The 115,343-nt window shown below is 28.8% G+C and carries 125 protein-coding genes, 1 pseudogene, 2 riboswitches and 1 other annotated feature (1 of these 129 running past the window's edge); of the genes and pseudogenes, 112 read left to right on the plus strand and 14 right to left on the minus strand.

Annotation, left to right across the window (positions count from 1 at the left end; all coding sequences use genetic code 11):
* The 3 genes from CHL78_RS02900 to CHL78_RS02910 form a co-directional block, all read left to right on the plus strand.
* The coding region (locus CHL78_RS02900) for an ABC transporter permease subunit (RefSeq protein ID WP_408638596.1) at positions 1-254 on the plus strand (254 nt) is incomplete at its 5' end.
* Between the two features lie 118 nt (positions 255-372).
* A complete protein-coding gene (locus CHL78_RS02905; RefSeq protein ID WP_094366783.1) occupies positions 373-1,182 on the plus strand; it encodes a M23 family metallopeptidase in 810 nt (269 codons plus the stop codon).
* A gap of 143 nt (positions 1,183-1,325) precedes the next feature.
* The gene (locus CHL78_RS02910; RefSeq protein ID WP_094366784.1) at positions 1,326-2,009 is read left to right on the plus strand and encodes a hypothetical protein; all 684 of its coding nucleotides are present in this window, start codon (positions 1,326-1,328) and stop codon (positions 2,007-2,009) included.
* Between the two features lie 6 nt (positions 2,010-2,015).
* Here the strand turns inward: CHL78_RS02910 and CHL78_RS02915 are convergent, their stop codons facing one another.
* The gene (locus CHL78_RS02915) at positions 2,016-3,143 is read right to left on the minus strand and encodes an MGDG synthase family glycosyltransferase (RefSeq protein ID WP_243446355.1); all 1,128 of its coding nucleotides are present in this window, start codon (positions 3,141-3,143) and stop codon (positions 2,016-2,018) included.
* Between the two features lie 140 nt (positions 3,144-3,283).
* On the opposite strand from CHL78_RS02915, the gene CHL78_RS02920 reads away from it, so the two are divergent.
* The 6 genes from CHL78_RS02920 to CHL78_RS02945 all read left to right on the plus strand — a co-directional run bounded on the left by CHL78_RS02920 (position 3,284) and on the right by CHL78_RS02945 (position 8,595).
* The gene (locus CHL78_RS02920) at positions 3,284-4,591 is read left to right on the plus strand and encodes a hypothetical protein (protein WP_094366785.1); all 1,308 of its coding nucleotides are present in this window, start codon (positions 3,284-3,286) and stop codon (positions 4,589-4,591) included.
* 56 nt (positions 4,592-4,647) lie between these two features.
* Positions 4,648-5,682: a M42 family metallopeptidase gene (locus CHL78_RS02925; protein ID WP_094366786.1), complete on the plus strand. Its 1,035-nt coding sequence runs from the start codon at positions 4,648-4,650 to the stop codon at positions 5,680-5,682.
* 178 nt (positions 5,683-5,860) lie between these two features.
* Positions 5,861-6,190: a PadR family transcriptional regulator gene (locus CHL78_RS02930; protein WP_094366787.1), complete on the plus strand. Its 330-nt coding sequence runs from the start codon at positions 5,861-5,863 to the stop codon at positions 6,188-6,190.
* Positions 6,183-6,917: a DUF1700 domain-containing protein gene (locus CHL78_RS02935; RefSeq protein WP_158540624.1), complete on the plus strand. Its 735-nt coding sequence runs from the start codon at positions 6,183-6,185 to the stop codon at positions 6,915-6,917. Before CHL78_RS02930 ends, CHL78_RS02935 begins: the two co-directional genes overlap by 8 nt.
* Positions 6,910-7,947, plus strand: coding sequence for a DUF4097 family beta strand repeat-containing protein (locus CHL78_RS02940; RefSeq protein ID WP_094366789.1), 1,038 nt, complete (start codon positions 6,910-6,912; stop codon positions 7,945-7,947). The genes CHL78_RS02935 and CHL78_RS02940 overlap by 8 nt, the downstream gene beginning before the upstream one ends.
* A 99-nt stretch (positions 7,948-8,046) precedes the next feature.
* A complete protein-coding gene (locus CHL78_RS02945) occupies positions 8,047-8,595 on the plus strand; it encodes a hypothetical protein (RefSeq protein WP_094366790.1) in 549 nt (182 codons plus the stop codon).
* Positions 8,596-8,643: 48 nt separating this feature from the next.
* Here the strand turns inward: CHL78_RS02945 and CHL78_RS02950 are convergent, their stop codons facing one another.
* Positions 8,644-8,895 (minus strand): hypothetical protein, encoded by a 252-nt coding sequence (locus tag CHL78_RS02950; RefSeq protein WP_094366791.1) that lies wholly within the window; start codon positions 8,893-8,895, stop codon positions 8,644-8,646.
* A 265-nt stretch (positions 8,896-9,160) separates the two neighbouring features.
* Between CHL78_RS02950 and CHL78_RS02955 the strand changes: the two genes are divergently transcribed.
* Positions 9,161-10,411: a hypothetical protein gene (locus CHL78_RS02955; RefSeq protein ID WP_094366792.1), complete on the plus strand. Its 1,251-nt coding sequence runs from the start codon at positions 9,161-9,163 to the stop codon at positions 10,409-10,411.
* A 43-nt stretch (positions 10,412-10,454) separates the two neighbouring features.
* Here CHL78_RS02955 and CHL78_RS02960 read toward each other — a convergent pair whose 3' ends face one another.
* A complete protein-coding gene (locus CHL78_RS02960; protein ID WP_094366793.1) occupies positions 10,455-10,775 on the minus strand; it encodes a YlbF family regulator in 321 nt (106 codons plus the stop codon).
* A gap of 311 nt (positions 10,776-11,086) precedes the next feature.
* Positions 11,087-11,908 (minus strand): pyridoxamine kinase, encoded by an 822-nt coding sequence (locus CHL78_RS02965; protein ID WP_094366794.1) that lies wholly within the window; start codon positions 11,906-11,908, stop codon positions 11,087-11,089.
* A 133-nt stretch (positions 11,909-12,041) separates the two neighbouring features.
* Between CHL78_RS02965 and CHL78_RS02970 the strand changes: the two genes are divergently transcribed.
* Positions 12,042-13,187: an amidase domain-containing protein gene (locus CHL78_RS02970; protein WP_243446356.1), complete on the plus strand. Its 1,146-nt coding sequence runs from the start codon at positions 12,042-12,044 to the stop codon at positions 13,185-13,187.
* A gap of 125 nt (positions 13,188-13,312) precedes the next feature.
* Positions 13,313-13,513 (plus strand): cold-shock protein, encoded by a 201-nt coding sequence (locus tag CHL78_RS02975; protein WP_094366795.1) that lies wholly within the window; start codon positions 13,313-13,315, stop codon positions 13,511-13,513.
* Between the two features lie 116 nt (positions 13,514-13,629).
* Here the strand turns inward: CHL78_RS02975 and CHL78_RS02980 are convergent, their stop codons facing one another.
* A complete protein-coding gene (locus CHL78_RS02980; RefSeq protein WP_094366796.1) occupies positions 13,630-14,379 on the minus strand; it encodes a hypothetical protein in 750 nt (249 codons plus the stop codon).
* A gap of 155 nt (positions 14,380-14,534) precedes the next feature.
* Here CHL78_RS02980 and CHL78_RS02985 point away from each other — a divergent pair, with 155 nt between their 5' ends.
* The gene (locus tag CHL78_RS02985) at positions 14,535-14,948 is read left to right on the plus strand and encodes a CBS domain-containing protein (protein ID WP_094366797.1); all 414 of its coding nucleotides are present in this window, start codon (positions 14,535-14,537) and stop codon (positions 14,946-14,948) included.
* 53 nt (positions 14,949-15,001) lie between these two features.
* On the opposite strand, the gene CHL78_RS02990 is transcribed toward CHL78_RS02985, so the two are convergent.
* Entirely contained in the window at positions 15,002-15,766 is a 765-nt protein-coding gene (locus CHL78_RS02990) for a peptidylprolyl isomerase (protein ID WP_330408568.1), read from the minus strand.
* 115 nt (positions 15,767-15,881) lie between these two features.
* Entirely contained in the window at positions 15,882-16,298 is a 417-nt protein-coding gene (locus CHL78_RS02995) for a hypothetical protein (RefSeq protein ID WP_094366798.1), read from the minus strand.
* A 165-nt stretch (positions 16,299-16,463) separates the two neighbouring features.
* On the opposite strand from CHL78_RS02995, the gene CHL78_RS03000 reads away from it, so the two are divergent.
* On the plus strand, positions 16,464-16,736 hold the full coding sequence (locus CHL78_RS03000; protein ID WP_094366799.1) for a TIGR03905 family TSCPD domain-containing protein: 273 nt from the start codon (positions 16,464-16,466) through the stop codon (positions 16,734-16,736).
* Between the two features lie 42 nt (positions 16,737-16,778).
* Here CHL78_RS03000 and CHL78_RS03005 read toward each other — a convergent pair whose 3' ends face one another.
* The gene (locus tag CHL78_RS03005) at positions 16,779-17,231 is read right to left on the minus strand and encodes a hypothetical protein (RefSeq protein WP_094366800.1); all 453 of its coding nucleotides are present in this window, start codon (positions 17,229-17,231) and stop codon (positions 16,779-16,781) included.
* Between the two features lie 261 nt (positions 17,232-17,492).
* On the opposite strand from CHL78_RS03005, the gene glpK reads away from it, so the two are divergent.
* The 39 genes from glpK (at position 17,493) to fliN (ending at position 48,858) form a co-directional block, all read left to right on the plus strand.
* Positions 17,493-18,998 (plus strand): glycerol kinase GlpK, encoded by a 1,506-nt coding sequence (glpK, locus tag CHL78_RS03010; RefSeq protein ID WP_094366801.1) that lies wholly within the window; start codon positions 17,493-17,495, stop codon positions 18,996-18,998.
* A 223-nt stretch (positions 18,999-19,221) separates the two neighbouring features.
* The gene (locus CHL78_RS03015; protein ID WP_094366802.1) at positions 19,222-19,923 is read left to right on the plus strand and encodes a response regulator transcription factor; all 702 of its coding nucleotides are present in this window, start codon (positions 19,222-19,224) and stop codon (positions 19,921-19,923) included.
* An 86-nt stretch (positions 19,924-20,009) separates the two neighbouring features.
* On the plus strand, positions 20,010-21,026 hold the full coding sequence (locus tag CHL78_RS03020; RefSeq protein WP_094366803.1) for a sensor histidine kinase: 1,017 nt from the start codon (positions 20,010-20,012) through the stop codon (positions 21,024-21,026).
* Positions 21,027-21,100: 74 nt separating this feature from the next.
* Complete coding sequence (locus CHL78_RS03025) at positions 21,101-21,739, plus strand: lytic transglycosylase domain-containing protein (RefSeq protein ID WP_330408569.1); 639 nt, start codon at positions 21,101-21,103, stop codon at positions 21,737-21,739.
* A 3-nt stretch (positions 21,740-21,742) separates the two neighbouring features.
* Complete coding sequence (locus CHL78_RS03030; RefSeq protein WP_094366804.1) at positions 21,743-22,165, plus strand: YaaR family protein; 423 nt, start codon at positions 21,743-21,745, stop codon at positions 22,163-22,165.
* A 13-nt stretch (positions 22,166-22,178) separates the two neighbouring features.
* Positions 22,179-22,490, plus strand: a complete 312-nt coding sequence (locus CHL78_RS03035) for a FliM/FliN family flagellar motor switch protein (protein ID WP_094366805.1) — start codon at positions 22,179-22,181, stop codon at positions 22,488-22,490.
* 230 nt (positions 22,491-22,720) lie between these two features.
* Entirely contained in the window at positions 22,721-22,990 is a 270-nt protein-coding gene (gene flgM / locus CHL78_RS03040; protein ID WP_094366806.1) for a flagellar biosynthesis anti-sigma factor FlgM, read from the plus strand.
* Positions 22,991-22,996: 6 nt separating this feature from the next.
* On the plus strand, positions 22,997-23,410 hold the full coding sequence (locus tag CHL78_RS03045; protein ID WP_094366807.1) for a flagellar protein FlgN: 414 nt from the start codon (positions 22,997-22,999) through the stop codon (positions 23,408-23,410).
* Between the two features lie 15 nt (positions 23,411-23,425).
* Positions 23,426-24,685, plus strand: coding sequence for a flagellar hook-associated protein FlgK (flgK, locus tag CHL78_RS03050; RefSeq protein ID WP_094366808.1), 1,260 nt, complete (start codon positions 23,426-23,428; stop codon positions 24,683-24,685).
* A 21-nt stretch (positions 24,686-24,706) separates the two neighbouring features.
* The gene (locus CHL78_RS03055; protein ID WP_094366809.1) at positions 24,707-25,612 is read left to right on the plus strand and encodes a flagellin N-terminal helical domain-containing protein; all 906 of its coding nucleotides are present in this window, start codon (positions 24,707-24,709) and stop codon (positions 25,610-25,612) included.
* 11 nt (positions 25,613-25,623) lie between these two features.
* Positions 25,624-26,019 carry a flagellar assembly protein FliW gene (gene fliW, locus CHL78_RS03060; RefSeq protein WP_094366810.1) on the plus strand — a complete coding sequence of 132 codons (396 nt, stop codon included), beginning with the start codon at positions 25,624-25,626 and terminating at the stop codon, positions 26,017-26,019.
* Positions 26,003-26,215: a carbon storage regulator CsrA gene (gene csrA / locus CHL78_RS03065; RefSeq protein ID WP_094366811.1), complete on the plus strand. Its 213-nt coding sequence runs from the start codon at positions 26,003-26,005 to the stop codon at positions 26,213-26,215. The genes fliW and csrA overlap by 17 nt, the downstream gene beginning before the upstream one ends.
* Before the next feature lie 16 nt (positions 26,216-26,231).
* Positions 26,232-26,615: a flagellar export chaperone FliS gene (fliS, locus tag CHL78_RS03070; RefSeq protein WP_094366812.1), complete on the plus strand. Its 384-nt coding sequence runs from the start codon at positions 26,232-26,234 to the stop codon at positions 26,613-26,615.
* Between the two features lie 10 nt (positions 26,616-26,625).
* The gene (fliD, locus tag CHL78_RS03075; RefSeq protein ID WP_094366813.1) at positions 26,626-28,161 is read left to right on the plus strand and encodes a flagellar filament capping protein FliD; all 1,536 of its coding nucleotides are present in this window, start codon (positions 26,626-26,628) and stop codon (positions 28,159-28,161) included.
* Positions 28,162-28,173: 12 nt separating this feature from the next.
* Complete coding sequence (locus CHL78_RS03080) at positions 28,174-28,503, plus strand: hypothetical protein (protein WP_094366814.1); 330 nt, start codon at positions 28,174-28,176, stop codon at positions 28,501-28,503.
* Between the two features lie 95 nt (positions 28,504-28,598).
* Complete coding sequence (locus CHL78_RS03085) at positions 28,599-29,447, plus strand: flagellin N-terminal helical domain-containing protein (protein ID WP_094366875.1); 849 nt, start codon at positions 28,599-28,601, stop codon at positions 29,445-29,447.
* A gap of 244 nt (positions 29,448-29,691) precedes the next feature.
* Positions 29,692-29,775, plus strand: a riboswitch (cyclic di-GMP riboswitch).
* Positions 29,776-29,908: 133 nt separating this feature from the next.
* Positions 29,909-30,235 carry a flagellar basal body protein gene (locus CHL78_RS03090; RefSeq protein WP_094366876.1) on the plus strand — a complete coding sequence of 109 codons (327 nt, stop codon included), beginning with the start codon at positions 29,909-29,911 and terminating at the stop codon, positions 30,233-30,235.
* Between the two features lie 4 nt (positions 30,236-30,239).
* A complete protein-coding gene (gene flgC / locus CHL78_RS03095) occupies positions 30,240-30,644 on the plus strand; it encodes a flagellar basal body rod protein FlgC (protein WP_094366877.1) in 405 nt (134 codons plus the stop codon).
* 14 nt (positions 30,645-30,658) lie between these two features.
* The gene (gene fliE / locus CHL78_RS03100; protein WP_158540625.1) at positions 30,659-30,964 is read left to right on the plus strand and encodes a flagellar hook-basal body complex protein FliE; all 306 of its coding nucleotides are present in this window, start codon (positions 30,659-30,661) and stop codon (positions 30,962-30,964) included.
* A 22-nt stretch (positions 30,965-30,986) separates the two neighbouring features.
* Positions 30,987-32,507: a flagellar basal-body MS-ring/collar protein FliF gene (gene fliF, locus CHL78_RS03105; protein ID WP_094368676.1), complete on the plus strand. Its 1,521-nt coding sequence runs from the start codon at positions 30,987-30,989 to the stop codon at positions 32,505-32,507.
* Between the two features lie 13 nt (positions 32,508-32,520).
* Complete coding sequence (gene fliG / locus CHL78_RS03110) at positions 32,521-33,579, plus strand: flagellar motor switch protein FliG (protein WP_094368734.1); 1,059 nt, start codon at positions 32,521-32,523, stop codon at positions 33,577-33,579.
* Complete coding sequence (locus CHL78_RS03115) at positions 33,563-34,330, plus strand: FliH/SctL family protein (RefSeq protein ID WP_094368677.1); 768 nt, start codon at positions 33,563-33,565, stop codon at positions 34,328-34,330. The genes fliG and CHL78_RS03115 overlap by 17 nt, the downstream gene beginning before the upstream one ends.
* A gap of 13 nt (positions 34,331-34,343) precedes the next feature.
* Complete coding sequence (gene fliI, locus CHL78_RS03120) at positions 34,344-35,651, plus strand: flagellar protein export ATPase FliI (protein WP_094368678.1); 1,308 nt, start codon at positions 34,344-34,346, stop codon at positions 35,649-35,651.
* Between the two features lie 12 nt (positions 35,652-35,663).
* Entirely contained in the window at positions 35,664-36,116 is a 453-nt protein-coding gene (fliJ, locus tag CHL78_RS03125) for a flagellar export protein FliJ (RefSeq protein WP_094368679.1), read from the plus strand.
* A 1-nt stretch (position 36,117) separates the two neighbouring features.
* Positions 36,118-37,293: a flagellar hook-length control protein FliK gene (locus CHL78_RS03130; RefSeq protein WP_094368680.1), complete on the plus strand. Its 1,176-nt coding sequence runs from the start codon at positions 36,118-36,120 to the stop codon at positions 37,291-37,293.
* A 10-nt stretch (positions 37,294-37,303) separates the two neighbouring features.
* Entirely contained in the window at positions 37,304-37,783 is a 480-nt protein-coding gene (locus tag CHL78_RS03135) for a flagellar hook assembly protein FlgD (protein ID WP_094368681.1), read from the plus strand.
* A gap of 54 nt (positions 37,784-37,837) precedes the next feature.
* Complete coding sequence (gene flgF, locus CHL78_RS03140) at positions 37,838-38,647, plus strand: flagellar basal-body rod protein FlgF (RefSeq protein WP_094368682.1); 810 nt, start codon at positions 37,838-37,840, stop codon at positions 38,645-38,647.
* A 14-nt stretch (positions 38,648-38,661) separates the two neighbouring features.
* Complete coding sequence (locus CHL78_RS03145) at positions 38,662-39,480, plus strand: motility protein A (protein WP_094368683.1); 819 nt, start codon at positions 38,662-38,664, stop codon at positions 39,478-39,480.
* Complete coding sequence (locus CHL78_RS03150) at positions 39,470-40,186, plus strand: OmpA/MotB family protein (protein ID WP_094368684.1); 717 nt, start codon at positions 39,470-39,472, stop codon at positions 40,184-40,186. The genes CHL78_RS03145 and CHL78_RS03150 overlap by 11 nt, the downstream gene beginning before the upstream one ends.
* Positions 40,187-40,190: 4 nt before the next feature.
* Positions 40,191-40,565, plus strand: a complete 375-nt coding sequence (locus CHL78_RS03155) for a hypothetical protein (RefSeq protein ID WP_094368685.1) — start codon at positions 40,191-40,193, stop codon at positions 40,563-40,565.
* Positions 40,549-41,217 carry a flagellar type III secretion system pore protein FliP gene (gene fliP / locus CHL78_RS03160; RefSeq protein WP_094368686.1) on the plus strand — a complete coding sequence of 223 codons (669 nt, stop codon included), beginning with the start codon at positions 40,549-40,551 and terminating at the stop codon, positions 41,215-41,217. Before CHL78_RS03155 ends, fliP begins: the two co-directional genes overlap by 17 nt.
* A 12-nt stretch (positions 41,218-41,229) precedes the next feature.
* The gene (fliQ, locus tag CHL78_RS03165) at positions 41,230-41,499 is read left to right on the plus strand and encodes a flagellar biosynthesis protein FliQ (RefSeq protein WP_094368687.1); all 270 of its coding nucleotides are present in this window, start codon (positions 41,230-41,232) and stop codon (positions 41,497-41,499) included.
* A gap of 8 nt (positions 41,500-41,507) precedes the next feature.
* Positions 41,508-43,328: a fused FliR family export protein/FlhB family type III secretion system protein gene (locus CHL78_RS03170; protein WP_094368688.1), complete on the plus strand. Its 1,821-nt coding sequence runs from the start codon at positions 41,508-41,510 to the stop codon at positions 43,326-43,328.
* Positions 43,329-43,342: 14 nt separating this feature from the next.
* Positions 43,343-45,394, plus strand: coding sequence for a flagellar biosynthesis protein FlhA (gene flhA / locus CHL78_RS03175; RefSeq protein WP_094368689.1), 2,052 nt, complete (start codon positions 43,343-43,345; stop codon positions 45,392-45,394).
* 18 nt (positions 45,395-45,412) lie between these two features.
* Positions 45,413-46,126 (plus strand): sigma-70 family RNA polymerase sigma factor, encoded by a 714-nt coding sequence (locus CHL78_RS03180; RefSeq protein ID WP_094368690.1) that lies wholly within the window; start codon positions 45,413-45,415, stop codon positions 46,124-46,126.
* A gap of 17 nt (positions 46,127-46,143) precedes the next feature.
* Entirely contained in the window at positions 46,144-46,914 is a 771-nt protein-coding gene (locus CHL78_RS03185; RefSeq protein ID WP_094368691.1) for a flagellar hook-basal body complex protein, read from the plus strand.
* Positions 46,915-46,927: 13 nt separating this feature from the next.
* On the plus strand, positions 46,928-47,689 hold the full coding sequence (locus tag CHL78_RS03190; protein WP_094368692.1) for a flagellar hook-basal body complex protein: 762 nt from the start codon (positions 46,928-46,930) through the stop codon (positions 47,687-47,689).
* A gap of 19 nt (positions 47,690-47,708) precedes the next feature.
* Complete coding sequence (locus tag CHL78_RS03195) at positions 47,709-48,602, plus strand: flagellar motor switch protein FliM (protein ID WP_094368693.1); 894 nt, start codon at positions 47,709-47,711, stop codon at positions 48,600-48,602.
* The gene (gene fliN / locus CHL78_RS03200; protein ID WP_094368694.1) at positions 48,595-48,858 is read left to right on the plus strand and encodes a flagellar motor switch protein FliN; all 264 of its coding nucleotides are present in this window, start codon (positions 48,595-48,597) and stop codon (positions 48,856-48,858) included. Before CHL78_RS03195 ends, fliN begins: the two co-directional genes overlap by 8 nt.
* Positions 48,859-48,941: 83 nt before the next feature.
* Here fliN and CHL78_RS03205 read toward each other — a convergent pair whose 3' ends face one another.
* Positions 48,942-49,676 carry a helix-turn-helix transcriptional regulator gene (locus CHL78_RS03205; RefSeq protein WP_094368695.1) on the minus strand — a complete coding sequence of 245 codons (735 nt, stop codon included), beginning with the start codon at positions 49,674-49,676 and terminating at the stop codon, positions 48,942-48,944.
* Positions 49,677-50,018: 342 nt separating this feature from the next.
* Here CHL78_RS03205 and CHL78_RS03210 point away from each other — a divergent pair, with 342 nt between their 5' ends.
* The 23 genes from CHL78_RS03210 (at position 50,019) to CHL78_RS03320 (ending at position 72,518) form a co-directional block, all read left to right on the plus strand.
* A complete protein-coding gene (locus tag CHL78_RS03210; RefSeq protein ID WP_094368696.1) occupies positions 50,019-50,642 on the plus strand; it encodes an NEAT domain-containing protein in 624 nt (207 codons plus the stop codon).
* Entirely contained in the window at positions 50,643-51,200 is a 558-nt protein-coding gene (locus CHL78_RS03215; RefSeq protein ID WP_094368697.1) for a class D sortase, read from the plus strand. It begins immediately after the preceding gene.
* Positions 51,201-51,210: 10 nt separating this feature from the next.
* On the plus strand, positions 51,211-52,086 hold the full coding sequence (gene isdE / locus CHL78_RS03220) for a heme ABC transporter substrate-binding protein IsdE (protein ID WP_094368698.1): 876 nt from the start codon (positions 51,211-51,213) through the stop codon (positions 52,084-52,086).
* Positions 52,087-52,098: 12 nt separating this feature from the next.
* Positions 52,099-53,115, plus strand: a complete 1,017-nt coding sequence (locus tag CHL78_RS03225) for a FecCD family ABC transporter permease (RefSeq protein WP_094368699.1) — start codon at positions 52,099-52,101, stop codon at positions 53,113-53,115.
* A complete protein-coding gene (locus CHL78_RS03230) occupies positions 53,115-53,891 on the plus strand; it encodes an ABC transporter ATP-binding protein (RefSeq protein WP_094368700.1) in 777 nt (258 codons plus the stop codon). The genes CHL78_RS03225 and CHL78_RS03230 overlap by 1 nt, the downstream gene beginning before the upstream one ends.
* A 286-nt stretch (positions 53,892-54,177) precedes the next feature.
* The gene (locus CHL78_RS03235; protein ID WP_243446357.1) at positions 54,178-54,465 is read left to right on the plus strand and encodes a hypothetical protein; all 288 of its coding nucleotides are present in this window, start codon (positions 54,178-54,180) and stop codon (positions 54,463-54,465) included.
* A 156-nt stretch (positions 54,466-54,621) separates the two neighbouring features.
* Complete coding sequence (locus CHL78_RS03240; protein ID WP_094368702.1) at positions 54,622-56,745, plus strand: DNA topoisomerase III; 2,124 nt, start codon at positions 54,622-54,624, stop codon at positions 56,743-56,745.
* Positions 56,746-56,923: 178 nt separating this feature from the next.
* Positions 56,924-58,909 (plus strand): fructose-1,6-bisphosphatase, encoded by a 1,986-nt coding sequence (locus CHL78_RS03245; protein WP_094368703.1) that lies wholly within the window; start codon positions 56,924-56,926, stop codon positions 58,907-58,909.
* A 232-nt stretch (positions 58,910-59,141) separates the two neighbouring features.
* Complete coding sequence (locus tag CHL78_RS03250) at positions 59,142-59,480, plus strand: hypothetical protein (RefSeq protein WP_094368704.1); 339 nt, start codon at positions 59,142-59,144, stop codon at positions 59,478-59,480.
* A gap of 219 nt (positions 59,481-59,699) precedes the next feature.
* Complete coding sequence (locus tag CHL78_RS03255) at positions 59,700-60,137, plus strand: COG2426 family protein (protein WP_094368705.1); 438 nt, start codon at positions 59,700-59,702, stop codon at positions 60,135-60,137.
* Positions 60,138-60,481: 344 nt separating this feature from the next.
* A complete protein-coding gene (locus CHL78_RS03260; RefSeq protein ID WP_094368706.1) occupies positions 60,482-61,144 on the plus strand; it encodes an N-acetylmannosamine-6-phosphate 2-epimerase in 663 nt (220 codons plus the stop codon).
* Positions 61,145-61,195: 51 nt separating this feature from the next.
* A complete protein-coding gene (locus tag CHL78_RS03265; protein WP_199533977.1) occupies positions 61,196-62,089 on the plus strand; it encodes an N-acetylneuraminate lyase in 894 nt (297 codons plus the stop codon).
* 138 nt (positions 62,090-62,227) lie between these two features.
* Positions 62,228-63,742 (plus strand): sodium:solute symporter, encoded by a 1,515-nt coding sequence (locus CHL78_RS03270; protein WP_094368708.1) that lies wholly within the window; start codon positions 62,228-62,230, stop codon positions 63,740-63,742.
* Between the two features lie 12 nt (positions 63,743-63,754).
* On the plus strand, positions 63,755-64,207 hold the full coding sequence (locus CHL78_RS03275; RefSeq protein ID WP_094368709.1) for a YhcH/YjgK/YiaL family protein: 453 nt from the start codon (positions 63,755-63,757) through the stop codon (positions 64,205-64,207).
* 109 nt (positions 64,208-64,316) lie between these two features.
* On the plus strand, positions 64,317-65,120 hold the full coding sequence (locus CHL78_RS03280; RefSeq protein WP_094368710.1) for a sialate O-acetylesterase: 804 nt from the start codon (positions 64,317-64,319) through the stop codon (positions 65,118-65,120).
* A gap of 23 nt (positions 65,121-65,143) precedes the next feature.
* Positions 65,144-66,031, plus strand: a complete 888-nt coding sequence (locus CHL78_RS03285; protein WP_094368711.1) for an ROK family protein — start codon at positions 65,144-65,146, stop codon at positions 66,029-66,031.
* A 19-nt stretch (positions 66,032-66,050) separates the two neighbouring features.
* Entirely contained in the window at positions 66,051-66,902 is an 852-nt protein-coding gene (locus CHL78_RS03290; protein WP_094368712.1) for a MurR/RpiR family transcriptional regulator, read from the plus strand.
* 98 nt (positions 66,903-67,000) lie between these two features.
* Positions 67,001-67,690: a Crp/Fnr family transcriptional regulator gene (locus CHL78_RS03295; protein WP_094368713.1), complete on the plus strand. Its 690-nt coding sequence runs from the start codon at positions 67,001-67,003 to the stop codon at positions 67,688-67,690.
* A gap of 132 nt (positions 67,691-67,822) precedes the next feature.
* A complete protein-coding gene (gene asrA / locus CHL78_RS03300; protein ID WP_094368714.1) occupies positions 67,823-68,830 on the plus strand; it encodes an anaerobic sulfite reductase subunit AsrA in 1,008 nt (335 codons plus the stop codon).
* Position 68,831: 1 nt separating this feature from the next.
* Complete coding sequence (asrB, locus tag CHL78_RS03305; protein WP_094368715.1) at positions 68,832-69,623, plus strand: anaerobic sulfite reductase subunit AsrB; 792 nt, start codon at positions 68,832-68,834, stop codon at positions 69,621-69,623.
* A gap of 12 nt (positions 69,624-69,635) precedes the next feature.
* Positions 69,636-70,604 carry a sulfite reductase subunit C gene (gene asrC, locus CHL78_RS03310; RefSeq protein WP_094368716.1) on the plus strand — a complete coding sequence of 323 codons (969 nt, stop codon included), beginning with the start codon at positions 69,636-69,638 and terminating at the stop codon, positions 70,602-70,604.
* A 32-nt stretch (positions 70,605-70,636) separates the two neighbouring features.
* Positions 70,637-71,407 (plus strand): formate/nitrite transporter family protein, encoded by a 771-nt coding sequence (locus CHL78_RS03315; protein WP_094368717.1) that lies wholly within the window; start codon positions 70,637-70,639, stop codon positions 71,405-71,407.
* Positions 71,408-71,660: 253 nt separating this feature from the next.
* Positions 71,661-72,518, plus strand: coding sequence for an alpha/beta hydrolase (locus tag CHL78_RS03320; protein ID WP_199533978.1), 858 nt, complete (start codon positions 71,661-71,663; stop codon positions 72,516-72,518).
* Positions 72,519-72,742: 224 nt separating this feature from the next.
* On the opposite strand, the gene CHL78_RS03325 is transcribed toward CHL78_RS03320, so the two are convergent.
* On the minus strand, positions 72,743-74,314 hold the full coding sequence (locus CHL78_RS03325; RefSeq protein WP_094368718.1) for an oligosaccharide flippase family protein: 1,572 nt from the start codon (positions 74,312-74,314) through the stop codon (positions 72,743-72,745).
* A gap of 208 nt (positions 74,315-74,522) precedes the next feature.
* Between CHL78_RS03325 and CHL78_RS03330 the strand changes: the two genes are divergently transcribed.
* The 4 genes from CHL78_RS03330 to uvsE all read left to right on the plus strand — a co-directional run bounded on the left by CHL78_RS03330 (position 74,523) and on the right by uvsE (position 77,337).
* Entirely contained in the window at positions 74,523-74,708 is a 186-nt protein-coding gene (locus CHL78_RS03330) for a hypothetical protein (RefSeq protein ID WP_094368719.1), read from the plus strand.
* 301 nt (positions 74,709-75,009) lie between these two features.
* Positions 75,010-75,546: a sigma-70 family RNA polymerase sigma factor gene (locus CHL78_RS03335; protein WP_094368720.1), complete on the plus strand. Its 537-nt coding sequence runs from the start codon at positions 75,010-75,012 to the stop codon at positions 75,544-75,546.
* Complete coding sequence (locus CHL78_RS03340; RefSeq protein ID WP_094368721.1) at positions 75,533-76,312, plus strand: DUF6241 domain-containing protein; 780 nt, start codon at positions 75,533-75,535, stop codon at positions 76,310-76,312. Before CHL78_RS03335 ends, CHL78_RS03340 begins: the two co-directional genes overlap by 14 nt.
* 65 nt (positions 76,313-76,377) lie before the next feature.
* A complete protein-coding gene (gene uvsE / locus CHL78_RS03345; protein WP_094368722.1) occupies positions 76,378-77,337 on the plus strand; it encodes a UV DNA damage repair endonuclease UvsE in 960 nt (319 codons plus the stop codon).
* 26 nt (positions 77,338-77,363) lie between these two features.
* Here the strand turns inward: uvsE and CHL78_RS03350 are convergent, their stop codons facing one another.
* Positions 77,364-77,672, minus strand: coding sequence for a nucleoside triphosphate pyrophosphohydrolase (locus CHL78_RS03350; RefSeq protein WP_094368723.1), 309 nt, complete (start codon positions 77,670-77,672; stop codon positions 77,364-77,366).
* 228 nt (positions 77,673-77,900) lie between these two features.
* Here CHL78_RS03350 and CHL78_RS03355 point away from each other — a divergent pair, with 228 nt between their 5' ends.
* The 10 genes and pseudogenes from CHL78_RS03355 to CHL78_RS03400 all read left to right on the plus strand — a co-directional run.
* Entirely contained in the window at positions 77,901-79,355 is a 1,455-nt protein-coding gene (locus CHL78_RS03355; RefSeq protein WP_094368724.1) for a DEAD/DEAH box helicase, read from the plus strand.
* Between the two features lie 53 nt (positions 79,356-79,408).
* Positions 79,409-80,269: a RelA/SpoT domain-containing protein gene (locus tag CHL78_RS03360; protein WP_094368725.1), complete on the plus strand. Its 861-nt coding sequence runs from the start codon at positions 79,409-79,411 to the stop codon at positions 80,267-80,269.
* Positions 80,270-80,414: 145 nt separating this feature from the next.
* Entirely contained in the window at positions 80,415-81,404 is a 990-nt protein-coding gene (locus CHL78_RS03365) for a LacI family DNA-binding transcriptional regulator (RefSeq protein WP_094368726.1), read from the plus strand.
* A gap of 238 nt (positions 81,405-81,642) precedes the next feature.
* A complete protein-coding gene (locus CHL78_RS03370; protein ID WP_094368727.1) occupies positions 81,643-83,025 on the plus strand; it encodes a PTS transporter subunit EIIC in 1,383 nt (460 codons plus the stop codon).
* Positions 83,026-83,146: 121 nt separating this feature from the next.
* Positions 83,147-84,622 (plus strand): glycoside hydrolase family 32 protein, encoded by a 1,476-nt coding sequence (locus CHL78_RS03375; protein WP_094368728.1) that lies wholly within the window; start codon positions 83,147-83,149, stop codon positions 84,620-84,622.
* Complete coding sequence (locus CHL78_RS03380) at positions 84,615-85,580, plus strand: carbohydrate kinase family protein (RefSeq protein WP_094368729.1); 966 nt, start codon at positions 84,615-84,617, stop codon at positions 85,578-85,580. The genes CHL78_RS03375 and CHL78_RS03380 overlap by 8 nt, the downstream gene beginning before the upstream one ends.
* A 24-nt stretch (positions 85,581-85,604) precedes the next feature.
* Positions 85,605-86,117 carry a PTS sugar transporter subunit IIA gene (locus CHL78_RS03385; protein ID WP_094368730.1) on the plus strand — a complete coding sequence of 171 codons (513 nt, stop codon included), beginning with the start codon at positions 85,605-85,607 and terminating at the stop codon, positions 86,115-86,117.
* Positions 86,118-86,412: 295 nt separating this feature from the next.
* Positions 86,413-87,675, plus strand: coding sequence for a cytosine permease (codB, locus tag CHL78_RS03390; protein ID WP_094368731.1), 1,263 nt, complete (start codon positions 86,413-86,415; stop codon positions 87,673-87,675).
* A 51-nt stretch (positions 87,676-87,726) separates the two neighbouring features.
* The gene (locus tag CHL78_RS03395; protein WP_094368732.1) at positions 87,727-88,989 is read left to right on the plus strand and encodes a cytosine deaminase; all 1,263 of its coding nucleotides are present in this window, start codon (positions 87,727-87,729) and stop codon (positions 88,987-88,989) included.
* A gap of 100 nt (positions 88,990-89,089) precedes the next feature.
* Positions 89,090-89,419, plus strand: a pseudogene (locus CHL78_RS03400) (ferritin-like domain-containing protein); the annotation flags it as partial.
* Positions 89,420-89,497: 78 nt separating this feature from the next.
* Here CHL78_RS03400 and CHL78_RS03405 read toward each other — a convergent pair.
* Positions 89,498-90,328: a PIG-L family deacetylase gene (locus CHL78_RS03405; protein ID WP_094368733.1), complete on the minus strand. Its 831-nt coding sequence runs from the start codon at positions 90,326-90,328 to the stop codon at positions 89,498-89,500.
* Positions 90,329-90,643: 315 nt separating this feature from the next.
* Here CHL78_RS03405 and CHL78_RS03410 point away from each other — a divergent pair, with 315 nt between their 5' ends.
* From CHL78_RS03410 to murJ, 10 genes are all read left to right on the plus strand, one after another.
* Positions 90,644-91,255 (plus strand): methyltransferase, encoded by a 612-nt coding sequence (locus CHL78_RS03410; RefSeq protein WP_094368178.1) that lies wholly within the window; start codon positions 90,644-90,646, stop codon positions 91,253-91,255.
* Positions 91,256-91,352: 97 nt separating this feature from the next.
* A complete protein-coding gene (locus tag CHL78_RS03415) occupies positions 91,353-93,449 on the plus strand; it encodes a DEAD/DEAH box helicase (protein WP_094368177.1) in 2,097 nt (698 codons plus the stop codon).
* A 344-nt stretch (positions 93,450-93,793) separates the two neighbouring features.
* Positions 93,794-95,068 (plus strand): sodium/glutamate symporter, encoded by a 1,275-nt coding sequence (gltS, locus tag CHL78_RS03420; RefSeq protein WP_199533979.1) that lies wholly within the window; start codon positions 93,794-93,796, stop codon positions 95,066-95,068.
* Between the two features lie 159 nt (positions 95,069-95,227).
* Positions 95,228-96,490, plus strand: coding sequence for a sodium/glutamate symporter (gene gltS / locus CHL78_RS03425; protein WP_199533980.1), 1,263 nt, complete (start codon positions 95,228-95,230; stop codon positions 96,488-96,490).
* 36 nt (positions 96,491-96,526) lie between these two features.
* Positions 96,527-97,423 carry a glutamate formimidoyltransferase gene (gene ftcD / locus CHL78_RS03430; RefSeq protein ID WP_094368176.1) on the plus strand — a complete coding sequence of 299 codons (897 nt, stop codon included), beginning with the start codon at positions 96,527-96,529 and terminating at the stop codon, positions 97,421-97,423.
* A gap of 78 nt (positions 97,424-97,501) precedes the next feature.
* Positions 97,502-98,116 (plus strand): HutD family protein, encoded by a 615-nt coding sequence (locus CHL78_RS03435; protein WP_199533981.1) that lies wholly within the window; start codon positions 97,502-97,504, stop codon positions 98,114-98,116.
* A gap of 132 nt (positions 98,117-98,248) precedes the next feature.
* The gene (locus tag CHL78_RS03440; protein WP_094368174.1) at positions 98,249-98,785 is read left to right on the plus strand and encodes a LemA family protein; all 537 of its coding nucleotides are present in this window, start codon (positions 98,249-98,251) and stop codon (positions 98,783-98,785) included.
* A 163-nt stretch (positions 98,786-98,948) separates the two neighbouring features.
* A complete protein-coding gene (locus tag CHL78_RS03445) occupies positions 98,949-99,920 on the plus strand; it encodes an HD domain-containing protein (RefSeq protein WP_094368173.1) in 972 nt (323 codons plus the stop codon).
* A gap of 243 nt (positions 99,921-100,163) precedes the next feature.
* On the plus strand, positions 100,164-100,346 hold the full coding sequence (locus CHL78_RS03450; protein WP_094368172.1) for a hypothetical protein: 183 nt from the start codon (positions 100,164-100,166) through the stop codon (positions 100,344-100,346).
* A gap of 28 nt (positions 100,347-100,374) precedes the next feature.
* Positions 100,375-101,919 carry a murein biosynthesis integral membrane protein MurJ gene (murJ, locus tag CHL78_RS03455; protein WP_094368171.1) on the plus strand — a complete coding sequence of 515 codons (1,545 nt, stop codon included), beginning with the start codon at positions 100,375-100,377 and terminating at the stop codon, positions 101,917-101,919.
* Between the two features lie 31 nt (positions 101,920-101,950).
* Here the strand turns inward: murJ and CHL78_RS03460 are convergent, their stop codons facing one another.
* Positions 101,951-102,511: a CD3073 family putative ECF transporter S component gene (locus CHL78_RS03460; protein ID WP_094368170.1), complete on the minus strand. Its 561-nt coding sequence runs from the start codon at positions 102,509-102,511 to the stop codon at positions 101,951-101,953.
* Between the two features lie 186 nt (positions 102,512-102,697).
* On the opposite strand from CHL78_RS03460, the gene CHL78_RS03465 reads away from it, so the two are divergent.
* Both CHL78_RS03465 and CHL78_RS03470 read left to right on the plus strand, forming a co-directional pair.
* Positions 102,698-103,453 carry an AAA family ATPase gene (locus CHL78_RS03465; RefSeq protein WP_094368169.1) on the plus strand — a complete coding sequence of 252 codons (756 nt, stop codon included), beginning with the start codon at positions 102,698-102,700 and terminating at the stop codon, positions 103,451-103,453.
* 301 nt (positions 103,454-103,754) lie between these two features.
* Complete coding sequence (locus tag CHL78_RS03470; RefSeq protein ID WP_116041200.1) at positions 103,755-105,464, plus strand: AbgT family transporter; 1,710 nt, start codon at positions 103,755-103,757, stop codon at positions 105,462-105,464.
* A gap of 407 nt (positions 105,465-105,871) precedes the next feature.
* Here CHL78_RS03470 and CHL78_RS03475 read toward each other — a convergent pair whose 3' ends face one another.
* Entirely contained in the window at positions 105,872-106,267 is a 396-nt protein-coding gene (locus tag CHL78_RS03475) for a hypothetical protein (RefSeq protein ID WP_094367236.1), read from the minus strand.
* A 166-nt stretch (positions 106,268-106,433) separates the two neighbouring features.
* Positions 106,434-106,672, plus strand: a binding site (T-box leader).
* Between the two features lie 57 nt (positions 106,673-106,729).
* Here CHL78_RS03475 and asnS point away from each other — a divergent pair.
* From asnS to CHL78_RS03525, 10 genes are all read left to right on the plus strand, one after another.
* A complete protein-coding gene (asnS, locus tag CHL78_RS03480; RefSeq protein WP_094367237.1) occupies positions 106,730-108,130 on the plus strand; it encodes an asparagine--tRNA ligase in 1,401 nt (466 codons plus the stop codon).
* A gap of 194 nt (positions 108,131-108,324) precedes the next feature.
* Positions 108,325-109,038, plus strand: coding sequence for an alpha/beta hydrolase (locus tag CHL78_RS03485; RefSeq protein ID WP_274541834.1), 714 nt, complete (start codon positions 108,325-108,327; stop codon positions 109,036-109,038).
* 16 nt (positions 109,039-109,054) lie between these two features.
* The gene (locus tag CHL78_RS03490) at positions 109,055-110,065 is read left to right on the plus strand and encodes an alpha/beta fold hydrolase (RefSeq protein ID WP_243446358.1); all 1,011 of its coding nucleotides are present in this window, start codon (positions 109,055-109,057) and stop codon (positions 110,063-110,065) included.
* Between the two features lie 50 nt (positions 110,066-110,115).
* Positions 110,116-110,280, plus strand: coding sequence for a DUF3006 domain-containing protein (locus CHL78_RS03495; RefSeq protein WP_116041202.1), 165 nt, complete (start codon positions 110,116-110,118; stop codon positions 110,278-110,280).
* Positions 110,281-110,426: 146 nt separating this feature from the next.
* Positions 110,427-110,604, plus strand: a riboswitch (cobalamin riboswitch).
* 28 nt (positions 110,605-110,632) lie between these two features.
* Positions 110,633-111,658 (plus strand): ABC transporter substrate-binding protein, encoded by a 1,026-nt coding sequence (locus CHL78_RS03500; RefSeq protein ID WP_094367240.1) that lies wholly within the window; start codon positions 110,633-110,635, stop codon positions 111,656-111,658.
* Between the two features lie 9 nt (positions 111,659-111,667).
* Positions 111,668-112,759, plus strand: a complete 1,092-nt coding sequence (locus CHL78_RS03505) for a FecCD family ABC transporter permease (RefSeq protein ID WP_243446359.1) — start codon at positions 111,668-111,670, stop codon at positions 112,757-112,759.
* Positions 112,759-113,526: an ABC transporter ATP-binding protein gene (locus CHL78_RS03510; RefSeq protein WP_094367241.1), complete on the plus strand. Its 768-nt coding sequence runs from the start codon at positions 112,759-112,761 to the stop codon at positions 113,524-113,526. The genes CHL78_RS03505 and CHL78_RS03510 overlap by 1 nt, the downstream gene beginning before the upstream one ends.
* A gap of 77 nt (positions 113,527-113,603) precedes the next feature.
* Positions 113,604-114,062, plus strand: coding sequence for a thioredoxin-dependent thiol peroxidase (gene bcp, locus CHL78_RS03515; protein ID WP_094367242.1), 459 nt, complete (start codon positions 113,604-113,606; stop codon positions 114,060-114,062).
* Positions 114,063-114,249: 187 nt separating this feature from the next.
* A complete protein-coding gene (locus CHL78_RS03520; RefSeq protein WP_094367243.1) occupies positions 114,250-114,552 on the plus strand; it encodes a rhodanese-like domain-containing protein in 303 nt (100 codons plus the stop codon).
* A gap of 103 nt (positions 114,553-114,655) precedes the next feature.
* On the plus strand, positions 114,656-115,343 hold the 5' portion of the coding sequence (locus CHL78_RS03525; protein WP_094367244.1) for a helix-turn-helix domain-containing protein. 449 nt of this gene lie beyond the right edge of the window; only the first 688 of its 1,137 coding nucleotides appear in the window; it begins with the start codon at positions 114,656-114,658; its stop codon lies beyond the right edge, outside the window.

A 115,343-nucleotide genomic window follows, 5' to 3' on the forward strand; every position in this document is an offset into this window, starting at 1 on the left:
TTGGTAGTGCAACAAATAATACTGGATTTATGTATGAGATGGATGCTATAGCAGCATGTGTTGTTGGTGGAGTATCTTTTGCTGGTGGTGTAGGTAGTATTGGTGGAATTATTACAGGAGTATTAATATTCCAAGTTCTAAACTATGGCCTTTCATTTATTGGTGTTAGTACATATTTACAATTTATAATAAAAGGTATAATTATAATAGCAGCAGTTGCTTTAGATACAAGAAAGTATATGAAAAAACGATAATATAAATATTAAAAAGCCCTTTTTTGAAGGGCTTTTTACTTTTTTTGTAAAACAAAAAGAATAATTTTAGAAAAATAGGTAAATATTAATAAACAGTGGAAAAAGGAGTGAAAAAAGTATGAAAAAATTTTTATATAAGATAGTATTAACATTGGTACTATCTATAAGCTTTCTTACCTATGAAAGCTATATTTCTAAGACTTATGCTTTGAGTGGGGAAAATAAAATTGATTTATTAATTGAAAATCAAAAAACACAAGAAATAATACAGTCAAAAATAGAGGATCTAGACGATAAATTAGATAATAATATGAAACAGGCCTCAAACAACATTGAGGTAATAAGCTTAAGTTTTATACCAGAGGATAAGAGTACAGAATTAAATGAGTCGATAGATATGGAGCTAATAAATATCTCTGACTCCAAGGAACAATTAGAAAAAGAGCTTCAAGATTATATAATAGAAGGTGTAAAGTTAGAAAAATCGATTAAAGAAGAAATGAATACATATTTAAAAGAGAATAACTTAGATTTTATACCAGCATTATGGCCAGTTGAATCATATAAAGATATAAGTTCTCCTTTTGGAGAGAGAATCCATCCTATAACCAATGAAATTAGCCTTCACAAAGGGATAGACATACCGGCCCCACAAGACACTGAGATATTGTCTAGTGATAATGGTATCGTAATTTTTTCTGGAGTTCAAAATGGGTATGGAAATGTAGTTAAAATACAACATTTTGATGGAAAGACAACAGTTTATGCTCATAATACAAAAAATGTAGTAAAAGAAGGCGATATTGTAAAAAGAGGTCAAGTAATTGCAAAGGTAGGAACAACCGGAGACTCTACAGGAAACCATGTTCATTTTGAAACAATCATAAATGGAGAACACTTAAATCCAGTAAATATAGTTAGTAAATAGAGTGAAAAATAGAAGAGGTTATCCTCTTCTATTTTTTATAAAATTAAGTATAAAAAAAGGATTTTGACAATATAATATAGAAATTTAAAGTATAGGAGATGATACATTTTATATTATCAAAATAAACTAGGGGAGTTGGGACAATGAAAAAATTATTATTAGATCTAGGCGTATATATAGGAGCTCCTATTCTGCTATTCAATTTAGCGAAGGACACTTATATAACATATTTTATTATAGTTTTGGCAGCGCTAGGAGGATTTTATTCAGTATCAACAAAACGTAAAGAAGAGAGAATTAACATATCTGGAATAATATTTATGATTTTGTATGTAAGCATGTTCTTATTTAGAAAAGACATAGATTCAGAATATAAAGTGTATATATACGATACTTATTTTTTAATTTCAGGTGCACTAGCGATTCTTTTGCTAAACATATTTGGAAAAAATTTAGTTACTAGAGTATATGTAGATATATCAAGGGCAAGGGGTTATAATAATTTATCTATCTGGAGCTCTATAAGAAAAAACCATTTAGATATTAGTTTTAATAAATTATCAACTATAGTAGCGACACAGTTATTGGTTATAAGCTTTATAAAGGTATATTCAATATCTAATTATGGTGCAAGTAATTATACATCAACCCAAGATTTAGAGGTACTTGTTTGTATGCTATTTATAATTTTGGAGATTTATATGATTTCTAAGACTATGTCAAATATTAAATATAAGCCTAATAATAAATCAAAGAGCAAATCAAAATACAACTTAAATGATAGAAGGGTTATTAATTTAAGTCAATATAAAAACACTAATAAATAACAAGAGTTAACTCTTGTTATTTATTAGTTCTAGAGCATATTCGCCAATTTTATCAGCGTGAATAGAGTTCTTTAAGTCTTTAATATTATACTGCATAAAATCAATATTAGAATTGAAGTCACCAGAGGCAATTTTCATAAATATTTCTTTTAAGTCATCACAATCATTATATAAAAGACCGATACCTTTATCTATAATAAACTTAGCATTTTCAATTTCTTGTCCAAGCTTAGGAAGTCTAACTATAACTGGTGTTTGAGAGTGTATGGCCTCAAATAATGTTGCACCACCTGGCTTAGTTAATAGAAGATCGTGCTCTTTAATTAAGTTAAACATATCATTTACAAACCCAAGAACCTTTATATTAGATAGAGGTTTTTTGCTTTTTAAATTATCATAAAGCTTTTCGTTACTACCAGTAACAATAGTAACCTCTATTTTATCACTATGGTTAGATATAAAATCATCAATCCAGTGCATACAATCTTCATCTATATCAAATAATCCTCGTCCCCCACCGACTAAAAGTAGTCTATATTTATTAGGAGAAGATTCTTTTTTATCACAGTAAAAAGCCTTATTTATTGGTACACCAGTTACTTTTATTGAGTCAGGATTCATACCTTTTTGTACAAACCTGTTTTTAATTTCACTTGAAGGAACGAAATACATATCAGTACTTGGGAATGTCCATTCAAGACTGTCTACAACATCTGTAATTACAGTTATTGATGGTAAGTGTATATCTGGGTTTTTAACTTTAAAGTTATATACACAAGCTGCAGCTAATGGAAAGGTAGAAATAATTAAATCAGGTTTAGTCTGCAATATGTACTTTGATAACTTAGGTGTATACATCTTATGTGCAATATCATGTCTAGAATCAAAAGATTTTTTTAAGTAATAATAATAGTTATAAAATCCTGGTGTGTATTTGGTATTGTTCTCATAAAATTTCACCATTGGTTTATTAATCATTGGTATACTGGCATCTATAAAATTTTCAATTATTATTTCGCAATTACTATCTTTTTCAAGAATATCATCTTTTATTGCTCTTGCTGCACTTATATGTCCTGCACCAAATTGTGCCGTTAAAATTAATATTCTTTTTTGATTATCTGTATTTATCAATTTATCACCTCAATAAGTAGATTGTATTAATTATAGTATTATACCTCTACATGTATATTTTATCAATCATTATAAAAGTTTTTAATGAAAAGAAGGAAATATTTATGTTAGGTTGAAAATTTATATATAGAGGTGTGATTATGGAAGAAGTAAAAAGAGATGTTTCATTTGACTTAGGAAAAATATTTATATACTCATCTATAGGAATATTTTTATTTTTTGTTCCTATAAAAATAAATGGACAAAGTCAATCATTAATATATCATAGCTGTGATAAACTTCAACTTGATTTCAGACCATTTATACAGATATGTATTGTAACTTGTATATTATTAGGAATATTGAGATTAGTTTTAAGTTACAAAGAAAAAGAGTCTAACATTATAGGATTTAAAATACTTATAAGATTCATTAGCTTAATAATAGTAATAAGTATATACTATGGGAATAAAAGTTTATTTTTTATAAGAGATGATGTAATGCAAATTATTGATGAGATGATTATGAATCTTGTAACCATATTACCGATAAGTGCTATATTTATGACATTTATCTTAGATTATGGGCTTTTAGATATTGTAGAATCATATAGTCATAAGTATATGAAAAATATGTTTAAATTAAGTGGAAAGACAGTAATTAATATATTTATGTTTATATTTACAGATTGTTTTACAGGTATATTTATGACAAATAAGTTGTTTTCTAGTGGGAAAATTAGGGGAAGTGAAGCTTGCATACTTATTCTCAACTTTTCATTAATAAGCCTACCTATGTTTAGTTATATAAGCAATGAATTAAATATAAGTAGATTAGATGTAATGATAATAAATTTTATAGTGTTAATAATCATGAACATGATTTTATGTAGAATATATCCTTTAAATAAAAAGAAGAAATCATATTATATCAAGACTGAATATAGAGAAACAACTCATAAAAAAGATAAGTTAAAAAAAGGTGTTAATAAGTATTTAAAATCTACATGTAATAAAAGTGTGTTAAGAAATATGTTTGACAATTTAGAAGAAGCAATATATATAATTATAGATTTAATACCAAAAATTATAATAGTAATGTGTATAGGAGATATAATAATAAGGAATCAAAGTATTGTAAATATATTGGGATATGTGATTGAGCCATTTTTAAATTTGTTAAAAATAGAAAATGATGGTCAAATAAGTAACTTTATAGTGAATGCTTTATTCAATGATATTATAGCTATTGATACTATTCACACAACTTTATCATATAACTTGAGATTACTTATAACTATTATAATATGTATAAAGTCGGTATCTATTACTGGATGTATGTTATTTATAGGAAGTACAAATATTAATATAAGTATAAAAGATTTTATAATATTGTATATTGAAAGAATATTAATAATACTAATTTTATATTTCTTAATGTATTATTTTTATATAGGCTACATAATGTAAAATCTAATATTAAAATTAATAAGGCAGTAAAAATATATTAAAATAGGGAGAAAATCATGGATAATACAAATTTAATTAAGAAATATCTAATAGATATACTAAGTATTCCAAGTCCAACTGGATATACTGGAGTAGTTTTTAAGTATATCACTAACGAGTTAGATAAACTTGGTATAGAGTACAAGTTTGGTAATAAAGGAGCATTAGTAGCAACTATTCAAGGAAGTGAAAGCGATGATGGAATAACTTTTTCTGCTCATGTTGACACTTTAGGAGCAATGGTAAAGGAAGTTAAAGGTAATGGTAGAGTAGCTATTGCTCTAATTGGCGGATATATGATGCATTCTGTTGAAGGCGAAAACTGCATTATACATACTAGGGACAAAAAACAATATGAAGGAACATTACAAACTATTAAACCTTCTATTCACATCCATGGACAAGAAGCAAAAGATCTAGTAAGAGAATGTAAAAACTATGAAATAGTAATAGATGAAGAAGTATTTTCAAAAGATGATGTAAAGAAGCTTGGAATAGATGTAGGGGATATTGTTTCTTTTGACACTAGAACTAAAGTAACTGAATCAGGATTTATAAAATCTAGATATTTGGATGATAAGGCATCTGTAGCTTCAATCTTATACGTTTTAAATTATATTGTAGAAAATAATATAACTCCAAAGAAAACTATAAATTTCTTCTTTAGTAATTATGAAGAAGTTGGGCATGGATCTTCGGCATTTATACCTAAAAATACAAAAGAATTTATAGCAGTAGATATGGGATGTCCTGGAGAAAATCAAAATTCTACAGAGTATGATGTATGTATTTGCACAAAAGATTCAAATGGACCATATGATTATGATTTAACTAATAGATTAATTGAGATTTGTAAAAAAAATAATATAAGTTATAAACTAGATATATATCCAAACTATGGCTCTGATGCAGCAGCAGCATTAAAATCAGGAATGGATGCAAGTTTTTCATTAATAGGACCTGGAGTATTTGCATCACATGGATACGAAAGAACTCATATGAAATCAATAATAGAAACAATAAGACTAATAATAAATTATATCTCTAAATAAAATAAAAGTCCTTTATTATAGAATATTACTTCTAAATAAAGGGCTTTTTTATAATATAAAATTAAAATTATAATTTACCTATTGTGTGACACACAGTACTGTGTTATTATAATGGTAAGTAAAGTTAAACATAGTACTGTGTAGAACATAATACTGTGTATACAGAAAGGAGAATTCTATGAATACTCAATTTAGAAAAGGTGTATTAGAGATTTGTGTATTAGCGCTTATTTCTAAAAAGGATATGTATGGATATGAAATAGTACAGAATATATCTAAAGTAATAGATGTAAATGAAGGCACTATTTATCCTATATTAAGAAGATTAACAAAAGAAGAGTATTTTGAGACTTATATATTAGAATCTAGTGGAGGACCAGCTAGGAAATACTATAAGATAACTGAACTAGGAATTAAAAATTTAGATATTTTGATGGGTGAATGGAAAGAATTTGTAAAGGCAGTAAATATTTTAATTAGTGATGAAGGAGGTAATAACTTTGAATAAAGCAGAGTTTTTAGAGATTTTAAGAGATTATCTTAAAAAAGATTTATCAGAAAACGAAGTTAACGATATATTAAGAGATTATGAGGAATATTTTGTAGATGGTTTGATAGAAGGCAAAAATGATATGGAAATAATTTCAGCACTAGGATCTCCAAAATCAATCTCTAGAGATATTATTTCTCAAATTAAGGATAACGATGGTGTAAGCACATCGACTAAAGATAGTATAGAGGATAAGATACAAAAAGGAAAAATAAAAGTAAAAGAACAATACAAAAAAAGTAAAGATTATATAAGTGAAAAACTTACTCCAGATTTAGAAGGAAAAGGTAATGGATTTTCAAGTGGTTTTATCAAAATTGTATTAACTATACTTACAATACTGATTATAATACCTGCATTTTCTTTTGCAATGGCAATACTTGGAGTAGGAATAGCTTTAGTGGGTACACTTATAGGTTTTTTAGTATCGGTACCATTTATTATTAGTATTATTTGGTCAGTACCTCAATTAGCGTCATTATTAATATTTGCATCGATAGGATTTATTGGAGGGCAAATACTTGCTTGGCAAATATATATTTTAATAATAAAATTAGCTAAATCATTAGTTCAAAACTATATTAATTGGATAAAAACAAGAAATATTTATATAAATGCAAGTAAAAAACAAGATGAATTAAAAAAAGGTATATTTGATGAGGAAGGAGATGATATAGATGAATAAAAAACTTTCCATATTTGCGATTTTGTTGATAGTAGTAGGTACCATAGGTAGTGTATGGTCAGGAATAACAGCTATACCATACTTCGTTGATATGGTATCAAAGGCAGAAAAGGATATAAATAAGGAATATAGCATATATGACGAAAGTGTTGTAATAGATAATTTAGATATTATTACAGATAATACAAATGTTATAATAAAAAAGCATAATAAAGAAGGTGTTGTAATAGCTAAAAAAGGAACATCTCATAATGTAAAATATGATATTAACAAAGAAGAAACTACATTATCTATAAAAGAAAATAATAAAGATGTAACTTATAGCAATAGAATTAAAGATTTTGATAGCTTATTTAATATTGTTGTTGAAGAAATTTTTTCAAATTATGATAACACTATAGTAATATATGTGCCAAATGATGTTAATATCAACATGGCAACTAAATATGGAGATTTAAATGTAGAGGATGATATATTCCTAGATAGTTTAGTTTTAAAAACTTCATCAGGTTCAATATCTATACCAAAAGCTGTTAAGGAATTAAATAGATTAGATATAACATCATCTAGTAATATTAGTCTTGCAATGTCTGAACTTTTAGGGGTAAAGGATGTGAACGTTAATGCCCAATCAGTATCAATATACTCTAACGATAATGATATATTTATAGACAATATAGTTGATTATATACCTAATAATGTAACAATCAATCAAAATACAAGAGATAATAGTGGATATGATTCTGATATAAATACAGATATACCAGTAGCTAAGAACTTAGTAATAGATAGCTATAACGGTAATATTAACGTAGGTTTGCCAATAGAAAAATACAAATTTAACTTTGATATTAAATCATCAAACGGCATAGATTTACAGGAACTTAGAAATGAATCTCAAAACTATGAAGAAAGTGATAGAGATTATAATGAAGTTAAATCAATTCAAGGCTTATTAAATAAATCACTAGAAAATCTAGAACAAGAATATATAGTGAAAATAAAAGGGGAATTTGTAAGTATTTATTAAAAAATGTCAATAAAGTTTCAATTTAAGTAAAAATACTGAACATATTTAGTACCTTATGATATAATATTATAGAAAATAATATTAGAAAGAGGGATACTTATGAAGAAATTAGCAGTATCTTTACTTTTAATTGCTACTGCGATTATAAATGTGGCATGTGCCAGTGAAAATAGTAGGATAAAAGATAGTAAGATGATAGAGACTGACCAAGTACCTATAATAACAAGAGCTGAAAGTGAAGATGTACGACTAGAAGATAATAGTACCGAAAAAGGTACTAAGATGATTAAAATGCCTATTCAAATAAACTCTGATGGTATAGATGAATTAAGATATTTAGAGCTTAAAGAAGACTCTACTATACAAGAAAAGATTGATATAATGATAAAAACTATATCTGAAGAGTGTTTTAGTGGACTACCTCTAAAAGTTACTATTTATAATGATAACAGAGCTGATGTAGAGTTAGTTGAGTTAGATCCAGCAAATGAAAGCAGAATCACATGGAAAGACGAATATCTAAATGATAAAAGCAAAGAAAGTACAATAAATATAATAGTAAAAAACTTACTTCAAGATGATTATAAGGGAGCATGGATAGACAAGGTTAAATTATATTATAATGAAGAATTAATAACTTTAGATTAAAAATGCAGATATGGGTAGGATAGATACCCATTTATCTGCATTTTTTATTTATAATATAATTTCAGTTATATCATCGCTATTATTAGTTACATAATTAGCTAAATAAAGTATACCTACTCCGGCTAATAAATTAATTTGTTGTTTGAGTAGGTATTTACAAGTTGGTACTGTAACTTTTCTAACTGTGGGACTTATTGCACTAGCAATAAACAATGTAGAACCAATTACAGCTCCAGTACTTAGAAGCGGATTTTCTTTTATTGTTTTGCAACAACATTCGCTCATTTTTTGTGTAGTCATAAAATCACTCCAGTCTATTGTTTTGAAATTTTCATACCTTTATTTAGGTTGTGTATTATATAGAAAAATATTATTAGAAAAAAATAGAATGATATATTTTTGTAAAAATCATTTATATAAGTACAAGTATACGTTTGATTTAATTCGATTAGTCAGAAATAATTAATAATTAGTAACCACATTAATCTCTCATCATATAATTATATTAAATGACATAAGTTTTTCTTATGCAAATTTAATAAACAGCAAAGGGGTTTGGCATATTATGAGAAAGAAAAAAAAATTCTGTGGTTCATGTGTTCCTCAATATGATTCTTGTAACGTATGTGAGAATACATGCAAGCCAATGGACACTTGTAAGCCGGCAAAATCTTGTAAACCAGTAGAGACATGTAAACCTGTGAAATCTTGTAAACCTGTGGAAACATGTAAACCAATAAATCCATGCAAAGTAAATAAGAAGCCAATAAAAAATTATGTAGATTGTGTATGTGATGATTATGAAATTTCATGCGTAGATAAGTGTGTAGACTTAGCTAAAAAAGCAGAAGAATTATTTGAAAGAGCATTAGCTTGTGAATGTAAAGCAAATGAAGCATATGATCAAGCTAGAGAATATGAAAAAACAGCTCAAATGTTAGATGCAAAAGCTAATAACTTAATTAAAAGCGCTAATACTTGTGAGAAAGAAGCTAAGTTAGCAGAATGTAAAGCAAAAGAACTATTGGCAAAATCAGAAGAGCTTTGCGAACAAGCTAAATGTTTATATAAAGAAGGGGCAAGAATAGAAAAAGAAGCTGAATGTAATTGCCAAAATGCAAAAACTTTATATGCACAGGCTCAAGAGTACAATGATACTGCAAAAAATTTATATGAGCAAGCTATGAAGATTGATGAAAAAGCATTGAAGTGTTATAAATCAGCAGGGGAAAAGATAAAAGAATATGAATCAAAATCTAAAAACTGTGAAGATATGCTTTCAAAATGTAATGATAAGCTATCTATGTGTGGAAAAAAACCTAAATCTTCATATATAAATCCATGTAAACAAGAAATAAAACCATGCAAACAAGAAATAAAACCATGCAAACAATATATAAACCCATGTGATATGTTTGTAGATAATAATTATAATAAAGGTTGTACTTGCAAATCTGAAGAATATGACTATGGATGCAATCCTCCTAAGAAAAAAGAATGCAAAAAGGATATGTGTGAAAAAGTACAAAGTAAATCAAACTGTGGATGTAATTGGAAACCTTCATGTGAAGATATACAACCAGATATGACGTGGGGATGCAAGAAAGACTTATGTTCATCTTATGTAACTCCTATGTACGATATGACTCCAATGCAACATATGGGTGGATTTTCTAATCAATATCCTACATTAGACATGCCATATATGAATATGCAAATGGATCAATATCAGGATATGAATGATATGTGGATGAACTATTATATGATGCAAAACATGATGATGCAAAATATGAATTTTATGGACGATATGTTTTAATAAATTTAAATAAAAATTATCACCCAACTTGGGTGATAATTTTTTATTTAAGCAATTCATGTTCAATTGTCTTATATAGACCTTCCATCATAGAGTTAAAATCTTTGGTAGCATTCATATATTCAGCAACAACGGTATTGTTAAAAAATTCTACATAAGATTTATTTAATTGACTTAATTTTATAGGCGCTTCATCTATGCTATGTCTTGAGCAAATATTATTTTTCTTAGAAACATAGGTATCAAGTTGTTTTTTTAAAGATCTATTTTTTTCCAAGTCTGCTTTGCATTTATTCATATATTTAAATTCATCGGTTGATTTAACATAAGAAGCAAATTCTTTAGCCTTTTGGTTTATATTCATAAAATACCTCCTAAAACTCCGTATAATATATTTTATAAAATTAATAATAAATATAGACTAATTATTTTAAGAATTTATAAGATGTGGTTAAAAGTGTATCAAATTTAACCTATTATTAATATTATATAATGTAGTAAATAAGACACAAGACATATATCAACGTGGAATAATTACAATAGGCTGTATCAAAATAAAATATTTTGATACAGCCTATTTTTATAATTAAAGTAGACTATATTAATTGTTGAATAGGAAATATAAACAATTATCCATTAAATGACTTAGGTAAAGTAAAATTTAATTATAAGAAATTACAAAGTTGTTAATTCATTTAAAAACATTTCAAACATAACACCATCATTTCTATCTGTGTTATACCTAGATGTATAATTTATTGTTTTGTATATAAAATCAGTAGCAATATTTACTGAATCACTTAAGCTGTAATTGTTAGTTAGTAAACCACAAATGATAGAAGTAAAAATATCTCCAGTACCACTATATGAGCAATTATTATATCTTGCAGAAGTAAAAATAATTTCATCCTTTTCTCTATCATAAGCTAAATTTAATATATTCTTATCTTCTATAATACCTGTAATCACAACTTTACTAGGACCTAGTTCAGAAACATTTTTTGCAATATGTATAAGCTCATCTCGTCTATAATCTTTTCTTGTATAATCATTATTGGTTAAGAAACATGCCTCAGTTAGGTTTGGAGTAGTTAAATCAGAAAGCTTTACTAGATTTTTAATTTTATGCCTTGTATCTTCGTCAAATATTGGATACATAACCCCATCATCTCCCATAACTGGGTCAACAACTACAAATGCATTAGAATGTTGAGAGATAAAATTAGATACTATCTCAACCTGGTGCTTTGAGCCTAAAAAACCACTATATATTGTATCAAATTTAACATTTAAGTTATGCCACGTTTTTGCATAGTTATCCATCTCTTCTGTAAAGTCTAAAAATGTAAATTCAGGATATCCAGTTTGGCTTGAAAGTATTGCTGTTGGAAATGGACAACATTGTACTTTTAGAGCTGAAAGTATAGGCATAGCTACAGTTAGAGAACATCTTCCAATACCAGATAAATCATTTATTGCTGCAACTTTTTTTAACATAAAACTCCCTCCATTTTTCTTATCATAATTATATATTACTACTAAAATTTAGAAATTAAAATATAAAAATTATTTCACTACTAATTGGATATAATAAGATAAAATCGAGATTTAGCAATTTGGAGGTGCAGATTTGAAAGGTATTACAATGAAAAATAAATATGTCAGAGCAATGATAGTATCCATATGCTTGACCTTTTCTATAGGAGGATTTACTTTTTTAGCACAAGATGCAAATATTAAGGAGCAGGTAATTGATGCTGGATCTATTATAGATGATGAAATGAATAGCCAGTACAAAGTTTTACTAGAACATTTATTTGATTATAGAAATAAAGCTTTATTAGAAAAAGATGAAGATATATTAAAGCAACTTTATGAGACTGACAAAAAATTTGGATTATGGGCGTATGAGCATGAAGTTAAAAAAATGAAGTATCTAGAAAACTGGTCTAATAAGCAAGGTGTAAATTTTAATGAAATTAAGACGAGAGTAAAAGTTAAAAAAATAAAAGAAAAAGAAGAAGACTTATATGGAATTATATGTACTGTATCTACTGAATATAAATACAATTATGAAAATCAAAAAGATGTTGAGAATATGTTTAGAATAGGAACATATCATTATCTAAATGTAAAAATAAGAGATAACCAGTATGTTATAACAAAAGAGTGGTACACTGATCCATTTGCAGATTCTTTAAACTTAGAAAATTTAAACTCAGATGAGATTAAAAACTATATAGCTTCTCAGGAAGCTGTGAATTTAGAATTAACAGCAGAACAACAAAAGGCTGTAGATTATGCACATAAATACTGTGGTGCAGCAGCAGATGAAGAAAATGAATTTAAATTTAACCCTAATTATAAGGATTTTAATCCTGATGGCGGAGACTGTGCTAATTTTGCATCTCAAATATTATTTGAAAGTGGGAGATTTAAGAAAAATAGTACTTGGAATTATAACAATGGGGATGGAACCAAGGCATGGGTAAACGCACAAGCATTTAAAAACTATATGCTAAATAGTAAGAGAGCATACTTAGTTACAAAAGGAACCTATCAAGATGTATATAAAGAAGCATATTCTCTTAGACCTGGAGACTTTGTTGGATATGAAAAAGGCGGTAGAATAACTCATGTATCTACTGTGACAGGATTAGACTCAAAAGGATATCCTTTGGTTACATGTCATAATAGTGACAGAATGTTGGTACCATGGGACCTTGGATGGAGTGATAAGAGTATAAGATTTCATATTATCAAAGTGTGTTATTAGTTGAGAATATTATATGTATAAAGCTAATAATATTTGACAATGATATCCAGGTATGATAAAGTTAAAATAGGGTTACAAGGATTTGTGGCTAAATATTAATTGTGTTTTTTTAGGAGGATTTATTAATGAAAACTGGTGTAGTTAAGTGGTTTAACAACGAAAAAGGATTTGGATTCATATCTGTAGAAGGTGAAGGAGATGTTTTCGTACATTTCTCAGCTATAACAGGTGACGGATACAAGTCATTAGAAGAAGGACAAAATGTTGAATTCGAAGTAGTTGATGGAGCTAAAGGTCCTCAAGCTGCTAACGTAGTTAGATTATAATTAAAAATTCATATATATTAGTAAGCTAGTAATATGTGAAAGTTAAGCCGCTGAGAAGCGGCTTTTTATAATGGTTAAAATTATTATAAAATTAAATTTCAATTAAAATATTTTAGCTATTCTCTAACTAATCCTAAATTATCAACATATTTAAAATTCATTTCATTTACTAGAATGTTGTAAATTTCCTCTGAAGAAGAAAACTTACAAAACTTATCTAAACAGTATTCTAAATCATCTTCAAGTCTATCAAATTCATTGTAATAGTTAAATGCAACAGAAAACTCGGTCATCTCTTGTCTAATTTGATCTATATCTAGAAATACTTCAGCCCATGAAATATCAAGTTTATTATTTATTAGCATATCCTTAATAATTGATAGTAATTGATTTTTATCAGTAAAAGGAATAGTTATAGTATTTTTAACTTTATAATCTTCAATATACTTTGAAATAGAATTAGACATACTTCCTAAATTCTCATCTATAAAGCTATGAAAATCTTTCGCACTAAACCTACGACTAATATCTTCTATTAGCATATCATTAACATAATCTTCCCATAATTGCAAAGCAACTTTATTAGAGCTAATGCTTTTTAATGGATTACCTTTATAATCATAAAGTCTAGGGTATGAATAATTACGATGATTTGCAATCATACATCTAAAATAGTATCCATCTTTTCCTTTAGGAATAAAGTTAATAATGAAGTCGTTCATATCACTACCTAAATATATATTAGTAGATTTGAATAAATTTATATCAATATTTAAGCCATCATTTTTAGCGGCAATAGCGTATATTTTATGTTCATATATTTTATTTAAAATGTTTTTTATCTCTATATCATAATCATATTTCATAATAACGTGATACCTCCTAGGTTCTATATAGTACTTTTATACCCTAAAAAAATATTTTTAAATAAAAATTTAAATAATAAAGTAAATATGATAAAATTAATAGTATAATATAGAAGTATTAATACATTCACCGTAGAATTTGGAGGTGTAGCATAATGAACATATTATTTTTTCTAACACCGAAAAGTGAAGTTGCATACATATACGAAGACTACACTATGAGGCAAGCATTAGAAAAGATGGAATATCACAGATATTCTGCTATTCCTATTATTAATAAAGATGGGAAGTATGTTGGAACAATAACTGAAGGAGATCTTCTTTGGACTCTAAAAAACGATTACTCACTAGATTTAAAAGCAATTGAAGATGTATCTGTTATGAAGGTGAATAGAAGAATGGATAATTCTCCAGTGTCAGTTGATTCTAATATAGAGGATTTAATATCAAAATCTATGAATCAAAACTTTGTTCCAGTGATAGATGACCAAAATACATTTATAGGGATAATTAAAAGAAGAGATATAATTCAATACTGTTATGAAAAGATTGAATCAGTAAAAGCGTAAATAAGAAGATTTAAATATATAAAAGCCTAGTACAAATGTACTAGGCTTTTATACTAGTCGTTAAACTTAACGTTACTTCCAAATTTAGTTTTAAGATCGTTTATTTTGTTAGCATAAACTTCACTTTGCTTTTGGTACATTAAAGTTTTTTCTATTTCATTCTTAACTTCTTCGTATTCAGAAGCTCCGCCTTCTTCTCTGTTGTTTAACTTGATTAAGTGGTATCCAAATTGAGTTTGAACTGGTCCTCTTACTTCATCTTTATCCATAGAGAATACAGCTTCTTCAAATTCAGGAACCATTTGTCCTCTAGGGAATGATCCTAAATCTCCACCAGCATCTTTAGATGGGCAAGTAGAGTGTTGGCTAGCAGCATCTTCAAAAGATAATTCACCAGCGTTTATTTTGTTAAGTAATTCGCTTGCTTTATCTTCAGTCTCAACTAGTATATGCTTAGCTGAAGCTGTTTCTGGCTTAGCAAATTTATCTTTGTTTGCATCAAAGAAAGCTTTCTTTTCTTCTTCTGTTAAAGTTACACTGCTTAATACTTTGTTCATAGCATATTGCTTTAACATATTTTCTTGTACTCTTTGCATTTCAGCTTTGAAAGTATCTTCGTTATGTAATTCTTGCTCCTTAGCCTCCATGTAGAATAATTCTTGGTTAACTAAGTCATCTAGTAATTGTTTTTTTCCTTGATCATTATTGAAGTGCATAGCTTGATAAGGATCTAAGCTTTGTAGAGCACTTTCAATATCTAGGTTAGTTATTTCTTTTGAACCAACTGTAGCTAAAACTTTTCTTTCCATATTTTCCATAATAGTAACTCCTTTATAGTGTTTTCATTATTAATATTAGCCTTTAAATTAAATAATATCAGAAAAAAAGGCATATGTCTAATATTTCCATATAGTAATCATAACTATGCAAGATTTAATAAAATAATGCAAATGCTAACATTAACAGAGCTGATAATATACCAACAACCCCTTCTTCAATTTTGTATCTTCGTACCTTGATATAAGATATATATAAAAGTATAAATACAAATATAATTTTAAGTATGAAGAAGAATGGATTTGTAGGGAATAATAAAAAACTAATTATTGTAAATATAAAAGCAAGTAACATACTTACTCTATAGTAGATAACTATCTTATCAATACTGCTGTTATTTAATCCGTAATAAGTAAATAATAATATGTAAATTATGTATAAAATACTGAAAGTAATAAAAATAATAAAGTTTGTTCTTGTATTAAGAATTAACTGGTTTTCATACCAAAATATTGGCCAAAATGATAATACTAAAAATTTAAAGTATATATCAAAAAATTTATCTTTATTCAAAATTAATCTCCTCTCTAAAGTAATCTCTAAGTAAATTAAAACATATAAATTTAGTAAATACTAGATTTATTATACCAACATACTAAAAATATATTAGGCATGTATAAGAAATATATCATTACCAATAATTTTAAAACATAGTTTATTATAATGGGGGGGATTTTTATGTATAGATACAATACTAAAGGAGTATGTTCAAAATCCATATTATTAGATATTAAAGACAATGTATTAGTAGATGTAGTTTTCGAGGGTGGATGTGCAGGTAATTTAATCGCACTAAAACACTTAGTAGAAGGCAAAACTATAGATGAGATAATTGATAATTTTGAAGATATACCTTGCAGTAATAGAGGAACATCTTGTCCGGATCAGCTAGCAAATGCACTTAAAATATATAAAAGATACGCTAAAGATGATAAAAGCGAAAATTTTTAATTAAAAAAGCTTCTACTTATTAAGTAGAAGCTTTTACTTTAATTATCTAGTAACTACTATAGCTATCTTTTGATCAGGATTGTAGCTGATTTGAACAAGTTGATTTTTCTTTACATGCTCAAGATCTTCCCCACCATAAGCTATTTGTAACTTTATAGGTAATTTTCCTTGCTTTATGATTGCAACATATTCTTTTTTACCACTTTTTTCTAAACTGATTAGATTACCAACATATGGTTTAAAGTTTTGGTATTTTTTACTAGCATTTTTTATGTAGAAGAATGCCCCTACAGCTACAATAAGGTTTATCCCAAGAGTAAGCCATGGATTAAGTTTCATTGCTATTCCAGCTATAACTACTATGAACATTATTACTATTGGAAGTATAGCTTTCTTAAGTAATATTTTCCCCATTATTTCATTAGCTCTTTTCTCAGGGCCAGTCATTGTTTTTGATCTAGCAAAAGATTCCGCGAATTTGTCTTTTAAGCCCATTTTAATCCTCCTAATTTTTGTAAATAATTAACCATAATAACATTATTAATATTATGTTCAACTTTTGTATTTAAATTTACATTTAAATAAAGCAAATATAATAATTATTTTAACATAAAAATATAAAAAAGAAAATAAATGAAAGAATAAATAAAAAAATATATCTAAGAAAACAAGAAAAGAAAGTATAGTAGAGATTATAACTAGAGCATATGTTATTATATAAATTATAAGATTACTTATTAATTTAGGGAGGAAGTCATGGAAAAGAAATATATAATGGCTCTAGATCAAGGAACTACAAGTTCAAGAGCTATTTTATTTGATAAACAAGGAGAAATAGTTAAAGCGGCTCAAAAGGAATTTACTCAAATATATCCTAAACCTAGTTGGGTAGAGCATGATCCTATGGAGATTTGGGGATCGCAAAGTGGGGTTATGAGAGAGGTTATAGAAACGACAGGAATCAGTCCTGAAGAAATAGCTTCTATAGGTATAACAAATCAAAGAGAGACTACTATAGTATGGGATAAGTTTACGGGAAAGCCTATATATAATGCAATTGTATGGCAATGTAGAAGAACATCAGAAATATGTGATGACTTAAAAAATAGAAATTTAGAAGATATGATTAAGGAGAAAACAGGTTTATTAATAGATGCTTATTTTTCAGCTACAAAGGTAAAATGGATACTGGACAATGTTTCTGGAGCTAGAGAAAAGGCAAACAAAGGAGAACTTTTATTTGGAACAGTAGACACTTGGCTAATTTGGAACTTAACACGCGGTAGAGTACATGTAACCGATTTTTCTAATGCATCTAGAACTATGATGTACAATATAAAAGAACTTAAATGGGATGAAGATATATTAAAAGAACTAGACATACCATTATGTATGCTACCAGATGTTAAGCCATCGAGTATTATATATGGTCATACTAATGAGCATATGTTAGCCGGAGCTAAAATACCAATATCAGGTTGTGCGGGAGATCAACAAGCTGCATTATTTGGGCAGACTTGTTTTGAAGAAGGAACAGCAAAAAATACTTATGGTACAGGATGCTTTTTGCTTATGAATACAGGGAAGAACATGGTTAAATCAAAACATGGACTTCTTACAACTATAGCTTGGGGAATCGACGGTGAAATAGAGTATGCATTAGAAGGAAGTATATTCATGGCTGGAGCATCAATTCAATGGTTGAGAGATGAACTAAGAATGATCAAACATGCAAGTGATAGTGAAATGTATGCTTCTAGAGTTGATGATTGTGCAGGTGTATATGTAGTGCCAGCATTTACAGGATTAGGGGCTCCATATTGGGATATGTATGCTAGAGGTACAATACTAGGCCTTACTAGAGGGTCAAAGAAAGAACACATAATAAGAGCTACTTTAGAGTCTATAGCTTATCAAACTAAGGATGTACTTGAGGCTATGCAGCAAGATTCAAATATCAAGTTAAAGTTATTAAAGGTAGATGGTGGTGCAAGTAGTAATGATTTCTTAATGCAGTTCCAATCGGATATATTAGATGTCAATATTGATAGACCAAAAGTAATAGAGACTACAGCATTAGGAGCAGCATACTTAGCTGGTATTGCAGTCGGATTTTATAATAAGGAAGATATTATATCTAAATGGGGTATAGCAAAAGAGTTTAAGCCATTGATGAATAATGAAAAAAGAGATAAGCTTTATCGCGGATGGAAAAGAGCCGTTTCAAGATCTATAGAGTGGGCAAAAGAAGATGAAATTTAGTATATAGTAAAACTGACCAAATTAATAGTTTGGTCAGTTTTTTTCTAGAGAAATATACACATAAAATAACATTCTATTTTTATATATTTATTTGTAATAAAATCGTAAGATTTTAATTAAGAATTCTGTAAGATTTATCATTTACTATGTAAATATAGTAAAAATAGAGTTGAATTATTGTATAATACATGTATAAAGATTAAAGGCAAAGAGGGAGATATAGATGTACAACATATTGGTAGTGGATGATGATAGAGAAATAGTTGAATCAATAGAAATATACCTAAGAAATGAAGGATTTAACATATATAAGGCATACGATGGGTTACAAGCTTTAGAACTATTAATTGAAAATGATATACATCTAATACTTATGGATATAATGATGCCAAAGCTAGATGGAATCAAGGCAACAATAAAAATTAGAGAAGAAAAGAATATACCGATAATTCTAGTGTCAGCAAAGAGTGAAGATACAGATAAAATAATGGGGTTAAATATAGGCGCAGACGATTATATAACTAAGCCGTTTAATTTACTAGAACTTATTGCTAGGGTAAAATCAAATCTTAGAAGATATGTATCTTTAGGAAACTACAAAATAGAAACGATAAATAATAAAGATATATTAAAAAGTGGAGGTCTAGAGCTGAATATATCTACGAAGGAAGCTAAGGTAGATGGTGAAGTAGTAAAGGTTACTCCGATAGAATATAAAATTTTAAATCTTCTACTATCAAACAAAGGACGAGTATTCTCAATAGATGAAATATATGAAAGAGTATGGAATGAAGAGAGTTTTAATGTTGATAATACAGTAGCTGTACATATTAGAAGAATAAGAGAAAAAATAGAGATTAATCCAAAGGAACCGAGATATTTAAAAGTAGTATGGGGTGTTGGATATAAGATTGAAAAGATATAATACATTAACTCCTTTAATTAAATCTTAGTACTGTAAATTAGGCTATAAGCATATTATACATTTCACTCATATGAAAGGATAATTAAATGAAAGATAGCAAAAAAATAAAATTTTCATTTTTAATAATAGTAGTAATATGCATAGTAGTAAATATCCTTGGATGTATGATTTCTGCAATGTACTGGAGCAGCTGGTTTTTATTTGGATTGTCGGTTATAACGTTGGGTGTATTTACATACTACATAATAAGAAAACTATCGTATCTAAATTATATAATAGAAGGATCTAAGCGCATTAAAGAAGGTGATATAAACTACAAGCTAGAGCTGGTAGGAAATGATAACTTTACGTATTTAGCAGAAAATATTAATAATATAGGTGAGGGTCTAGGGAATGCTATAGGTAACCAACTAAAAAGTGAGAGAATGAAATCAGAGCTTATAACTAATGTATCTCATGACTTAAAGACTCCGTTAACTTCTATAATTAATTATATAGAATTAATTAAAAATGATGAAGATATGTTACAACCAGAGCATATAAAAGACTATATACACGTACTAGATAATAAATCAAAGAAATTAAAATTATTAATAGAAGACTTATTTGAAGCTAGTAGAGCAAGTAGTGGAAACTTAGAATTAAATATAGAAAAAATAGAGTTAAGTCAAATTTTGAGACAGTCTATTGGAGAGGTAGAGGAAAAACTTTTAGATTTGGGGCTAGATATAAAATTAAATATGCCAGAAGATAAGGTATATGTTAATGCAGATGGAAGACGATTGTATAGAGTGCTAGAAAGTCTATTAAGTAATATATCTAAATACTCATTAAATAATACTAGAATATATATCGATATTGGTATAAGTAATAAAATTGTAATCTTAACTATGAAAAATATTTCTTCGTATGAACTAAACTTTGATCCTAATGAGCTGATGGAAAGATTCAAAAGAGCTGATGAGTCAAGAAATACTGAGGGTAATGGGTTGGGATTAGCTATTGCAAGAGATTTAGTAAGCCTGCAAGGTGGAAAATTTTACGTAGATATAGATGGAGATTTATTTAAGGTAAGATTAGAATTTCCATCAGTAGACAAATAATATAAGAAAAATATATAAAGTATTATCCTCGTCGTCGTATAGTTAAAAGGAAAAGAATATTTGGGGGTGGTATAGTGACCAATATAATTAACTTATTAAATAATACATCTACATTGCCTATAGGAAATATAGGTGGTTGTAAGTGTAATTCCAATAGTAGTGCATTTGACTTAATAATGGTAAGCTTGTTGAAAGCCGTAGCCAATAAAAATGAATTAGCTGACAGTATAAGTAATAATATTACTAATGATTTAGATACTAAAAACTTATCACAGAATACAAATAAAATAGAATCATCTATAAATGATATAAACATAAACAGCAGAATTGATAAAGCTATAGATGATGCATCAAAAAAATATAATATTGATGAAAATCTTATCAGATCAATAATAAAAGTTGAATCAAATTTCAATCCGAATGTAGTGTCTTCAGCAGGTGCTAAGGGTCTGATGCAGCTTATGCCACAAAATTGTAAAGCATTGGGTGTAACGGACCCATTTGATATAGAACAAAATATTGATGCTGGTACTAGGCATATCAAAGAATATATAGATAAATATAATGGAAATATAGAAATGGGTCTTATGGCATATAATGGAGGACCCACAAGAATGGCAAAACGAGGAGTAACATCACCAGAACATATTTATAAAATGCCAAAGGAAACACAAAATTACGTACCAAAGGTTATGAAATATTATAGAGGATAAAAAATGAAAGTACAAAATTCAAATATAAAGACAAGCTCATCATTAGTACAAAATAGAAATGATATTAGTGAAAAATTTTCGGGAAACCTAAACGATGCGTATAGGTCTAGAACAAGAGAAGATCTTCAAAACTACATAAATGAGATAAAGAAAAAAGGTAATAGACTAGTTGTTACTAAAAACTATATAGATGTAATTAGCTACAAAAAACTAATAACCAAGTATTTGAAAGATATAGTAGATTACACCTATAGTCTAAATAAAAATACGAGCTTTTGGGAGTCACAGTATTTTACAACGGTAGAGACTATAAATCAAAAACTAGATGATCTTACTAGAAATATAATGGATGAACAAAAAGAAAATATCGATATGGCATCTACAATAGATAATATACAAGGACTATTAGTAGATATATATAAATAAGGGAGATGTTACAATGCAAAATACGGCATTAAAAGAGGATATATATGAAGTTGAATTTGAGCAATTAAAAAATGGTAACAGTATTGAGGCAATAGATTCTAAAAAATCTATATTAAATGCAAAACTAAATGTGGAGGTACTGATAGGTTCTTGCAAAAAGAATATTAAAGAAATATTAAATCTAAAAGATGGTGATATTATAATATTAGATAAATCTGTAGATAAAGATTTAGATATAAATATAAATAATGAAAATGTTGCCTCAGGAGAAATTGATATTGTAGATAATAAAGTAGCTATAAGAATTTCAAAACTAGGTAAATAAGAAGATTTAAATAGGTATTGATAAAATTAAACAAAGGAAATAAAAGGGTAGGGGCCTGTAGTGTATTTTTATAAATATATCTACAGTCTTTTTATTTGTAAAAATCAAGATAATATTAAAATAAAATAGATGTTAGCTTATGAGTTTAACTGATACATTTAATAAATAGGTATAAAAAATAAAATATATATGCCGATAATTAAATTATTAGTAATTAAGGAGGAAAATTTATGAATGTGAAACCTATAAGCTTAAAATTGATTGATAGTATATATAAAAAAAATAATTCAAATAAATATGAACAGAACAAATCAAATAATTGTACAGATAAGCTAGAAATATCTTCATCAGCAAAGTTTTTAAGTGATTTGGTATCTTCAAATGAAGAGATAGATTATAAAAAAATAGAAGAAATAAAAAATAAGATAAAACTTGGAAGCTATACAATAGATTCAAAGGAAGTAGCAAAAAAAATTATTAAAGAAATCAAAGGAGAGTAGTAGCTTGTGAAGCCGGAGTTGAAAGTAATAATATATGAAGAAAAAAGGGTTCTTAAGGAGTTATTAAACTTATTGGATATGCAGCATAACTATATATTGTCTAAAGATATTATGCAAATGGATAAGGTATCTTGCATGATTGATGATCTATCTAAAGAGTTAGCAGATTTAGAGTTAAGGAGAATTAGAATTATAGGCCAAACTGAAAATTTTAGCAAAATAATAGAAAGCTGCCAAGATGACCATCTAATAACAAGTTATAAGGATATAAAATCTATATTACATATGATTAATATTCAAAAAGATAAAAATGAAATACTAATTAAACAAGGATTATTCTTTAATAAGAAAATGATGAACTTAATAATGCCTTCTAAGAAAATGGCAACATATAATGCGTATGGAAAAGTAGAAAGATAATAGGGAGGAATATATATGGCAGGTTTATTAGGAACTTTGCATTCGGCGGCATCTGGAATGAATGCAAGTCAAAAATCTATACAAACGACATCTCATAATATAAATAATATGAATACGCCGGGGTATTCAAGACAAAGAACAGAACAAAGTGCAAGTAGACCATTAAGTCAACCAGGATTAAATAGTAACTTAGGTGCAGGGCAACTAGGAACAGGGGTAGAAATTACTGACATTAAGAGAGTACGAAATACTTTTTATGACTTTCAATTTAGAAGTGAATCTCACTCATATGGAAATATAGGTATTAAATATGATTATTACAATAACATGGAATCAATTTTTAATGAACCTTCTGAAACGTCTATCTCTACATCATTAAATAACTTCTTTAATAGTATGCATGAACTTTCAAAAGATCCTGAAAGCTTAGGGGCTAAAAATATAGTTATAGAAAATAGTAAATATTTAGCAAATACAATAAACCAAGTTTATAAAAAGATAGATAATTTAAGTAATAGCCTAGACAAGCAGACAGATGGGATATTAGATGATATAAATAGCATGCTATCATCACTAAAAGAACTTGATAAAAATATAAAGATAGTAGAGTCTACAGGAAAAACACCTAATGACTTACTAGATCAAAGAGATAGAATACTAGATGAGTTAAGTTTTAAAATAAATATACACGACAAAGATGTACAGACAGCTATAAGTGATGGAAGTTTAACTAAGGATGAATTAGGTATATTAAATGTATCTGGAGAATTGGCTGGATGCATGGAAATGAAAAGGGAGTTAGAAAACTACACTGAAAGTCTAAAGTCTTTATCTAAAGGTATAGTAGATGGAGTGAATGATATTTATGGAGGAGAGTTCTTCAAATACGGTGATTCAGATCCAGTAATAAGTGTAAATGAAGATATACTAAACAATCCATCAAATCTTACTATAACTTCGGATAAAGCACTAGAACTGTATAATTTAAAAAGTAAAAAAATAAATATAGACGGAGAAGATATTTCTATAAATAACTATTACAACTCAATAGTACAAAAGCTAGGACATTCTACACAGGAAATAAAAAGAAATGAAAAAAATCAAAGTGAATTAATGAAGAGTATAGATGGATCAAGGTTAAGTGTATCAGGAGTTTCTATGGATGAAGAGATGGTAAACTTAGTACAATTACAACATGCATATAATGCTAGTGCAAAAGTAATATCAACAATAGATTCACTTTTAGATGTAGTAGTAAATGGATTAGTAAAATAAAAATGGACAGGAGAAATAAATATGAGAGTAACCAATGCTTCTATGGCTAGTACATATTTAAGTGATACACAAAAGAGCTTGCAGAAAATAGATAAACTTAATAAACAGCTTAATTCGGGAAAAGAAATAAATAGAGTATCAGATGATCCATACAATGCTATAAAAGTGATGAACTTAAAAAGTGAAATAAATAGTGTTGAAAAATTTAATTATAACTGCGATGAAATTATGGGTTGGATGGATACCACTGATGCATCATTAGAAAGAGTTGGAGTACTGACAAGTGATATAAAAACATTATTAACTTCAATAAGTGGAACTTATGGTGAGGATGAGATAAGGTCAGTAAAAACTGAAGTTAATGAAAAATTAAAAGAGATTGCAGAGGCACTTAATTCAACTTATGCAGGAAAATACATATTTGGAGGAACAAACACTGGTGAACCACCAGTACAAGTGGTAGAGGGTGCTGATGGATTAGTAGAACTAAAATTAAGTGATACTACTAACAGCAATAAACTAAAGGTTGAAATATCTCCAGGAATAACAATAGACTATAATTTAACGGCGCATCAAGTTAGTAATAATGGGGATGGATTTAATACTTTAAATAACATAGTCAAAGCATTAGATAAAAATCCTATAGATATGGATGAAATAGGTGAATTATCAAGTGAGGTCAATGATTATATGTTAGATGTATTAGATAACAGATCTCTTATTGGAGCAAAGACAAATACTGTAGAGTCAGTAAAATCTAATAATGAAGATAACATATTAAATATGAAAAAAATATTTTCATCTATACAAGATGTAGACCTATCTGAAAAATATATAGAATTATCCAATGCTCAGTTAGTTTATAATTCATCTATGCAAGTTGGATCAAAACTGATCCAGCCAACAATACTCGATTACTTAAGATAAGGAGCATTTGTATGGAAGTTACTTTTAAAAAGGGGATACCCGGATTTGAATATTTAAGAAAGTTTAGAATAGAGGATGTAAATAATAGCAAAGATTATAAAATAATACGATCACTTGAAGAAGATATTAGCTTTAGTGCAGTATTACCTTTTAATATATATAATGAATATGAAATTGATTTGACTGAGGAAATAGTTAAAGAGTTAGAAATAAAGCACCCTACTGATGTTTTAGTATTAAATATTATAACATTAGGAAAAACATTAGAGGAAAGTACGGTAAACTTAAAAGCTCCTGTAATAATAAATGTTAGTAATAATATGGCAAAACAGTTTATAATACAATGTGATACATATGATACAAAACATTTATTAATAAGGAGAAATCAAAATGTTAGTAATTACTAGAAAAAAAGGCGAATCTATCTTAATAGGAGATGATATAGAGATACAAGTAAGTAAAATAGAAGATGGAAGTGTTAAGTTAGCTATATCAGCACCAAAGAGTAAGACCATATTAAGAAAAGAAGTATATGAAAAGGTAGAAAAAGAAAATAGACAAGCTATTATTAAAGATATAGATATAAGTGATTTATTTAGATAAAGTAGGTGGAATTATTATGTACGCAACAAACCCATATAATACATATAAACAAAACTCAGTAAACATGTCATCTAAGGAGCAATTACTATTGATGTTAGTTGATGGAACTGTAAAATATACAAAAGTAGCGCGGTTAGCAATAGAAAATAAAGATATGCAAAAAGCTCATAATGAGTTAATAAGAGTTCAAGATATATTTACAGAACTTATGGTTACTCTTGATACAAGTATCGGAAGTTTTACAAAAGATTTATATGAACTGTATGAATTTATTAAATATAAGCTGTGCCAAGCTAATATAAAAAAAGATGTATCGATGATTGATGAGGTGTTACCGCTAATTGAAGAAATAAGATATATGTGGCATGAGGCAAATAAATTAAATAATTCTAAAAAATAGGGGGTATATTATGTCTTCAATTAACTCAGTCAGAATTCCAGGTCTTGCAACTGGAATGGATACTGATAAGATGATAAAGGATATGTTAGCAAATGATCAAAGTAAAATTGATAAAGTAAAACAAAATCAGCAGATATCAACGTGGAAACAAGACAAATATAGAGAAATTATAAAGGATGTAAAAGGACTTTATGATAAATACTTTAGTGTAACATCAAAAGATTATATACTTGGATCAAAGTCACTTAATACATTGACAATAAATAGTTCTAACAGCAATGTAATAACCGCATCATCTAGTGCAGGATCAAGCGGTATTGACTATAAATTTAAAGTAGAAAGTCTAGCTCAAGAGCCACAAATGACAAGTAGTATATCTAAATCCGGAGTAAGTATTCAAAAAAATAGTAAATTAAAAGATTTAGGATTAAGTGGAGAAGTTAATTTTAAAATAAGTATAGGGGATGGAAAAGACTCTAAGGTTATATCTTTGAGTGAAGACGATACAATTGATACTTTAATTGAAAAAATAAATAGCAGTACACAAGGCGATATAAAGGCATCATTTAGTGATATGACAGGTAAGTTAACTATTAAATCTAACTCTACAGGTGAAAATAGTATAGTAAAGATTGTTGATGTAAGTAAAGATGTAGACGGTAACTTTATAGAACAAGGAACATCTAGCTCATTAGATTTTTTAGGCCTAAAAGATATAGGTGGAGTAGATATAGTAAATGGAGAAGTAAAAGGTTCTAACTCAAAGATCACCGTTATGGATAGCAAAGGAAATATAATAAAAGAACTAAGTGAATCTAAAAATTCGTTTAATATAGATGGGATTACTTACAGTGTTAATGGAGTTGGAGAAGCTAAGCTAAGTTCAACACAAGATGTAACTAATGTAGTAGATAAGATGAAATCTTTCATAGAAGATTATAATAAGATTATGGACAGTGTGTATAGTACGGTAACAGAGCGAAAATCTAGAGACTATACACCACTTACTGATGCACAAAAAGAAGATATGACAGAAAAAGAAATAGAACAATGGGAAGAAAAAGCTAAGGCCGGAATGTTAAGAAATGACTCTGAACTAAGATCATTTATGGAAGATATTAAAAATGCAATGTTTTCTCCTTTTACTGAAGCTGGAATAGGTCTATCTGAAATTGGAATTACAAGTGCTAGTGATTATAACAAACAGGGGCAAATAGAGCTTGATGAAGAGAAGTTTACAAAAGCATTGAAAGAAAATGGAGATTTAACACAAAAAGTTACCACGGGTGTATTTGAAAAAGTAAAAGATGTAATATATAAGTATGCAGGAAGTTCAAGTGGTATATTTGTTAAAAAAGCTGGTGTAGAGAAATCTTCAACCGCAATCAATAATATTTTTTCTAATCAGATAAAAAAGCAAGAAGATCAAATTAAGGATTTGATGAGAAAAATGAAAGCTAAAGAACAACAGTTATATGCTAAATTCGCAAAGTTAGAGTCTACAATGAGTAAACTTAACTCTCAAATGAGTTATCTTATGCAGTAAGGCAGGTTAATTATGGAGACAACTATAGAAAAATACAGGAAATTATCTTTAGAAATAATATTAATGCTGAGTAAGGACAACTACAATGAAGCTTATAAGATTTTAGAAGATAGAGAAGTTATTATAACCGAACTAGGCCGAAATGGAAAAATAAAACAATTTAAAGATGAATATAAAAAACAAGCTGTATATATATTTGATGATAATATAAAAGAATTTATTGAAGTAAAGATGAATCAGGTTAAGAAGGAAATAAAAGAATATCAAGTAAAGCAAAAAGGGAATTTTATCTATGCAAGTTTAAAAAAAGAGAATTTAAATTTATTTTCTAAAAAGATATAAAGTATATTATAAATATACCGATATATATAATATAAGATAAATATCTTATATACAACAGACAAGGATGTCGTTAAAAAACTAAGGAGGGTACTACAATGAGAGTAAATACAAATATGAATGCGTTATTAGCACATAATAGCACAACAAAAAATTCAGCTTTAGCAGGGAATTCTATGGAGAAGATATCTTCTGGTCTTAGAATAACTAAAGCAGGTGATGATGCAGCAGGTCTTGCAATATCTGAAAAGATGAGATCTCAAATAAGAGGATTAGATCAAGCTAATAGAAATGTTCAAGATGGTATATCTATGATACAAACTACAGAAGGTGCGCTAGAAGAAGCAGCAAATGTTGCTCAAAGAATGAGAGAGCTGGGAGTTCAAGCTGGAAATGATACGCTAGAAGCAGCTGATAGAGCTAAGATAAAAACTGAAATTGATGCTCTAGGAGAAGAATTATTAAAGATATCTCATGAAACGAAGTTCAATGGTCAACAAGTTTTATCAGCAGCTGCAACTGATAAAGTTGTACAAGCTGGAGCAAATGGTGAAACTAGAACAGTAGGAGCAGTTGACTTAGAAGGTTTAGCTGGAACTTTAACTAATGGAACAATAGATGCTGATGGTGTTGTAGCCGATGTTGATATAGCGTTAGCTGATGGAGATGAAGCTAGAGCATTTATAACAGCAGTTGATACAGCATTAACAGCTATAAATGAAGGTAGAGCTCAATTAGGTGCTACACAAAATAGATTAGAATATACTCAAAATAACTTAACAACTTCAAGTGAAAACTTAACAGCTGCAGAGTCAAGAATAAGAGATGTTGATGTAGCTAAAGAAATGGTTAACTTATCTAAGTTAAACATATTAACTCAAGCTTCACAAGCTATGATATCTCAAGCTAATCAACAACCACAAAGTGTGTTACAATTATTAAGATAATAAAGTATCAAAATATATATTCAAAACAAAAAAACATAACCATCAGGTTATGTTTTTTTGTTTTGAATATTATGAATTTAGAAATGGATATAAAATAAAATTCAAAATATAAAGACAAATATAGAAAATTTAGATACAAAATAAAGTTAAATGAATATAAAATGAAAATATTTAGCAAAAATTGTAAAAAACTATAGTAAAAAGTAGATTAAAGTAGTATAATACAAATATAGAAGAAATTAGAAAACTAAATAAGCAAAGCTAGAGAAATCTAGTGACGCAAAGCTATAGGGGCTAAGGTCAGAGACTATGCCAGCCAGTTGCCAAAGAGTTAAAAACTTTTTGTTTTGTATATCTATTTTATGTTTTATGTAATGCATTATTAGATATATTTAAGCTACTCTCTTTGGAGTAGCTTTTTTTTATGTTTTTAACTAGGCTATTTACAGAGGAGGTCATATATGGATATATATGGATTATTAAAAATGAGCTTAGATGCAACAGAAATGAGGAGTAGGACTATTGCGAACAATATATCCAATACAAATACTCCAGGATACAAAAGAAAGTATGTTAGTTTTGAAGAAACTTTAGATAAAACTAATAAAGATAACATAAAAATAGAGATTAAAGAAGATAAATCTAACTCGATAAGATTTGATGGTAATAATGTAGATTTAGAAAATGAAAAAGTAAATCAAGCAGCAACTACATTACAATACAATGCATTAATAAACATAAGTAATACAAAATTAGCACTAACTAAAAGTGTAATATCAGGAAGGTAAATTTATGAGCGTATTTGGCGGAATGAGAATTAGTGCAAGTGGTCTATCGGCTGAAAGACTAAGACTAGATGTTATATCTTCTAATGTAGCGAATATGAGAACTACAAGAACAGAAGATGGAGGTGCATATGTTAGAAAAGTGGCAGTCTTTTCAGAAAACTATGATAAAAAAATAGGTATGTTAGGTGTGAAATCAGTATCTATAGATCAAGATAAATCACCATTGAGTAAGGAATATGACCCGACGCATCCGGACGCAAATAATGATGGATATGTTGAATACCCAAATGTTGATATATTAGTTGAAATGTCTGATTTAATATCCGCATCAAGAGCTTATGAATCAAATGTAGATACATTAAATGCACAAAAGAATATAATATCTAAGGCCTTAGAAATAGGAAGGTAGTAGGAGGAATATCAGTGAATACAGAGGCAATAAATAAAGGATTAGAAAGTATTAATTACAACAATATTAACGTGCATAATAAAAATGAAGAAAATAAAAATAATAAATTTTCAGAAATTATTAGTGGTGTAATAAATAATGTAAATAACTCACAAGTAAATGCAAATAACATGGTAAATAGTTTTATAAAAGGTGAGGATGTAAGTATGCATAATGTAATGCTTGCAGTTGAAGAATCTCAAATTTCTATGCAGTTGTTAATAGAAATGAGAAATAAATTAGTTGAAGCTTATCAAGAAGTGAATAAGGTACAGCTTTAATATCTAACAAGAGGTAGGGATAATGGAGCAGCAGAATTTTTTACATAAAGTTAAAGACTTTTTAAAGGCAAAAAAAGAAGGATTTATTGCGTTAAAAAAGGGAACTAAGATTGCCATAGTAATAGGTGTAATAGCAATTATTTTATCGACTATATTTAGTATTAGTTATGCCGTGAAAAATAAATACGATATATTATTTTCAGGACTAGATAGTATTGATGCGGCTAATATTAGTAAAGAACTTGAAAGTAGAAGTGTAGATACAAAAATTGAAGGAGATATAATCTATGTACCTAAAAAAGAGGTTGATAAGCTTAGGTTGGAGCTATCACCTTCTATATCAAATGGATCTCAAGGTTTTGAGATCATGGACAACGGAAGTGGATTTGGTATAACAGACGAAGAATTTCAATTAAAAAAGCAGAGAATGATGCAAGGTGAAATTGAAAAAACAATAAAGACATTCCCTCAAGTAGAAACAGCAAGGGTACATATTACGGAAGGAGAGTCATCAGTATTCTCTAAAGAAAATAAACCAGGACAAGCAGCTGTATATTTAGGTCTAAAATCAGGTCAAACACTTCAGGAGAATCAAATTAGATCAATAATCTCATTAGTTTCTGCAAGTAGCCAAAATCTACCAAAGGAAACTGTAGAGGTAATAGATCAAAATATGACTTTACTATCCGAAGGATTGTACGATGAAAATGGTAATGCTACAAATGGAAGCAAATCAAATTTACAATCAGCAAGAGAGGCTGAAAAAGAGCTAAATGAAGACCTAGAGAAATCTATTAATAACATGCTAGAACCTATGTTTGGAAAAGGCAAGGTTAAGGTTAGTGTAAATTCAGACTTAAACTTTGATTCATCTGAGAAAACTGAAATAAAGATAGACCCAGAAAAAGTCATCAAAAGTGAATCTAGAAGTGAGAATAGTTCATCTGATAGCGCTCAATCTGGCTCACCAGTAGACAACAATATGAGTAATACTGGTCAAGGAAATGGAAGTGGATCAAGTTCTAAAGAAGAAAATATTGAGTATGAGGTTGGAAAAGTAGAGACGAAAACTATTACAACAGTAGGAGAGGTAAAAAGGATAACAACATCTGTTGCAATAGATGGAGTTGTAAATGCCAAAACTATTGAAAATATAGAGAGTATGGTAGCAGGAGCAATAGGTATGGATGCTTCAAGAGGAGATAATATATCTGTTGTGGCTATGGAGTTTGATGCTAAAGGAAAAGCACAGTTAGAGGAAGCTAAATTACAAGAGCAAAAAGAGCTGATATTTAAATTAGTTGCATATTTAGTTGGAGGAATTCTATTATTAATAGCAATTATATTAGCTGCAAGCTATATAAGCAAAAAGAAGAATGAAAAAGAACTTGTAGCAATTATGGAAGATGAATCTGAAGAAACATCATTAAACTTTATAAATGAAAATAGTGAATCACTTACATTAGAAGAAGAAGTTAAGTTATTTGCTTCAAAAAATCCAGAAGAGGTAACAGAGTTAATAAAAATCTGGCTAAATGAATAAAAGGGGATTAATAGTGAATACGGATATTTTAAAAGTTGGTAATGCCTTTGATTTAGGCAGTATACATAAAAATAATAAAGTTAGTGGAGCCAAGAAAGCTGCGGTTTTACTTATGTCATTAGGAAATGATGTAGCTTCAAGTATTATAAAAAATTTACCAGAAAAGCAAATACAAAGGATAGGTGTAGAAATTGCAAATATACATACAATCAACGCCTCAGATAGAAGAACAATATTAAAAGAATTTGTAGAAATGAACAAAGAGAAAGAGTTTATTCTTGAAGGTGGTATGGATTGTGCTAAATCAATAATAAATGGGGCTCTTGGCAATCAAAAAGGAGATAAGATATTAGAAGTAATAAAGTATGATGCATACACTAAAATATTTATGTCTGCAAGAAAGGCAGATGTAGACAAAATACTTAATTGTATACAAGGAGAAAGTGCTCAAACAATAGCAATAATCTTAGCTCATATACAGTCAGAAAAATCTGCTCAGATATTATGCAAGTTACCAGAGAAACTACAAGAAGAAGTAGCTCTAAAGGTTGGGAGTATGTCAAATATATCACCAGCAATTATTAGGGCTGTAGATATTACATTAGAAAAGAAATTAAATGATTCAGGAAGTACAGAAATTGATAGCTCAAATGGAGTAGACAGTCTAGTCGAAATACTTACTAATGTAGATAGGAAGACTGAAAAGAACATATTAAGTTTTCTTGAAAGTAAAAATAATTCTCTAGCTGAGAAGATAAAGTCTAGCATGTTTGTATTTGAGGATATAGCAAACTTAGATAGTATATCAATACAAAAAGTACTTAAGGAAGTTAACTTAAAAGATATAGCTATCGCACTTAAGGGATCACCAGAAGAGGTATCAGAAACTATATTTAAAAATCAATCACAAAGAGCTTCTCAAGTTCTTAGAGAAGAAATTTATTTACTTGGAAGTGTAAAAGTATCTCAGGTAGAAGAATCACAACAAAATATAGTTAGTATAGTTAGAAGATTAGATAGCGAAGGTGCTATAACATTAGTAAGGAGCCCTGAAGATGAGCTTGTTGTATAAAGATAGAAATATAATTAGAGGTAAAGAGGTAGACTTAAAAGGAAGAGTAAGTTTAAATACAGCTAAAATAATAGAGTTAGACAAAATCGAATCTCTAGACGATTTATTAATAAAAAAAGATCTCATTGAGATAGAGATTAATAATGCGAAAAAAGAACATAGCAATATAATGATGAGGACTGAGCAACTTAGTACTGACATAATAGAATCTGCAAGAAAAGAAGCAATTGATATAGAAAAAAAAGCCTATGAAAATGGGTATAGTCAAGGTCTGAAAAATGGATATGAAGATGGATATAAAGAAGCATATGAAACTAATGTAGAAAAAGCAAAAGTGGAATCAGCCTCTATAATAGAAAAAGCTAACGAAATTTTAGCTGATTCAAACAAAGAAGTTATAAATTTACTAGAAGATAGTAAGAAAGATATATTATCATTATCAATATTTATTGCAGAGAAGGTCTTAAGAGAAAAATTTAATGATGAAAAGTCTATGACTCATATATTAGAAGACATATTAAGAGAATATGAACTTAAAAATAGCATTGTTATAAAAATAAATCCACTATATATAGAAAATCTACAATGTGAAGTTAAGAAATGGAAGAAAAGTTATAGTATAAATGACAATATCTTTGTAATCGGAGACAGAGATATAGAAACAGGTAATGCGGTAATAGAACACAATAAAGGGAGATTAGTTGTAGGTATAGACTCAATTTTAAATAGAATAAAAGAAGAGTTATTATAGATACGGAGGAAAGATGATATCCATAGATTTTGATAAAGCTATTAGTAAAATAAAAGATATAGCTCCAGTAATATCAGAAGGTAAGGTAAAAAAGGTTATAGGTCTTACCGTAGAAGTGGAAGGGATTAAAACTTTTGTAGGAGAGCTATGTACAATATATAACCAATATAATCAACCAATAAGTTGTGAGGTAGTAGGGTTTAGATATAATGAAATTATACTAATGCCTTTGGGTGAGCTGGTAGGGATAGGTCCTGGATGCAGGGTAGTATCTAATGGAATTCCATTTAGTGTTAGATGCAGTGATAAACTACTTGGAAAGGTAATAGATGGTATTGGAAACCCTATAGATGGAAGTGATATTTTGTCTGGTGAAAGATATAGCCTATTCAATCAACCTCCAGATCCTATGAAAAGAAGGCGTATTAAAGATATTATGCCTACGGGAATAAAAGCAATAGATGGATTTATAACTTGTGGTGAAGGTCAACGGATTGGAATTTTTGCAGGTAGTGGTGTTGGTAAAAGTACCACTTTAGGTATGATTGCAAAAACAGCACAAGCAGACGTAAACGTTATTGCATTAATAGGAGAAAGAGGAAGGGAAGTACTTGATTTTATAGAGAGAGACTTAGGTCCAGAAGGCATGAAAAAATCAGTAGTAGTATGTTCGACTTCTGATAAATCACCTCTCGTAAGACTAAAAGGAGCATTAACAGCAACGTCAATAGCAGAGTATTTTAGAGACCAGGGGAAAAAAGTTATCCTTATGATGGATTCAGTTACAAGATTTGCTATGGCTCAAAGGGAAGTTGGCTTGGCAATTGGAGAGCCACCAGCACAAAAGGGATATACACCTTCTGTATTTGCTGAACTTCCAAAACTTATGGAGAGAACAGGCATATCAGATAAGGGATCAATTACAGCTTTTTATACTGTACTAGTTGATGGAGATGATTTTAACGAACCTATAGCTGATACTGTAAGAAGTATACTAGATGGGCATATTGTTTTATCAAGAGATTTAGCACATAAGAATCATTATCCAGCAATAGATGTACTTAACAGTGTAAGTAGACTTATGAATGAAATCTGCGATGAAGAGCACAAAAAAGTAGCTTCATATGCTAGGGATATAATGGCTACCTATAAAGAAGCAGAAGACTTGATTAATATAGGAGCTTATGAAAGCGGATCCAATAGAAAAATAGATTTATCTATTGATTATATAGATAGAGTAAATTCTTTTCTAAAGCAAGGAATAAATGAAAATACAACATATGAAGAAAATATAAATAATTTAAAAACTATATTTATGTAAAGGGTGACTTAATTGAAGAATTTAGATTTTAGACTACAAAAAGTATTAGATATAAAAATGAGAGATGAAGAAGCTAGCAAAGTAAGGTATATAGAGGTTGAGAATAACAAAAAAGTAGTAGAAATTGAGTTAGATAGACTAAAAAATAACTACAATAAATATTCAAATATAAATGATATTAGTGATGTGTTAACTCAGAAAATAACAGCTAATTATTTATCATCACTATCTTATACAATAGACAAAACTGAGAATGATTTAGAAAAGAAAAAATCAGAGGCTAATATAGCTAGAGAAGATCTTATAAGTAAGCAGGTTGCTAGAAAATCATTAGAGAAACTAAAAGAAAATAAGCTTAAAGCTTTAAAAAGAGAATCAGAACAAAAGGAACAAATAATCAATGATGAATATGCATTGTACTCATATATGAGGCAAAGAGTACAACTAGATTACAAGGTAAATTAGTATGAAATTAGAAATGTCATCACAAGTAAGGGATTACACTGATAATAAAGCTATTTTAAATTTTAAAGAAAAACAAAATAGTAAGAGTTTCTTAAATATATTGCAAGAAAATAACGATAAAAGAAATAACAAAATACATAATGATAATTTATTAGAAAATGAACAAGAAGATGATATAAAAGAATTTTTAAGCTCAATTATTAGTATAATAAATAACATTACCAATAATGATAGTGAAAGACAGGATATTAAAAATAATGATTTACTTGATATAGATATTTATGAAAATACATCTATAATAAAAAATTTCTTAGTAGAAAATAACACTGATGAAATTAATAAAGCTATCGAAGAAGTAGATAGAAATAACTACATTATAGGAACTAAACTTAATAATAAACCTATAGGAGAGATCTTAAACGAAATATTAAAAAAAATATCAAATGAAAAAGTAAATATTAATCAAGACAATATCGTATATGATTATAAAAAAGAAAATTCTGAAATTGAATTTGGTAAAGAGATAGATGCAGAATTTACAGGCCTAAATAAAAATGATAACACTACTCTTGATAATAAATTAGGTATTAACAAAATAATTTCAGGAGATGAACATTTTGATAAAAATATAAAAATACTTAAAAACATAGTACAAGACGATTCAAGTAAAAATGTATTATTTGTAAATCAAGAAATATTAAATATAAGTAATAACATAAGCAGTATAAAATATGAAATCAATCCATCTATAGCTATTCGAGAGAGTGTTATGGTTGAGGATATTGTAAAGAATATTAATTATTTACAAAGTAATGACCTAAAAGAGTTAAAAGTAAATTTAAGCCCAAAAGAGCTAGGAGATATGGTGATTAAAATTATAAAAAGCGAAAAAGAATCGAGGGTTTTAATTACTGTATCTAAAGAAGAGATATTTAACCTAGTAAGTAAAAATATAGATGAAATCAACAAACATCTGAGTGATTTAGATATAAGGGTAAAAGATGTTGAAGTAGAGATAAAAAGTGATAATCAAAACTATTTTTCAGAGAACTTTAACAACGAGTCTAAGGAAGGAAATAGTAAGCGGTCTCACCACAATACATATGGAAATGAAGATAATATAGATATTTTAGAAGAAGAAAAATCATCAGATGAGAACCTAAATTTGTTAGCGTAGTGGAGGAAAAATGGAAGCTATAAGTGCAAGAAGTACAAACTATAATAAAACAGAAAATGGGACATCAATAGTACCAAAAGGTGAAGAAGTAGACAAAGATATATTTCTAAAGATGTTGGTTGCTCAGATGGTAAATCAAGACCCATTTAATTCACAAGATCCAACAGAATATATAACTCAGTTAGCACAGTTTACAATGTTAGACCATATGATGTCCTTAAATGATTCAATGGAATATCTTGTTGGAGTAAATAATGGAATCTTGGTAAATACAGCAATGTCCACAGCATCATCATTAATAGATAAACATATAGAGGTAAAGGAATTTGATGAGGATGGAACAGAAATTAGTGGTTCGGGAGTAGTAAAAAGTACATTTATTAAAGATGGAATAGTATATTTAGAAGTTAAACTAGATGATAGTGAAGAAATAAAATCTTTTAGATATGAAAGTTTAGTCAAGATAAATTCAGATAAAGAGAATAAATAAACTGCAAAAAAATTAATATAAAATTTAGTATACGAATGAGAAGGGGAAATATAGATGTTAAAGTCAATGTACTCAGGAATAAGTGGAATGAAAGCAAATCAAACAAAAATGGATGTAGTAGGTAACAATGTAGCAAACGTAGGAACAACAGCATTTAAAAAATCTAGTTCGAGATTTACAGATTCATTAAATCAAACTATGATACATGCTAGTGCTCCTACTGGAGGTATAGGTGGAACAAATCCTGGACAGATAGGTATTGGAACAAAAGTATCTGGAATATATAAACACATGGGTCAAGGATCATTACAGCCAACAGGAAGAAATACAGATTTAGCACTTGATGGAGATGGATTCTTCGTCGTTGAGAAAGATGGAGAGACTGCTTTTACTAGAGATGGGTCATTTTCATTAGATGAAGATGGAACTTTAGTAACTGCAGATGGGTATAGAGTAACTGATGATGCAGGAAACATTATCGTTATACCAACAGAAGTAAACGACGGAGGAGTAGATAAAAAAGTAATATCTTTAACTGTTTCAAAGGATGGAACTATATCTCTAGGATTAGAAGATGGTACAAAGGTAGAAAACCATGCAACAGTAAGAGTAGCAGTATTTCAAAATTCAGAAGGATTAATAGCACAAGGTGGAAATCTTTATGTACAATCAGCCAACTCTGGTGATCCAATATATGGAGATGCACATGGTTCAATAATACAAGGGGCAATAGAAATGTCAAATGTAGACCTTTCTGAAGAATTTACAGAGATGATAGTAACTACGAGGGCATTCCAAGCATCAAGTAAAGTAATAACTACAAGTGATGAATTACTACAAGAAATTATAAATCTTAAAAGATAGGTAAGGTAACTACTATGAGAAAGCAGGATATACTAACTCCAATTGGGTTAATACTTGGATTTGGGTTTGTACTTTATGGAATAAGTATTGGTGATACAGGATTATCAGCTTTTATAAGTATGTCTTCTTTAGCAATTACAGTAGGTGGATCTTTTTCAGCACTACTTATAACTTATTCTTTAGATGAAATAAAACTACTTTTTAGAATGACTATAAAATCATTTACAGTTAATAAAATATCTAGGGAAGATGTAATATTTGATTTTAAGGATTTGATAAGAAAATCAAGAGTAGAAGGCTTACTTTCTTTAGAAGAAGAGTTAGAAGTTATAGAAGATGATTTCTTTAAAAAAGGAATAGAGCTAGTAATTGATGGAATAGATGAATCGACAATAAGAAGTATACTTACAATGAAGATAAAAGAATCTGAAAGGAAATATGAAAAGGCAGCTAAAATATATAAAACTTGGGGATCCTATGCACCTGCATTTGGTATGATAGGAACTTTAATAGGTCTTATTCAAATGTTAGCAGATTTACAGAGTCCAGAAGTAATTGCATCTGGTATGGCAAATGCATTAATAACCACTTTTTATGGAGCGCTTCTGGCTAATATGATACTAATGCCATTAGGATTTAACCTACAGGCAAAGGCAAGAAATGAAGTTGATTATAAAGAAATGGTTGCAGTTGGAGTTTTAAGTTTAAAGAATGGAGAAAGCATGAGCATTATTGAGGATAAACTTATAAACTTCTTAAATGAAAAAGAAAAAAATAGATATTTTAGTAATCTTTCACAATATGATAAAGGAGTGAGCTCATATGCTCAATAATAGAGCAAGAGAAGAAGATGTAGAAGATGATATAGATGCAAATAGCTGGCTAACTACTTATTCAGATACTATAACATTACTATTAACTTTCTTTATCTTACTATATTCTATGTCAGTAATAGATAATGAAAAGCTAAAGCAGGTATCAGGAGCATTACACAGTGAATTAACAGGTAGGCCACTATTAGTAGAAAATATAGATGAAGTAGTAGATGGAGTTGAGCCAATGATACCAGAGCAAAGTGATTATGAATCCCTAGTAGAGAAGGTAAATATAATATTAAGTGAAAATGATTTGCAAGATGCTGTAAAGATAAGAGAAGAAGATAGAGGTGTAGCTTTACAACTAGAAGAATCCATCTTATTTGATCAAGGTAATGCTGATTTAAAAGAAGGTAGTAAGACTATATTAGATGTAATTAGTGATATTCTACCAAAATTAGATAATCAAATAGTAGTAGAAGGACACACAGATAATGTACCTATAAACTCATCTAGATATGCCTCAAACTGGGAACTTTCAACAGCTAGATCAGTCAATGTACTTAGATATTTTGTAGAACAAAAAAACTTTGAGCCAACTAGACTTTCAGCTACAGGATATGGAGAATACAGACCATTAGTAGAAAATACGAGTGATGAAAATAAATCTATCAATAGAAGAGTTGATATAGTAATAATTGAACAAAAGGAGACGGACAAATAATCCTATGGGAGATAATTTAATTGAATATCTAATTAATTTGAGTGTTTTTATTCCTATTGTTTTAATACTGATAGTAGTTTCAATAAAACTGAGCAAAGTAAACATAGAAACAAATAAAAAGAATAATTACATTAGTATATTAGAAAAAACTAATTTAAATAAAGATACTAGTATCTTAGTTTTAAAAACAGGAGATGAAGGATTTGTAATAATATCTTCACCATCTCATACGGAAAAAATCAAGAAATTAAGTAAGGATGAGATTTTACTAATTGAAAATAGCAAAATCTCAATGAGAACGGATTTAAATAAAATTAATATTAAAAAGTTAGCATCTAAATTTGATACAAGGAAGAATAGGGATGGAGAGTTTGAATAATATATTAGCTAATGCAAGTGAGTTTACACCATTAATGAAATTATTCTTGATAATGACATTTTTTATGTTTTTGCCTACAGTTATATTTATGGCTACTAGTTTTATAAGGATAATCATTAGTTTTTCATTTATAAAATCAGCACTTGGAGCTCAACAAAGTATACCAAACCAGGTACTAATAGGATTAGCAATATGTTTAACCATATTTATAATGTCACCAGTGATAAGCGAAATTAATGAAAATGCAATAAAGCCATATATAAATGAAGAGATTAATCAAAAAGAGGCATTAGAAGAGGCACAAAAACCAATAAGAAAATTTTTGCTAAAACAGACTAGAGACGAAGATTTAAAACTATTTGTAGACAGCAGTAAAATAGATAAAAAAGAGATGACAAAAGAAAATATACCCCTACATGTGTTGGTACCAGCATTTGCTATAAGTGAATTAAAAACTGCCTTCCAAATAGGTTTCTTAATATATATTCCATTTTTAATAGTAGACTTAGTGGTATCAAGTACTTTGATGTCAATGGGGATGTTTATGCTTCCTCCAGCATCTATAGCTCTTCCATTTAAATTATTATTATTTATTATGGTAGATGGATGGAACTTATTGATTAAATCATTACTACTAAGTTTTACAGGATAAGAGGAGATAATTATGAGCGAAATTATGATTATGAGCATAATAAAAAAAGCATTATTAACGGGGATGATGGTGGCTGGACCAATCCTATTAGTTTCATTAGTCATAGGATTAATAATAAGTATTTTTCAAGCTACTACTCAAATACAAGAACAAACGCTAACTTTTGTACCGAAGTTAATTGCTATTATGTTTGTAGTAATAATAGGTGGCCCTTGGATGTTAAATAAACTAGTAATTCTTACAACAGAACTTATGAATATGATATCTGTTGTAACTAAATAGGAATAAATATGATATTTGTATTTATTAGAATAACTGCATTTTTTGTTGCCACAAATATTTTATTTCCATCAGGTACACCTAAGACTTTTAAAGTAGCCTTTTCTTTATTTTTATCTACAATAATATCACTATTATTAGATATTAATATTGATGTAAAGAGTTTAGAGAGTCTAGCTAATTACTCAATTATTGAAACGTCTACAGGATTGATTTTAGGATATATAACAAGCATTTGCTTTAATAGTTTAAAAATAGCAGGAAGATTAGTTGATCAACAAATAGGCTTATCAATGGCAAATACTTATGATCCGCATACTCAAAGTCAATCTACATTAATAGAAAACTTATTATATTGGATGGGTGTGGTAGTTTTCTTTAGTATAAATGGACATCATATGTTACTAACTGGGATACAAGAGAGCTTTAATATTATACCCATAGGAAAATTAGTAATTGATGATAGTCTTACCTACATACTAAAAATATTTGTAGATTATTTTATTATCGGATTTAAAATAGCAATACCTATAGTAGTTGCCTTGATAATTACTGAGTTAATAATGGGAATGATATCGAGAAGTGTTCCACAGTTTAATGTGATGATTGTTGGTATGCCTGTAAAAATGTTGGTTGGAGTAGCTGTTATTATTACAGTACTTCCATTTGTTCTAAAAGAATTACATAATTTATTCAATCAACTTCCTAATATATTGGATGGGAGTTTTGCACTAAATTCTGAAATGTTATTTCCAATAGGAGTATTTTTATCAACAGGAGACAAAACAGAAGAAGCTACGGAGAAGAAGAAAAAAGATGAGAGAAAAAAAGGAAATGTAGCAAAAAGTAAAGAGGTGGTGACTGCACTTACATTAGCAGGTGTGGTTTTAGTCGTTTATACTATGTCAGACTTTATTATTAATGAAATTAAGATACTTATTGTAGATTTTTTAGTTATGGATTTTAGCACTAGTGTTAGTTATAAAACAATTGAAGCGATATCAACAAAAGCTTGTATAACATTTGCTAAAATATTTTTGCCTATAGGAATTGGAATTTTAATACTTGGTATAATTGCAAATGTAATTCAAAGTGGATTATTACTATCAAATGAAGGTCTTAAGCCTAAGCTATCAAAGATTAATCCAATAAGTGGCTTAAAAAATATGTTTTCTATGAAAGCTTTAGGAACAATGATTAAAAGTATATTGGTCATAGTGGTTCTTGGATATGTAGGCTTTTCATTTGCTAAAGAAAATTACAATGCTATTTTGAACACTGGTGATATTTACTTTCCATATTTAATGACGTCTGTAATAAATATTATAAAGAAATTATTAGGAGATATACTTTTAGTAGTAGTAATAATTGCTGTACTAGATTATGTATATCAGAAGTATTCACATAAGAAGCAACTGAAGATGACAAAGCAAGAAATAAGAGAAGAGTATAAACAGATGGAGGGAGACCCTCAAATAAAATCAAAGATAAGACAAAAACAAAGACAAATGGCAACTCAAAGGATGATGCAATCAGTGCCAGAATCTACTGTTATACTAACAAATCCTACACATTTATCTATAGCTATTAGATATGAAAAAGGAAAGGATACTACACCAATAGTAGTTGCAAAGGGTGCTGATCTTATTGCATTAAAGATAAGAGAAATTGCAAAGGAACATGATATACCAATTATTGAAAATAAACCTTTAGCGAGAATGATTTATAAAAAGGTAGATATAGATAAAGAAATTCCATCAGATATGTATCAAGCAGTGGCAGAAGTATTAGTAGCTGTTTATAAAATAAAAAATCAATACAAGAAGCTATAGTAGAGAGGGTTTTAATGGATAAGTTAAATATAAAAAAAAGATTTGATATACTAGTAGGATTTGGGGTAATAGGAATCGTTTTAATGATTATAATACCGCTACCACCTTTTATGTTAGATATGTTATTGGCACTTAATATAAGTTTTTCTGTATTAATATTACTTTTAACACTGTTTTCAACAAATATACTACAGCTATCGATATTTCCGACAATATTGTTAGTTACAACTTTATTTAGATTAGGTCTTAATATATCCTCAACTAGACTTATTCTAGGTGAAGGTTATGCAGGTAGTATAATTGAGTCTTTTGGTAGTTTTGTTGTAAGAGGAAACTATGTTGTAGGTATAATCATTTTCTTAATAATAGTAATTATACAGTTTGTAGTAATAACTAATGGTTCAAGTAGAGTATCGGAAGTTTCAGCAAGATTCACTTTAGATGCTATGCCAGGAAAACAAATGAGTGTAGATGCAGATTTAAATGCGGGGATGATTGATGAAAAGACAGCAAGAAAAAGAAGAAGAGAATTACAACAAGAAGCAGACTTCTATGGATCGATGGATGGAGCTTCAAAGTTTGTAAAAGGAGATGCAATTGCAGGTATAATTGTAACTACTATAAATATGATAGGCGGAATAATTATTGGCGTGATTATGCTTGATATGAGTTTTTCAGATGCTAGCCAAACGTATATAAGGCTTACTATTGGGGATGGTTTAGTAAGTCAGATTCCAGCTCTTTTAATATCAACCTCTGCAGGAATACTAGTTACTAGAGCTGATAGTGACGATAATTTTGGAAATTTACTAGGTAAACAGTTAACATCTGCGCCAAATGCCATTATGATGACTGGTGCGGTGTTATTTATATTAGGCCTTATGCCTGGACTACCAAAGCTATCATTTTTCACATTGGCATTGGCATGTATATTAATAGGTTACTTTTTAGCCAAAGATGAGAACAAAGAGAATATAGAAATAGATGAAGGAAATGAAGAAGATCAAGTACAGAGCACAAATACTCTAGAAGATGTGTCTACATTGATTAATGTAGAGCCTCTTGAAATAGAAATTGGGTATGGACTGATTCCTTTAGCTGATGAGAGTAGTGGAGGCGATTTATTACAACGAATTGTTTCTGTAAGAAGACAGTGCGCAATAGACATGGGAATAGTTGTACAGCCAATAAGAATAAGGGATAACCTTCAACTAAATCCAAATCAATACGCTATAAAAATCAGAGGAAATGCTGTTGCTATATATGATATGATGCCAACTATGCTTCTATGTATGGATCCTATGGGACTAGGTCTTGATATGGAAGGAATAAAAGCAATAGAGCCTAGTTTTGGTCTAGAAGCAGTATGGATAAAAAATGACCAAGTAGAAGAAGCGGAATTAAAAGGATATACAATAGTAGACCCATCTACCATACTAGTTACACATTTATTAGAAGTTATAAAGTCTAGATCTTACGAATTAATGGGTAGAGAAGAAGTGAAAATAATTATTGATGCAACTAAGGAGAATTATAGTGTTATTGTAGATGAACTAATACCTGATTTAATGACTTTAGGAGAAGTTCAAAAAGTATTACAAAATCTTTTAAAAGAAAAAGTATCAATAAAGGATAGGGTAACAATACTAGAAACCTTAGCTGATAATGCAAGAAATACTAAAGATATTGAACTTTTAACAGAATATGTGAGAATAGCATTAAGTAGGAGTATATGTAATGACCTAGTAGATTCGAATAAGTACCTTACTGTTGCCACTCTTTCCAATGAAGTAGAGAGTTTGATTTCTAATAATTTACAAAGATCTATAAATGGAACCTACCCAGCTGTAGATCCAGAAAGTACAAATAGAATATTCACAAAGATACAAAGTATAAGTGAAGAGATAGAATTTAATAATAACAGACCAATAATAGTTGTATCACCAAAGATAAGAGCACCGTTTAGAAGATTGGTAGAAATGGTATTCCCGAATATAACCATATTATCACTAAATGAAATACCTAATGATGTTCAAATTAGAACACAAGGTGTGGTCAACATATAATAAGGAGGAATGATTTAATTGTGCCTAGTAAATAAAGAAGAGCTTATATTACAAAATATACCTTTGGTTAAGCATATAGCATCTAAATATTATACAGGAAAAATCGGTATGGACTATGAAGACTTGGTAAGCTATGGAGTCATGGGATTAATCGATGCAAGTAACAAATTTGATGCTAATAGAGGTGCTAAATTTTCTACATATGCTTCATTGAGAATAAAATCCTACATAATTGATGAAATAAGAAGAGCTTCGCCAATATCCAGAGGTGATATTGCTAAAATGAATGAATATAATAGAGCAGTTGAAAAATTACAAAATATTCTTTTTAGAGAGCCGTCAGAAGAAGAGGTTGCGAAAGAATTAAATCTGTCTCTAAAAGAAGTTAATCATATAGAAGGTAAAATATATTTACTAAGTACAACCTCTCTAGATACAGTTATTTTTGAAGAGGATAGTGATATTAGATTAATGGATACTATTAAAGCGAGTGATAGTCTATCTCCAAGTAACATAATAGAAAATGAAGAAAAATTAGAAATACTATCTAAGGCTATAGATAAATTAAAAGAAAGAGATCGATTAATTCTATCGCTATATTACTATGAAGAAATGAGCTTGAAGGAGATAGGGTTGACGCTTGGAATTTCTGAATCTCGTGTATCTCAAATACATAGTAGAGCAATCATTAATCTTAGAAATACAATAAATAAGCTTGATTATATAGCTTAAATTTTGGAGGGAAATAGATGTTAAGAGGTATGTATTCATCAGTATCTGCTATGATAAATTTGCAATCAAAGCAAAGTATAATAACAAATAATATAGCGAATGTTAACACAAATGGATATAAGTCAGAAAAATTGATATCTAAAAGTTTTGATGATATGACAATAACTAATAATGATAAATATATTGGAGGAAAATCAACTTCTCAGACTATAGGAACACTTAATCTAGGAGTTAGTATAGACGAAACAATAACAAATTTCTCTCAAGGATCATTTACAGAAACAAATAATAAGTCAGATTTCGCAATAGATGGAAAAGGATTTTTTACTGTAAGAGGAAGTGATGGAAATATGTATTATACAAGAGACGGATCATTTAAAGTAAATAGTCAAGGATATTTGGTCACTAGTTCTGGGCATGAAGTGATGGGTAAAAATACGACTACAGGAGTGAATGAAGCAATATATATTGGTAATTCTAATATTTCCCTAGACAGTAATAATATCTTGAATTTAGATGGAACTTCTAGATATAAATTTAATATAGCGGATTTTAATGATTATACAAACTTGCAAAAGGTTGGGGAAAATCTTTACTCTGGTCAAGGAGTAAATAATACAAACAATTATAATATAAAGCAAGGATATAAGGAAGGATCAAATGTAAATATAATAAATGATACATCAGAGTTGATGTCAAATATGAGAGCATTTGAAGCTAATCAGAAAATAGTACAAACTATGGATTCTACTTTAAACAAGATTGCAAATGAAATAGGAAGAGTGTAGACAGGGGGATAATATGTACAACATACTACATAACAGTAAATCGGGTATGTCAGCCAGCCAAAGTAAGATGGATATAATCTCAAATAATATAGTAAATGCAAATAGTACGGGATATAAAAGGCTTGAAATGGATTTTCAAGAATTAATAACAGAGACCTTATACAAAGATTCCTATCCTACAAACTCACTAAAGTCACTGACAGGTACTGGTGTTAGAGCAAGTAATGAGTTTAGAAATTTTGAACAAGGATCACTAAGAAACACAGATATAAAAAGTAACTTAGCGATAGATGGAGAAGGTTTCTTTAGGATTATAAGAAATGATGGAAGCTATGCTTATACAAGAAATGGAGAATTTAATATAGACTCTTTAGGTAAGTTAGTTGATGATAGTGGTAATATTCTAGAAGTAAATTTTGAAAATGGATATAGCTATGATAATTCTAATCTTACAAAGGAAAGCTTGAGTATAAATAATCAAGGTGAAGTATTTTCTAATAATATTAAAGTAGGGAATATTAATCTTTACACTTCCACAGGAGAAAATGATTTTATATCTATAGGAGGAAGCTTATATTCACCCAAAGATATTACTAACATAAGGAAAAGTAATAATACTAATATTTTGCAAGGATATATTGAAATGTCTAATGTGAACATGCAAAAAGAAATGACAGATATGATAATTATACAAAGAGCTTTCCAGTTTAATAGTAAAGGAATACAAGCAGCAGATGATATGTGGTCTATGGTAAATAATCTACAGTCAAGATAATATAGAGAGGAAAGTAATAATGGGAGTAGTTAAAATATATGATTTTAAAAAAAATCAAAAATTTTCAGCAGAAAATATAAGTGTTCTAACGTTACTATGTGAAGAATTTTGTAAAACATCTAATATCCAGCTCAACTACGAGTTAAAACATCAAAATGTTAAACTAAACATAAATAGAGCACAGCAAATTAGTTATGGAGATTTTTTAGATAGTATAGAAAGTAAATCTATTTTAGCAGAGTATGAAATGTATCCAATGATACAAAATATGATATTTAGTTTAGATAAACATGTTTCCCTAATACTTATTGATTTAGTTTCAGGCGGAGATGGAAAGGTTGATGATTTAAATAGAGATTTGACTGATATAGATAGAGCTTTACTAAAGTATCTAATAGACGGATTACTAAAAAGAATGTATACTCCTGAGAATTTAGAAACTGCAAAGGTAGTTAACATATACAACAATAAAGCACAGTTTCAAGGGATAAATATTAAAGAATCAATATTTATATGTGATATGACGGTAACCTTAGGTACTACTATAGTAGGTAGAATTAATTTATGTATACCATATGGAAGTATGGAGCCTATTTTAGAGGAGTTATTAGCAAAGAAAATTTCTGCATCAAAAAATAATGACAGCTCGGATGATATGGAAGGAGCAATGTTTAATAATATACAGGAAGTAAAACTTGATGTTATTGCTATACTGGGTCAAGCAAAATTAAGTGTAAATGATTTATTAAATACGGAAGAAGGAGATATAATTTTATTAAATCAAAAAATTAGTAATGATATAGATATAAATGTAGGAAGTTCAAAAACATTTAGAGGTAGACCAGGACTAGTTGGAAATAAGAAAGGTGCAATAATAAATGATTCAATAAAAGGAGAAAGACGAAATGACTGAAAAAATATCTAGAATATTAGATATACCATTAGAGATAACAGCATTACTAGGTAAAACTAAGATGAATTTAAAAGATATAATAGAACTAGGTAAAGGATCAATAATAGAACTTGATACTTTAGCTGACCAAGAAGTTGAAATTCTTGTAAATGGCAAGAAGATAGCATACGGACAAGTTGTTATAGTTGAACAAAATTTTGGAGTCAGAATAACAAGCATATTAGATGAAGAAGAGCTAGTTAAGACTATAGCATAGTATATTATAAGTAAATATAAACTGAAAAAATAGTGCTAATATTTAAGATTTAGCACTATTTTTTTATAATAGTATAAATTAATTTATTTATTTAAATATGTTAAAGACCTATATTGAGACGGGCTTTGGTTTGCAAATTTTTTAAATACAGTACTGTAATAGTTTTGGTTATTAAATCCTACTGATACTGCAACATCAAGTAAACTTAAGTTTGTATCTGATAAAAGCATTTTGCTTTTTTCAACTCTAAAATTATTTAAAAAATTAGAGAATGTAGTTCCTGTATATTTTTTAAATAAGCTACAAAAATAACATTTATTAATATCCATATGATTACATAAAGATTCAATAGTTATTTCATCGTAATAATTAGAATGTATATATTCTATAGCCTTTCTTACATAAGGGTTAGATGAAGGCCTGTTTAACCCCTGATTAAACTTATCATCTGATATATCTAAAATTAAATTCGATAAATAATTAGCGCATATGGATGGTTTATATAAAACCTTTGTATTAAATTTATTACTAATTATATTAGTCCTAAAAGGTCCTATAATAAAAAATCCTCTACCTCTATTAAATTTAGAAATACTTACAATTCTATAGTAAATATCATTTTGTAGTTCTAGATTTAAATTTAAGAAGCTTCCTTCAAATGAAGTAATTTGCTTCCCTATATCATCAGATGGATATATATGGTCAAAATAATCATCATATCCTATCTTGTGTATATCTACTAAATCATAATCAATTGCTTTCACAGGTACATTACAGCAACTGTAAAAATCTTTCAAAATCGAAAAAATAAAATCCATGTACTCTCTCCTAAAATCTTTTATAAATATATTGTAAAAATAAAAATATACTTAAAAAATATTGGTAATAAAAATGTATAATTAAGTTGTTAATGAAAATCAATATCATATAATAAATATAGTTATTTTGTAAAAAAAAGTCAAGAATTATTAAAAATTTAGTAACACTTAAGGGAATTGTAATGGCCAAATATGTAAGTCTTAAAGTTAAATTTAACAAAAATACAATTAGTACTAGATGAGAATGGTTCATTATTATGTTCGGAAATGGTACAACGTCTGTATTAGGAACTGTGACAATATATTTAGTACTGTGTAGAAAGAAAAGAAGGTAGGTAAAATATGAAAAAATTATATACAAATATAGCAAAACTATTCTCACTTGCGATTGTGAGTGTGATGATTTTATCAAGTGGATTTACTTATGCAGATGAAATTAAAACAATAGAAAGCGGTATATATCAACTAAACAATGATGTAAACTATGATGGCGCAGAAATTGGTATGACAATGGCAAGAAGTTATACTAATGAAGTTATGAATTTAGAGTATACAAAAGAAAAGAAAAGCTACACTATAGAGTTCTTAGGAACTGATTATATGGAAAATTATAGAATAGCTGTAAATGATAAAGAAGTAGAAGTTGAAGTAGTTGAAGCTAATGAAGAAGCTAACGCAATAAAATTAAAGTTTGATATAAATGATGTAAATGATAAGATAGTAGCTAAAATATATGTAGATGCTATGGGAAGAGATGTTGAATTTGAAATTATACCTAAAGTAGATACATTAAACTTAATAGAAAAAATCGAAGAACTAGAAGAAAAAGTTGAAGAAGCAAAAGAAACAACTACAAAAGAGGATGAAACTACTGAAGAAAAGTCTGGCGGTTCACCCGTAGTTATTGCTGTAGGTGTAGTAATGATAGTTGGAGCAATAGTAGTTATGAAAAGGAAAAAGAAATAGATGAAAAAGGTATCTAAAATTCTAGTTACTATGGGCCTAATATTAATATTAGGCTCAGCTTCTTTAAATATATATACAAAGTATAAAGAAAGCCAGGCCAAAAATAAATTCACAGAAAAAATTAGTGAAGTTAGTGATTCAGTTACTGAGGACGTCAAATTAGGAGATGAGATAGCACTAATAGATATAGAATCTATTAATTTAAGCTCTGTAATAGTGAGTGGAATAAATAAAGAGCAAATAAGATATTATGTTGGTCACTTTGAAAATACACCTATGCCAGGAGAAAATGGTAATTTTTCTATAGCAGGACATAGAAGTACTATATATAATCAAGTATTTAATAACATAGACAAATTAAATAAAGGTGATGAAATTGTTGTAACAAGTACCAATGGAAAGTTCACTTATGAAGTAAATGAGATATTTGAGACAGAAGCTACTAATATGAGCGTGCTAAACCAAGATAATGAAATAAAAGAGATGACAATAGTAACTTGTACTAAAACAGGTAAGGAAAGAGTTATAGTAAAAGCAATTCTAAAAGAAGAAGTATAGGGAGACAAAAATGAAATTAAAAAAGATTATGTTAAGTGCACTTATGTTGACTATGATGGCTTCAGTAGCGGGATGCTCATCAGCAGAAGGTGCGAAAAATAATGATAAAAATGAAGGAGAAACTGTAATAGCTACCTCAGTAGCTGTAGTTGAGATATTAGATAAATTAGGGGTTAAGGTAGATGGCGTTCCAAATACTTCATATGAACTACCAGAAAGTTGTAAAGATGCTATAAAAGTAGGAAATCCAATGAACCCCGATTTAGAAATAATTAAATCACTTAATCCTAAAATTGTTGTATCTGTAGATACTCTAGGGCAAGATTTTATGGATATGTTTACAGAAAATAATATACCAAGTGAATTTATTGATTTAACAAGTTTAGAAGGATTAAAGGAAAGTATAGAATCACTTGGAAAAACTTTTAATAAAGAAGAATCAGCAAAATCCATATTAGAAGAACTAGCTACAAAAGAAAAAGAATTAGCATCAAAGTCTGAAGGAAAAGAAAAACCGAATGTACTTACTGTATTTGGTGCTCCAGGTACTATGATGTTAGGTACTAGCAAATCTTACATAGGAAATTTAGTACAATTAGCAGGTGGAGAAAATGCACTAGAAAGTAACACATCATCATTTTTACCAATAAATAAAGAGGAACTGATTAACTTAGATCCAGATGTAATAGTAGTTATGACCCATGCTGACCCAGAAAATTCTAAACAAATGGTAGAAGAAGCTTTTAATAGTGACACAGCGTGGAAAAACCTAAGTGCAGTTAAAAATAATAAAATACATTACCTAGAAAACAATTACTTTGGAATGAGTGCTAATTTAAAAGTAATAGAAGCTTTAGATAAAATGCATAAAATGATTTATGAATAAAAGAGGGAAATTATGATTGCAGAAAAGAAGAAACTAAGAGAATTAAAATATACAAAAAATACTAAATTAAGTTTAATAATAATATCTACATTGATACTATTAGGATTATTTATACTAGCTATGAAAATCGGAAGTATAAATATAGGAGTCAAGGAATTAGTAGTAGGGATATTAACAAACGTTGATGAAGCAAAAATAAATATAATTAGAGATTTAAGAATGCCTAGAGTAATTGCAGCAATTTTAATAGGAGCTAATTTATCTGTAGCAGGAGTATTACTACAGGCGATAATAAGAAATCCTCTTGCAGATCCATCTGTCACAGGGATCTCAGCAGGTGCTAGTTTGGCGTCTGTAATAATTTTATTATTTGCTCCTCAATTAAATACAATGAGACCTTTATTTGGATTTGTAGGTGGATTAGTAGCTTGTACAATAGTATATTCTATAGCTTATAAAAAGGGGCTATCTCCAATAAGAATAGTGCTATCTGGTATTGCAGTAAATGCTATGTTAGCTGCTATGACTAGTATGTCAAATATGATAGGATCAAATAATTCAAGTGCAATTCAACTTTGGTTAAGTGGCAGCTTGGCCAATATAACATGGATGGATGTTAGACTATTATCTATATATTCATTAATAGGTTATATAGGAGCATTCCTATTATACAGATCTTGTGATGTCCTAGTACTAGGAGAAAAAAATGCAAAAAGCTTAGGTTTTAACTATGATTTACAGATGATTCTAATTTGTTTAGTTGCTGTATTTTTAGCATCTACTGCAACAGCAGTAGGAGGGATAATAGCATTTGTAGGACTTGTGGTTCCTCATATATGTAGAATTATTATTGGATCAGGACATAAATATTTAATACCATTTAGTATAACTGTAGGTGGAATACTTCTTTTAGTAGCAGATACATTGGCTAGATCTGCTTTTAAGCCAGTGGAAGTTCCAGTTGGTATGGTAATGGCCGTAATAGGTGGACCAGTATTTTTATATCTACTTAGAAGGAGTGATGTATAATGATATCTGCAAAAAATATAGAGTTTTCTTACTGCTCTCATAAAGAATTTATAAAAAATCTTAATTTAGAAATAAAACCAGGTGAAATAACTACAATAATTGGGCCTAACGGAAGTGGTAAGTCGACACTTTTAAATATATTATGTGGTATAAATAAACCTAAAAGTGGTGAGCTATATTTATATAGAGACAGTTATAAGAACTTAAAATATAAAGATATAGCAAAAAAAATAGCAACAGTACATCAACAAAATGCAGTACCTGAGGATATAAGTGTAGAAGAATTAATTGCTTATGGAAGGATTCCTCACAGAAAATACTTCCAAAAAACTAATACAGATGATAAAGAAATAGTAGAATGGGCAATAGAGTCTACAAACTTGCATAAATATAGAAACAAAAAAGTCATGGAATTATCAGGAGGAGAGCGTCAAAGAGTATTTATCTCTATGGCATTAGCTCAAAAACCAGAGGTATTATTCTTAGATGAACCAACAACTTATCTAGATATTTTTCATCAAATAGAAATACTAGAATTAGTAAGTAAGCTTAATAAAGAGAATAATATTACTGTTGTTATGGTACTTCATGATATTAATCAAGCTATAAAATATAGCCATAATATTGTAATAATGAAAAATGGAAAATTAATAAAAGAAGGAATACCAGAACAAATTATTAATATAAATCTTTTAAAAGAGGTGTATAAAGTTGAAGGTATAGTAAATGCTACTGAGGACGATGAAATGTATTTTATACCTACAAAAGTATGCTAAGAACTAAGCTTGTAATAAATTATAGACTAGATTGTAAAAGAGGTGTACTCTAATTGAGTATACCTCTTATTTGTATTTTATATTGCAGGAAATTTACTTTGAAGTTTATCGGAATTGTAACTAGAAGAGATTTTTACTCAATACTTATAATTATTACTATTGGTTATTTTATATTTATGATAAAATGTGATATAGGTATTTATATAATAAGAAGTAATAATTGAGTATAATATACAAATATGGGTAAAGATTAACTAATATAAAGTTTTAAGGAGAGTTGATTAATATGGACATAACATTAGCAAATTCAGCGAAAGTAGAAATAGATAAGTTACTTAAAGAAAGTAACTATGAATATATTAGAATTATTACTAGATGTGTTACAATGCATGATGATGCAAAAGTAGATTTAATAATAGATGATATAAAAGAAGATGATAAATTATTTGAAATTGATGGCTATAAGATTATCATAAACTCAATTTTTGCTGCTCAAATAGCTAGTCTTGTTATATCTTATGGTGGGCTTATGAGTAGAGACCAATTCTCTGTATATGCAGACTTCGAATATTAAAATAAAAGATAAAATAATTAAGGCTATAGTTAAAGATTAACTATAGCCTTAATTATAAAAAGAAAAATATGATACAATGAGTTAGGTTATAAAATATCAAGTTGATTTTAAGATATTAAATTTAAATAAAATAGAAATAGAAGGAATGGGATTTATATGAAAAAAATATTAGTTCTAGCAGAAAAACCATCAGTTGGAAGGGATATTGCTAGAGTTTTAGGATGTAAAAGCGAAAAGAATGGATATATTGAAGGATCAAAATATATAGTAACTTGGGCATTAGGTCATTTGGTGACATTAGCAGATCCAGAGGGATATGGAGAGAAATATAAGTCTTGGAATATGGAGGACTTGCCAATACTTCCAAAACATTTAAAGACTGTAGTAATAAAAAAAAGTAGCAAGCAGTTTAACACAGTTAAAGCTCAAATGAATAGAGATGATGTATCTGAAATTATAATAGCAACTGATGCGGGTCGTGAAGGTGAGCTTGTTGCAAGATGGATAATAGAAAAAGCTCATGTAGACAAAAAGCCTTTAAAGCGTCTTTGGATTTCGTCAAGTACAGACAAAGCAATAAGAGATGGATTCAATAACTTAAAGGAAGCTAAAGAGTATGAAAATCTATATTACTCTGCTATAGCAAGGTCAGAAGCTGACTGGATAGTTGGAATTAATGCAACTCGTGCGCTTACAACTAAACATAATGCCCAACTTTCATGTGGTAGAGTTCAAACTCCCACTATAGGAATGATACTAAATAGAGAAGAAGAGATTCGAAACTTTACTCCAAAGGAATATTACGGTATAGAGATAAATGCTGTAAAAGGCAATAGTAATATAAAGTTAATTTGGAATGATAAGAAAAATAATAGTACATCGACTTTCAATAAAGAAAGAGCTGAAGTTATAAGAAAAAATATTGAGGATAAAGAAGCTAAAATAATTGAAGTAACAAAAAGTGATAAAAAGAAATACTCACCAGCTCTTTATGACTTAACTGAGCTTCAAAGAGATGCTAATAAAATATTTGGATATTCTGCAAAAGAAACTTTATCAATAATGCAAAAATTATACGAACATCATAAAGTGCTAACTTATCCAAGAACGGATTCAAGATATTTAACAAGTGATATAGTAGAAACTTTAAAAGACAGAATAAAAGCTGTTAATGTTAGTGATTACTCTAAAGTTTGCAATAAACTACTTAAAAATACTATAAAGAGTAATAAATCATTTGTAGATAATTCAAAAGTAAGTGACCATCATGCTATTATTCCAACTGAAGAAAAAGTATTTCTAGGTGATTTAAGTGAGAAAGAAAGAAAAATTTATGATCTTGTAGTTAAAAGATTTTTAAGTGTACTTTGCCCTCCTTTTGAATATATTCAAACAACTATCAAGGCCGAGGTAAAAGAGGAGATATTTGTAGCAAAGGGGAATAAAATAGTCAGCCTAGGATGGAAGGAAACGTATAAAGACTTAGATGATAATGAGACTTATGAAACTATACCAACTATAAATACAGGTGATATATTAAAAATAAGCAAAGTATATATTAATACTGGAAAAACGAATCCACCAGCATATTTAAATGAAGGAACACTTCTGACAGCTATGGAAAAAAATAACCTTGGAACTGTTGCAACAAGAGCAGATATAATTGAAAAAATATTTAATTCTTTTTTAGTTGAGAAAAAGGGTAAAGATATTCACATAACTTCAAAAGGAAGACAATTATTAGAACTAGTTCCAAAGGATTTAAAGACTCCGGAACTTACATCATCATGGGAGAAAAAGCTTCAAGATATATCAAGTGGTAAACTAAACAAAAATGTATTTATAAATGATATGAAAGAGTATTCTAAAAATATAGTTAAAGAAGTTAAAAATAGTGACAGTAAGTTTAAACATGATAACCTAACTAAAAATAAATGCCCTGAATGCGGAAAGTTTATGCTTGAAGTAAATGGTAAAAGAGGTAAAATGCTAGTATGTGAAGATCGAGAATGTAATACTAGAAAGACTGTATCTCAAACTACAAATTCAAGATGTCCAAATTGTCACAAAAAACTTGAACTTCGAGGTGAAGGTGAGTCAAGAACTTTTGTATGTGCTTGTGGTCATAGAGAAAAATTGTCATCATTTAATAAAAGAAAACAAGAAGAAAAGAAAAAAGCATCTAAGAACGATGTAAATAAATATTTAAAGAAACAAAATAATAATCAAGAAAGTTTTAATAATCCTTTTGCTGAAGCTTTAGCGAAATTAAAAAAATAATGGATTTATTAAAATAGCCTCAATAGATAGCCTATTTAAGTCAATCTATTGAGGCTATTTTACTTATTTTGATATTTGTTTTTAAAATAGCTGTTATTTATAAAGCGTATAACTTGTAGTATAATATTATTATATAAATGTGGATAGTAAAACTAGTAAATCGCAAGGAGGAATTAGAATGAAAAATCTATCAAATATTACTGATGAAGAAATAGAGAGCAAATTGAAATATTTAAAGCTATTATCAAAACAATATCCTAATATATCAAAAACTTGTACGGAAATAGTTAATCTAGAGGCAATTCTTCACTTACCAAAAGGAACAGAACATTTTTTAACTGATATTCATGGAGAACATGAACCATTTGTACATGTATTAAAAAATGGATCAGGAGTTATAAAAAGAAAGATAGAAGAGATTTTTGGAAACTCACTAAGGGAATCTGAGAAAAGAAGTTTGGCAACATTGGTATACTACCCAGAACAAAAACTAGAAATTGTAATTAAAGAAGAAGAAAGCATGGATGATTGGTATAGGATAAATTTATATAGACTTATACAACTTTGTGGACATGCATCATCTAAGTACACTAGGTCTAAGGTAAGAAAATTACTACCAGAGGATTTTAGATATGTTATAGAAGAGTTATTACACGAGGATATTAATGGAACTCATAAGCAAGAATATTATGAGAGTATAATATCAACTCTTATAGATATAGATAGAGCAAAGGATTTTATAATTACTATATCAAAAGCTATACAAAGATTAGTAGTAGATAAATTACATATTCTAGGAGATATATATGATAGAGGGCCTAGACCAGATATAATAGTTGATAAACTTATGGACTATCATTCGGTCGATATCCAATGGGGGAACCATGATATATTATGGATGGGTGCTGCAGCTGGAGAGAAGACTTGTATAGCAAATGCTCTTAGAATATCAGCTAGGTATTCTAATTTAGATATAGTAGAAGATATTTATGGAATAAATTTACTTCCACTTGCGACATTTGCACTGAATGTATATAAAGATGATCCTTGCGAAGCTTTTATGCCTAAAGAGAGTGGAGAGGATGTGAGTACAACCGAAAAATCATTAATAGCAAAAATGCATAAGGCTATTAGTATAATTCAATTTAAATTAGAAGGAAAAATAATAAATAGAAGACCGGAATTTTGTATGGATCATAGAATTATGCCTACGAAAATAAATTATGAAGATGGAGCAATTACATTAAAGGGTAAAACATATAAGTTAAAAGATACAAACTTCCCAACTATAGACCCTAAAGATCCATGTAAGCTTACAGATGAAGAAAATATTGTAATAGATAAAATAGCCTCATCTTTTAGAAATAGTGAAAAATTACAAAAGCATATAACTTTTTTATTCTCAAAGGGAAGTATGTATTTAGCGTGCAACTCAAATATATTATTTCATGCATGCATACCGCTTAATGAAGATGGAAGCTTTAAGAGTATGAAAATTAAAGGTATTGAGTACAAAGGAAGAAGATTATTAGAAAAGATGGAAGCTATTGCGAGGGAAGGATACTTCTATAAAAAGAATACACCTGAAAAAACTTATGGCATGGATATGATGTGGTATTTATGGACGGGATCTGTTTCTCCGCTTTTCGGAAAAGATGATATGACGACTTTTGAAAGATATTTTGTTGCCGATAAGAGTACACATAAGGAAAATAAAAATCCATACTTTAAGCTAAGAGATAATGAAGATATGTGTGACATGATAATAAAGGAATTTGGATTAGACCCAGATGAATCTCATATTATAAATGGTCATATGCCAGTTGAAGAAAAGAAAGGTGAAAGTCCAATAAAATCTGGAGGAAAGTTATTAGTTATAGATGGTGGGTTCTCAAAGGCATATCAAAATAAGACTGGATTAGCCGGATATACACTTATTTATAACTCTCAAAGTTTACAATTAGTATCTCATCAGCCATTCACATCAGCTGAAGCAGCTATAGTTGAAGAAAGTGATATATTATCAACTACTACTGTTGTTGAGCATAAAGTAAATAGAAGGCGTGTAATGGATACTGATATAGGCATTGAGATTAAACACCAAATAGATGATTTAAAACTATTATTATTAGCTTATAGAAAAGGTCTAATAAAAGAAGACTAGTATAAAATAAATAGGGATATTGGTTATTATAATATTAAAATTACCAATATCTCTATTTTTATAAACCTATATAATACACCCGAATAACTACATTGGATAGATAAATAAAACTACTTGACTATTGTGTATTAATGAAAAATTTATGTAAAGTTAGAATAGGAAATAAGTAGATTAAAATACAAAAACTTAGACTATACTTAATAGTAAGGAAAAATTAGAGGAGGTCTAGGTAGTGAGAAATTCATTTAAACTAGTAGTGATAGTATTACTACTTATTATAGCAAATCTTTATGTATATGAAGGTGTAATTTTAACTAAGACCTATGTAAACTTAAAAAGTGATTACTATAAATTGTCAAAGGACTATAAAGAACTTCAAGATAGATATGATGAGCAAGGCGACTATTTAGCTCAAATAGAAAAAGAGCTAGAAAATACTGATTCATCCTCTGACTCTATAGATAAAATTAAAGATAAGTTTTACAATGATGATATCAGTCTACAAAAAATATTTGAAAAGTTTGATCTGAATAAAATGAAAGATTTCTTAGGAAACTTTAGTTTGGATTAAAAATTGTTACTTTGAATAATAGTAGAGACTTAATAATAGAATAATGTAGAAGCATTCTTGCCATAGTATTAGCTATGGCATATATTATTTGATTTGAATTTAATTAATTTATTATATCTATAGATAAATTAAAATTTATCCTAAAGAACACTAGAAATTAATCTCTATAACTAATATAATCATAGGATGAGGTATTATGTAGGAAAATGGGAGGTAGTTTTGGAATATATACATTTATTGTTAATATCAATGATGCCAATAATCGAATTAAGAGGTGCTATACCAATTGGAATAGCTCAGGATTTAAACCCTATATATGTTTATATGGCTTGTGTGTTAGGATCGACTTTAATATCAATACCACTAATAATATTTTTTAGACAAGTTATGCAATTACTCAAGAAGTTTAAAGTATTTTATAAATTAGTGCATAAAATTGATAACAAAATAAATAAGAGCATGAAAAAACTTAGAAGTGTAAATATATTAGGAATAATTTTATTTGTAGCAGTTCCTCTACCAACAACAGGAGCATGGACAGCAGCAGCTATTGCATCTATACTAAGAATGAGAATAAAAGATTCTTTAGCGGGTATACTTTGTGGCAATTTAATTTCTGGAACTATAATATCTATAATATCACTCGGTATAATTTAATAATATGAATTATAAGCGTAGCTAATATATAATAGTAAATCTAAAGATACAAATAGAAATAGCCTTATGGAGTTTATTAATAACTCTATAAGGCTATTTCTACTTGTATGAATAGATAAAAATAAAATATTATTTCAATAATGAACTGTGATTACAAAAACTAAAAATACATTTATGGAAAATTAATTTCAAAATAGCATAATTTAACAATAATATTCTTAAAAAAGGAATAAAAAACAAAAAAATAAAAAAATAATGAAAATATATTGCAAGGAAAATGTTTACGTGGTATTATTTAAATATAGAAAGAGAAAATAAATTTCAAAAGTAGGGGGAGATAAGAATTGTTAGATATTATTAAAGATAAGTTGATAGTATCCTGTCAAGCTCTAGAAGATGAGCCACTACACAGCCCCTTTATAATGGGAAGAATGGCAAATGCAGCTAAAGAAGGTGGTGCAGTTGGAATTCGAGCTCAGGGTGTTGAAGATATAATAGAAATTAAAAAAGTTACTTCTCTTCCAGTAATAGGAATTATAAAAAGAAATTATGAGGATTCAGAAATCTATATAACTCCTACTAAAAAAGAAGTAGATGAGCTTATAACTTCGGGATGTGAAATGATTGCATTAGATGCAACCAATAGAAAAAGACCTAATGGAGAAAGCTTAAAAGATATTATATCATATATAAAATCAAAAAATGTGTTAGTGATGGCAGATATATCAAACTATGAAGAAGCAATATTAGCTAAAGAGTATGGTGCAGATTGTGTATCAACAACATTAGCAGGATATACTCCATACACAGAGTGCTTAGAAGGTCCAGATTTAGAGTTAATGAAAAGATTAGTAAAAGAACTAGGCATACCAGTTATAGCAGAAGGTAAAATTAATACACCTGAAGATTTGAGGAAATCGTTTGACACTGGTGTACATTCAGCAGTTGTAGGGTCAGCAATTACAAGACCTCAGCTTATTACGGCAAAGTTTGCAAATGCAATATAATATAGAAAATATAAAATAAAAATTTATTATTTAATTTTGGAGGGAACAAGGATGAAAGGAATTTATTCAGCATTATTAGTATCATTTGATAAGGATGGAAACATAAACGAGAAAGGTCTTAGACAAATAGTAAGACACAATATAGAAGTAAACAAGGTTGATGGACTTTATGTAGGTGGAAGTACAGGGGAAAACTTCATGCTATCAACTGATGAAAAGAAGAGAATATTTGAAATAGCTAAAGATGAAGCTAAAGATGAAGTTAAGCTTATAGCTCAAGTTGGTTCTGTTAACTTAAAAGAAGCTGTTGAACTTGCTAAATTTGCAACAGATTTAGGTTATGATGCATTAAGTGCAGTTACACCATTCTACTATAAATTTGATTTTGCTGAAATAAAGCATTACTATGAAACAATAATAAATTCTGTAAATAATAAAATGATAATATATTCTATACCATTCTTAACTGGTGTAAACATGAGTTTAGATCAATTCGGAGAATTATTTGAAAATGAAAAAATAATAGGTGTTAAGTTTACAGCAGCAGACTTCTACTTATTAGAAAGAATGAGAAAGAGATTCCCTGACAAGTTAATATATGCTGGATTTGATGAAATGATGTTACCAGCAGCTGTACTTGGAGTAGATGGAGCTATAGGTTCAACTTTCAATGTAAATGGTGTAAGAGCTAGACAAATATTTGAATTAGCTCAAGAAGGTAAGGTATCAGAAGCTTTAGAAATACAACACGTAACTAACGACTTAATAACTGATATATTAGGAAATGGATTATATCAAACAATAAAAGCTATTCTTGAAGATCAAGGTGTAGAAGCTGGATACTGTAGAAAACCTATGAAAGAAGCTACTCCAGAAATGATAGTAAAAGCTAAAGAAATGAACAAAAAATACTTTCAACAAGAAGAAGTAGTATTAAACGTATAAGATATATATATTGAAATTAATCGGAAATACAAACTAAAGGATTATGAATTATTTCTTGTATAGAAATAATTCATAATCCAAAATTATTAAAATTTTAGCTATTATACTTAAGATTTAAACAAAGGGGGAAACAAAACTATGGTAGGTTTTACAATGGTCGACTTTGCAATACTAGTAGTTTACTTATTAGCGGTACTGCTAGCAGGGCTTTTCTTCTCTAAAAAAGAGATGAAGGGTAAAGAGTTCTTCAAAGGTGATGGAACTATTCCTTGGTGGGTAACTTCAGTTTCAATATTTGCAACATTACTTAGCCCAATATCATTTTTATCTTTAGCAGGTAACTCTTATGGAGGAACTTGGATGTTGTGGTTTGCACAAATGGGAATGCTTATAGCGATACCATTAACAATAAGATTTTTCTTACCACTTTACAGTAGATTAGATTTAGATACAGCTTATCAATACTTAGAAATAAGATATGATTCTAAAGGACTTAGAGTTCTTGGAGCTTTAATGTTTATAGTATACCAAATAGGGCGTATGTCTATAATAATGTACTTACCATCAGTAGTTTTAGCAGATCTTACAGGAATAAATGTAAACGTATTAATAATAGTAATGGGTGTAATTGCAATTATTTATTCATATACAGGTGGTCTGAAATCGGTTTTATGGACAGATTTTATCCAAGGTGTAGTATTAATAATAGGGGTTACAGGAACATTATTCTACTTAATAGCTAACATAAATGGTGGATTTGGAACAGTTATGGAAAGTTTAACAACTGGAGAAAAGTTCCTTTCATCAAGCGAAGTACTATTTGATGCAAATATATTAAAATCAAGTGTATTCATTATATTTGTAGGTGCAGGTATTAATACATTCTCATCTTATGTATCAAGTCAAGATATCGTGCAAAGGTTTACAACAACTACAGACTTAAAGCAATTAAAGAAGATGACTTATGGAAATGGTGTACTATCAATAGGGCTTGCAACAGTATTCTATTTAATAGGAACTTGTTTATTTGTATTCTACAATCAAAATCCGGCTCTTGCTCAAACTGTTAAGCAAGACCAAATATTTGCTTCTTATATTGCATACCAATTACCAGTAGGGGTAACAGGTATATTATTAGCAGCAATTTATGCGGCAAGTCAGTCTACTTTATCAACTGGACTTAACTCAGTTGCAACAAGTTGGACTTTAGATATACAAACATTGATAACTAAAAATATGAGTTTTGAAAAGCAAACTAAGATAGCACAATATATCTCTCTTGGTGTAGGAATAGTGGCTATAGCAGTATCGATGGTGCTTGCAAATGGAGAAATAAAATCTGCATATGAATGGTTTAACAGCTTCATGGGATTAGTACTTGGAGTATTAGCAGGAATATTTGTACTTGGAGCATTCTGTAAAAAAGCTACGAAGCTTGGTGCTTATGTTGGATTTACAGTATCTGCTATACTAGTTATATACTTAAAATACAATGTGCCAGACGTTAGTACATGGGCATATTCTCTAATAACTATATCAACTTCAGTAGTAGTTGGACAAATAGTAAGTTTAATTCAATTAAAAGTTACTAATAAAGAACCAAAAACTAATAAAGAAGCAACTGTACACTATAAATTAAGTGACAATATGTAGGGGGAAATCATTATGATATATGGAAATATAAACCACGAAAAAACTTATTCTAATATAGATAAAGATTTACTTACTTGTTTTGAATTTGCTAAAAATAACAAATTAGTTGAATTTGAAAAAGGAAGTCATGTTATAGATGGAGATGATATCTTCGTAAATATAGTGGGATATGAAACTTGCGAAAAAGAAGATAGATTCTGGGAAGCACATAAAAAGTATATTGATGTTCATCTAATGCTAGATGGATCTGAGAGAATAGATTTAAACTTTATAGAGCATTTAGAGCAGAAGGAATATGAAGAAGAAGGGGACTTCCTACCGCTTGAGGGGGATCACTCATCATATGTAGAACTAAAAAAAGGTGATTTTTTAGTATGCTATCCTGAAGATGCTCATATGACAGCTATAAAAGTTAATGAAAAAGAAAATATAAAAAAGGCTATTTTCAAAGTAATAGTAAGATAATAAAAGCAAAATGCTATAGTCGTATTAGATAGTTACGATAAGCAGCTTAGTTAGGGAGAGTAGTTTTTACTCTCCCTAATTTTTATTATATAGAAATGGAGTGAAAATCATGGAAGTTATAGACTTATTTTTACTAATAGGACAAAGTAATGCAAGAGGAGTAGGAAATTCTAATGAAAGCGTAGTACCAAATGATAATTGTTTTGAGTATTTAAATTGTAATGATGTAATAAATATGAGATGTGTGCTTGAGTCTTCAGAAGGAGATGGAACTATAGCTCCATCTTTTGCGAACAACTGGAATAGACTTACTGGAAATAAAGTATGTTTTGTACATGAAGCAAAAGATGGATCTAGAATAAAAAACTGGAACCATGATGCAAATTGGTTTTTAAATCATGCTATTGATAAATTTAATAAAGCGGTATTAAAGGTAAGTGAAGAATATATTATAGGTAATAAATATGTTATATGGATTCAAGGAGAAAGTGATGCAAAATATGCAGGAGATGTTTTATACTATAAGGAGAGCCTAAAACATATAGCGAATAGATTAAAAGAGGAATGTAATATAGATAAAATGTTTGTTAGTTTGACTGGATATTGGCTAGGACATGAGGATTATCTTGTAAGAACAAGAAGAATAGCTGCGGCTCAAGAAATTGCATGTAGTGAAAGTGACGTTTTATGTATAGGCAGCAAAAGAGCAATGACTTTCCATGAAGAAAATCTTACAATAGATGATGTTCATTATTCACAAGAAGGATTAAATATATTAGGAAAAGATTTGAGTAATAATATTTATAAATATCATACAACAAAGAACGATATAGAACTTGAAGACACAATAGATTTAGAAAACTCAAGAAATTATATTTATGAATTAGAAAAGCTTAATAAACAATTTGCATAAAAATATGATATAGGAGATAGACTATGAAAAATTATATTTGTATAGATGTAGGCGGAACTTCTATAAAATATGGAGTAGCTAGAGAAAATGGGGAAATAATCGAAAAGTCAAGCATGGATACTGAAGCAAAAGAGAAGGGTGGCCCAGGTATACTAGACAAAATTAAAAGCATTGTTGGTAATTATATTGAAGGATATAAAATCAGTGGAGTCTGTATATCTACTGCTGGTATGGTTGACCCTAATGAAGGTAAGATTGTATATGCATTAGAGCATTTAATACCAGAATACACAGGTATGGAGATAAAAAAAGTAATAGAAAATATATTTGATATTAAATGCGAAGTAGAAAATGATGTTAATTGTGCTGGGTTAGGTGAAACATGGCTAGGAGCAGGTCGAAATGCTAGTTCATCTATATGTATGACTATAGGAACTGGTATAGGTGGATGTGTTATTATAGATAATAAGCTAATACCTGGATTTAGCAATAGTGCAGGGGAAATAGGTTACATAAATATTAATGGTCAAAGTTTTCAAGATTTAGCATCTACTAGTAGTTTAGTAAAAAGAGTTGCAAAAGCAAAGAATATCAATGAGTCAAATATCGATGGAAAAATAATATTTGAAGAAGCAAAGAAAAATGACGAAATTTGTTTAAAAGAAATTGATAATATGGTACAATCATTAGCGATTGGAATAGCAAATGTATGCTATGTTATTAATCCAGAAGTAATAATACTAGGTGGAGGTATAATGGCCCAAGAAGAATTTTTAAAGCCTAAGATAGAAAGGGCTTTAAAAGAAATACTTGTAGAAAGAGTCTATAATAACACAAGAATAGAATTTGCTAAGAGACAAAATGATGCAGGTATGATTGGAGCGCTATATAACTTTTTAAGTAAAATTTAAAAGAATAGAAGGTTTTTTTATGGGTATTATTGAACAATTAGAATCACCAAATTTTAAAGCTACTAAGTCAGACAAACTACTTATAAACTATATAAAAAACAATATAGAAGATGTTTTCTATAAACCTATTTCTCAAATTGCAAAAGAAAGCAATATTGGTGAAGCTACAATAACTAGGTTTTCAAAGAAGATGGGATTTAATGGGCTACAAGATTTTAAGGTAACTTTGGCGCAGGAGATTTCATCAAATAGTAACAAAAAAAATATTATTAATAGCAATATAGAAAATAATGAATCAGCTATTGATACTGCTAGAAAACTGTTGACTTCTAATGTTAATACCTTAGAAAATACAGTGGACATTATCAATAGTGAAGATATTCACCAATGTGCGAAATTAATAATAAATGCAAAGAAAATCTACTTTGTAGGAATAGGATACTCAGGAATAATTGCGCAAGACTCTAATTATAAATTTATGAGAATAGGGTTAAATTGTGTAAGTTTTGATAGTAGTCATACTATGATAATGATGGCTTCTATAATGGAAAAGGGAGATTTATTAATTTCAATATCTCACTCTGGAGAAACAGAAGAAATAATAAGAACAGTGGAGTTAGCCAAGGAAAATCAAGTAGATGTAATAGCAATAACTGAAAATAAAGAATCTGTATTAAAAGATGTATCAGATGTACATCTTGCCTATGTTTCAGGAGAGACAGTATTAGAAACGGGATCTATCTCATCTAAGTTAGCGCAGATATTTTTAATAGATCTTGTATATACACAAGTAGTTAAAGAGAAGTTCAATGAGGCAATAGATAGAAAGGTTAAGACTACAGATGCTATAAAAGTTTTGAAAAATATATAATAACTAAAAGCTAGAAGAATTTTATAATTTAATCTTCTAGCTTTTTTTAGATACTTTGTAGTAGTATATAAGTAAGTTTTATAAATAGGAGAATTACTATGGACAATATTTTAAATTATGGGATAGAAAAAATAGATATATTTAATAGTTTATGTAAGGAGACAAAATATAAACTTATAACAAAAGGTAGAGTAAAAAAGCTAGCAAAGAAAGAAGCCTTATTTCATGAAAAAGATATAGTAAATAAAGTATATTTTCTTATAAACGGTAAAGTATCTATATTTAAAATGAATGAGAATGGAGAGCGTAAGATCATATTCATTTTAAGAGAAGGAGAAATGATAAATGAAATAATACTAGAGTCAAATAAAAATTCTACTGTAGGATGTGAATGTTTTGACAAAGCGCTGGTAGTAGAATATGATTTAGACGATTTTATAGAAATAATGAAATCAGATTTTAATCTAACTCAAAATATATTCATACATATGGAAAAAAGAACTAGACGATTATATAGACAACTTAAAAACTCAATTTCAATAAAGATGGATAAAAAACTAGCATCAAAACTATACAGAATTAGTAGGGAGTTTGGCATTAGTGAAGGAGAGTGGACGTATTTAAATGTTAATTTAAGTATAACATACATAGCCGATATGCTAGGATGTAAAAGAGAAACTCTTTCTAGATCAATGAAAGTACTCCAGGATCATAATTTAGTAAAAATAGAAGATAAAAAATTATATATCAAGCAAGAGGAATTAGCAAATTACTTTAAGGGGAACTAGATCATCTAGTTCCTTTTTTATAATAAATTTAGAATAAATATAATAAATTTGTATTAATGTGATAATCATCACAGAAAGAAGATTGTCAATATGTTAACATTTATTTAATAAAGTTATGAAAAGGTGGTTTGTATGAAAATAAAATTAAATTTATCAAGCTTTAATGAAGGGTTAAGACTTTTAAGTAATGAGTATAAAATATTTGGACCAGTATCGTTATCATATAAAGGTACTTGCTCAGACACTGATGTTGTAAGATACCAAGAAGTTAGCACATTAGAAGAGATGGAGCTTAATAGAAAATCAAACTTTTCACCAAAAGAAATAATGCTCCCAATAAACCAAGTACTGTTATACTTTACAGAAAAAGAGTTTAAAGAGAGCGATAATAAAAATGAAAAAATCTTAGTGTTTCTTAGAGCATGTGATATAAATGGAGTAAAAAGGGTTGATGAAATATATCTAAATAATGGTAGTGAAGAAGATTACTATTATAAAAGAATAAGAGAAAATGTGAAATTTATATTAATTGGATGTAAGGAAAGTTTTAGAAATTGTTTCTGTGTAAGTATGGATAGCAACAAAACTGATGATTATGCAATGGGTCTTAATATGAGAGGCGAAGATATTTATATAGATATAAAAGATGATGAATTAAATGTATTTGAGGGAGAAAATACAGAATTTGAAGTTGATTATGTAAGAGAAAATAATATTAACATAGATATACCAAGTATTACTGATACAAATGAAGTTGTAGAAAATTCTATGTGGGATGAGTATGATGCAAGATGTATAGCGTGTGGAAGATGTAATTTTGTTTGTCCAACATGTTCATGCTTTACTATGCAAGATATCTACTATAAAGAAAATGAGAATGTAGGAGAAAGAAGAAGAGTATGGGCATCTTGCCAAGTAGATGGATATTCAGATATGGCTGGGGGACACTCATTTAGAGATAAAAAAGGTCAAAGAATGAGATTTAAAGCCATGCATAAAATACACGATTTCAATAAGAGGTTTGGTTATCATATGTGCGTTGGATGTGGAAGATGTGACGATGCATGCCCACAATATATTTCATTCTCAAGTTGCATAGAAAAGGTAAATGATTTAGTAACTAGTAAGGAGGAGGCTTAACATGAATCCGTATATACCAGTAGGTGCAAAGATAACAAATATAATTAAACATACCGATATAGAATGGACTTTTAGAGTCAATTGTGACACTAAAAATGTTCTTCCAGGAAAGTTCTACGAAGTATCTATACCAAAATACGGAGAAAGCCCTATATCAGTATCCGGATATGGTAATGATTATGTAGATTTTACTATTAGAAGTGTTGGAAAAGTAACTAACGAATTATTTAATTATAAAGTAGGAGATAGTTTCTTTATAAGAGGACCCTATGGAAATGGTTTTGATATAAGCCTTTATGAGGGTAGAGAAGTAGTAGTAGTTGCTGGTGGTAGTGGATTAGCTCCAGTAAGAGGAATAGTAGAGTACTTCTACAATAATCCTTCTAAATATAAAAGCTTTAAATTAATAGTAGGATTTAGATCTCCTAAAGATATTTTATTTAGAGAAGATATCAAAAAATGGAGTGAGAAGCTTGATATAATTGTAACAGTTGATAAAGCAGAAGGAGATTACTCTGATAATATTGGTCTAGTTACTAAGTATATACCAGAACTTGAAATAAAAGATGTAGGGAATATGTCTGCTATAGTAGTTGGGCCTCCAATGATGATGAAATTTACCGTTGGTGAATTTTTAAAGAGAGATTTAGCAGAAAATAATATATGGGTTTCTTATGAGAGAAAAATGTGTTGTGGAGTAGGGAAATGTGGCCACTGTAAGATGGATGATACTTATATTTGTATAGATGGACCTGTTTTTGATTATTCTTATGCAAAGAATCTTATGGATTAGGGGGTGAGAGTTATGATAAGAGATTTAAACACTAAAAAAGTAATGAAAAATGCTTATAGAATTACTAAAAATAAATATGAAACTTCTTTAAGAGTTAGAATACCAGGAGGATGTGCTGATCCAGAAAGTCTTATGATAGTTTCAAAAATAGCTAGTGATTATGGAAATGGTCAAGTTCACATAACTACAAGACAAGGGTTTGAAATACTTGGTATAAAAATGGAAGACATGGAAGAAGTAAATAAAATAATTCAGCCAGTAATTGAAAAAATGAATATAAATCAGGATCAAAAAGATAAAGGATATCCCGCAGCAGGAACAAGAAATATTGCAGCATGTATAGGAAATAAAGTCTGTCCTAAGGCTCAATATAATACTACAGAGTTTGCAGCTAAAATAGAAAAAGCAATATTCCCAAATGATTTTCATGTAAAAGTCGCTTTGACTGGATGTCCTAATGATTGTATAAAAGCAAGAACTCATGATTTTGGAATAATAGGTATGACACTACCGCATTATGAAAAAGAAAGATGTGTATCTTGTCAGGCTTGTGTTAAAAAATGTAAGCAATTATCAACTGGCGCTTTAAAAATGGAAAATTATAAGATAGTAAGAGACCATGATAAATGTATAGGGTGTGGTGAGTGTGTACTTAACTGTCCTACAAACGCTTGGACTCGTGATGAAAAAAAATATTATAGATTAGCTATAATGGGAAGAACGGGTAAGAAAAATCCAAGACTAGCAGAAGATTTTTTAATTTGGGTAGATGAAGAAAGTATAATAAAAATAATACTTAACACTTATAAATATATAGATAAATATATAGACAAAAATGCTCCAGGTGGGAAGGAACATATCGGATATATAGTAGATAGAACAGGATTTATGGAATTTAAAAAATGGGCATTAGAGGATGTTGATTTACTGGAGTTAACTAAAATAATAGAAAATGTATATTGGAGTGGGATAAGATACTAAATTATTTATAGTATAATGGGGGAATAAGGAATATGCATAATGAGACATTAGAAAAACTAACTAATGCTGCAAAGAATAAAATTAACTTATTTAATAACAGTAAGTTAAAATACCTAGTATCTGCAGCATTTGCGGGATTATATGTAGGGCTTGGAATACTTTTGATTTTTACTATTGGTGGATTGCTAACAGAGGCAGGTTCTCCCTCAACTAAGATTGTTATGGGTATATCATTTGCAGTGGCTCTATGTCTGGTAATAATGACAGGTACAGAACTTTTCACTGGTAACAATATGGTTATGATGGCTGGAGGATTAAATAAAGGTGTAAACTTTGTAAGTGTATCAAAGATATGGATATACAGTTTTATTGGTAATTTGCTGGGATCGTTACTTGTAGCAGCTTTATTTGTTGGTACAGGACTTATAGACAAGGGACCAGTAATGGAATTTTTTACAACTACTGCAGCAGCAAAGGCAAGTGCACCATTTATGTCACTATTTTTTAGAGGAATTCTTTGCAATATATTAGTTTGTGCAGCTGTATTGTGCTCATTTAGAACTAGTGATGATAGTGCCAAATTAATAATGATATTCCTATGCTTATTTACTTTTATTACGGCAGGGTTTGAGCACAGTGTTGCAAATATGACTATATTTGGGGTTGTATTATTTTCACCTGTAATTCAATCAGTTACAATAGTGGGAGCAGTATATAATTTACTTGCTGTCACACTTGGTAATATGGTAGGTGGAGCTCTTATTATGGGAGCAGGAACATATATAATGGGAAGTAGGACTTAATACGTAATTAATCATACTTATTATAGAAATAACCGTATACTATAAATATACGGTTATTTGTTTTATTTTCTATAAGAGTAGTAACAAAATTAAAATAATAATAATAATTTACTAATGTAGTAGTTACACTATAATTACAAATATCATTTTTATTTGGAAAAAATGTGACAAAATTGATAGAAGTCATTAGATGAAAAATAAGTATATTTATGGTAAACTATAATAAGTATTTTAAATGTAGTGGAGGGGTTGTATGAAAGAAGATGTAAAGGTAGAAGAGAAAAGACTAGATGAAACGCTAAGCATAACAATGGAGCTTGAAAGGCCTTTACTTTATAATGCAGAATTAAAAAATAGCGAAGAAATTGAAAATAAGAATAAAAAATCTAAAATAAATATATTAAAAATTGTTGCAAGTATATTATTAGCTGTGATAATAGGATTTTTTATATGGGCAAGTAACTCTTATACTGCTCAAGATCTTGCAAAAGAATCTTTAATAAGTGACGAGTTTGTAGAAGTTAATAGAGATGATTTTATATCATTTACACCTAAAAATATTGAGCCCACAAAAGGATTCATATTCTACCCTGGCGCAAAAGTGGAGTCAGAATCCTATGCACCACTTTGTAGAGAAATAGCTAAAAAAGGATATGAGGTTGTAATAGCTGATATGCCATTTAATTTAGCGGTATTAGGTCCTAATAAGGCGAAAAATATAATGAAAAAATATGATAACATACATCAGTGGGTTATAGGTGGACATTCTCTAGGAGGTGTTATGGCTGCAAAATTCGCTAGTAAAAACAATCTTATAGATGGGGTTGTGCTTTTGGCATCATATCCGAGTGGAGATGAGCTTAAAAACTTAGGGAAAAACGTATTATCTATATGGGGAAGTAAAGACGGTGTAGTTAACTTTGAAAATCTTATAAAGTCAAAAGATAAATTACCTATTAACACTAAATACGTAGAAATCGAAGGGGCTAATCACGCTCAGTTTGGAGATTATGGAAAACAGAAAAAAGATAATGATGCTATTATAAGTGAAGAAAAGCAGCTAGATATAACTGCTGATAGTATAATTGAATTTTTAGAAAAAATAAACTAATGATGATAAAGAAACTATAATCAACATAGAGAATAGTTTCTTTAGTGTATAAAAAATAATAAGGATAAAAAATTTTAGCAAGAAGTATGTTGATATTTACATAAAATTAATCTTAATAGCATTAGTTTACGGAGAATTATTTTATAAAGCTTAGTTTTAATATTACTTACCTGATATTGAAACTAAGCTTTAATTTTACAAATACATATAACTGAAAATATTGCCTAAAACTGTTTATATATATTTATATCATTGAAGTCTACTATTTTAACATCTTGTTTAAATCCATCTACAAACCACATAATATCTCTTTTCTTAATACATCTAAAGACCATTAAAAGTACAAAATAACAGATACACACAGTTAAAATCATTGGAACTAATAATGTATTTAATCCTAAAAAAAGAAAAGCATGTTTAACTGCAAAGCTAGAAATTGTGACACAAAGTATAGGATTAATTACCCAGTCTATAATTTCAAAATCAAGCCTAGTAACCTTAAGTAGCTTATTTATACTCAGAGAAGAGTTTATTATTGTACTGGCAAAGATCACAATAATAAAGCCTTTTACACCAAATTTTGGTATTAAAAATAAAATCATAAGTATTCTAGTAACCATATCTATTAAATTGAATTTGAGTGTGCTCATTTGCTTATTAAGTGCGTTAAGGCTACCATCAACTACTCTATCTAGATACATTAGAGGAATGAGTGGGGCTAAAATTCTCATCATTAATCCAACTTGTTCACTCTTATAAATTGCTATCCCAAGTTCTTTAGAAAAGATCATAAATATTCCAGTAGCAAAAATTGCAATTAATAAAGTAAACTTTAGAACTTTAGAGATAATATAATTTACTAATTTATTTTTATTAAGAGCATTTGCCTCAGCTATTTCAGGAATAATTAGTGTAGAGAATGATGCTAAAAATATTGATGGAAAAACTAATATTGGTAATACCATACCCTTAACCATACCAAATATTGATAAAGATGAAGAACTTGAAGAACCAAATCTTCTTAATGCATTTGGTATTAAAATATCCTCAACCGTTTTTAAGGAAGTTTGAATATATGCACTACAAGCTATAGGAAAAGCAATTGATGCAAATTTTGTTAACTTAAAATTGTAGTTATTTGTATTTAAACTATTAGTACAATGCTTTTTTTCAAATATGTACATTACATAGCAAAAGAATGCAGAAACAATAACCCCAACTGACATTCCAACAGTTACTAGGGAACAAGTATATTCAAGCCCTTTAGGCAAGAAAAATCCTAAAGCGTAAACTATAATCATCATCATAGTAACACTTTCTAATATATCAGCAATAACACTTCTAACAACTTTTCTAGTGCCATAAAAATAGCCACTAAAACAAGCTGAAATAGATACAAAAGGAAGACTACAAGATAAAATTTTAAGAGGAATAATAGCACGAGTATCCTTAATCCATGCGACTGATATGTACTCAGCTGAACGGAACAATATAAGTGCACTTATAATACTAAAAAAAAGACAGTAGATAAGTCCCTTTTTCATAATACCTCTAATCTTATGAGTATTTCCTTTTCCAAGCTCCTCAGCTACAAGCCTTGTTATTGTAACTCTAACCCCTGAAATTGCCAACGTACAAGTCATACTATTAATACTCATTATAATTTGAAATAACCCCATACCTTCTGCACCTATGTTATTGGATAGATAAACTCTAAATACCATACCTATAAATCCTAGGCTCATGGTAGTCAAGGTCAATATCAACGCATTTAAAATAATTTTTTTTCTTTTCATAGTATTATCTCCTATAAATTTTTATGTAGATGGTCATATATATGCAAGTACAAATAGAAAATATTATTAATTTATAGATATTAAAGTAAGTAATTTTTTATTGAGGTATATTTAGTTAATAGTGTATTAAATTAGAATAAGAAGAAGATCAAATCTGTGAATATTGAGTTCTATTATTACTAACAATATGAAAAAAGGAGGTATTAAAATGAAAATAGAAAACCCACATAAAGAGAGCGTCTTTTCAGAGCAATCAAAGTATTTTAAAAGTTTAAATCCATCAAGTGATGAATTCAAGGAAAAAATGCAAGATGGAGGATTCCAACGAAACCCTGAAAAATATAATTATGGTGGAAGCAAGGAAGCTGCAAAGTCTAAAAATATTTTTAAGTAAATTGTAATGGATATGATATAAAATTATTATCATCTACAAAAAATTGTAAATTGTTTTAGAGTCTATTATAATTAATATAAGGAAATATAAATTATAAAATCAATTATTGTAGATTAAATTCTTATATATTTATAAAAAATGATACTTATTTATTTAATATACAAAAATAGGATTACTTAATTTAAGTAATCCTATTTTAATGTAATTTTTAATAATATTAAAAATTATTAAAACGTTTTTATATAATTATGAATCTAATAGATATATAAGTGAAAATTCAATATTTTAAAAGGGGAATGGTATGGACGATATACTAAAAGTACAGAGAGCCATTAAAGGTGATAAAGAAGCCTTTAAGGAGCTTATGAAAGATAATAAGCAATATCTATTTAAGATGGCATATCTTCACACAAAGTATGAAGAAGATGCAAAAGACATATTTCAAGAAAGTATTATGAAGGCATATAAGGGTATAAAGAATTTGAAAAATCCTGAGTATTTCAAAACTTGGATAACAAGAATACTTATTAATACAGCAAATTCATACTTACTAAAAGTGGGTATGGTTGATTTAGATGAGAATGTAGAGAATCACCAAAATAATAGATATGTAGTGGAAAACAATAGTGAAGTAAAAATAGATTTATATAATGCAATAGATACTCTTGAAGAAAAATATAAAAATGCAATAATACTTAGATATTATTATGACTTAAAGATCGATGAGATTGCAGAAATATTAGAAGCAAATCCAAACACTATAAAAACATATATAAGAAAAGCCTTAAAGGATATGAAAAATCTTCTAAAGGAGGATTACATAAATGAAGAAATATAATAAAAATAAAATAAATGATATAGATTCAAAAGAAATAGAACTAGAAATATTTGAAGTTATGGAGAAGGAAATAGAAACTGACTTTGAGGACTTTTATAGAACATTAGATAACTTGGATACTATAGAGCTTCCAGATGACTTAGATGCGTTAATTGATAACGTGATTGATAGTGTAGACAAAGATACAAACAAAAAGAATATTAAGAAAATATATATTGCTGCTGCATCAATAGTTTGTATAATTATGGGAATAGGGGTTTATAATCCAGCATTAGCATATAAGATACCTATATTACATAATGTTTTTAAAGTGATAAATGATACACTTAACATAGACTCAATTTCAAGTACAATTGGGGTAAATAAAATAGTTCCTAAAGTTGAAGTGAATGAAGAGGGAAGCTTAGAAGTAGTGAAAGTAAAAGTTAAAAAGGAAAAAGATGTAGTTGCTCCAACTAGCCAATTAGAAACAATAAGACTAATTCATGATATGTCAAATGGTATAATAAAAGCCCAAGATATATGGAATTGTACAGAGATAACTCCAAATACAATAGAAATGGCTCTAAATGGAATTGAATATATGGATGAAACTCACAAGAGCTACTTAAAAGGAGAGATAGAGAAGTGGAAGATCGGCGAGTTTGGTAACGCTAAAGAGGTACATAACTATGTATGGAGAATGCTTAATGGAACTATCGGAGAAGCGTATGGAATAGATAATGGTAACATCAAAAAAATTAAAGAAAAATATTTTTCGAACTAGTAATAGAATAAGTTAGTTTATAAATGGCAAACTAAATAAATACATATTAATAAGGAGTCATTTATATGAAAATCAGATTAGGATACGTAGCTATAGCTTTAAATTTAGGGAAGGTAACATCATCAAGTACACTTACATATTCAAGATACACAAAGATAAACTCAAAAGATGAGAGATTAAAAAAACTTAAGGAAGTAACATATTCTAATATAAAAGCTCTTGAAACAATACTTAACTATAATATAGAAAATAATATACATTTTTATAGGATAACATCTAATTTGATACCATTAGCTACTCATCCAGATGTATTATGGGATTATAAAAAGTATTTCTCTAAAGACCTTAAATATATAGGTAATATAATAAAAGATAACCATATGAGAGTAGACTTTCATCCTGATCAATTTAATGTTATTAATTCTCTAAGAGATGATGTAGTTAAAAATACGTTGAGAAATCTAGAATTTCAGGCAGGTCTATTTCACTCTTTAGACTACTCTGAAGGCAAGCTAGTAATCCATACAGGAAGTGGTCAAGGCGGAAAAGAAAAAAGTATTGATAAATTTATTAACAACTTAAAGATATTTCCAGAGGATATAAGAAATAAATTAATCATTGAAAATGATGACAAAGTATTTACTGCTAAAGATGTATTAGACCTTTGCAAAAGGGCAAATCTTCCAATGGTTTTAGATGTTCATCATCATGACTGTAAAAACGATGGTGAGCAGTTAGGAGATGTATTAGAAGATGTTTTTAATACATGGAAGAATGAAAGCTTACCACCAAAAATTCATTTTTCTAGCCCTAGAGAATTTGAAAAAGATAAGAAGCATGCTGATTATATAGACGTAGAAAGGTTTGCACAATTCTTAGACTTAGCTAAAATTAAAGCTGATAGAGACTTTGATGTTATGATAGAGGCAAAGCAAAAAGACTTAGCATTATTTAAGCTTGTAAAAGATTTAAAGCAAATTAGACCAAAGTATAAATATATAGATGAAACTACTATTGAAATATAAACATATTAAAAAATGTATACTAAAAATTAGTATACATTTTTTAATAATATATGATTTTCAAAACCTCCAGATTGAGATCTCTTTTCATTTCTTTTTATTAGCATTTCATCTTCAGTAAAGCCATATTTTTTTCCAATAGAAAATACAACTTCTAAAACATCTGCAATCTCATCTAGATTTTCGTTATCTACAAGCTCAAATATTTCTTCATGAAGCTTAACATAGAGATATTCCAAAATTCTATCATCTTTAATAATATCTATATCACATTGCTTTCCAGATTTTTTTATCATATCCGGAATATTATCTCTAACCAATTTGTCATAGCTTTTCATAAAATATCCCCCCATATCTTATATCTATATAAAAATTATAGAGCTTAACACAGCCAATGTCAAAAAAGAAAATTATTCATTTATTTATTAAATAAGATAATATACTTCAAAAAAATAGATATACATATATTTATTGGTAATAGCAAATAAATAAAATGAAGAAAATATTAAAGTATAATTATGTTATAATAAATATCACTGTAGTAATAAAACATAAGGTGGTTAGACATGAACGGTAAATTTAGAAATTTTAATTTAGATAAAAATATATTAAAGGCGTTGAATAATTTAGAATATAATAAACCTTCAAAGGTTCAGAGTGAAGTTATTCCTAGACTATTAAATAGGCAAAATGTAATAGTAAAATCAAAAACAGGAAGCGGAAAAACTGCTAGTTTTGCAATACCTATATGTGAAAATATTGATATAGATATTAAAGAAGTACAAGCACTTATAGTTGTTCCAACAAGAGAGTTGGCACTTCAGGTAAAAGAAGAAGTATCAAATATAGGTAGAATAAAAAAAGTTAGATGTAGCGCTATATTTGGAAGGCAGCCAATAAAAGAACAGATTAGAGAACTTAAGCAAAGAGTTCATGTAGTTGTTGCAACACCAGGAAGAATAATTGATCATATAGAAAGAGGAACTATAGATCTAAGTAAAATTAGATACTTTATTATTGATGAAGCTGATAAGATGCTAAATAAAGGCTTTGTAGATGATATGGAATTTATATTTAATAAAATTGGCAAAAACTCAATTAATGGTCTTTTCTCAGCTACTATAGATATGGATATACAAAATATTTGTGATAAATATTTTGTAGAGTCAAGCCTAATAGAAATTGAGACTAATGAGGATATAAATAAAAAGCAAATCGAAGATAAAAAGTATATCTCTGAAGAAAAAGATAAATACGATAATCTAAAATGTATTATATACTCTGAAAGTCCAAAATCTCTTATGATATTCTGTAATACTAGGGAGAGAGTAATTAGACTATTTGAAAAGATGAAGAAAGATAAATTTTTAGTAGCCCAACTTCATGGTGATATGTCTCAAGATAAAAGAATATTTGTTATAAAGGACTTTAAGGAAGATAAATTCAATATATTAGTAAGTACTGATGTGGCAGCTAGAGGTATACATATAGACGATATATCTTTAGTTATAAACTACGATGTTCCTCATGATAAAGAAAACTATATACACAGGATTGGGAGAACTGGAAGAAAAGATTGTTATGGAAAGGCTATAACGCTTGTAAGCTCTAAAGATGAAAAATACCTAGATGAAATACAGGAATATACTGGTTATGAAATTCAAGAACTACAGCATATTAATAAAGATAATATTCTGATAGGCAAATTAAAATATGAAGAAATGTCTAGGAAGCTGCTTAAAGATAGAAAGACAATAAAGCAAGAAAAGAAAGTTCATAGTGAGATTACTAAAATTTATCTTAATGCAGGTAAGAAGAAGAAAATAAGAGTAGTCGATATAGTAGGTGCATTAAGTAATATTGATGGGATAACTGGAGATGATATAGGAGTTATTGATGTGAGAGATCTATGTTCATATGTTGATATCTTAAATCACAAAGGTGAATTAATCACAAAAAAATATAAGGAAATAACTATAAAAAAGAAAACTGTTCAGTTAAGAAAAGATAGACAAAGCTAGAGAATATATGTGACCTTAAAACAAGAGACAAAAGCTAGCTAGGAGGATTTATAATGATAGTTACTAAAGAAGAATTCTTTAAGAAATACAAGATTAATGAAGAGTTTCTTATTGAGAATAAAATAGATTGGAAAGATCTTGAAGAGATAAATATGGACTTTAATAAGTATAGACAGAGCTACGAAACTCAAGCAGATTTAATAGCTAATATACTAAGAGGGCATAAGAAAGTACACTCTGTAAAGACAAGGGTAAAAGATAGCCAACACTTAATTGAAAAGATTATTCGAAAGACCGAAGAAAGAAGAGCGAAGTATGGCGATAATTTTAAATTTACAGTAGATAACTATAAGGATGAGATTACAGATTTACTGGGAATAAGAGTAATACATATATTTAAAGAAGACTGGGAAGAAATCCATCATTTTATTAGTCAGATGTGGAATATAAATGAAATAGTTGCTAATATCAGAGAAGGAGATAATACTAAAACTTTTGAAGAGTTAGCTATAGAAGTGTGCTCAAGATTATCAGGATATAGATCTGTGCATTATCTAATAGAATCTTATCCAACTACAAATAAAGTTATTGCTGAGGTTCAAGTAAGAACTATATTTGAAGAAGGATATGGGGAGATAGATCATCAGTTAAGATATTCTTTAGATGAAATACCTGAAATACTAGAACAAAATCTAATGCTTCTTAATCGAATAGCAGGTAGTTCTGATGAGATGGCATCTCTTATAAATATGTTAAGTAAAAGTTTTAACGATATTGAATCAAAATGTAAAGATAAATTAGATGATAAGAATGAAAAGATAAAAAGGTTAAAAGAAAAAATTTCGAAATTAAGTTCTGTAGAAGTAGATGATAAAGAAATGCTTCTTAAAGATATAGAAGAAATACTAAGTTAATTAAAAGCACTGAGAATTTATAGAATTTCTCAGTGCTTTTAATTAAGACATACAAAAGAATAAAATTCTATTAGAGTACTTTATAGACATTAAGAAAAAAATAATATAAAATTATAGATTATGAGCAATTAGGGAGAAGAAATATATGAATATTATAGATATAGCAAAACTTTCAGGAGTTTCTAAGTCTACAGTATCAAGATTTTTGAATAATGGATATGTAAGCGAAGAAAGTAGAAATAAGATTCAAAGGGTAATAGATGAGACGGGATTTGTTCCATCTGCACATGGGAAAATTTTAAGAACAAAGAAGACAGACCTAATAGGTGTGATACTTCCTAAAATAAGTTCTGAAACGATAAGTAAAATAGTAGGTGGGATAAGTGAAGAGATATCAAAACATGGATATAATATTATTCTTGGAAACACAGACTTAAATATAGAAAAAGAAATAGAATACCTAAATATATTTAAAAATAGAAATGTGGATGGAATAATTTTTGTAGCCACGATAATTACGGATAAGCATTTACAAATTATTAAAGATATTAAGGTTCCGATAGTAATAGTTGGGCAATACATAGATGGATATCCTTGTGTATACCATAGTGATTACGAAGCTGCATATGAAATGACTGAGTATTTAATAAAGCAAGGGCATAATAAAATTGCATATATTGGGGCTACTGATGACGATATATCCGCAGGATTAAATAGAAAAAATGGATATATAGATTGTCTTAAGAATAAAAACTTAACATATTATAAAGAAATAATAAGAGTAGGCGATTTTTCACAAGCTGCAGGGTATAATCATGCTAAAAACCTCTTAGAAAATAATAATGATATAGATGCTATTTTTTGTGCAACTTATAATATGGCTCTAGGCGCAATGGAATATGCTAAAGAAAGTAATATTAATATACCTAATAAGATAAGTATATGTGCTATAGGAGATTCTAAAATATCAAATTTGATATCTCCAAAGCTTACAACAGTTCAATATTATTATGAAAAAAGTGGGATAGACAGTGCGAAAATACTAATGGATATAATAAGCAGTACAGTTGATTCTAGTGATGTAAAATCTATAAAGTTAGGATATAATTTACAGATAAGAGAAAGTGTAAAATAATAAATTAAAAACATATTACCAAGGCTAAAATTTTTGGTAGTATGTTTTTTTATAAGTAGATATAAAATAATACAATTAAAAAACTAAGAAAATGTTTACAAATTGATTTGAAAATTATATAATTTACTTACGAGAGGGAAAGATACCATAAAAGATGTGTGGGAACGATACCTCCTCTGGTGAAATTATTAAGATTAAGACAATGAGTAATAATAAATATATAAAGGAGAAGAAGACAATGAACTATATAGACATATCAAAGGGAATCTTAGAAAATATAGGAACAAGTACGAATATAGAGTCAGCAGCACATTGTGCAACGAGACTTCGTATAGTTTTAAAAGATGAAAGTCTTATTAATAAAAAAATTATACAAAGTATAGAGGGTGTTAAGGGTGTATTCATAACAGCTGGACAACTTCAAATAATATTCGGGACTGGTATCGTAAATAAAGTATATGATGAATTTGTTAAGTTAGCAGACATTAAGGTAGCTACAAAAGAAGAAGTAAAGAAGGATTCTTCAAAAAAAGGAAATATATTACAAAGATTAATACGTACATTAGGCGATATATTTGTGCCTATACTACCTGCAATAGTTGCATGTGGTCTAATGATGGGGTTAACTGAAGCAATAACATTTATAACAAGCAATGGTTATGCTGATATAAATACTAGTGGATCATTCTTTGTAATGCTAAAGTTATTTAGTAATGCAGCATACATATTCCTACCAATATTAATAGGATTTAGTTCAGCGAAAGTATTTGGAGGAAATGTATACTTAGGTGCTGTAATAGCAATGATTATGATTCATCCAGACTTACAAAATGCTTGGACAGTTGCAAGTGATGGATATAACTCAATGCAACCAGTTTGGGGTGGGATTTATAGTATACCAATGGTTGGGTATCAGGGTCATGTAATACCTATAATGATAGCCGTATACTTAATGAGCTTTATAGAGAAAAAACTTCATAAAACAGTACCTGAAATGTTAGATCTATTCTTAACTCCGTTAATAACAGTTTTCATAACAGGATACCTTACATTAACAATAATAGGACCCATATTTGTTGGTCTTGAAAATGGAATAATCAATGCTGTTCAGTATATAATACAAATACCATTCGGTATAGGCGGGTTCTTAATGGGTGGTATATACAGTACTACAGTTGTAGCTGGAGTACATCATATGTATACTATAATTGACTTTGGTCAAATAGCTCAATTTGGATTAACATATTTCTTACCAATTGCATCGGCAGCAAATATTGCTCAAGGTGGTGCTGCATTAGCAGTTGCATTTAAAACTAAGAACAAAAATATTAAATCTCTGGCATTACCTGCGGGAATAAGTGCTCTTTTAGGAATCACTGAACCTGCTATATTTGGTGTAAACTTAAGGTTTGGTAAGCCATTTGTTGCGGCATCAATAGGAGCAGCTTGTGCAGCACTATATGCTGCAATAGTAGGACTTGGTGCCACAGGAACTGGTGTTACAGGTATATTTGGTATACTTTTGACATTACAAGCACCTCTTCAATATATAATAATGTTTGCAATAGCTATCGGAGTTTCATTTGCTTTAACTATGGTACTTGGATTTAAAGAAGACTAGATTACCTTGTAAAGATAGTCTGCTTAGTGATAATCTAGGCAGACTATTTTTATTATCTAAAACAAAAGAGTATTAATAGCAAGTAATCGTATAAATTTATGGAGTAATGAGGAGATAAGTAATGAGTATTTTAAAAAGAGAGTTTAGCAAATTAATTGATGTATGCCTAGAAAAAGAAGTGGATAAGGTTAATAGTGATAAGTATAGACTTAAGTATCATCTTATGCCGCCTATTGGATGGCTAAATGATCCAAATGGTTTATGTCAATTTAAAGGTGAGTACCATGTGTTTTATCAATACTCTCCATTTGACGCTAATGGAGGACTTAAATTCTGGGGGCATTATAAGTCTAAAGATATGATAGAATGGGAGGATTTAGGAGCTTGTTTATATCCTGATACACCACATGATTGTCATGGCGTGTATTCAGGATCTGCATTTGTTGAAAATGATAGAGTATATTTTTATTATACTGGTAACGTAAAACATGTAGGAAGCTATGATTATATAAATAATGGTAGAGGTCATAATACGATAATGGTAACTAGTGAGGATGGAATTAACTTCAATGATAAAAAGGTACTTTTAGAAAATATTGATTATCCATCAAACATGACATGCCATGTAAGAGATCCTAAGGTATTCAAAAAAAATGATAAATACTTTATGGTATTAGGGGCAAGAGATAATAATCATAAGGGATGTATACTTTTATATAATAGTGATGATCTTGAAAAATGGAACTTTCTAAATACAATAAGTACCAATGAAAAGTTTGGATATATGTGGGAATGTCCAGATTTATTTGAACTTAAAGATGAATGTAGCGGAGAAACTAAATCTATATTATGTATATCTCCGCAGGGTATAGAAGCGGATGGATATAAATTTAATAATATATACCAAAGTGGGTATTTCCTAGGGAATATGAATCTTGAAAATGGAAATTTTGATTTTGGCGAATTTATAGAGTTAGATAGAGGATTTGATTTCTATGCTCCGCAAACTTTTATTGATGAAAAAGGAAGAACTATTTTAACAGGGTGGATGGGACTACCTGATATTGATGAAGAACATTATACTAATCCAACTACTAAAAATGGATGGCTGCACGCACTAACAATACCTAGAGAATTAGTACTTATAAATAATAAGGTATATCAAAGACCTATAGAAGAGTTAAGAAAATTAAGAGGAATATATATAAGTAGAGAATTAAAATCTACTAGAGAGTATAATGAATTAAAAGGTGAGGTATACGAATTAGATATAGAATTTAATAATGATATTGATAATTTGAAAATTAATCTGAAATCTGATTGTAATATTAGCTTTGATAAAAATGAAAGAACTATTAAACTATCTTTAGGTGATAGTGGATATGGAAGAAAAACAAGGTCAGTAACTATAGATAGATTAAATAGATTACAAATATTTAGTGATACATCATCTCTTGAAATATTTGTGAATAATGGAGAAGAGGTATTTACAACTCGTGTTTATAGTAATTCAAATAATGATAAAATAAATATATCTGGAAATTTAGAAGATGTAAAAATAAATATGTATGAATTGGGAGAGTATAAATATGTATAAAATAATAACTATAGGTGAGGCTTTAATAGATTTTATACCAAATCAAAAGGGATGTATGTTGAAGGAAGTAACTGGATTTGAGAGGGTAGCAGGAGGAGCACCAGCAAATGTTGCTGCTGCAGTAGCAAAGCTTTCAGGAAATGCATACTTTATATCTCAATTAGGGCAAGACGCCTTTGGGGACCATATAGTAGATGTATTAAATGAAGCTAATGTAAATACTGATTATGTGTTAAGAACAAATAAAGCGAATACAGGACTAGCATTTGTTTCTCTGAAAGAAGATGGCAATAGAGATTTTTCTTTCTATAGAAATCCTAGTGCAGATATGTTACTTGAAGATAATCAAATACAAGAAGAGTGGTTTAAAGATTGTAAAGTACTTCACTTCTGCTCTGTTGATTTAGTGGAATCACCTATGAAGTATGCTCATAAAAAAGCTATAGAATATGCAAGTAATAATAATGCTATTATTAGTTTTGACCCAAATGTTAGATTACCACTATGGGAAAATCATGAAGAGTGTAGATCTGTCATACTAGAATTTTTACCTATGTCACATATAGTAAAGATATCTGATGAGGAATTAGAATTTATTACAGGAATAAAGGATGAATCAGAAGCATTAGAAAGCTTATTTGTAGGTAATGTTAAAGCTGTAATTTATACAAAAGGTCCAGATGGTGCTTGTTTTATAACTAGAAAAAATGGTATTATAAAGAATGTTGAAGGTAAAGGCATAAAAGTTAAGGCAATAGATACTACAGGAGCTGGAGACTCGTTCATAGGATCGTTTTTATATCAATTAGGAAGAAAGAATATAAATTTATCTAATATAGAAGACATCGATGAAAAAACATTAGAAGGTATAATAGCTTTTAGTAATAAATATGCTGCTGACACTACAACTAAAAAAGGTGCAATATCTGCTATGTGCACACTTAAGGATTTAGAATAATTAACTAGACAAGGAGATAATGAAATGGGATTATTTGATATTTTTAAAAAGAAAAAAGCTGATGATACAGCAAAAGCTACTACAGAATTAAAAGGTATAGTATCACCTACTAACGGTGAGTTACTAGAGATAACGGCTGTTCCAGATGAAGTATTCTCACAAAAAATGATGGGAGATGGATTTGCTATAAAATCAAATGATGGATTAGTAGTATCTCCAGTATCAGGAAATGTAGAAATGGTATTTGATACTAAGCATGCTATAGGTTTAAAAACTGCTGATGGAATAGAAGTTCTTATACATATGGGAATAGATACAGTAAACTTAAAGGGAGAAGGTTTTGAAATATTTGTAAAGGCTGGAGACAAAGTAAAAGCTGGTGATAAATTAGCGAAGATGGACCTTCCATTCATAATAGAAAATGCAAAGTCGGATATAACTCCAGTTATATTTACAAACTTAAAAGAAGAACAATCTATAAAAGTTTCAACAGGATCTGTATCAGCTAAAGAAGAAAATAGAATAGAAATAATATAAATAAAAAAGGTGTAATCTTTTATAAAGTTTACACCTTTTTTATTTATAAAAGTTTTATTATTGACAATAATCGACAAAGTTGATATTATTAGTATAACAAAATATAGTACCTTTAACTCAGTTCAGAGAAACTGGCAAGGTTTTCGGAAGAAAATTATAAAAGATAGCATCTTGAAGTAAAATTTAAATTATTAAATAATTTAAATTTGAAAAACTTTTATGGATACTACTTAAAACCCCTTGCTAAGCAGGGGGTTTTCTTTTTAGGTACGTGACAATAAGGAGAAATATCATCATGAGTAAAAAACATCAAGATCACGACTATTCGCTAGAAGCAATACCAAACAACGCTAAAAAAGGATTCTTATCAATGTTAGTGGTTATGCTAGGCTTTACGTTCTTCTCAGCAAGTATGCTAGCTGGGGGTAACCTAGGAACTAGCCTTAGTATGAATAAGTTTATAACGGCAGTAATTATAGGAAATGCAATATTATGTGTATATACAGGGCTTTTAGCTTATATGGCTGGAGATACAGGACTTTCAACTCATTTACTTGCAAGATATTCATTTGGTGAAAAAGGTTCATACTTAGTATCATTCTTAGTTTCTGCAACACAAGTAGGATGGTTCGGAGTAGGAGTTGCAATGTTTGCAATACCAGTTTCTAAAGTTACAGGTATAGATGTAGGATTATTAGTTTTAGTATCAGGATTATTAATGACAGCAACAGCATTCTTTGGAATGAAATCTCTTACAATATTAAGTATGATAGCAGTTCCATCAATAGCGGTGCTTGGTAGTATATCAGCAGGAAAAGCTATAGGAGATGTAGGTGGATTTGTAGGCTTATTAGCAATCGAGCCAACAGGGACTATGACAATGAGTGCAGCACTTGCTTCAGTTGTAGGTACTTTTATAAGTGGAGGTACTTTAACAGCAGATTTTACAAGATTCTCTAAAAATAAAAAAGTAGCAGTATCTACTACTGTAATAGCTTTCTTAATAGGTAACTCGTTAATGTTAGCATTTGGTGCGATAGGTGCAATGGTTACAGGTCAAGCTGATATTGCTGAAGTAATGTTTATGCAAGGACTTATAATACCAGCAATAATAATATTAGGATTAAATATATGGACAACTAATGATAATGCACTTTACGGGTCAGGGCTTGGTTTCTCTAATATAACTAAGCAACCAAAAAGTAGAATGGTTATTATAAATGGTATAGTAGGTACGTTACTTGCAATGTTTTTATACAACAACTTCATGGGATGGTTAAACTTATTAAATTCATTTATACCAGCTACAGGAGCTGTAATAATAGCAGATTACTTTATAATAAATAAAAGAAATTATGCAGATTTCAACTCAATGAAATTTAAGACGGTTAATATAAATGCAATAGTAGCATGGATAGCAGGTGTTATAGGTGCTTATGTAATACCTGGAATAACACCTTTAAACTCAGTACTAGTGGCAATAGTAACATATGTTATAATGAGTAAATTAAACTCTAGCAATAAAGCTAATAAAGAAAATAGTAAAATAGCTGCTTAGATAATAAAAACTAGCAGTTTTAAATAATAAATGTATCTTAGGAGGACAAATATGTTAATCAGAAATGCAAAATTAAGAGATAGAGACAACTTAGTAGACATATTAATAGAAGATGGAATAATAACTAAAATAGAGACAAGTATAGAACAATATGATGAAGAAATCATAGATGCTAAAGGATTTTTAGTTGTTCCACCATTTATAGAACCACATGTTCACTTAGATACAACATTAACTGCTGGTGAGCCAAGATGGAATGAAAGTGGAACCTTATTTGAAGGAATTGCATGCTGGTCTGAAAGAAAAGAGTTTTTAACTATTGAAGATGTAAAATCTAGAGCGAGAAAAGCTATAACTTGGCAGGTTGCTAATGGTATACAATTTATAAGAACTCATGTTGATACAACAGATCCAAATTTAACAGCTATAAAAGCTATGGTAGAATTAAGAGAAGAGTTAAAGGATTATGTAACTCTTCAAATAGTGGCATTCCCTCAGGAAGGAATATTATCATATCCAAATGGTTTAGAATTATTAGAAGAAGCTTTAAAACTTGGTGCGGATGTAATAGGTGCGATACCACATTTCGAATTCACAAGAGAATATGGTGTTGAATCTATAAATAAGATGTTTGAGTTAGCAAAAAAGTATGACGTGTTAATAGATGTACACTGTGATGAAATAGATGATGAACAATCGAGATTTGTAGAAGTACTTGCAACTCGTGCTTATGAAAATAATATGGGTGAAAAAGTAACAGCAAGTCATACAACAGCAATGCATTCGTATAATGGAGCTTATGCATATAAATTATTTAGGCTTTTAAAGATGAGTGGAATAAACTTTGTTGCAAATCCACTTGTAAATATACACCTTCAAGGTAGATTTGATACTTATCCAAAAAGAAGAGGTATAACAAGAGTTAAAGAGATGGTAGAATCAGAGATAAATGTATGTTTTGGACATGATGATATAATGGATCCTTGGAATCCGCTTGGAACTGGAAATATGTTACAAGTTCTTCATATGGGACTTCATGTTTGCCAAATGATGGGGTATGGTCAAATAAATGAATCAATAGATCTAATAACAAATAATAGTGCAAGGACACTTAATATACAAGACAAGTACGGAATAGAATTAGGAAAGCCTGGTAACTTAATAGTATTACCAGCAGAAAATGGATATGATGCTGTAAGAAGACAAGTCCCAGTTTATTATTCAATTAGGGAAGGTAGAGTTATATCTCATACAAGCTTAAGTGAAACAACTGTAACTTTTGAAGAAGCTGAAAAAATAGATTTTCAAAAATAATGAGTAAAGGGCATATCAATATATGCCCTTTTATATTATAAAAATAGTTCAATGTGTTTGAATCGAGACTTGTCGGGTATATATATACTATCTTAAATATGGAATATATTTAGCAATGAGTAGACAAGCTGATAGAGAAGGATATCCAGAGGTTGCTGAAGCTTACCAAAGAATAGCATTTGAAGAAGCTGAGCATGCTGCTAAATTTGCTGAATTATTAGGTGAAGTAGTAGTAGCAGATACAAAAGCTAATTTACAAGCTAGAGTAGAAGCTGAGTACGGAGCAACTGAAGGAAAATTAAAAATAGCAAAAAAAGCTAAAGAATTAGGATTAGATGCAATACATGATACAGTTCATGAAATGTGTAAAGATGAAGCTAGACATGGTAAAGCATTCTTAGGTCTATTAGAAAGATATTTTGGAAAGTAAGCTTAATAAATTAATATAAATCCCTTTATACAAAACTAGAAAAGCTACCTATTGGGTAGCTTTTCTAGTTTTGTATAATTATAAGCCTGTAGTATGAAGAATTGCTGGTACTGATTTTTGATCTACTAAATTATCAAAAGATTTATGATCAGATTTATAACCAATACCTTCACGACCTAAAGATTCATCTATTAATTTATATTGATCACAAGAGTTTTTAACTTTCTCATATTCTTCTTTCGAATCAGCCTTGTAAACTATTTTTTTTCCCATGGTTATTTGATTTGCAAACTTAGGCTTAACAAAATATTTTGCATCCTTAATTTGACCTGAGTTATATAAACTTTGTATAACCGAACCATTTTTTATATGTTGTAGATGATTATCAAGTTTATAAGTATGAGCTATATGAGTAACACTCTTAAATTTATGTTCAAATTCTAAAGCTACCTTTTCCATAAGACTAAAGTCAGTTGTATCAGATTTATTAATATCTGATAAAATAACTACATTTTCTTTTTTTACTCCCAATTTTTCAACTGAAGCTAAGAACTCTTTTTTTCTGTATTCTGTTTTTTCTTCTCTAGTTAAATCTTTATACTTTTCATTCTTTCTAAAAACTGATATACCAGATCCATTAGATACTTGAACAACAAATATATTATCTTGTCCTCTTTCTTTGATAGCTTCAACTATTGCACTTCCAGCCCATAAGACTTCATCATCTTGATGTTGAGGATAAAAGACCACATAGTCTTTAAATTGCATATTTAGATGATTGCTATAGCTACTAAAACCTGTAAGAGCTAGACCTGCACATAATACTATTGGTATAAATAATGATTTTTTTAATATGTTTTTATTTTTTAATTTAGATTTATTATTTTTTAGAATTTCTTTAAACTTCATTTTACTGTCTCCCTCTTAATAAGTTTATAAATATATAATATCAAATGAAACTTACATAATTATTTCATAAACATTAAGAAAATATTACATTTTATAAATAATAGAGACAAAATATTACAAAATTTTAATATTAGGAAATTAATTATTTATATATTGCTTGTATATCATTGGATATTAGCAACATAACATATCATTATATAATTTAAAAATAGAGATAATAAAGTAAAATATATAATACTTTAAGATTTAAGAAAATGATATAATATATTTGTTTATGTACTACATATTGACCTGCAAGTTTAGAAAGGAAAATAAATGAACGAACAATATTATGAAAAATTATTAAATATAAGAACATCTGGGGATCAAAAATGGGATGAAAAAACTACTCATTATCATCCATACGAACCAACATTATATTCAGCACTAGAAGTTTTATTTAAAGAATATACGATAAATAGAGAAGATCATATTGTGGATTTTGGTTGTGGCAAAGGGAGGCTGAATTTTTATATAAATTATTTTTATGAATCATACGTTACAGGTATAGAAATGAATAAAAAATTTTATGATGAAGCCATTGAGAATAAATATAGTTATTTAAAGAAGAAGAAAAATAGTAGCGATAAAATTAATTTTATATGTTGCTTTGCACAAGATTATGAAATACAAGCGATAGATAATAAATTTTATTTCTTTAATCCATTTTCATTGCAGATATTTATAAAAATTGTAGAAAATATTTTAAAGTCTTTTGAAAATAATCCAAGGAAAATTGAAATAATATTATACTATCCATCAGAGGATTATATATATTATTTAGAATACTGTACATCCTTTATCCTAAAACATGATATTATACTAGGGGAATTATATAAGCGAGATGATAGAGAGAGATTTGTGGTTTATGAGCTAGCATATTATTAAATATTTTTATATAATTACTGTAGAAATTATTTATGATAGTACAAGGCTTGACTATATAGGTTAAGGTTATAATAGATATGAAAGTAAGGTGATAATATTGAATTTAATTATAATAGAAGATATTATAAAAAATAATACAGAGAAGTCAAGATTTAATAGTGGGTTCACATCGTACAAAAGAAATTTAGTTATTAATGATTACGCAAATATTGAAGGTGATGTTATTACTTTTTATGGAACTGTAATAGATGAATATCATAGACAGAACTATACAAGTTTAATTATGATAAATCAAAAAACTAGAGCAATATTAAACATAAATTGTGATTGTAATGATTGCATATCAAAAAATAATAAGCCACAAATTTGTGCACACATAGTGGCGACAGCATTAAAAGGATTTGATGCTTTAAAGCATACCAATGATAATGAAGAAATATCTGAAGGAGTAACAATAATACCAGAGGTTACTTTAAATATAAGCCAGTCTAGAGGCGGATACCTAGGTCTGGACCTAGATATTTTTGGAGTAGATAAAATAGAATATAGAAGAATATTTAATTCATATAAAGAAAATAAAAAGCTTCATAGGTTATCAAATGGAAGCTATCTTGACTTGAAAGATGAACATTTGGTAAAAGCTTTCGATATAATAGATATCCTAGGTGTATTCAATGACTTTGAAAACATAAAAATCCCTAATAATAAAGCCATATTTTTAGATAGTTTAATACAAGAAGAAGACTTAAATTTTGTAAATGGAAGTAAATATATAAAAAATATATCTAAAAAATACAAAACTATTCCTAAGGAAAAGTATATAGTACCATCTACATTAAATGCTAAGCTTAGAGATTATCAGATTGATGGATTTAACTATTTTAAAACATTAGCACATTTTGAATTTGGAGGTATTCTAGCTGATGAGATGGGTCTTGGTAAAACAATACAAGCTATTACTTTTTTATTATCTCAAGAAAACAAAAAAAGTATAGTAATAACACCGACATCTCTAATACATAACTGGAAAAACGAATTTGATAAATTTGCTCCAAGTTTAAATATAGGAATAGTACATGGTAACAAGAGAGATAGAGAAAATATTCTTATCAATGTAGAAAATTATGATGTAATACTAACGACATACTCTACATTTAGAAATGATTTAGAAAAATATGATAATAAAATATTTGACTATTGTTTTATTGATGAAGCACAAAATATTAAAAATCCAGATTCATCAATAACAAAAACAATAAAAGAGATTAATGCAAAGATACGATTTGCTTTGACCGGAACACCTATTGAGAATAACTTATTAGAGCTTTGGTCTATATTTGATTTTGTAATGCCAGGCTATTTGTACAATCAAAATAAATTTAAAAGTATATTTATAAATAATGAAAAAAATATAAATAGCCTTAAGAGTTTGATTAAACCATTTATGCTTAGAAGAACGAAAAAAGAAGTAATTGAAGAGCTACCAGATAAAATAGAACAAAAATATTACATTGAGTTGGTTAAGGATCATAGAATAGCTTACAACAGCTATGTTAAGCTTATAAAGCAAAGAATAAAAGAAAATAGTCAAGATAATATGACTATTTTTTCATATTTAACAAAACTTAGGCAACTTACCTTAGCTCCAGAAATTATGGTTAAAAACTATAATGGAGATAATACAAAAATTGATGTATTATTGGAACTAATAAAAGATAATACTGACAAGAAGATACTAGTGTTTTCACAATTTACAAAGGTATTAAAGCTTATAGAAGATAATTTGATAAGAGAAGATATTTCGTACAGCTATTTAGATGGTAAAACTAGTGCTCCTAATAGAGTAAAGTTAGTAGAAGAGTTTAATACTTCCAATGAAAAGCAAGTATTTTTAATATCTTTAAAAGCAGGAGGAACAGGTTTAAACTTAACTAGTGCTAGTATGGTAGTACATTTTGATCCTTGGTGGAATCCTGCAGTTGAAGATCAAGCAAGTGATAGAGCTCATAGGATTGGGCAAAAAAATGCGGTCAATGTTATCAAGCTTGTTGCTAAAGACACAGTTGAAGGACGAGTTATAGAGTTACAAGAAAGTAAAAAAGATTTAATTGACGATATTATAGATGGAAATCTAGACAATAGTAGTGTACTTAAGGGGTTATCTAAAGATGATATTGTAGATTTGTTTATATAAAATACTATATAAAGTTTATTATGAAAAAAATATAAGAAAAGATGCATTAAGTAATAAGTGATGCATCTTTTTTTATTAAAAAATAAAAAGATTATAGTTTAAAAATGATGAATATTTTTATACTCTACGACTCAAATTGATACCTATAAATCTGAAATTTCAATGTTTTATACTATGTAAGTTATTGTATATATAATATTTATTTTTGATAAAAAATATATGATATGAAAATTAATAATTAAATAGATGGTAAAAAATATTGAAAATATTTAAAAAATTGATATAATTCTTATTAGGGAAAACGTTTTATAAAAATAGTTAGTATTGTTAAGGGGGAAAATTGTATGGGCTTTGAGTTATTAGATGGAAAAATGACATTAAATCTAGACTTAATAGCAACAGTGGCATTGGCAGTATTATTATTACTTTTAGGGAATTACCTTAGGAAAAAGAGCAAACTCTTAGATAAATTCTGTATACCAGGACCGGTAATTGGAGGACTTTTATTTGCTATAATAATGCTTTTATTAAAAACAAGTAATATATTAGAATTATCTATGGATACAACCCTTCAAACACCGTTTATGATTGCATTTTTTACAACAATAGGATTAGGAGCAAGTTTTGGTTTAATAAAAAAAGGAGGCAAACTATTAATAGTATATTGGCTTTTATGTGGTTTACTTTGTTTAGCACAGAGTACGATTGGTATTTTAGGAGCTAAATTTACTAATATAAACGAGCTTATGGGATTAATGTGTGGATCTATATCAATGGAAGGTGGGCATGCTGGAGTAGCTTCATTCGGGTCAACTATAGAAAGTTTAGGTGTTGATGGAGCTTTAATTATAGGAATGGCAGCGGCAACATTTGGAGTATTATGTGGAGGTCTTGTTGGTGGACCTGTATCTAGATACTTAATAGAGAAATATAACTTAAAACCAAATGAAGAATATAATCAAGAACGCAAGAATAGTAACTTTCCTAATGAAATTTCATGTACAGCAACTGCGACAGTAGAAGAAATAACAGGAATAACGTTTAGCGAGAACTTTAATTCAAATACAATGATGATTCAAATCGGAGTAATAGCAACATGTATGACTATAGGAAGTGTAGTTGGAAACTGGTTTACAAATACTACTGGAATTGCATTGCCTGGATATGTTGGAGCTATGTTTATAGCAGTAATATTTAGAAACTTAAATGATAAATTTAAATTTGTAGAACTAGATATGTATTCTATAGATATAATAAGTGATGTATGCCTAGGTATATTTTTAACTATGGCTTTAATGACTATAAAATTATGGGAGTTATCTGGATTAGCAGGACCATTAATATTAATAGTAATAGCTCAGGTTGTATTTATAGTACTATACTGTGTCTTTATTGCATTTAGAATATTAGGTAAAGATTTTGATGCAGCAATATTAGTAGCTGGTATGCTAGGACATGGATTGGGGGCTACTCCAAATGCATTAGCAAATATTAATTCAGTTACATCAAAATATGGTAAATCTGAAAAAGCGATGCTAATAGTACCCTTAGTGGGCTCATTTTTGGTAGAACTAATAGGGATACCTACAGCAGTTACGTTTATAAATTTATTTAGTTAAATATAAGAAGGTGTATTGATTGCTAATATAATTGATACGCCTTTAATAATACAATACAAAAAAATTCATAAATATGTTGAAAATATTATAAAAATTGCTATAATTCATGTTAGGAAAATGTTTTACATATAAATAAAACTTTTCACTAGGAGGATAAAAATGAGCTTTGAGTTACTAGATGGAAAAATGACATTAAATCTAGACTTAATAGCAACTGTTGCATTAGCATTATTATTACTACTATTAGGTAATTACTTAAGAAAGAAAATTAAGCTACTAGAAAAATTTTGCATACCAGGGCCAGTAATTGGCGGACTTTTATTTGCTATTATAATGCTTTTATTAAAGACAAGCAATATATTAGAAATATCTATGGACACAACTCTTCAATCACCATTTATGATCGCATTCTTTACAACTGTTGGACTAGGTGCAAGTTTTGCACTAGTTAAGAAAGGTGGAAAATTACTAATTGTATATTGGGTATTATGTGGAGGACTTTCAATAGCACAATGTTTGATAGGAGCATTTGGAGCGAAAATAACAAATATAAATCCGCTTATTGGATTAATGTGTGGCGCAATATCTATGGAAGGTGGACATGCAGCAGCAGCTACCTTTGGAGCTACAATAGAAGGGTTAGGAGTAAGTGGAGCTCTAACTATAGGAATGGCAGCAGCTACTTTTGGTGTAATGTGTGGAGGACTTGTAGGCGGTCCAGTAGCTAGATACTTAATAGATAAAAATGGATTAAAGCCAAGCGAAAATACTAAAGAAATAAGAGAAACAATCAAAACTTCAGGGGTGTCTGCTGTATCTGTAGAAGAAGTTGCAGGTATAACTCTAAGCGATTCATTTAATTCAAATACAATGATAGTTCAAATTGCTATTATTGCATCTTGTATGACTATAGGTAGTATAGTTGGAACATGGTTTTCTAATGTGACAGGAGTTGTTCTTCCTGGATATGTTGGAGCAATGTTTGCAGCCGTAATATTTAGAAATATAAATGATAAACTTAATATTGTTAATCTTGATTTATACTCTGTAGATATAATAAGCAATGTATGCTTGGGAATATTTTTAACTATGGCACTTATGACTATAAAACTATGGGAGTTGGCAGGATTAGCAGGTCCAATGATAATAATAGTAGCAACACAAGTTATATTTATTGTATTATATGGAATATTTGTTGCATTTAAATTATTAGGCAAAGATTTTGATGCAGCAATAATGGTTGCTGGTATGCTAGGTCATGGATTAGGGGCTACGCCTAATGCATTAGCAAATATAAATTCAGTCACATCTAGGTATGGCGACTCAGTAAAAGCTATGTTGATAGTACCTTTAGTAGGAGCCTTTTTAATAGACTTAGTAGCAATTCCTACTATTGTTACATTTATAAATATTTTTAGTTAGTTACAAACTATAATTTAAATCAGGGGGAGAAATAAAATGGCAAAAATAGTACAATGCGTTCCAAACTTTAGCGAGGGTGTAGATTTAGAAAAGATAGAGAAAATAGTAAGTCCTCTAAGAGGTAAAGCTGGAGTTAAGTTATTAAACTATGAAGCAGACAAAGATTATAATAGAGTTGTTGTTACTGTTATAGGAGAGCCACAAGCTGTAAAAAATGCGGTTATAGAGGCTATAGGAGTAGCGACTGAAGTTATAGATTTAAATGTACATAAAGGACAACATTCAAGATTTGGAGCAACAGATGTGTGTCCATTTATACCAATAAAAGATATGACTGTAGAAGAAGCTGTGGAGCTATCTAAAGAAGTAGGTCAAGAAGTTGCGAGTAAATACAATATACCAGTATTTTTATATGAACATTCAGCATCAAAACCTGAAAGACAAAACTTAGCAACTGTAAGAAAAGGTGAGTATGAAGGATTAGATGCTAAATTTGAAAATCCTGATTGGACTCCAGACTTTGGTGAAGCTAAAAAGCATCCAACAGCTGGAGCAATAGCAATAGGGGCAAGAAGACCTCTTATAGCTTACAATATAAACTTAGACACTCCAAATATAGAAATAGCTGCAAATATAGCAAAAACAATTAGACACTCTAGTGGTGGATATAGATACATTAAAGCTGGTCCAGTTGAAGTACCTGAAAGAAATATTACGCAAGTTACAATGAATTTAACAGACTATACTAAGACATCAATGTACAGAGCATTTGAAACAGTAAAAATGGAAGCTAGAAGATATGGTGTAAGTGTTACAGGAAGTGAAGTGGTAGGTCTTTGCCCAATGGAGGCATTAATAGATACAGCTTCTTACTACTTAGGGCTTGAAAACTTCTCATTGGATAAAGTATTAGAAACTAGTTTAATGGAATAGTAATATTATTAACAAATAGCCATCTGTATATTTTGTAATATATAGATGGCTATATTAATAAAGGGAGGTAGATTAAGCTTGAATAAGTATATTAAAGTTATTAAAAAAGGCGAGTTAGTAACTAGCAATTGGTCAGGAGGAACAACTACTCAATTGTACATATACCCAGAGGATTCGATTTATAATAAAAGAGATTTTAAGTGGAGGATAAGCTCAGCAAAGGTAGAACTTAATGAGTCTGAGTTTACAAAGTTGCCTAATATAAAACGTAAAATAATGATTCTAGATGGAGAACTATTGCTAGAACACAAAGGGCATCATAACGTAAAACTTAATAAGTTTGAACAAGACAGTTTTCTAGGAGATTGGAATACTAGAAGCTTTGGCAAGGTAATTGATTTTAATTTAATGTTAAACACAGATAGTGTAGGTGATATAGAACATATTCAACTCAATAATTGTATAGAGCTATCCTATGTTAGCAATAATAAAGAGTGTTATAATATAGCTCAAACTTTATACTGCCTAAATGGTAATATCAAAATTTTGCTTAACAATGACGAGGAAGTTATTTTAAATGATAAAGATTTGGCTGTTGTAAAATATAAATCAAAAGAAAATTTAAAGATAGAGCTTATAAACATAAATGAAGTATCGTCTGATATAATAAGATGCATAATATACTACAACTAGTTGAAATATGCATATGGAAATAGGAATATCTATATGATATATATAACTTTTTAAATAATAGTAAATATATTATGAATAAGTACAAATTTAAAACATATATAATAGGGATATTAATGTAGAGGGAGATTATATATGAGAAAAAAAATTGTAGCAATTATTGTACTTATATTAGTAATTATCATTGGATATTTAGGTTTTTATTATTCTAAAATATCTTCTTTAGAAAAGGATGTAAAAAAGCAATTCAGTGTTGTAGAGTCTAATCTTTCGAAATACTATGAAAATATTTCTAACTTTGCTAATCTAGTAGAAGAAATTGTACCGGATGAAAAGCTAGTAAATGAAGTTATTAAAAGTATAAAAAATAATTTAAATGAAGCAAATACTATTAATGAGAAAGTAAAAAAGGACAACAAATTGGAAAATGACTTAGTTAGACTTATGGTTATTAAAGATAGTTATACAGATATTGAATTAAATGAACAAGTAAATGCTATTGCTAAAGATTTAGTTGATGTGCAAGAAAGCATACATATGCAAAAGGAAAAATATAATATAAAGACTATTTTATATAACGACTTTATAACAAAGTTTCCAATAAATATTACAGCTAAACTATTTGGATTTGAGAAGCACAATATGTTTAAATTTATTACTACAGATAAGTAGAATATTTATATAAGATAAAGTTTTCAAGATGGATGAATGGTATATTCATCCATTTTTTATGTTTTAATATGATGAAATCTTCATGTTAAATTAAATGATATTTTATGTGGTTTATGATAAGATATAATTCTGGGCTATTATCATTTAAGTATTGGAGGAATTTATGAATATAAAAGATTCTATATATGGACAGTTTACTGTAGAACCAGTAATAAGAGAATTAATAAATACTAAGGAAATTCAGAGATTAAAAAATATTCATCAAGGAGGAGCCAGTTATCTTGTAAATCCACTTTGGAATGTAACTAGATATGATCACTCTATTGGGGTAATGCTACTTATTAGAATTATGGGTGGATGTGTTGAAGAGCAGATTGCGGGATTACTACATGATATATCTCATACGGCATTTTCGCATGTTGTAGATTTTACTCTAAATAATAGAGAAGAAAATTATCATGAGAAAATATTTGAGCAAGTTATATTAGACTCTGATATAGAGAATATATTAGATAGCTATGGATATGATTTTAAAGAAATAATGTTTAATGAATCAAAGTGGACAATTCTTGAGAAATCAGCACCGTCTATATGTGCAGATAGAGTAGATTATACTCTAAGAGATATGTTTCATTATGGGTTTATAACAAAGAAAGATATAGATGCATTTATAGAAAGTTTGAGCATAGTAAATGGAGAAATGGTGATTAAATCTTTAAAAAGTGCAGAATGGTTTGTAGATATTTATTACAAAGAAGTGATTGATTTCTTTATGGACCCCTTAAATGTATATGCCTATGATAGATTGTCAAAAGCATTAAAAATTGCTCTAGATTTGAAAGAGATGGATTTAGAAGATTTATTAAGAGATGATGACTATGTTCTTAATTTACTTAAAAAATCAACGTCTAAAGAAATTATAAAATTGATAGACTCTCTTAACTCTAATGTAAAAGTTAAAGAGGATAGTTGTAATTATGATATTCATCAAGTAAACAAGTTAAGAATTATTGACCCAAGTGTATTTATAGATGGTATAGTATGTAAAGCATCGGAACAATCTTTACTAGTAAAAACCTTAAATAAAAATGCATTAGATAAGTCAAAAGAGGGAGTTTATATAAAAATTTTATAGTAAGTTTATCTACATAAATTAAAAAATAACTATACTATAAAAAATTTTAATTAATAACTATTAAGATTTAATAGTTTTAGTTTATAATAGTAATATTAGTTAAAACTTAGAGTTGGTTAGTATATAATTTTACTCTTCATTATGTATTGAGATTTATCTACTTATATTGCTTAAAATATTGTATGTGTTTTAAGTAAATTACGTAAACTATTAACAATACCACAATGAAGGGAGACGTTATCATTGAAGAATCAAGATAAGTATAAAACGGAAAATAAAGATAATAAAATAGACGACTTAGATTATAATATTCTTGGGAATATATTTATAGGCAATTTACTAGATATGTCAGGAGATATAGACAATTCTGGACAAAATATTGCTATGTATTTGGAATCTGAGAATATAAAAAAAGCTAAGAAGTAAGTTTAAAGAAGTATAGGAGATAATAAATATGTCAAAAGTAGCAAAAGCAGCAGTAGGACTTATGGCTGCTACATTAATTGCAAAAATGCTTGGATTTGGTAGAGAACTTGCATTAGCATCTGCATATGGAGCATCTGGAACTAGTGATGCATTTTTAGTAGCTATGAATATTCCAGCAGTAATATTTACAGCAATAGGTACATCACTTGGAACTGCATTTATACCACTTTATTGCGATGTAAACTCTACTCAAGGAGAAAAAGCATCACTTAAGTTTACTAATAATGTTTTTAATATAGTTATTCTAATATGTATAGCCTTATCAGTAATAGGTGCAATATTTACAGAGCCAATAGTAAAATTATTTGCAGTAGGTTTTGAAGGTGAAACATTAGCACAAGCTGTATACTTTACAAGAGTACTTATATTAGGTCTTGCATTTTTAGGAATAAGTTATATTATGATGGCTTTCTTACAAGTAAAAGAGAACTTTATTATACCTGGTTTGATGCCAGTACCATATAACTTATTAATAATAATATCAATATTAGTGAGTGTAAAAATTAATCCAAACTTATTACCTTGGGGTACGTTATTTGGACTTTCATTACAATTTGTGTTCCAACTTCCATTTGCAATGAAGAAGGGATATAAATATAAGCCATATATAAATTTACGTGATGAGCATATAAAGAAGATGTTGTGGTTAGTAGCTCCAGTTTTAATAGGAGTAGCAGTTAATCAGATAAATACTATAGTAGATAGAACTATAGCATCTACATTGGTTGAAGGTAGTATATCTGCACTAAACTATGCTACAAAACTTAACCAATTTGTTATGGGGATGTTTATAGTATCTATATCTTCTGTGGTATATCCGATGTTATCTAAATTATCATCAGAAAATAATAAAGAAAAATTCAATAAATCTATAGTAACATCAGTAAATACAGTTACATTATTAGTAATACCAATATCAGTTGGTGCTATAATATTAGCTAATCCAATAGTTAAATTACTTTTCCAAAGAGGAGAATTTGATGCTAGAGCTACACAGATGACAGCAATAGCTCTTATATTCTATTCAATTGGTATGATTGGATTTGGTCTTAGAGATATTCTAGGAAAAGTATTTTATTCATTACAAGATACTAAGACACCAATGATAAATGGTATTATAGCTATGATACTAAATATAGTACTTAATGTTATGTTTGTTAGATACACTAACATGCAACTTGCAGGACTGGCATTTGCAACTAGTATATCAGCATTAGTAACAATAATATTATTATTTATAAGTTTAAGAAAAAAAATAGGTGCATTTGGAGGTAAGTCAATAGTATCTGCGATGGTTAAATCAATAATTTCAGCAGGACTAATGGCAATAGTTACTTCATTTGTTTATAATACAGTAGCAAACTTACTAGGAACTGGATTTATAAAAGAAGCTATAACATTAGTAGTTGCAGTAGGTGCAGGTGCGATAGTATACGGAATTAGCATTTTAGTTCTTAAAGTAGACGAAGTCAATGTAATTTTAGAAAAAGTTAAAAGTAGAATAAAAAAGTAATATAAAAAAAGACGAACCTAATTAGGTTCGTCTATTTACTTTTTGCTAACTTTAAATCATTAACAAAACTATTTGGTAGCCTAGAAATTAAAAATAATGCAATAATACAAGATAATGGTTTATCTATAATATTAGTTAAAATCCTTGGAATAAATGCGGATGTAAAGATTTTTTGGCCACTTTGCATTAGAAAACCAACTAAAATATCAGCTCCACTACCACTTAATCCACCAAATACTAATACTGAAATAGGTGTACCAATAAGTGGACATATTACCGCTAGTGCAATACCAGTAAGTATAGCAGTTTTATAGCTAAAACTATTTTTTCTGGAAATAAATCCAACAACAAGTCCTAAAATAATATTTACAAGTGCAAAAGGAATATTTGTTGGGCCAGAAATAACACCAAGTACAAGATTTGTACATCCACCAATTGCAGCCCCATACCAAGGACCTAGTACAAGTGATCCAATAATTGTACCAATAGTATCTAAAAAAAGAATAGGGATATTGATCATTTGTACAGTCATTCCTACAACTACATTTAATACTATACATATAGCACTAAATGTTAATAATCTAGTTTTCATAATCAGTTTCCTTTCGTATAATAGATTTATAAGCTTACATGTCTATTATATATAAATGGAAAACATATGTATAATTGACAAAAACTATAAAATAATATTATGTATAGACAAAAACTATAGTAAAATTTATATTAGCAATAAAAGATGAGTAAATAAGAATCTATATGATGTAAAGGGGTATAAATTATGGAGTCAGAGATAATAAATCAATTTATTAGGTCTTTGAATATAATACGAAAAGATAATAATGATAATAAATATCCATTTTGTTTACCTATAATAAGAAACTTGAATTCATTAAAATTTCATCCAAAGGTAACTTTTATTGTTGGTGAAAATGGAAGTGGAAAGTCAACTCTGCTTGAAGCAATAGCTGTAAATTATGGATTTAACCCAGAAGGGGGAACAAAGAATTTTAATTTTTCTACTATGGATAGTCATTCCGAATTATATGATTATATAAACTTAGTAAAAGGTATTAAAAAGCCTAAAGACGGATTTTTTCTAAGAGCTGAATCACTTTACAATGTAGCTTCAAACATAGATGAATTAGATAAAGAGTCGTGTGGTGGGCCTAAAATTATTGACTCCTATGGCGGAACATCTCTTCATAAGCAATCTCACGGGGAATCATTTTTTTCGATTTTTATAAATAAATTTTCAGAAAGAGGTTTATATATATTAGATGAACCGGAAGCGGCACTTTCACCTTCTAGGCAGATGGCTATGATAACAAGGATACATGAGCTTGTAAATAGTGGTAGTCAGTTTATTATTGCTACGCACTCTCCTATTCTTATGGCTTATCCAAATGCAATAATTTATGAAATAGATGACAAAGGAATTAAAGAGGTAGAATACGAAGAGAGTCAACACTATCAGATTACTAAAGCATTTCTAAGCAATACAAGTAAATTTCTAGATATATTAATTGATGAATAAAGAAAATTATAGAGAAATAGATACTAAATTATTTAAGAATATGAACAGCAGCTTATACAACATGTATAGTATAAGTTGTTGTTTTTTTATAAGATTATTTAATAATAAAAAAAGATTTTTGTATACAAATTTATTTTTTTAAGTAAAAAGTAGAATAAGAGAAAATAAATATCTAAACTTAAGAAATAAATTTATTTTAAATGGAATTTTCGAAAAATATAGAAAAATATGTATAAAATAAATATAATATAAGAGAAAGGAATTATAAATATAAAATAAATTATATCAAGGGGGAAAACGTATGCAAAAAACGGCTAATGCTGAAAAAGTAAAAAGGTCTAAGATTCAATCGGCGATGGGATTTATAGAAAAATTGGGGAATAAATTACCTAGTCCAGCACTAATGTTTGTTTATATCTCAGTTGCAGTACTAGTATTATCAGCAATATTAGGGATGTTTGGTGTAGTTGCAGAAACGGAACTTGGGGCGTTCCCAATAAACAACTTATTAGGTCAAAAGCCTATAGAAGTTTTAAAAGTTACGGCAGGTGGAACAGCTGTAGCAGAAACATATTCAAACGGATTGTCTTATATAGTAGGGTCTGTTATTAAAAACTTTATGGGAATGAGTGCACTTGGTGCAATACTTATAATAATGCTAGCAATAGGTGTTATGGAACAAAGTGGATACTTATCAATTGCTATGAGAAGCATAGTTAGATCTACTCCAGCAAAAATGGTTACACCAGTTGTTATATTCTTAGGGGTTATGTCAAATGTAGCTTCAGATGCTGGTTATGTTGTATTAATACCACTTGCAGCTCTTATCTATTATACACTTGGAAGAAATCCATTAGTTGGACTTGCAGCAGGCTTTGCAGGAGTTTCTGGTGGATTTAGTGCAAATTTATTAATAGGGTCATTTGATGCACTTCTAGTTCCATTTACTCAAGCAGCAGCAGAAACTGGAGATGCATTGGCAGGTACAAGCTTTGCAGCAGGAGTAACTTCTACATCAAACTGGTTCTTCCTTATGGCTTCAACAGCTGTGATAGTACTATTTGGTGCTATAGTAATAGACAAGATAGTAGAGCCAAGCCTTGGTAAGTATGATAGAAGTGAAGCTGATGTTGTAGAGCACTCTGAACATTTAAATGATAGAGAAAAGAAAGCGTTTAAAATTGCTAATAATACTTTACTTGGAGTAATTGCATTTATAGTATTAACAGCATTACCGATAGACAAAAATAATGTTATACCTGTAATAGGAGATTTATCAACTACAGTTCAGATGACAGCAATAAGTCCAGAAGGAACTTTAGCTTTATCGAAAGCAGATGGTTTCTTAAACTCTTTATTCTTTAGCGGAGACATGATAATGATGTTAATGTTCTTTGTATTCTTAGTTCCTGGTATTATTTATGGATTTAAGTCGGGAACATTTAAGACTAAAGATGATGTTATAGGTGCTATGGTAACTTCTATGAAGAGTATGGCTTCAATAATAGTTATATTATTCTTTGTTGCACAATTCTTAAACTTCTTTAATGATTCACACTTAGGTATACTAATAGCATCTATGGGGGCTACAGTAGTGTCTAATATACCTACAGATAATATGTTCTGGGCAATGATACTTATGATTGCATTTATATGGTTTACTGCTTTTGTAAACTTATTTATAGCAGGTGGGACTTCAAAATATGGTTTACTTGCACCAATATTTATACCTATATTAATGGCAGCAGGATTCTCTCCAGCTGGGGTACAATTAATGTATCGTATAGGGGATTCTTCAACAAATATAATCTCACCACTTATGAGTTATATGGGGGTTATAGTAATATTTGGTCAAAAGTATAAGAAAAACTTTGGTATTGGGAACTTGATGAGTATAATGCTTCCAATATCAATAACATTCTTATTAGTATGGACAGTATTTGCAGCAGCTTGGGCCTTATTTGGAGCTCCAATAGGACCAGGGCAATTCTTCTTTATGAATCAATTTTAATATTAGATAGAAATACTAAAGGGCTAACAGTGACAATGTTAGTCCTTTTTGGATTTATATTGTTATATATACAAAAAGATACTATAGTTAACTTAGATTATAATAAGAGAGGGAACTATGAGTCAAATTATAAATTTAAGTCCTAGTGAAGATAAAGAAATGAAAATATGTAATAAACTACTAGATTATAACTCTAGATTCTGAGAAATAGAAAACGAATCTAAATTTACAATACTAGAAATTAATTAAAGCGAATAAATGATATGTGCGATAGTATGGTTATGAAATTGTGTATGTTCAAAATGGTTATTCAATCAGAAGTAATAGATATTTTTTAGAAAGAACATATTGTAGTATTTAATTAAAAGCAAAGTATATATTATAAATTAAAAATCAATAAAATACAATTAGTCACTAGGTACAGTTAAATAATCACCTGATTTAATCTCATAATCTTTAGTAATTATATCTTGATTTTCCATATAAACAACTTTTCGAAAATCTTCAATATCATCTACGTTATTGTTGTAAGTGCATATAATATCATCTAAAGTTTCACCAGACATAACTAAATGCTTAGTAAATACTCTATCATCCATAACCTTCTTGTAAGCAATCTTATATGGAAGCTCAGCAAACTTTGAAAAAGCAGGGACATTTTCTGATAAATATTTAGTCGCAGTATCGAGACAAGTAATATAATTATAAATACTATCTTTAAATACTTGTGACGCATCCTTGTTTTCTTCAACTGCGGGAGCAATAAAACATAGCATTATTAAAAATATAAAAAAATATTTCAAGCTAACACCTCCTAATACTTAGTATTAATGATTAAAAAGATTTTAAACATAAATTATAAAAATATGCACAAGAAAGAAGTATATTTAGTATAAATATAAAGTATTGACTTAAATTTTATAAGTTGGTATAATCTTCTTAAACTTTGAAATAATATTATATAAGTATAAAAAGACGATGATAAGATCAGTAGATATAAATACTAGTAACAGCGAGTTGGGGATGGTGTAAGCCCAGTACCAAGTTTATATTGAATAACGCCTTGGAGTCTCTAACCGAAAGCAATATTGTGAGTAGGCTTAGACGGGAGATCCCGTTATAGATCATAAGCAATAGCTTAACTAAGAGGTCAATATATATTGGCAATTAGGGTGGTACCGCGAAGATAATAGTCTTTCGTCCCTTTTCATGGGATTGAAGGACTTTTTTTATTGAAATAAATTAAATTTAAGGAGGAAATATATATGCAAAAGCAATTCATAACAGTAAAAGAGTTATATAGAAACAAAGAAGAACATATAGGAAAAACTGTTGCAGTAGCAGGTTGGATAAGAACATCTAGAGCATCTAAGAACTTTGGGTTCATAGAATTAAATGACGGAAGTTTCTTTAAAAATATGCAAGTAGTATTATCGGATGAGAAATTAGAAAACTACAAAGAAATAACTAAGTTACCAATAAGCTCATCTATATTAGTAGAGGGTGAATTAGTATCAACAGAAGGTGCTAAGCAACCAGTAGAAATACATGCAACAAACATAGTTATTGAAGGTGAGTCTGATAGTTCATATCCACTACAAAAGAAAAGACATACTCTTGAGTATTTAAGAACAATAGCTCACTTAAGACCAAGAAGTAATACTTTCTCAGCTGTATTTAGAGTAAGAAGTTTAGCAGCATACGCTATACACAAGTTCTTCCAAGATAGAAACTTCGTATATGCGCATTCTCCAATTATAACAGGAAGTGACTGTGAAGGTGCAGGAGAGATGTTTAGATTAACTACTATGGATCTAAACAATATACCTAAAACTGAAGAAGGAAACATAGATTATAGCAAAGATTTCTTCGGAAAAGAAGCTAACCTAACAGTTTCAGGTCAGTTAAATGCTGAAATAATGGCTTTAGCATTTAGAAATGTTTATACTTTTGGACCAACTTTCAGAGCTGAGAACTCATTTACACAAAGACATGCATCTGAGTTTTGGATGATAGAGCCTGAAATATGTTTTGCAGACTTAGAAGACAACATGGAACTTGCTGAGGATATGATAAAGTATGTTATAAACTACGTAATGGAAAATGCTCCAGAAGAAATGGAATTTTTCAATGGTTTCATAGATAAAGGATTATTAGAAAGATTAAACAATGTAGTAAACTCAGATTTTACAAGACTTACTTATACTAAAGCAGTTGAAATGTTACAAGAATCAGGACATGAGTTTGAATACCCAGTTAAGTGGGGAGATGACCTTCAAACTGAGCATGAAAGATATTTAACAGAACAAATATTTAAAGCTCCAGTATTTGTAACAGACTACCCTAAAGATATAAAAGCATTCTATATGAGAATGAATGAAGACGGAAAAACTGTTAGAGCTATGGACTTACTAGTACCAGGAGTAGGAGAAATAGTTGGAGGTTCTCAAAGAGAAGAAAGAGAAGAACAGCTATTAGGAAGAATAGAAGAAATGGGATTAAACAAGGAAGATTACTGGTGGTACTTAGAGCTTAGAAAGTTCGGAACAGCTACTCACTCAGGATTTGGTCTTGGATTTGAAAGAATAATAATGTATATGACTGGTATGTCAAACATTAGAGACGTAATACCATTCCCAAGAACACCTAAGAACTCAGAATTTTAATTTATATAAAAGGTCTCTATTTATAGAGACCTTTTTAAATATAATAATATATTTTCAAAATAGGATAATCGATTAAAAGTAAAATTATGGTATAATAAGTTAGAAATCTTATCAAAGTAAAGGGGCGCTTAACACTGATTTCATATAAAAGACATGAGCCATTCATAAAGGAACATGAAGATAGAGAAACAATTATTGTATTTACTCATGGAATACTAGAAGGACCAAAGCAGTTTATAGAATTATCACAACTTGCGTATAAGAGAGGTCACTCTGTATCAGCATTACTACTCCCAGGACATGGAGGTAGCGGTGTAGATTTTGCAAGTAGTAATTCGAGGAAGTGGATGGAATATTTAGAAGAAAGTTTGAGCCAAATAAAGAAGCAATATAATAGTATTATTTTAGTCGGTCATTCTATGGGGGCTTTGTTATCAGTGTTAGCTTACAGTAAGGACTCTAGAAAAATAGACGGTATAGTGGCACTTGCTACACCTTTAAATATACGATTAAAAGTTAGTGGAATGATAAGAAGTATAAAAATAGGTATGGGAAGTATAAATAATGAAAATGCTCTGGAAGTGGCAGCTGCAAACGCATTTAGTATAGAAAAATCATCAATTTTAACTTATTTATCTTGGGCACCGCGCTATATTGATCTTTTCTATCTTGTAAAAGATACAAGAAAAAAACTATCAAATATTAAGGTACCATTGCTTATTGTTCATACAAAACATGATGAATTTGTCAGTAATAAGACATTAAAACTATTTAACAAGAGATTAAATAATACACATAAAAAAATAGTAACCTTAAATAATTCTGGGCATTTTTATTATGATGATAATGACTTACATGTATTAAAAAAAGAATTTGAGTTATTTTTGGATAGTTTAAGTAATGCATAGAAATGAGGGAGCATATATGAGTTATTCGGATATTAGCATTGAGAGTTTATCAAAGAAATATTTTTCAGAAAAAGATATAGAGGATAAGTTAAATAATGTAGTATTACCTTTTTTAGATAAATATATAGAAGAAATTTATATAGAAGGTAAGGAAGATAAAAAAATATATTGCGAGAAATATGTACTTAAAAATAGTAAGGCTAATATAGTCATTAGTCACGGATTTTCAGAATCACTAGAAAAGTATCATGAATTAATATATTATTTCTTACAAGAAGGATACTCTGTGTATGCGATAGAACATAGAGGCCATGGAAGATCTGGTAGTTTAGCAAATTTACAAATAGTGGATGATACTCAAGTAAATGTAGATAAATTTGATTATTACATAGAAGATTTAAAAAAGTTTATTGACACAGTAGTAGTACCTGAGAGTGGCAATAAATCAAAGTTTTTATTTGCACACTCAATGGGTGGAGGAATAGGAGCATTATTTTTAGAAAGGCATAAAGGGTACTTTGATGCCGCAATACTTAACGCTCCGATGATGCAAATACATACTGGAAGCTATCCTGAATTTATTGCAAAGGCTATAGCAAATATAGTAGTGGCATTTGGTATGGGGAATAAATATGTACTAGGTCATGGTCCTTTTGTTATAGATGAAAAGCTTGAAGAATCGGCAACTTCATCAAAAAATAGATACAAAAATTATCATAAATTTTTACTAGATAATGCAAAGTATCAGAGAAGTGGGGCATCTTATAACTGGCTTAAAAATGCATTTGAAGCTACTAAGGAAATAGTTGAAAATGCTCATAAGGTAGATATTCCTGTGATGTTATGCCAAGCAGGGAGAGATACCTTTGTAAAGTCTAAAGGTCAAAATAAATTTGTAGAAAATGCAAAGAATTGTAAAATTAAATTATACCCAGAGTCTAAGCATGAGATGTATTTTGAAAAAGATACTATTTCATGGCCTTATTTAGAAGATATATTCAGTTTTTATAGAGAATACTTAGTTTAATTACATATGTACATAAAGTATTTAACTTATACAGGGAGGAGGAAATTATTATGGTAACAATAAATTATATAGTTGTTCTAATTAATGGAGATTATGCAGTATTAGAAGATGAAAATAAAAATCAAATAAGTATTGCAAGAGCACTTTTACCTTTAGAAATTGACGAAGGAACAAAATTATTATTTGAAAACTTTCAATATACTATAATTGAATAAAAATAAATATGATATATATAAAGGCTGTACATAACATGTACAGCTATTTTTATTATAAAGAAATAATAATTTGCAATTGATAATATATATAAATTTATATAGAAATATGGTAAAAAAGGTAATATAATATAATTAAGTAAAGATAATAAAATACAAATAATACTGGTTTTCAAATTAAAAAGGAAGTTAGATGAAAATTCTACACAGTGCCGCTACTGTAATTAGGTAGTGCTAGTTCAATATACCACTGAAGTATAACTTTGGGAAGGTGAGCTAGGATGATGACCTATAAGTCAGGAGACTTGCCAGTATTAAGCTATCGATACTCTTCGATGCAAAGGGAGGATAACTAATGAAAAAATTAAGAAAAAGCCTAAGTATATTATTAAGTATATTAATTGTAATAGGTCTTAGCGGATGTAGCTCTACACCAAAAACAGAGCAAACAGGTTCAAAGGTAGAAGGGAGTACAGAAAGTGCAGAGAATAATTTACATTATCCTGTAACTATTTCAACTTATAATTACAAGAAAGAACCTGTAGAAGTAACTTTTGAAAAAGCTCCAGAAAAAGTAGTAGCAATATACCAAAACTCTATAGAGACTATGTTAGCACTTGGTCTTGAAGATAAGATTGTTGCAGCAGCAGGTTTAGATCATGATGTGAAAGAGGAATATAAAGAAGCTTTTAGTAAAGTGAATTATTTAGAGGAATTTACACCTTCAAAGGAAAGTATAATAATGACTCAACCCGATATGATTTTGGGATGGTACTCTTTATTTGATGATAAAAGACTTGGAGAAGTTGATTACTGGCATGATAATAATATAAATACTTACATATCTTTAAACAGTGGAGCAGCAGAGGATAGAACAATAGAAAATGAAATAAATGATATATTGAATTTAGGAAAAATATTTAATGTAGAAGAAAAAGCTCAAGCATTAGCTGATGAAATAAATAAAGAAGTTGAATCTGTAGCTATATCTACTAAAGATCAAGAAAAGCAAAGTACTTTAATTTTAGAGTTTTTTGACGATAAAATATCTACATATGGAACTAATACACTAGGTGGAGATATGGTGACAAAGCTTGGTGCAAAATTATTACATCCAGAAGGTAAGGGGATAAGTACTGAGGACTTAATCAATCTTAACCCAGATTCTATATTTGTAGTTTATATGGATAAAAGTGATGAAAAGGTACCAGAGCAAGAAGTTAACCGTATATTAGAAAATAAGGCACTAAAAAGTTTAAATGCAGTGAAAAATAAAAGAGTATATCCTATAGCACTAGGTGAAATGTATTCTAGTGGTATAAGAACTATAGATGGTATAAAAACTTTTGCAAATGGATTATATCCAAATTTAGAGAAGTAGGACAAATTTATGGAAAAAGAAATGTATATGGAACAAAGAAAATCTAATATACTTAAAGGAACACCTATGTATGTAGGTGTTTCTATTGTATTATTGGCTATATTATTTTTATCTGTAGGACTTGCAGTTACAAAAGGGTCAGTAGACATAAGTATAGGCGAAGTATATGAGATAATTTTTTATAAATTATTTCATGTAGGAAATGAAGATATCTTAGGTAGTGGAGCAATTCACGATGTAGTCTGGTTAATTAGATTACCAAGAATAATACTTGCTATATCAGTCGGTGCTGGACTTTCTGTAGTTGGGATAGTGATGCAAGCAATAGTAAAAAATCCTCTGGCAGACCCTTATATACTTGGAGTATCTTCGGGAGCTTCATTAGGAGCTACTATAGCAATTATGTTTGGATTAGGAACAGTACTTGGTAGTAATGCTATAGGTGTAAGTGGTTTTATAGGTGCATTTACTGTATCAATGCTAGTTCTTGTAATATCAAATATTGGAGGAAGGTCAAATTCAATAAAGTTACTTCTTGCAGGAATGGCATTAAGTTCAGTATGTAGTGCATTCTCAAGCTTTATCGTATATTTTGCAAATGATGCTCAAGGTATGCAAACTATCACATTTTGGCTAATGGGTAGCTTAGCAGGAGCTAAGTGGCAAGAAATATCTATTATAGTTCCTATAATACTTTTAGGGATTATATTTTTTTCAACACAATATAGAACTTTAAATTTAATGCTATTAGGAGATGAAGTATCAATAACTTTAGGGAGTAACCTTAATAAATATAGGCATATATATCTGTTAATTACTTCAATAATGATAGGAATATTAGTATATTCATCAGGTATGATAGGATTTGTGGGCTTAGTAATACCTCATATAGTAAGGATGGTATTTGGAACAGATCATAAGAAAATTATCCCAATAGCCTCTTTGCTAGGTGCTATATTTTTAATTTGGGCTGATGTACTATCAAGAAGTATAATAAAAGGAACTGAGCTGCCTATAGGCATTCTGACTTCCATTATTGGTGGACCCTGCTTTATATGGCTTATGATTAAAAAGACATATGGATTTGGAGGTAAAAACTAATGAATCTAAAAAGCGAAGATATTAAGTTTTCAATAGGTAAAAAAAGTATATTAAAAGGTATAAGTATAGATGTATCCAACAGGGAATTTATTGGTATAATAGGGCCTAATGGAAGTGGAAAATCTACTTTTTTAAAGTGTCTATATAGGACATTAAAACCTAGTTTGGGTAGTATTATAATAGATGGAACTAATATAAATAAAATAAATATAAAAGAAAGTGCAAAAAAAATAGCAGTGGTATCTCAGCATAATTTTTATGATTTCGACTTTAGTGTAAAGGATATAGTACTAATGGGACGATCACCTCACAAAAATATGATGGAGAGAGATAATGAAAATGATTATAAAATTATGTATGATTCACTAAAAAAAGTTGATATGCTAGATTTTAAAGATAGAAATTTTAATACTTTATCTGGTGGGGAGCAGCAACGTATTATATTAGCAAGAGCATTAGCACAAAAAACTGATTGTTTAATACTAGATGAGCCTACAAATCACTTAGATATAAAATATCAATTACAGTTAATGAATATAGTGAAGGAATTAGATATCGAAGTCATAGCAGCAATACATGACTTAAATATTGCAGCAATGTATTGTGATAAAATATATGTACTTAAAGATGGATATATTGTTGCTTATGGTACACCAAAAGAAGTATTGACAAAAGAATTAATAAAGCAAGTCTATGAGGTAGATGCAATGGTTTACGAAAATGAAGAAAGTAATACCATAAATATTTTGTATACACCTTGTGTTTAAGAATTATTAAATATGTGTATTATTTAAATATTGAAATAATTATCACAAATAAAATTACATACGAGGAGTTGTATATTATGCTTGAAGCAGGAACTAAAGCACCAGATTTTAAATTAGAAGATAAAGACGGAAATACAGTAAGTTTATCAGACTTTGCTGGAAAGAAAGTAGTATTATATTTTTACCCAAAAGATAGCACACCAGGATGTACAAAGCAAGCATGTGCATTTAGAGATAACTATCAAACTTTTACATCAAGTAATGTTATAGTTATTGGTGTAAGCAAAGATAGCAAAACCTCACATATAAGATTTGCAGATAAAAATGAGTTACCATTTATATTATTATCAGATCCAGAATTAGAAGTAATTAAGGATTATGATGTATGGAAAGAGAAAAAATTATATGGAAAAGTTGGATTTGGAGTAGTTAGAACTACATACATAATAGATGGAAATGGTATTATTGAAAAAGTGTATGATAAAGTTAAAGCAGATAAAAATGTACCTGAAATATTAGAATACTTAGGGAAATAAATTAATAAGCTCATATCTTAGATAATAGTTAAGATATGAGCTTATTTTAAAATTACAAGCAAAGTATATTTATGGAAGAATAAAATATTTATATGAACTACTATTAAAGGCTAGCCACATATAGGGTTTAGAATAAACTCTAAGGGGTATAAATAAATTATAATTATAAATCATGTGGAGGTGGAATATGTACTACAAAAATATAAATACGAAACAATTAAGAAAAATACTAGAAGATAAAGAAGATATATGTTTAGTAGATGTTAGAACTGAAGAAGAGTTTGAAGAGAAAAATATAGAATCAGCTATTAATATTCCACTTATGGAATTAATGTATAATGTAGATGAAATAGAGGAATACAAGGATAAAAAAGTAATAGTATACTGTAGAAGCGGTCATAGAAGTATAACAGCGTGTAATTTGTTATCAATGGAAGGGTTTAAAAACTTATACAATTTAGATAAAGGGATAATAGATTTTGTACTCTAGCAATTTGCTAGAGTATTTTTATTTATATAGAACTTTTTAGATTTAAAAGTAAATATGCTATAATATACTTATAAAAATCAATATTTTAGAGGTAGGATAAAATATGAATAAAAATAAAAACTTTAATGGAGATAAATTACGATCAGCTAGACTATATAGAAATAAAAGTATAGATCTATTATCGAAAGAAACAAATATAAAAAAGGACCATCTAAAAAATCTTGAGGATAATAAGGAATTACCTAATCTAGAAGAAATATTAAATCTTAGTAACATTTTAAAATTTCCGAGAGAATACTTTGATAAAATGAGTAAAATTAATGTTAATATAGAGAAAGTATATTTTAATTCTAAAATATTAGATGGGAATGATCTATCAGATTGTACAAAAGATGAATTATCATATTTAGAAAAGATACTTATAACTAACAAAATATACAATTTTATAGAGCAATATATATCTTTTCCAAAATTAAATTTACCTTTAATAAATAAAGGTGAAAGTATTGAATCAATAGCGAAGTCTGTAAGGAAGTACTGGAACTTAGATGATACACCAATTTACAATATGCTGAATTTATTAGAATCTAATGGAATAATAATTTCTACAATAAACACAGGAAAAAACAGTATCAAATCATTTAGTGTAAAACACAAGTCATACGATAATGAAAAATATACAATTGTACTGGGAAATGACAAAAAATCGATAACAAGAAGGAATTATGAGCTAGCATATGAACTAGGAAAAATATTGCTTGAAGATATAGTAAAAGCAAATCAATTTGCAG

Origin of the sequence: Romboutsia weinsteinii (assembly GCF_002250835.2) — a bacterium.
Taxonomy (GTDB): domain Bacteria; phylum Bacillota; class Clostridia; order Peptostreptococcales; family Peptostreptococcaceae; genus Romboutsia_A; species Romboutsia_A weinsteinii.

Coding starts and splice junctions, on each gene's coding strand:
- CHL78_RS03470 (WP_116041200.1), top strand. CDS start 103,755: ATGCAAAAAACGGCTAATGCTGAAAAAGTAAAAAGGTCTAAGATTCAA.
- CHL78_RS03385 (WP_094368730.1), top strand. CDS start 85,605: ATGGGATTATTTGATATTTTTAAAAAGAAAAAAGCTGATGATACAGCA.
- CHL78_RS03405 (WP_094368733.1), bottom strand. CDS start 90,328: ATGAAGTTTAAAGAAATTCTAAAAAATAATAAATCTAAATTAAAAAAT.
- CHL78_RS03375 (WP_094368728.1), top strand. CDS start 83,147: ATGAGTATTTTAAAAAGAGAGTTTAGCAAATTAATTGATGTATGCCTA.
- CHL78_RS03495 (WP_116041202.1), top strand. CDS start 110,116: ATGGTAACAATAAATTATATAGTTGTTCTAATTAATGGAGATTATGCA.
- fliF (WP_094368676.1), top strand. CDS start 30,987: ATGGAGCAGCAGAATTTTTTACATAAAGTTAAAGACTTTTTAAAGGCA.
- CHL78_RS03150 (WP_094368684.1), top strand. CDS start 39,470: ATGCTCAATAATAGAGCAAGAGAAGAAGATGTAGAAGATGATATAGAT.
- isdE (WP_094368698.1), top strand. CDS start 51,211: ATGAAATTAAAAAAGATTATGTTAAGTGCACTTATGTTGACTATGATG.
- asrC (WP_094368716.1), top strand. CDS start 69,636: ATGATAAGAGATTTAAACACTAAAAAAGTAATGAAAAATGCTTATAGA.
- CHL78_RS03015 (WP_094366802.1), top strand. CDS start 19,222: ATGTACAACATATTGGTAGTGGATGATGATAGAGAAATAGTTGAATCA.
- CHL78_RS03395 (WP_094368732.1), top strand. CDS start 87,727: ATGTTAATCAGAAATGCAAAATTAAGAGATAGAGACAACTTAGTAGAC.
- CHL78_RS03335 (WP_094368720.1), top strand. CDS start 75,010: ATGGACGATATACTAAAAGTACAGAGAGCCATTAAAGGTGATAAAGAA.
- bcp (WP_094367242.1), top strand. CDS start 113,604: ATGCTTGAAGCAGGAACTAAAGCACCAGATTTTAAATTAGAAGATAAA.
- CHL78_RS03130 (WP_094368680.1), top strand. CDS start 36,118: ATGAAATTAGAAATGTCATCACAAGTAAGGGATTACACTGATAATAAA.
- CHL78_RS03195 (WP_094368693.1), top strand. CDS start 47,709: ATGGGAGTAGTTAAAATATATGATTTTAAAAAAAATCAAAAATTTTCA.
- CHL78_RS03215 (WP_094368697.1), top strand. CDS start 50,643: ATGAAAAAGGTATCTAAAATTCTAGTTACTATGGGCCTAATATTAATA.
- asrA (WP_094368714.1), top strand. CDS start 67,823: ATGAAAATAAAATTAAATTTATCAAGCTTTAATGAAGGGTTAAGACTT.
- uvsE (WP_094368722.1), top strand. CDS start 76,378: ATGAAAATCAGATTAGGATACGTAGCTATAGCTTTAAATTTAGGGAAG.
- flgK (WP_094366808.1), top strand. CDS start 23,426: ATGGCAGGTTTATTAGGAACTTTGCATTCGGCGGCATCTGGAATGAAT.
- asrB (WP_094368715.1), top strand. CDS start 68,832: ATGAATCCGTATATACCAGTAGGTGCAAAGATAACAAATATAATTAAA.
- CHL78_RS03510 (WP_094367241.1), top strand. CDS start 112,759: ATGAATCTAAAAAGCGAAGATATTAAGTTTTCAATAGGTAAAAAAAGT.
- CHL78_RS03035 (WP_094366805.1), top strand. CDS start 22,179: ATGCAAAATACGGCATTAAAAGAGGATATATATGAAGTTGAATTTGAG.
- CHL78_RS03370 (WP_094368727.1), top strand. CDS start 81,643: ATGAACTATATAGACATATCAAAGGGAATCTTAGAAAATATAGGAACA.
- CHL78_RS03520 (WP_094367243.1), top strand. CDS start 114,250: ATGTACTACAAAAATATAAATACGAAACAATTAAGAAAAATACTAGAA.
- CHL78_RS02920 (WP_094366785.1), top strand. CDS start 3,284: ATGGAAGAAGTAAAAAGAGATGTTTCATTTGACTTAGGAAAAATATTT.
- CHL78_RS03030 (WP_094366804.1), top strand. CDS start 21,743: ATGAAAGTACAAAATTCAAATATAAAGACAAGCTCATCATTAGTACAA.
- CHL78_RS03145 (WP_094368683.1), top strand. CDS start 38,662: ATGAGAAAGCAGGATATACTAACTCCAATTGGGTTAATACTTGGATTT.
- CHL78_RS03170 (WP_094368688.1), top strand. CDS start 41,508: ATGATATTTGTATTTATTAGAATAACTGCATTTTTTGTTGCCACAAAT.
- CHL78_RS03205 (WP_094368695.1), bottom strand. CDS start 49,676: ATGGATTTTATTTTTTCGATTTTGAAAGATTTTTACAGTTGCTGTAAT.
- CHL78_RS03315 (WP_094368717.1), top strand. CDS start 70,637: ATGCATAATGAGACATTAGAAAAACTAACTAATGCTGCAAAGAATAAA.
- CHL78_RS02965 (WP_094366794.1), bottom strand. CDS start 11,908: ATGTTAAAAAAAGTTGCAGCAATAAATGATTTATCTGGTATTGGAAGA.
- codB (WP_094368731.1), top strand. CDS start 86,413: ATGAGTAAAAAACATCAAGATCACGACTATTCGCTAGAAGCAATACCA.
- CHL78_RS03460 (WP_094368170.1), bottom strand. CDS start 102,511: ATGAAAACTAGATTATTAACATTTAGTGCTATATGTATAGTATTAAAT.
- CHL78_RS03155 (WP_094368685.1), top strand. CDS start 40,191: ATGGGAGATAATTTAATTGAATATCTAATTAATTTGAGTGTTTTTATT.
- CHL78_RS02990 (WP_330408568.1), bottom strand. CDS start 15,766: ATGGAAAATATGGAAAGAAAAGTTTTAGCTACAGTTGGTTCAAAAGAA.
- CHL78_RS02910 (WP_094366784.1), top strand. CDS start 1,326: ATGAAAAAATTATTATTAGATCTAGGCGTATATATAGGAGCTCCTATT.
- CHL78_RS02960 (WP_094366793.1), bottom strand. CDS start 10,775: ATGAATATAAACCAAAAGGCTAAAGAATTTGCTTCTTATGTTAAATCA.
- CHL78_RS03115 (WP_094368677.1), top strand. CDS start 33,563: ATGAGCTTGTTGTATAAAGATAGAAATATAATTAGAGGTAAAGAGGTA.
- CHL78_RS02925 (WP_094366786.1), top strand. CDS start 4,648: ATGGATAATACAAATTTAATTAAGAAATATCTAATAGATATACTAAGT.
- CHL78_RS03265 (WP_199533977.1), top strand. CDS start 61,196: ATGAAAGGAATTTATTCAGCATTATTAGTATCATTTGATAAGGATGGA.
- CHL78_RS03085 (WP_094366875.1), top strand. CDS start 28,599: ATGAGAGTAAATACAAATATGAATGCGTTATTAGCACATAATAGCACA.
- CHL78_RS03320 (WP_199533978.1), top strand. CDS start 71,661: ATGAAAGAAGATGTAAAGGTAGAAGAGAAAAGACTAGATGAAACGCTA.
- CHL78_RS03285 (WP_094368711.1), top strand. CDS start 65,144: ATGAAAAATTATATTTGTATAGATGTAGGCGGAACTTCTATAAAATAT.
- glpK (WP_094366801.1), top strand. CDS start 17,493: ATGGAAAAGAAATATATAATGGCTCTAGATCAAGGAACTACAAGTTCA.
- asnS (WP_094367237.1), top strand. CDS start 106,730: ATGCAAAAGCAATTCATAACAGTAAAAGAGTTATATAGAAACAAAGAA.
- CHL78_RS02930 (WP_094366787.1), top strand. CDS start 5,861: ATGAATACTCAATTTAGAAAAGGTGTATTAGAGATTTGTGTATTAGCG.
- CHL78_RS03360 (WP_094368725.1), top strand. CDS start 79,409: ATGATAGTTACTAAAGAAGAATTCTTTAAGAAATACAAGATTAATGAA.
- CHL78_RS03080 (WP_094366814.1), top strand. CDS start 28,174: ATGGAGACAACTATAGAAAAATACAGGAAATTATCTTTAGAAATAATA.
- CHL78_RS03245 (WP_094368703.1), top strand. CDS start 56,924: ATGAAAAATCTATCAAATATTACTGATGAAGAAATAGAGAGCAAATTG.
- flgF (WP_094368682.1), top strand. CDS start 37,838: ATGTTAAAGTCAATGTACTCAGGAATAAGTGGAATGAAAGCAAATCAA.
- CHL78_RS02980 (WP_094366796.1), bottom strand. CDS start 14,379: ATGAAATATGATTATGATATAGAGATAAAAAACATTTTAAATAAAATA.
- csrA (WP_094366811.1), top strand. CDS start 26,003: ATGTTAGTAATTACTAGAAAAAAAGGCGAATCTATCTTAATAGGAGAT.
- CHL78_RS03330 (WP_094368719.1), top strand. CDS start 74,523: ATGAAAATAGAAAACCCACATAAAGAGAGCGTCTTTTCAGAGCAATCA.
- fliW (WP_094366810.1), top strand. CDS start 25,624: ATGGAAGTTACTTTTAAAAAGGGGATACCCGGATTTGAATATTTAAGA.
- CHL78_RS03225 (WP_094368699.1), top strand. CDS start 52,099: ATGATTGCAGAAAAGAAGAAACTAAGAGAATTAAAATATACAAAAAAT.
- CHL78_RS02905 (WP_094366783.1), top strand. CDS start 373: ATGAAAAAATTTTTATATAAGATAGTATTAACATTGGTACTATCTATA.
- CHL78_RS03325 (WP_094368718.1), bottom strand. CDS start 74,314: ATGAAAAGAAAAAAAATTATTTTAAATGCGTTGATATTGACCTTGACT.
- CHL78_RS03340 (WP_094368721.1), top strand. CDS start 75,533: ATGAAGAAATATAATAAAAATAAAATAAATGATATAGATTCAAAAGAA.
- CHL78_RS03280 (WP_094368710.1), top strand. CDS start 64,317: ATGGAAGTTATAGACTTATTTTTACTAATAGGACAAAGTAATGCAAGA.
- CHL78_RS03465 (WP_094368169.1), top strand. CDS start 102,698: ATGGAGTCAGAGATAATAAATCAATTTATTAGGTCTTTGAATATAATA.
- fliP (WP_094368686.1), top strand. CDS start 40,549: ATGGAGAGTTTGAATAATATATTAGCTAATGCAAGTGAGTTTACACCA.
- CHL78_RS03500 (WP_094367240.1), top strand. CDS start 110,633: ATGAAAAAATTAAGAAAAAGCCTAAGTATATTATTAAGTATATTAATT.
- CHL78_RS02945 (WP_094366790.1), top strand. CDS start 8,047: ATGAAGAAATTAGCAGTATCTTTACTTTTAATTGCTACTGCGATTATA.
- CHL78_RS03290 (WP_094368712.1), top strand. CDS start 66,051: ATGGGTATTATTGAACAATTAGAATCACCAAATTTTAAAGCTACTAAG.
- CHL78_RS03355 (WP_094368724.1), top strand. CDS start 77,901: ATGAACGGTAAATTTAGAAATTTTAATTTAGATAAAAATATATTAAAG.
- CHL78_RS03190 (WP_094368692.1), top strand. CDS start 46,928: ATGTACAACATACTACATAACAGTAAATCGGGTATGTCAGCCAGCCAA.
- murJ (WP_094368171.1), top strand. CDS start 100,375: ATGTCAAAAGTAGCAAAAGCAGCAGTAGGACTTATGGCTGCTACATTA.
- gltS (WP_199533979.1), top strand. CDS start 93,794: ATGGGCTTTGAGTTATTAGATGGAAAAATGACATTAAATCTAGACTTA.
- CHL78_RS02955 (WP_094366792.1), top strand. CDS start 9,161: ATGAGAAAGAAAAAAAAATTCTGTGGTTCATGTGTTCCTCAATATGAT.
- CHL78_RS03275 (WP_094368709.1), top strand. CDS start 63,755: ATGATATATGGAAATATAAACCACGAAAAAACTTATTCTAATATAGAT.
- CHL78_RS03505 (WP_243446359.1), top strand. CDS start 111,668: ATGGAAAAAGAAATGTATATGGAACAAAGAAAATCTAATATACTTAAA.
- CHL78_RS03090 (WP_094366876.1), top strand. CDS start 29,909: ATGGATATATATGGATTATTAAAAATGAGCTTAGATGCAACAGAAATG.
- flgC (WP_094366877.1), top strand. CDS start 30,240: ATGAGCGTATTTGGCGGAATGAGAATTAGTGCAAGTGGTCTATCGGCT.
- CHL78_RS03235 (WP_243446357.1), top strand. CDS start 54,178: ATGGACATAACATTAGCAAATTCAGCGAAAGTAGAAATAGATAAGTTA.
- fliS (WP_094366812.1), top strand. CDS start 26,232: ATGTACGCAACAAACCCATATAATACATATAAACAAAACTCAGTAAAC.
- CHL78_RS03440 (WP_094368174.1), top strand. CDS start 98,249: ATGAGAAAAAAAATTGTAGCAATTATTGTACTTATATTAGTAATTATC.
- gltS (WP_199533980.1), top strand. CDS start 95,228: ATGAGCTTTGAGTTACTAGATGGAAAAATGACATTAAATCTAGACTTA.
- CHL78_RS02950 (WP_094366791.1), bottom strand. CDS start 8,895: ATGACTACACAAAAAATGAGCGAATGTTGTTGCAAAACAATAAAAGAA.
- CHL78_RS03380 (WP_094368729.1), top strand. CDS start 84,615: ATGTATAAAATAATAACTATAGGTGAGGCTTTAATAGATTTTATACCA.
- ftcD (WP_094368176.1), top strand. CDS start 96,527: ATGGCAAAAATAGTACAATGCGTTCCAAACTTTAGCGAGGGTGTAGAT.
- CHL78_RS03295 (WP_094368713.1), top strand. CDS start 67,001: ATGGACAATATTTTAAATTATGGGATAGAAAAAATAGATATATTTAAT.
- CHL78_RS02985 (WP_094366797.1), top strand. CDS start 14,535: ATGAACATATTATTTTTTCTAACACCGAAAAGTGAAGTTGCATACATA.
- fliD (WP_094366813.1), top strand. CDS start 26,626: ATGTCTTCAATTAACTCAGTCAGAATTCCAGGTCTTGCAACTGGAATG.
- CHL78_RS03445 (WP_094368173.1), top strand. CDS start 98,949: ATGAATATAAAAGATTCTATATATGGACAGTTTACTGTAGAACCAGTA.
- flgM (WP_094366806.1), top strand. CDS start 22,721: ATGAATGTGAAACCTATAAGCTTAAAATTGATTGATAGTATATATAAA.
- CHL78_RS03240 (WP_094368702.1), top strand. CDS start 54,622: ATGAAAAAAATATTAGTTCTAGCAGAAAAACCATCAGTTGGAAGGGAT.
- fliN (WP_094368694.1), top strand. CDS start 48,595: ATGACTGAAAAAATATCTAGAATATTAGATATACCATTAGAGATAACA.
- flhA (WP_094368689.1), top strand. CDS start 43,343: ATGGATAAGTTAAATATAAAAAAAAGATTTGATATACTAGTAGGATTT.
- CHL78_RS03000 (WP_094366799.1), top strand. CDS start 16,464: ATGTATAGATACAATACTAAAGGAGTATGTTCAAAATCCATATTATTA.
- fliI (WP_094368678.1), top strand. CDS start 34,344: ATGATATCCATAGATTTTGATAAAGCTATTAGTAAAATAAAAGATATA.
- CHL78_RS03055 (WP_094366809.1), top strand. CDS start 24,707: ATGAGAGTAACCAATGCTTCTATGGCTAGTACATATTTAAGTGATACA.
- CHL78_RS02940 (WP_094366789.1), top strand. CDS start 6,910: ATGAATAAAAAACTTTCCATATTTGCGATTTTGTTGATAGTAGTAGGT.
- CHL78_RS03410 (WP_094368178.1), top strand. CDS start 90,644: ATGAACGAACAATATTATGAAAAATTATTAAATATAAGAACATCTGGG.
- CHL78_RS03270 (WP_094368708.1), top strand. CDS start 62,228: ATGGTAGGTTTTACAATGGTCGACTTTGCAATACTAGTAGTTTACTTA.
- CHL78_RS03020 (WP_094366803.1), top strand. CDS start 20,010: ATGAAAGATAGCAAAAAAATAAAATTTTCATTTTTAATAATAGTAGTA.
- CHL78_RS03005 (WP_094366800.1), bottom strand. CDS start 17,231: ATGGGCTTAAAAGACAAATTCGCGGAATCTTTTGCTAGATCAAAAACA.
- CHL78_RS03490 (WP_243446358.1), top strand. CDS start 109,055: ATGAGTTATTCGGATATTAGCATTGAGAGTTTATCAAAGAAATATTTT.
- fliQ (WP_094368687.1), top strand. CDS start 41,230: ATGAGCGAAATTATGATTATGAGCATAATAAAAAAAGCATTATTAACG.
- CHL78_RS02975 (WP_094366795.1), top strand. CDS start 13,313: ATGAAAACTGGTGTAGTTAAGTGGTTTAACAACGAAAAAGGATTTGGA.
- CHL78_RS03350 (WP_094368723.1), bottom strand. CDS start 77,672: ATGAAAAGCTATGACAAATTGGTTAGAGATAATATTCCGGATATGATA.
- CHL78_RS03210 (WP_094368696.1), top strand. CDS start 50,019: ATGAAAAAATTATATACAAATATAGCAAAACTATTCTCACTTGCGATT.
- CHL78_RS03185 (WP_094368691.1), top strand. CDS start 46,144: ATGTTAAGAGGTATGTATTCATCAGTATCTGCTATGATAAATTTGCAA.
- CHL78_RS03135 (WP_094368681.1), top strand. CDS start 37,304: ATGGAAGCTATAAGTGCAAGAAGTACAAACTATAATAAAACAGAAAAT.
- CHL78_RS03230 (WP_094368700.1), top strand. CDS start 53,115: ATGATATCTGCAAAAAATATAGAGTTTTCTTACTGCTCTCATAAAGAA.
- CHL78_RS03365 (WP_094368726.1), top strand. CDS start 80,415: ATGAATATTATAGATATAGCAAAACTTTCAGGAGTTTCTAAGTCTACA.